The following is a 102,246-nucleotide window of genomic DNA, read 5'->3' as shown; positions in this document are numbered from 1 at the left end:
CCGTGCTGTTTTCCTCCATCAGATAGCTGATGCAGGGGTTGGCGTTGATGACGATTTCGTAAGCCAGCCCCATATTGCCGCGGCGATAGCGGCGCTCTGTGGCCAGAAACTCCTTGCCATAGCTCCAGTGTCGGTAGTTGACGGGCATCCCCACGCTGGCATAGGCATCCATCATCTGCTCGGCTGTGATGATCTCCAGCTGGTTGGGATACGTGTCCAGCCCATAGCGCTCAGCCGCTGCCGCAATGGCTGCGTGGTATTGCTCAATCAGCTCAAACGTCCAGTCGCTGGGGTCAGGCAGCGGGCTGGCCGGGCGCTTCGCGGCCATCAACGGAGCCTGCGGCACATCGCGTGGCCGCTCGCCCTGAGTGGCCTGATTCCAGGCTTTTCTGCTGGCGCTGGGGTCCAGCGCCGGGTAGAGAGTGAGGTTCATACCGATACCCCATCCTTCTTGAAAAGATCACGAAACACTGGGTAGATCTCGCTGGCTTCAGAAACCTTGCGCATGGCGAAATGCGGAAACAGCGGCAGCAGGCGGCTGTATTCTTCCCACAAACTTTGCTCATCCCGCACCACTTGCAGGTACGCAAAGTAGCGCACCTGCGGCAAAATTTTGTCGGCCAGAATGGTGCGGCAGTTGCCGCCGTCATCGCTAAAGTTGTCACCATCGCTGGCCTGCGCCACGTAGATGTTCCAGTCATTGACCGGGTAGCGAGCCTTGATGATCTGGTCGAGCAACACCAGCGCGCTGCTGACCACGGTGCCGCCGCTTTCGGTGGAGTGAAAGAACTCTTCTTCACTCACCTCCGCCGCCTTGGTGTGGTGACGGATAAAGACGATTTCAATCTTCTCGTAATGCCGCGTGAGAAACAGGTACAGCAGAATGAAAAAGCGTTTTGACAGCTCTTTGCGCTCCTGATCCATGGAGCCAGACACATCCATCACGCAGAACATCACGGCCTGACTGTTAGGCACCGGCACCTTGGTCCGGTTGCGAAAGCGCAGATCAAGCTGCTCCAGAAACGGCACTTTCCCCACCCGCTCACGCAAAGCATCAATGCGCTGCTGCAACTCGGCCACGGCCTCGCTGGTGCCATCGTCCTGCTCAAGCAGGGCTTCCAGTTCGTCCTCCAGCGCCTTCATTTCACGGTGCGGGGCCTTGGTCAAAGCAATGCGCCGCCCCAGCGCACCGCGCATGGTGCGCACCAAGGCCAGATTGCTGGGCGTACCGTCATGGCTGTAGCCAGCGCGGCGCGACTTGTATTGAAGGGTGTTGCCGATGTGGTTACGCAACAGGCGCGGCAGGGCCAGGTCTTCAAAAAAGAGCTCCATGAACTCTTCCTTGGTCAAGGTGAAGGTGAAATCGTCCTGCCCCTCACCGCTATCGCTGGCCTGCGAGCCAGAGCCGCCCTCGCCGCTAGGCGGCCGCGCAATGCGGTCGCCGCGCACATGCTCACGGTTGCCAGGCAGCACCACATCACGAACACCGCCCTGACCGTGGTGAAAAACAGGCTCCTTGATATCCTTTTTAGGGATGGTGATGTTTTCCGCCTGATCGATATGGCGGATGTCACGCGAGGACACGGCTTTACGCACCGCCTCCGCGATCTGTTCCTTGAAACGCCGCACAAAACGCTCGCGGTTGCCCACTGATTTGTTCTTGCCTGCGAGCCTGCGGTCGATGATATGCAGTGCCATCTGTGCTCCCATCTTCAGGGGCTGAACTCAACCCTTTTGCCGATGGCCGTGGTGCAACAAGTGTCCACGGCCGCCGGCACCTTTGTCAGCTGCTCTTGCGCACGCGCAGGTACCACTCGCACAGCAGGCGCACCTGCTTGGGCGTGTAGCCCTTGGCTTCCATGCGGGTGACAAAGTCTTCGTGCTTGCGCGCATCTTCAGCGCTGGCCTTGGCATTGAAGCTGATGACGGGCAGCAGCTCCTCGGTGTTGGAGAACATTTTTTTCTCGATCACCACGCGCAGCTTTTCGTAGCTGGTCCAGCTCGGGTTCTTGCCCTGATTGTTGGCACGCGCCCGCAGCACGAAGTTGACGATCTCGTTGCGGAAGTCCTTGGGGTTGGCAATGCCAGCGGGCTTTTCCACCTTCTCCAGTTCCGCATTGAGCGCACTGCGATCAAACACCTCACCGGTGTCCGTGTCACGGTATTCGCTGTCCTGAATCCAGTAATCAGCGTAAGTGACGTAGCGATCAAAAATATTCTGGCCGTACTCGCTGTAGCTCTCCAGATACGCGGTCTGGATTTCTTTGCCAATAAATTCGGCATAGCGCTGAGACAGAAACTCCTTGATGAAGCCTATGTATTTGGTCTCCAGCTCGGCAGAGAACTGCTCGCGCTCAATCTGCCGCTCCAGCACATACATCAGGTGCACGGGGTTGGCCGCGACTTCGGTGCTGTCGTAGTTGAAGACCTTGGCCAGAATCTTGAAGGCAAAGCGCGTGGAGATGCCTTCCATGCCCTCATCCACCCCGGCGTAATCGCGGTATTCCTGATAACTCTTGGCTCGCGGGTCGGTGTCCTTCAAGCTGTCGCCGTCATAAACCTGCATCTTGCTGAAAATGCTGGAGTTCTCAGGTTCCTTCAGTCGCGTGAGCACGGAGAACTGCGCCATCATCTTGAGCGTGCCGGGCGCGCAGATCGCATTGGCCAGCGACGACTCACGAATCAGCTTTTCGTAGATCCTGACCTCTTCGCTCACGCGCAGGCAATAAGGCACCTTGACGATGTAGATACGGTCAAGAAACGCCTCGTTGTTCTTGTTGTTGCGAAAGGCCTTCCATTCGCTTTCATTGCTGTGCGCCAGAACCACGCCATCAAACGGAATTGCGCCAAAGCCTTCGGTTCCTTTGTAATTGCCTTCCTGCGTGGCCGTCAGCAAGGGGTGCAGCACCTTGATGGGTGCCTTGAACATTTCCACAAACTCCAGCAAGCCTTGGTTAGCCAGGCACAGGCCGCCTGAGTAGCTGTAGGCGTCGGTATCGTCCTGCGAGAAATTTTCGAGCTTGCGAATATCGACCTTGCCCACAAGGCTTGAGATATCCTGATTGTTCTCATCGCCTGGCTCGGTTTTGGCAATGCCGATCTGCTTGAGGATGCTGGGGTAGCGCTTGACGACGCGGAACTGGCGAATATCGCCGCCAAACTCTTCGAGTCGCTTGACTGCCCAGGGTGAGAGCACATGCTGCAGGCTGCGCCGGGGTATGCCGAATTCTTCTTCCAGCACCGGCCCGTCTTCCACCATGTCGAACAGGCCCAGTGGAGACTCGTTCACAGGCGATCCCTTGAGCGCGAAAAACGGTCCTTTTTGCATCAGGTATTTGAGGCGCTCGGCAATCGAGCTTTTACCGCCGCCGACCGGGCCCAGCAGATAGAGAATTTGCTTGCGCTCTTCCAGACCTTGCGCGGCGTGGCGGAAGAAGCTGACCACCTGCTCGATGGCGTCTTCCATACCGTAGAACTCTGAGAAAGCGGGGTAGCGGCGGATGACCTTGTTGGCAAACAGGCGGGACAGCAATGGGTCGTTGCGGGTGTCTACCATCTCGGGCTCGCCGATGACCATCAACATGCGTTGCGCAGCGCTTGCATAAGCCATCGGATCACGCTGGCAAAGAGCCAGATACTCATCCAGAGACATTTCTTCTTCACGCATGCGGACATAGCGTGCTGCGGAATTGCTGATGACATCCATATGACCTCCCGTGGCGACACCAGGGCTCGAATTAGTGCCGCTAAGTTGCAAGGCATTCGTTACCGTGTGATCTCGTTGTAGCACCTCGCTACGGTTTTGAACAGGCCAAGAATCCTACAAATACGCAGTCCCCACGACAGCAAATACCGCAAAGCGGATAGCGCAAAAATCGCTCAAGAAATGCGTCTGTATTGCGTACAAAAACGTCTGTTGGCTGCCGCCTTTTTGCACCCTATCTGCGCGTCAGAATTCACAAATTTGATGCGTCAAAAGACATATAAAAGCAAGCTTCTCAAGTCGCTTTTAACGCCCAGAAAAAACGCTGCCAAGGCAGCGTTTTGAATCATTGCAGCTACTGAAAAATGAGCTTTCAGCGCAAGTGATGAGGGTTTTTCACTATAAAAATTTATGCAAAGCCTTGGTTAGCAAGCGCTTGCAGCATCTCTTTTCATAGCGCGCTCATTCAGTTTCATTCAATTTGAAGTAATAGCAGCGACGTCAGGCTCAGGCGTTTTTCTGGCCGGGCGAGTCATCGCGCTACCCATGGCAGCAGCCATGATGCAGCCGATGGCAGACCACTGCGTGAGCGTCAAATTTTCGCTAAGCAGCAGCATGCCCATGAAGGCGGCAATGGCAGGCTCAGTCGCAAGTGCAATGCCAAAAGTCGCTGGAGGCAAGCGGCGCAAGGCCAGCATCTCCAGCGTATATGGCAAGGCGCTTGAGATGGCAGCCACCATCAACCCAAAAAGCAAGATGGATGGCGTGAGCAACTTGGCACCAGCTTCTGCCACACCAAACGGCACCACCACCAATGCTGCGCACAGCAGGCCCAGCGACACGGCCTGCCCACTGGGAATGCTGCCCAGACGACGGCCCAGCACAATGTAAAGCGCCCAGCACACCGCTGCCCCCAAAGCGCAGGCGATACCCACGGCAGACAGATTCAGCCCAGCGGTATTGCCTCCAAGAGGAAGAATCAATGCCAAGCCCACAATCGCCAGCGCCAGCCAGACAAAATCAACCGCCCGGCGCGAGTAGTAAATGGCGACGGCCAGCGGGCCGGAGAACTCTATGGCCACCGCTATGCCAAACGGAATATCGCGCAGCGCCATGTAGAACAGAAGATTCATGCAGCCCAGCGCCACGCCAAAAGCCAGCAAAGACTTGGCTTGCTGGCGGTTCAGCGGCCAACGCCAAGGTCGCCAGATGCACACCAGTATCAGCGCCGCAAAACCTACGCGCAGCGCCGATGTGCCCTGCGCGCCAATGACAGGAAACAGCTGCTTTGCCAGCGACGTACCCAAGCCTAGCGCGGTGACCGAGCCCAACACGGCCAACACGGGCCACCAATGATTCCAGCTGTTTTTTGACATAGGTGCGTACGATATTGCATAACCCTCGCGAAATTCGCTCGTTTTGCCACTGCAATTTGCAAGTTTCACTCTCATCTCGACCAACGCCATGCCCGCTGCCGACCTCGACTCTTTTGACCGCGCCATTCTGACCCTGCTGCAGCAAGACAATCTGATGCCCCAGCGCATGATTGCCGAGCACATCAGCCTGTCGGCGCCCGCCGTGCAGCGACGCATCAAGCGCCTGCAGGAGACGGGTGTGATTGCCGCCAACGTTGCCGTTCTGGAACCCGTCAAGACGGGCCGCACGCTGACGGCCATCATCACCGTGCAACTGGTCAACGACAGACCCGATCTGTCTCGCGACTTCAGGGCGCGTATTGCCCGCGAAGCGGCTGTGCAGCAATGCTTTTATGTGACGGGCGAGACCGACTACATCCTCGTCGTTACCGCAACCGATATGGATGACTATCAAGCCATCTGCAAGCGGCTGTTTGAGGGCGACGAAAACATTCGTCGCTTCAGCACCTCGATTGCGCTGGAGCGCATCAAAACGGGATTACAGCTGCCGATATGAGTAGCAACGGCTGATTGAGCAGGTTTGATGCAAAACAGTGCTAAGCAACAGCAGCCGCCTAAGCACTGGCACTCAATGAAACAAAATGCAACAATCATCATCAACAGACTCGCTACCTGCGAGCTGCCCCCTGAGAGCCCATGCCCAAGGAGACACGATGAACACCCCTACCGCGACATCGCCTGAAATGGCGACTCTGGTTGCAGACCGCACGCTGGACAAATACGCCAAGGATTACTTTCCTCGGCGCGAGCAGGTGACGATTTCGTTTCGCGGGGATATTGCTGAAAAGCACAGCTACGACAAGATTCGCCCCCTGTCTGAAGCCCAGCGCCACGACAAGAACATTGTGGTGATTGAGGGACTGAGCCAGAAAAAAGGTACGACTGCGCTGTACCGCATCGAGTGCAACAGCTGGAACCTGATCGAAGCTGTGGGTCTGTGGGAACAGCCGGCCTGAAAATTGAGCTGCAGGGCCTTTAAGCGGCGCTGTCAGACTTCCATCGCCATAGCGCTGCCGGCCACCCACCACGCCAGGCTCAGCATCATCAAAGCCGTCAGCCCATCCATGATGCGCCAGGCCTTGGGGCGCTCAAACAAATGCTTCATGCGGCGGCCCGCAAAGGCCAGCAGCACAAACCAGCTCAAGCTGGCGCAGGCCGCGCCCAGCACGTAGGACCATCGGTCCACGCCTTCCTGGCGTGCGCCGATGGAGCCGGCGAGCAGCACCGTATCAAGGTAGACATGCGGGTTGAGCAAGGTCAACGCAACCAGCACGGCCAGCACATTCCTCAGGCTGCGCGACTCGGCCTTGCCTGACGGGCTTTGCAAATTCACATCCGGCGCGGCATACATGCGCCACAGCGCAAACAAGCCATACAGCAGCAAAAACGCAGCCCCGCCCAGTGTGAGGTAACGCGATAGCTCAGGGTAGCTTTGCAGCATTTGAGACATGCCCGCTACCCCCAGCACAACCAGCAGAACATCGCTGGTCACACACCATGCCACGCAGGCGCGCACATGCTCGCCCTGCACTGCCTGGCGCAGCACATAGAGATTCTGAACCCCGATGGAGATGATGAGCGAGGCCAGCACGGTGAACCCGGCCAGCCATGAAGAGGAGAAATTGGCAGCAAGCATGGCGCGAATTATCTGTAGCACTACTGATTAAGTAAAATTACATTTCTTCAGCCATATTAAGAATATCTAATGCTTGATTACGCCGGATTGGAAGCCTTGTCAGCCGTGGTGCGCGAAGGCAGCTTTGAGCGGGCTGCGCACAAGCTGCACATCTCGCCATCGGCTGTTTCTCAGCGCATCAAACTGCTGGAAGAGCGCGTGGGCCAAGCTCTTGTACTGCGCGGCCAGCCCTGCACGGGCACCGAAGCGGGACGACGCCTATGCCTGCATGTGGAGCAGGTGGCTTTGCTTGAAAACGAGTTGCGCCGCAAAAACCCGGCACTGATTCCGGAGGGGCAGGCATCTCTGCCCTCCATCAAGCTGGCGGTGAATGCCGATTCGCTCTCCACCTGGTTCATGGCTGCCATGGCTGCCTTCACGCAGAACGGCAATGAACTGCTGGACATCAGCATTGATGATCAGGACCACACGGCCAAGCGCCTCAAGGAAGGCGAAGTCATGGCCGCCGTGACGGCGACGGCCGCACCCATCACTGGCTGCAACACCTGGCCGCTGGGCAGCATGCGCTATATCGCGGTAGCCAGCCCCGGTTTTGTGCGTGAGCACCTGCAAGGCAGCATCACCCCGCAAGAGATCGCCCGCTCACCCATCATGTGCTACGACCGCAAAGACAGCCTGCAAGACCAGTGGCTGCAGAGTGTGGGCGTTGATGGGCGGCGCAACAGTGCGCGCCACTTTCTGCCATCCAACCAAGGCTATACGCGCGCCTGCCAGCTGGGCATGGGCTGGGGCATACACCCCGCTGCACTCATTGAGGCACAGCTGGCCGATGGCAGTCTGGTCGAGCTGCTGCCCGGCAACGACCTCTACATTCCCATGTACTGGTGCCATACCCGCAGCGCCCAGAACAGTCTGCAGCGGCTGACGGACTGCGTGATTCAGGCGGCTGCGACTTACCTGGAGCCTGTGAAGAACTCTCTAAAACAATAGCAGACTGCGCTTTCCTGATAATCGCTACAGGCCCTTTGTGCACAAATCAGGACTTCAGATCGCCAGTCACCTTCCGGGCCGCAGCCTTGGCCTGACTGAGCATGTGAAAGTCCAGAATACGGGTGGCCATGATGGTCTCCCACAAAAAACAGCACAGCGCCAGCACAAAGGCCAGCACGCCCAGCAAGAAGCTGAGCACGGCGTAGCTTTGGCCGCTGAAGCCATAAGCCTGACCCACAAACAGCAACACAATGGTCAACCCAATGCACATGCCGCACAGGGTCAGCAGCGCGATAGACACATTGGCCAGACGGCCGCGCTCGCGCAGGTAGTGCAGCTCGGTCAGGCTGCGGGCAATCAGCTCATGATCGGTGGCGGTGCGCAAGCTCTCTTCCAGCTTGCGCGCGCGGTCAATGATGCGGGCCAGCCGCCCTGCAACAGAGCCGATCATGCCGGCCACGGCGGTCAAAAAGAATACCGGTGCCACAGCAAGCTGAATGCTGTGGGTAACGGTCTGGGCGTCGATGGACCAGATGCTCATGGCGTCCTCAAAATCAGGGCATGAATAAAAGCTTGATGACGCTATTTTCCACGCTAAAAGTCAGCATTGCTTTGACTTTCGCCGCAATAAATTACACGATCCGCCTATCACTTCCAAGCGCCTGAAGCGCCTTCTTTGACCTGGCACAGATCGCTGGTGCCGCCACTTTGACCCAGCACAAAGCCGCCAGCACGCATAGCCGCCATAGTCCCTACAACGTTTAACGCATCCATTCAGGAGGGCCGCATGAAGCTGATGATCGACCTGTTTTCCACCGACTATGGACTGATGAGCCTTGCCGTGATTGTGCTGATCCTCGTCATGGCGGTTTTCTTCATCCGGCTCTTTATGGGCAAGATGAAAACCATTGCTGCCGAAGCCCTTGAATAATCAAATTTCATAGCTTACAACGCAATATTTGCCTGATATTACGGGCGAAAAGGCATAAAAAAGGCCAGATCATTGATCTGGCCTTTTTGCTTAAAGCTCTCGCTACTCAATAGTGCGGGGGCAACTCATCGCGCAGGTTGTGCGAGGGGCCTGCGCCGCCTTCTGGTGCCTGACGCTTGAGCTCGCGCACCTCGTTGATCAGCGCATCAATCTGCTGCTGCTGACGATAAATCGTCATATTGAGCTGCTCCAGCAAATCTTCGGAGTAGCTGGCCTTGATCTCCAGCTCCATGATTCGCTCTTGCATCGCTGCTTGCATGGCTTCGTTGACGTCGCTCATGCCTTCAGTGCCTTGGCAAGGCGGGCAACGCCTTCAAGAATTTTGTCTTCGTCTGCAGTGGCAAACGAGAGGCGGAAAGTGGCGTTATCGGCGTTCTGCGCAAAGAAGGGAGCGCCCGGCACAAAGGCCACGCCTTCGGCAATGGCCTTCTTGGCCAGCACGCCGGCATCGGCCAGCTGGCCGCGCGCACCTGTCAGTCGCACCCACATGAACAACCCACCTTCGGGCTGGACAAACGAGACGGCATCACCCAGTTGCTCGCGCAGCGCATCGCCCATGGCCTTGGCACGCTTGGCATAGACCTCGCGCACATGGGCCAGAGTCTTGGGCATGACACCACTCTTGAGGTATTGAGCCGCCGTGGCCTGCGCAAAGGTGCTGGTGTGGGCGTCGCTGAACTGCTTGCACATGACGGCGCGGGCCAGCAGTTCTGGATGGGCAATCAGCCAGCCAATGCGCAGACCGGGGCTGAGCACCTTGGAAAGCGAGCCGCAATGGGCCAGCCATTCACGGCTGCCGGGCACTTCGCGGCTCAGCGCCATCAGGCTGGCGGGAGGCGCTTTGTCAAAGTACAGATCGCCATAGGGGTCGTCTTCCACCAACAGGGTCTGGTACTTGACGGCCAGCTCCAGCACCTTTTTGCGGCGCTCAAGGCTGAGCATGGCACCGCTGGGGTTGCCAAAGGTAGGGATCAAATAGACCAGCTTGGGCTTGTGCTCGGCAATCAGCGCTTCCAGCTCGTCGGTCTTGACGCCATGCTCGTCCACAGGGGCAGAGATCACTTCTGCGCCATAGAGGCGAAAACACTGAATCGTGGCCAGAAAGGTCGGGCCTTCAACGATGACCTTGTCACCCTCATCCAGCATGGTCTTGCCCAGCAAGTCCAGCGCCTGCTGGCTGCCGGTGGTGACGATGAGCTGCTCAGGGGCCACATCTGCCACACCCTTGCTGGTCATGAATGCGGACAACTGCTCGCGCAGCGGCTGGTAGCCCTCAGTCGCACCGTATTGCAACGCAGCGCCCGCCTCTTCCTGCAGCGCCTTGGCCGAAGCGGCGCTGATGCCCGCCACATCAAACATGGCGCTATCCGGAAAACCACCCGCAAAACTGATGATGCCGGGCTTGCCCAGCAGCTTGAACAGTTCACGGATCGCAGAGGTTTCTACGTTATCGAGTCGTTTGGCAAATTGCATACGGTTTTTTGGTTAAAGCGCTGAAGAAATAACGTCGCTGCTTGAGCGGAAAGCAGCCATTGTGGCGCGGCAAACGCGTCAGAGGGGAGAAGTGGCTTTTTGTAGGAGGTATTCCTAGTGCTTAGTAATCAACCTCCTACCAATATTTAATTGTTGATAGCAATTGTTAATTATGTGCAACTTCGCGTCTCAAACTTTGAATTGGACAGCGCTCAACCCCGCAATGAACATACGTCCACGGATCCACAGACTGCAGAGTCAGCGGATTTTTAAAAAGTTTGTTTTGGGATGGAGGATTTATGCGCACTACCACTTTCACCAGCAAGACCCTGTATGCCTCGATCACAGGCAAGGCACCGGCCGCGTTGCGCAGTCTGTGCGCGGTAACACTGCTCGCCAGCCTCGCGGCCTGCGGCTCAAGCGGCTCGTTGCGCAGTGACCTTGGCCCTAATGGCTCCGGCGGCGGCGACATTGTTGCAGGCGGCGGCACCAATGGTGGCGCGGGTGGAGGAACCGGTGGAGCCGGTGTTGGCGGCGGCTCCGGCGGTGGTGAAGTCATCGCGGGAGGTGGAGGTGATGGTAGTGGCGGCAATGGAAACACAGGTAATCCGCCAGTAGCAAACACGCCTCTCACCCCAGTTCGCGGCACCGTGGCAGATGCGACCGAAACACTATCAGGCGTAACTGGCGTGATCGGTGATGCCAACGCTGTTGTCACCTCTGTTCTTGGCTCTGCAACCACTGGAACACCTCTGAGCGGCATTGCTCAGCCTGCCAGTGGCATCCTCGGCAACGTCAACAACGCAGTCAACAGCGTGAACGGCGGCGTCAGCGCAGGTCTTGGCCAGATCGGCAACACTGCCAATCCCATCGGAACCACTTTGCGGGGCGTAGCACCGGCGGTCGGTTTTCTGGGTGCAGCGGTCAGCTCCACCGGCAAAACCGTCAGTGCACTCGATAAGCCTCAACTCGGGTTGGTCGGTGATGTCGCAGGTCTGGCAGGCGGCGCCGTACAGGTTCTGGGTGTCACCGTCTCCGGCGTCGAGGGACCGGTGGCCCACCTGACCAACAGCCAGCTGGTCTCGGGCCTGACCTCTCAAGTCAGCCAGGTCGCTACACCGGTGCTGAGCACTCTTCTTGGAACCACGCAGAATCTGGTTCAGACCACCGGTCTCGCCCAGCCTGTGAGCAGCTTGCTCGGCACCGTGGGCGGTGTTGTCAACCATGCAGGGGCTAGCGTCGCAGGTTCAGGCGTTCCCGTGGTGATGCCTCTGGGCGGCGTTGTTTCCGGTGTCGGCCAGACCGTGGCAGGCCTGGGTGGCGTCGTGGCAGGCACTCCAAATGGCGCCGCAGGAAACGGCGGTCTGCTGGGCGGTGTGCTCGGTAATGTCACGGGCTCCGCCGGCGGATCGGGCAACCTTGTCGGCGGCGTCCTGGGCACCGTCACTGGCGGGGTTGGCGGAGTCACAGGAGGTGTGAGTGGTGGCGCGAATGGCGGCGCTGGAGGCTCGATCGCTGGCGCTGGCAACCTGGTTGGCGGTGTGCTGGGCACAGTCACCAGCGTCGTTGGCGGTGCCACTGGAGGAATCACTGGTAATGCCAACGGTAGCGCTGGTGGTTCCGTCGCTGGTGCCGGCAACTTGGTCAGCGGCGTAGTGGGTGGAGCCACGGGTCTGGTCGGTGGTGTCCTTGGCGGCGTCACGAATGCGGCTGGCGGTGCAAGCGCAGGTGCAGCAGGCGGAGCCGCTGCGACGGGATCTGGTGGCCTGCTGGGCGGTCTGCTCGGTGGCAATCTGGCCATTGGCTTGGGCGGTGGCGCTGTCGCCAGCAGCAAGTAAAAAACCGATGGTGGCGCCAGAGCTTCACCACTTCGCCGCCTGAATCAAGCCCGCCTTTCGGCGGGCTTTTTAACGACAACCCCATACCCATTTTTAGGTATGTAGGGAACAATAAACACCATCAAAACGGCCAGCACGCCCCTTGAGATGAGGCACGAAGCCGCGGGCAGTACAGAAGTACGACAAGGCCAAGCAGCAACGCATCAAAGGCAGTGCTGACGGATCCAGAAAAAGAACAGGAGGGACTTTTGCACTCAAGAACAGTGAAGCATCGCCATCTCGGCCGCTTAATTCCGGCCTTCGCCCTTGTCGCATGGGCGCCTCTGACCTCGGCACAGCTGAGCGGCAACCCGCTCAACAGCCTGCCCCAGACCCCAGAATCCGCAAAGCATCTGCAGGCGGCACCCAAGCCGGTACAAGTACAGCTTGAAAAGCCTCAGCCCAGCCCGCAGGACATCACCAGCGTTCAGGTCGCAGTACGCGGAGTGAATGTTCAGGGCAGCACCGCCATCCCGTTTGAAGAGGTCAGCGCGCTGTTCACGCCCTTCATCAACGGCACACATACGGTGGGCGAACTGAACACGGCCACCCAGAAGGTCAGCGAGCTGTACCAGCGCCACGGCTATGCGCTGTCCTTCGCCTACCTGCCACCGCAAGACTTCGCCAACGGCGCAGTGCAGGTGATGGTGGTGGAAGGCTTTGTGCAAAGCCTGAATCTGGAAGGCAACTTTGGCCGCTCCGAAGAGTTGATCCGTGAACTCGCTCAGCCCCTGCTCAATGAGCGGCCACTGACGACCAAGACCTTTCAGCACCAGACCCAGCTGATGGCGCGCCTGCCCGGGGTGCAGATTACGGCCTCGGCAAGCCTGCCCTCCACCACAGATGGGGCCGTGCCTCTGGTCATCAAGTCCAAGCACAAACCCATAGCCGTCACCATCGGCGGCGAGGCGCGCAAGCCTACCCCACGCCTTATCGCATCGGTCACCCTCAATGATCCTTTGTGGGCGGGCAGCCAGCTTCAGGCTTCGGCCATGCTGCAAAACCCCGACAAAGAGCGGTTTGGCTCCATTGGCTTTACCCAGCAATTAACGCCCGAAGGTACCCAGGCACGCGTCAGCTATTCCGACTACCGCAGCTTCAACCCGCCGGCCACACGAATTCCGGGCATTGATGATCTGACACAGCAACGCAAGCTCGACTTCAATATCAGCCACCCCTGGATATTGAGCAACACCACACAGCTGAGCACCACCGCAGGTCTGTATGCCATCAACTACAGCCGCGAGCTGGCGGACAGCCAGGCATCGCTGCTGCGGGAGGAAAAGGTTCGCACGCTCTATGCGCAAATGGCCTGGGCATCTTTTGGCAAGAACACGGCACGTTCAGCCTCCGTGCTGCTGGCCCACGGGCTTGATAGTCTGGGGGCCTACAAAAACACAGACCTGCTCACAGGTGGGCAGCTTTACAACTACGCCAACCCCGCCAAACTGGACTTCACCCGTGTGAGCGCCGACTATGCCCAGCGTCACCGCTTCGCGAACAAGATGGGCGCAGCCTTTGCCGTGGGCGGTCAGTACAGCAGAGACATTCTGCCCACGCCTGAAAAAATCTCCTTTGGCTCCACCCGCTTTGGGCGCGGCTATCAGGCCGGTGAGTTCTCGGGCGACTCGGGCCTGGGTGCCAGCGCCGAGCTGAACTACCAGTTCCCTATCAACCAGCCCTGGATCAAATCGGCCGAGCCATACCTGCTTTATGAATGGGCACGCACGCACCAGCAAATCAGTGGCGTCAGCGGCAACACGCTGCGTTCGGCCAGCCTGGGGCTGCGGATATCCGACAACCGTTACTACGCACTGGATGTGGCCATGAGCAAGCCGCAGGGCGACAGCTCCATTAACAACCCCAGCCGCAAGCTGCGCTACAGCCTGGTGCTGAGCTACAACCTCGACCCGTAAGCCGCTCTACAAGAGGCATTCGAGCCAAGCCGCTGCACGCCGCAGCGGCTTTTCTTTTTCAAGCTCTGCCCACGGCAAGCCACAATAGCGCCATGAAAAAAAGCGATATCGAGCCGTTTTTTGCCGTGCTCAAGGCCGCCAACCCCACGCCGCAAACCGAGCTGGAATACACCACTGTGTTTGAACTACTGACTGCCGTGCTGCTCTCCGCACAGGCCACCGATGTGGGCGTGAACAAAGCCACGCGCAAGCTCTTTCCCGTCGCCAACACGCCCCAGGCCATTCTGGATCTGGGACTGGAAGGGCTTGAGAGCTATATCAAGACTATCGGCCTGTACCGCAGCAAGGCCAAGCACTTGATGGAAACCTGCCGCATGCTGGTCGAGTTGCATGACAGCAAGGTACCCGACAACCGCGAAGCGCTGGAAGCCCTGCCCGGCGTGGGCCGCAAGACCGCCAATGTGGTGCTCAACGTCGCTTTTGGCCAACCCACCATGGCGGTGGACACACATATCTTTCGCGTAAGCAACCGCACAGGGCTGGCACCCGGCAAGAACCCGCTGGAAGTGGAAAAGCAGTTGCTCAAGCGCGTGCCCGACGACTACGCCGTGGACTCGCACCACTGGCTGATTTTGCTGGGCCGCTACGTCTGCCAGGCCCGCAAGCCGCGCTGCTGGGAATGTGTGGCATCGCCCTACTGCGACTTCTCACCCAAGACACCAGCACCAACAGCAGGAAAAAAGAGCTAAAAGCGCGTTAAGTGCATACCAATAAAGCGCTGACAGCTATCTTTTTAAAAGTCTTATCAGCTCTTAGTACTGACGCCAGCCGACTCAAAGCTGGCCATTTCATTGAGCATGGTGCAAGCCGACATCAGCAGCGGCCAGGCCAGCGCAGCGCCTGAGCCTTCACCCAGCCGCAGCTGCCAGTCCAGCATGGGCTGGGCCTGCAAATGGGCCAGCATACGGGTGTGGCCCGGCTCGCCCGAGCGATGGGCATACACACAGCGCTGCAGCACATGGGGCTGCAAGCGACTGGCCACCAGCACGGCTGCGGTGGTGATAAAGCCATCCACCACAATCACGCGACGCTCAGCGGCGGCCTGCAGCACGGCGCCAGTCATGGTCGCAATTTCCAGCCCACCCATGGCCGCCAGCACAGCCAAAGGTTCCTGTACATCGGCATGAAAGTCCAGTACCTGCTTGAGCACGGCAATCTTGTGCAGCAACCCCTCACTGGAGAGGCCCGTGCCCACGCCCGTCACCGCCTCAATCGATTCGCCACACAAGCGCGCTAACAAAAGCGATGCGCTGGAGGTATTGGCAATGCCCATTTCACCCAGCAGCAGTGCATTGCCGGGCAATTTTTTGACCAGCTCAGAGCCATTGCGCAAAGCCATGGCGCATTGCAGCTCTGTCATGGCCGGGCCTTGGCTGCAGTCAGCCGTGCCATAGGCCACTTTGCGCCGCCACAGGCGCGGCTCATCGGCCTTGGGCAGTTTGTGCTCAGGGTCTTGCTCGCGCACTTCAAAGTCGCGGGCCACGCCGCAGTCCACCACATTGAGCGCCACCCCGTTCTGGCGCGAAAGCACGCTCACGGCTGCACCGCCTGACAGAAAGTTCTCCACCATCTGCCAGGTCACATCAGCGGGATAGGCCGATACGCCCTGCGCCGCCAGGCCATGATCGGCGGCAAACACCACCATCTGCGGGGCAAACAGCTGCGGCGACTCATTGCCCACAATGCTGGCAATGCGCAGCGCCTGCTGCTCCAGCATGCCCAGCGACCCTTGCGGCTTGGTCTTGACGTCGAGCTTGTGCTGAACACGGCCGGCCAGCGCTGTATCGTGAATATCGGCAACCTGCGGGCAGGTCCAGAGGGTAGACAGGGTGGAATCAGAGAATTGAGCGGAACTCATGCATGGCAGTCATCCCCGGTGCATCAAACCCCTGTGCCATCCGCCACCGGGATGCAGACAGCACGTTATGCGAGTCCGCAAGTATCGCGCTTTCGCTGTTCCTGCAAGAGCAAGCGCAGACATTCCACAGCATTTCCATGAAAAAAGGCCCCTAAGGGCCTTGGCTGCGTATGCGCTCACTGGTAGTCATTGACTGGCTATCAGCGAATCACTTCCTCGACCGTCACTTCACGCAAGATGCCGCCTTCCTTGACGGAGCCACTGACCGCACCCGCTCTCACGCGCTCTACGCAAGCGATACGATCCACATCGGTCTTGAACACCTGGCAGCGCGCCACAGCATTGCGCTCATACTGATTGGCACCCTGAGCATCACCGGACTGGCCTTTTTGCATCTCTGCATTGGCGGCAGCAGCTTCACGCGAAGAATTGTCACCATGCTTGTGATGATGCTTGTGGTGGCCTTTATGGTGATCATGCTTTTTCATAGCAGGCTTCGGCGCCTGCATTGCTGCTGCAGCAGAATCTGTAGCCGGTTTGGCTTGCTCCATCTGAGCGCTGGCCAGACCCGCCAGCGACAAGGCGGCGGCGCCCAAGGCCACTTGAAGGGTACGAACCTTGAAAAAAGTCATATGCAACTCCATTCATGAACAGTGAATAGCGTTGCCAGCTTGCGCGCACTCAGGGTTGCGGATAATCGGTTTACCGCACATAGGTTTGCAGGATAAATCCTACAAACCCATTCAACCTTCACCTATTCGCTAATTCGCTATAGCGATCCAGCCTCAAACCATTGGCCTACGCCCTTCGCCAGCCGCTCAAAAACTTGCTCCAGACTGGGTGCATCGTGGCCAAACAAGGCGTGAATCACCTCGGCGTTTTCAAACAGCCCATGCAGATAGGTGCCAACCACAGCCGGGTTGCCGCCTTGCCACAACATGCCGGGCAATAGTTCTTGCGCGGGCTGCTCAGCGCCAGCCTGCATATCCGCACGCAGCTCGGTCTGACCGTGGTGGATTTCATAGCCCCGTGCCTGCACGCTGCTCAGCCCATTCCACGGCGCTTGCAGCTCGGGCAAGGTCAGTGTGGTGGGTTGCACAGTCTTTTCTTGCGCAAACAGCGTTGCCAACGGCAGCAAGCCCAGACCTGCGGCATTGCCATCCACGCCGTGCAGATCAATCAGCGCCTCGCCCAGCATTTGCAGGCCGCCGCAAATGCCCAGCACGCGCCTGCCTTCGCTGGCATGGGCAACGATTGCGGCATCCAGCCCTTGCGAGCGCATCCACGACAAGTCAGCCGCGGTGGCCTTGCTACCGGGCAGGATGACCCAGTCGGCATCAGCAATCTGCGCGGGTGAGCGCGCCCAGACCACGCGCACGCCGGGCACCTGCATCAGCGGCTGAAACTCGTCCAGATTGCTGATGCGCGGGTAGGCAATGATGGCGATGGTGGTGTGAATGGCCTGCCCTGCTCCCGTGCTGCCACGGTCGTCGAACACGCCATCTTCTTCCGGCAAGCCGTGGGCGAACTGCATGGGAATGCAGGCCACGGTGGGGATGCCGGTTTTCTCTTCGAGCATCTGCGGCGCAGGCGCCAGCAGCGATGCATCGCCACGAAATTTGTTGAGCACAAAGCCTTTGATCAGCTTTTGCTCGTCTTCAGGCAGCAGCGCCCAAGTGCCATAGAGGTGGGCAAAAGCACCGCCCCGGTCAATGTCAGACACCAGCAGGCAGTGCGCGTTGCAATGCTTGGCCACGCGCATGTTCACCACATCGCTGGCGTGCAGATTAATCTCGGCGGGCGAACCTGCGCCTTCGATCACCACCACATCGTTTTCAGCACACAACTCGTCCAGCGCCTGCGCAATCTGCGGCCACACTTTCAGGCTGCGGCCACGCCATGGCATGGCGCTCAGCTCGTCGTTGACCTGACCGAACAACACGACCTGACTGCGCGTATCCGCCTCGGGCTTGAGCAGCAAGGGGTTCATGCGCACATCGGGCACCGCGCCTGCGGCCAGGGCCTGCAGGTACTGGGCTGTGCCGATCTCACCCCATTGGCCGTCGGGCGTGGAGACGACACGGGCGTTATTGCTCATGTTCTGCGCCTTGAACGGCGCAACCTTCAGGCCCTGGCTGCGGTAGTAGGCGCACAGCGCCGTGGCCACCCAGCTTTTGCCGGCGCCACTGCTGGTGCCCAGCACCATGATGCAACGTGCTGTCATGTCTTTAATTTTCAGATTGATTGGATGGGCAGCACCATGCGCTGCATGATGCGGGCCAGCGCCTCGCCGGGCTGCATGCACAGCCCCATGTGCGAGGGTGATGTCTGGATGATGCTGCTGCGCTTGGCCGTCAGCCAGTGGTAGCGCGCACGCATGGGCAACTGGGCGATGGGGCCGCCATGGGCAGCGCCTTCGCAGATAGCCACAATCGCACCCAGATGGCGGTGCACGGTTTCCATGTCTACATTCGGGTCCAGCGCCAGCAGACGCGCCTCATCCAGGGCAATGGCGGCCTGCAGATGACCGGTGCGCTGGCAGGAGATGATGACGCCCGCATTCACAAATTCTTCACGCTCCACGCGCGGCATTACCCGCACGACTGCGTAGTCATACACCTCATGCGCGGGCATCGATCACTCCTTGCAACCAGCGGCCGCGCTCAGCAAGGCGGGCCACAAAATAATTCACATAGGCGGCGCGGTGGGCCTGGACATCGCTCAAGGCATCGCCGTCTTTGTCTGCGGCGGCCTGCTCCAGAAAGCAGTCAGGCACCTCCGCCAGAATGGCGGTCAGCACCTCGGGCGTCAGCCGCGCAGCCAGTTCAGCATCCACCTCAGCGAGATGGCTGGCCAGCGGCAGCAGCACATGCTCAGAACTGGGGGCAAAAGGCTTGGCCGAGTCAGCAACGACTCCATTCCACGCATGGTGAAACGTCAGGCTTGCGCCATGGTCAATGAGCCAAGGCTGCTTTTTGCACATCAGCATATTGGTGTTGCGCGCCGTGCGGTCCACATTGCTGACCAGCGTGTCAAACCACACCAGACGCGAGGCAAAGTCGCTGTCCACCACATCGACAGCCGGGTCAAAGTTGATGGCTCCAGGCAGATAGTCCAAGCCCACGTTCAACCCGTCGCTGGCGCGAATCAGGTCTTGAATTTCAGGATCGGATTCTGTGCGAGACAGATCGCCGTTCAGCTGCATCAGCACGATTTCTGGCACGGGCAGGCCCAGCGCACGCGCCATGCCGCCAGAGATGATTTCGGCCATCAGCGCACGCACGCCCTGCCCGGCCCCGCGGAACTTGAGCACATAGGTGCCCAGGTCGTCGGCCTCGACAATCGCGGGCATGGAGCCGCCTTCACGCAGCGGCGTGACGTAGCGCTCTACCAGCACGGAGCGCAGCTTGAGGGTTTCAGTGTCCATGCGAAATGGTAGCGCCTCAGGCATGCGGGGTCTGCATTGCAAGGTCATTGGATGCGTCCTTCAATGAGCCCTGAATACTCAGCCACGCCCGCTCCAGCGCTGCCTGCGACACGGGTGGCAACACGCCCAGCCGTGCATGGCCGGGCAGGCCAAAGCTGGCACAGTCCCGCAACTTGACACCCTGGGCACGCATTGCAGCCAGTGGCGCAGCAATATCGTCCAGCGGTAAGCGCACCACAAAGTAATTGGCCTGATGGCCTGCCACCACCTGCCAGCCCAGCTTGGCACACAGCGCCAGTTGCTGCGCCTTCCAGCGGCGCAATGTCACCAGGCTTTGGGCCAGCCATTGCTGCACCTCATCGCTGACCCATGCCTGCAGCATGGCCACACCATGCGAGCCCACCACCCACGATGCAGCCAGGTCACGCAAGGCTTTGAGTTCAGCGGCAGCCGCATGCACAGGCGCAATCGCATAGGCGGCTCGTATGCCCGTCATGCCCAGTGCTTTATTCGGCGTCCACAGTTGCCAGACGGCATCAAGCGATCGCGTCGGTGCCTCACCCTCCAGCCACAGCGGACGATAGGCGCAGTCCAGCCCACGCCACTCCTGCTGCGGCGGTGCCTTGCTCCACGCTGGCCAGATATCCTCTTGCACGCCCAGCGGACTGGATGGCTCACAGGCCCAGCTCAGTGCAGGCAGCGCGCTCACTTCAGCGCGGCGACACAACGCCAGCCGCCAGACACGTGCAGCCTGCAGGTAGTCGCCATAGTGGTGCGGCGGGAAAAATACGCTCTTGGCACCGCTGCGAACAGCATGCAGGGTGATGCGGTGAATCAGCTCGCTGCTGCTGCCACCAATGATGATGCGCTCTACTGCCACACCATGAAAGGCGGCCAGTTGTGCCTGCAACTGCAGGTAATGGGGATCAGGGTACTGCGCCACATGGGCAGCCTGCAGCGCCTTGACCGCCATCGGGCAGGGCCCGCAGGCATTGCGATTGGTCGAAAAATCATGCGCAGGCACGCCCAGCGCATCGGTGCCGCCATGCATGGCCGCCACATTCATATCAAACATTCCCAACCAACTTCCACATCCAGAGCGCCATAAAAATCATAGCTATCAGCACAAGCAGCACCTGCGCTGCAATCACTTTAGACGCTAATTTTACGGATTTCTGCAAGTCCTCAGACTCCGGCCCCCGCCCCTGCGGGTTGAGCTGATACACGCCGGGCTTGGAAAGATGCACACCCAGCGCCAATGCCATGGCACCCATGGGCCAGCCGCCGTTAGGCGATGGTGTCACGCGCGCATCGCGCCGCAAGCCGCTCCACGACACGCCGCCGGCCACCAGCGCCAGCCACAGTGCGGTGATGCGCGCTGGAATCCAGTTGAGCACATCGTCTGCCCGCGCCGCCCATTTTCCGGCCCATTGCCAGTGGCGGCGCTTGTCCCCCTGGCCGCGCCAGCCGGGGTAGCCCCACATGGCGTCTGCGGTGTTGGCCAGACGATAGACGGCCGCACCGGGCAAGCCTGCCACAGCAAACCAGAACAGCGGGGCGATCACCGAATCACTCAAATTCTCGGCCAGCGTCTCAATCGCGCTTTCGCGCACGGTGGCGGCATCAAGCTGCGTCGTATCTCGGCTTACTAGCCAAGACAAGCGCTCGCGCCCGGCAGGCAGCGATTGCTGCAAGGCCGCTTCTACGGCCAGCACCTCGTCTTTGAGCATGCGCCAGGACAGCAGGGGCTTGAGCAGCACGCCCATCACCAGCCCCCACACCCACCAAGGCGCAAAACCCAGCAGGAACTGGGTCAGCCAATAAACTATAAAAAACAGAGCAGCCAGCGCGCACCACGCAAGCGCTGCAAGGGAAAAACGCCCAAAGTCATTGTTCACCTCGTGGCGTGGTGCAATGGCCTGCCCGGCCCAGCCCAGCAGCTTGCCCATCAGAACTACGGGGTGCAGCCAGACCGGCGGCTCGCCCCAAAGCCTGTCCATCAGCAAGGCGACCAGCACCGCCAGCAAAGCGGCCTGCACATTAGTTGCCCAATGCCATGCGGCCTGATCGCTGGAAGTGAAGGTTTGATACAACCACACCACGGGACTGAGGGAAAGACCGATCAGCTCAGCCCAGGTAATTGCCGTCATGTGCCCGTTTTACCCTTGGCCGCAGTCACCGCAGTCGCCCCAGCGTTATTGGGAACGACGCGCGTGGCATCCCATACATCGTCCATCAGCATGTCTTCGAGTGGCGCGCGGCAGGCCCATTTTTCTTGCTGCAGCATGGGCGCGGCGTAATACGCATCGACAGGGCCCAGGCACAGCACGCCCAGCGGGTGGGCGCCATCGGGCATTTGCAGCAGCTTTGCCAGTTGCAACGGGTCAAAAATCGACACCCAGCCCATGCCCAGCCCTTCGGCACGCGCAGCCAGCCACAGGTTTTGGATGGCGCAGGCGGTGCTGGCAATGTCCATCTCGGGCAGCGTGCGGCGACCAAAGATATGCGCCTCGCGCCCCGGCGGCATGGCGACGACCAGCACCTCGGCCGCATCCAGCACGCCCTGCACCTTAAGCTTCATGAAGTCTTCTTCACGCTCGCCCATGGCGTGGGCGGTGCGCACGCGCTCTTCTTCGACCAGCGCGTGGATTTGCTTGCGCAGATCCGCACTTTTGACACGAATAAAGCGCCAGGGCTGCATGAAGCCCACGCTGGGTGCGTGGTGCGCCGCACGCAGCAAGCGCAGCAAAACGTCATCCGCTACCTGCCCGCCCGCGAAGTGGCGCATGTCGCGGCGCTCATAAATGGCGCGATAGACGGCAGCACGCTCAGCCTCGGTAAAAGGCGTGGCAGGGATGGTGGGTAATGGGTGTGCTTCAGACATGGCGCAATTGTGTCCCTTTGGCACAGGCGCGGATACCTCGTATCTGCCTGCACACAGCTAAAAACTGCAAAACGGGCGCGATCCAGGTCAGGGCAGCCAGGCAAGGGCCACCCCGCCGCGAGGGCTGCGCCACAGGGCCTGATTAGTCTTCAATCCCTCGCTGGGCGGGTATTCCCGCCTGAAACGCGTGTTTGATCATCGTCATCTCGGTGACGGTGTCGGCCATGTCGATGATCTCCTGCGGGCAGCGACGACCTGTCAGGCAGACATGCACATCCTTGGGGCGCGCCTTGAGCGTGTCCAGCACGTCTTGCAGCGGCAGCCAGCCGTAGATCAGCGGATAGGTGATTTCGTCCAGCACGACCAGAAACAACTCGCCGGACAAAATATCAGCCTTGGCTTTTTCCCAGCCATCACGCGCCAGCTGGGCGGAATGATCGAGGTCCTTGCTCTTCCAGCTAAAGCCGTCGCCCAGCCCCACAATCGGCATGCCCACCTGCTCGGCCAGGCGGTGCTCGCCAAAACGGGCAGTGGGCACCTTCATGAACTGATAGACCTTGACGGCCTTGCCCCGGCCCGTGGCACGAAATGCCAGACCAAAAGCTGCTGTGCTTTTGCCCTTGCCGTTGCCGGTGTTGACGATGATCAGGCCGCGGCGCTCGCCCTCGGGTTTTTCATAGGGCTTTTCGGTAGGGGGCGCTTCAATATGCATAGCTGCTCTCGCTTATCTATCAAGGGCTAAAGGGTAAAAAGACTCAAAAATTTTCAGCGCAGGCGCGGCAGGGCCAGCCACAGGCCATCCAGCTCTCGCACCTGTATGCGGTGCTCGAACACCGCCTCCAGCGCGGCATGGCTGGCCGGGTCGCTGCATGTGCCCTGATGGGTGATGCGCCCAGCCTGCATGACGATGATTTCATCCGCCAGCAAGGCAAACGACAGCTCGTGCAGCACGCTGACCACGGTCATACCCTGCTGCACCAGGCTGCGCGCGGTCAGCATCCAGTCGGTCTGGTGCGGCGGGTCGAGATTGGCCAGCGGCTCATCCATCAACAAGGTCTGGGCCTGCACGGCCAGTGCGCGGGCCAGCAGCACGCGCTGGCGCTCGCCGCCCGAGAGTTGACCGATGCTGCGCTGACGCCAGTCCCACGCATGGGTGCGCTTCAGCGCCTGCTCTACTGCCTGCTGGTCAGCGCTAGACGCCGGTGCCAGCCAGCCCTGATGCGGCAAGCGGCCCAGCATGACCACGTCATACACGGCCATATCGGCCGACACCGGCTGGTTTTGCCCCAGCCATGCCAGCGCCTTGGCACGCTCGCGGCCATTCCAGTCAGCCAGCTTGCGGCCTTGCAAAAATACATCACCGCTTTGCTGCTGGTTGCTGGCACGCATGCCCGCCATGGCACGCAGCAAGGTGGATTTGCCCGCGCCATTGGGGCCGACGATGGCCGTCCAGCGGCCCTTGGGGATTTGCACACTGAGCTGGCGCAGCACTTCGCGCTCGCCCAATTGCACATTCAAGGCTTGCACCGTCAATGCGTTCGTAGCCAGCACGGCTTGAGTGGCGTGATCGCTCATGCGCCCTCTCCTGTCGAAAGCGTGCCGCGCTTGTGCATCAGCCACAGCAAATAGCTGCCGCCCAGCACGGCGGTGAGCACGCCCACAGGCAGCTCCTGCGGCGCAATCAGCCAGCGTGCCAGCAAATCAGCGGCCAGCAGCAGCACAGCGCCCATCAGGCTGCTAAGCACCAGCAACCAGCGGTGCAGCGCCCGCACCATGGATCGCACCAGGTGCGGAGCCGCCAGCCCCACAAAAGCAATCAGCCCGGTCTGCGCTACGGCGGTGCCGGTGGCCAGCGCCAGCAGCACAATCAGCAGCAGGCGCAGCGGGCCCAGCGGCAGGCCAAGGCTGTGGGCGGTCGATTCACCCAGCGCCAACCCATCCAGCACGCGGCTCAGGCACCAGGACAGACCCAGCGTGGGCAGCAGCACCCATAGCATCAGCGCGCAAGCATTCCAGCCCGCAAAAGCCGTAGTACCTAGCATGAAGGACTGCATGGCCTGCAAGATATCGGTATTTCTCAGCACCACCAGCGATGCAACTGCGCCCAGCACCACCCCTACCACCACGCCAGCCAGCAGCAGGCGCATGGTGTTTTGCACGCCCTTGGCCAGCACCAGCGTCAGCACCACGGCAAACACGGCACCAGCAAAGGCCGCGCCCGTCACGCCCCAGCGTGCCAGTCCGGCCAACGCAAAGGGCGACACACCCAGCGCCGCCATGGCCAGCGCCACGCCCAGCGTTGCGCCCGATGCACTGCCCAGCAAATACGGGTCAGCCAGCGGATTGCGAAACACGCCTTGCGCAATGGCGCCTGCCAGCCCCAGCAGGCCACCGGCCAGCAAGGCCGCAGCAGTGCGCGGCAGGCGAATGTCCATCACGATTTGCCAGGCCAGCGGATCATGGCGGGCGTTCAGCACGCTCTCAAAACCCGTGCTGCCAATGCCTGCGCCCAGCAGCGCCAGCAAGCTGCCAGCCAGCGCCAGCCACAGCAAAAGCCAGGGCGCGGCCAGCCCGGTCTGCGGTGAATGATTGCGCTTGATTAAGCTCATTGCCCCTTGCCCTGCGCACCGGTGGCCGAACCCGCCAGTCGCTGCAGGCAGCGAGCGATGATCAGCGCGCCTTCTGCCATGCGCGGGCCGGGGCGCACCAGCACGTCAGATTGCTCAGGCGTAAAAGCACATATCGCCCCCTGCTTGACGGCACGCATCTGCGACCAGCCCGGGTATTCGGGCACGCCAGTTTTCCAGGCACGCTCGCCCGCCATCAGAATGTCGGGATCAAGCTTGACCACGTATTCGGGGTTGATGCGCGGAAATGGCCCCAGCTTTGCTTCAATCACATTGCGCAGATGCAGCTGCGTCAAAGTCTCGCCAATAAAAGAGTTTTCACCGGCCGCAAACGGGCCGCGACTGGCTTCAAAGTACACACGCTGGCCGCGTATTTTCTCGGGCACGCTGGCAGCAGCTTTGGCCATATCGGATTCAATGCCGGACCAGACACGGTCCGCGCCTTGCGCAGGTGGCAGATTCAGCAGCACACCCAGTTTTTGCAGCACCACACGCGCTTCGGCATGGGTACGCGGCTCAAGCGCAACGACTTTAAGGCCCAGCGCTTCCATGCGCCCTATGGAACGCGAAGCCATCGACGCCAGCACCAGATCAGGCTTGAGCGCCACGATGCTTTCGATATTCGGGTCCAGCCCCCCGCCCACGACGGGCAGAGTCTTGGTGTGCGCCGGCCAGTTGGAGTAACGGTCCACCCCCACCAGTCGCTCGCAGCCACCCAGCGCGCACAGGCTTTCGGTGAGCGAAGGCAGCAGGCTAACAATGCGCTGCGGCGATTTGGCCAGCTGCACCTTGCTGCCACGCGCATCGGTGATCTGCACGGATTGCGCGGCCACCGGCAACGCCACGCCCAGCAACCAACTCGCCAGTGCGCCGCTAGCCATGAATTTCGCCATCGCCTTCATGCTTGCGGCCCTTTCAGCGCCAGCGGCAGGCCCGCACACATCAGCGTGGCACTTTCGCAATGCGCTGCCACTTGCTGGTTGAGCACGCCCAGCGCATCGACAAAAGCACGCACCTCGCGGCCCATGGGAATGACGCCCAACCCAATTTCGTTGCCCACCAAAATGATGGGGCCAGCCGCGTCATCCAATGCTTTCAAAAACATAGCTAGCTGCGCCTGCCAGTCTTGCGCAGGAGGCGTTTTTTCTTCAGATTTTTCAGTCTCTACCGGCATGAGCCAGTTGGTCAGCCACAGCGTCAGGCAGTCAATCACCAGCAGGCGCTCAGGGTGGCTGTGCTGTGCAATCACCTGCGCCAGTTCACGCGGCTCCTCCAGCGTCTGCATGCCGGGCACGCGCTCGGCACGGTCACGCTGGTGGCGGGCAATGCGCTCAGTCATCTCGGCATCCCATGCCTGACCGGTGGCCACCAGCACCGCCTGATGCTGCGCCCCGCTTTGCAGCCACTGGCGTGCCAGCAGCTCCGCACGGCGGGACTTACCGCTTTTTTGACCGCCCAGAATGAACTGCGTACGCGGCATGACGATGGAGGGAGTGCTTGCAACGCTCATGATGAAAAACCAAAAAAATCAGGCCTGAATTGTTGCGCCAAAAAGCCCGGCCACGACGGCAGGGTTGGAAGGAAACCAGGCATGAAAGTAGCTAGCCCGCACGCTGCCATGCGCATACAGCGCCTCACCCCGGTCGGGCTGCACCGCTGCGCCTGGGCGGCTGCTGCGCGTGTGCACCTGCATCGTGGTTTCAAGCCTTGTGTAGTGAAACGTGTGGCCGCGCAGCAAACCCGTATCCAGCACCAGTTGCTGCATGCCCAGCCCGCCCAGCCGGTTCTGCATGATGACCTGCCCGGGCAGCAGCCCCCACATGGCTTGAATGTGGCCATCCAGACCCGTCACGCCTTCGCACAGTGCCAGCATGCCGCCGCACTCCGCCCAGACGGGCTTGCCTTGAGCCACATGCTCACCAATGCCCGCGCGCAGCACCTGATTGGCGTGCAGGGCCTGCGCATGCAACTCTGGGTAGCCACCGGGCAACCACAGCGCATCACAGGGCGGCAGCGCATCGCCCGCCAGCGGCGAGAAAAAGCACAGCTCGGCCCCCATGGAGCGCAGACAGTCCAGGTTGGCGGGGTAGATAAACGAGAAAGCCGCATCGCGCGCAATGGCGATGCGACGACCGGCCAGCCAAGGCTGAGCCTTGGGCTGATCGATTGGAGAATCCGTTGAAATGTCTGGCGGCGCAAAGTCCACGCACCAGTCTTGCCAACTGGGCGCATCTTCTGCGGCAGTCCACAAGCGCTGGCCGAGCGGCGTCTGTGCCAGCGCATCCGCAGCGGCATCAAGTCGCTGCATGGCATCGCTCAGTTCATGGGCAGCAATCAGGCCCAGGTGCCTTTCAGGCAGCAGTGCGGCCGTGCGCGCCTTGGGTGCGTTATCACCCAGTTGCACGCCGGGCATGGCACCCAGCCACAGCGCCGGGTCACGCAAGCCTTGCTTGAGCAAGTCGGCATGGTGAGCCGTGGCCACGCGGTTGGCCAGCATGCCCGCCCAGCGCAGGCCGCTTTGGTAATGCTGCAAACCATAGGCCAGCGCCCCAAACGTGCCTGCCATGGCCGATGCATCAACCACGGCCAGCACGGGCAGGCCCAGCAACTGCGCCAGATCACCCGCGCTGAAGTTACCGTCAAACAGGCCCATCACGCCTTCAATCAGAATGAGGTCGGCCTCACCTGCCGCCTCATGCAGGCGCTGACGCACATCGGCCTCGCCAGTCATCCACAAATCCACCGAATGCACGGGTGCACCACTGGCCAGCTCATGCCAATATGGGTCCAGAAAATCAGGCCCGCACTTGAACACGCGCACCTTGCGGCCCTGGCGCGCATGCAGCCGTGCCAGCGCCGCCGTCACAGTCGTCTTGCCCTGACCGGAGGCCGGGGCGCTGATCAGGATAGCGGGGCAGCGAGTGGTTTTTTCCGGCATTGCGATGAATGTCATGGCTGGCATGCTTAGTTAGTTAGCTTCCCACTTCACACCGATATAGCCGCTACGGCCTTCGGTGGCGTAATCGCGAGCCAGTTCATAGCGCTTGTCAGCCAGATTGTTGATACGAGCCACGAGGCTCCAGTCGCGATTCAACTGCTTTTGCGCGCTCAGGTTCCAGAGCGTGTAGCCGCCCAGCACGTTTTTGTTGGCAGCATCATCAAAGCGTTTGCCTGCAGTCTGCATCTCGGCACCCAGCTTCCAGCCAGCAATCTTGGTGTCCGCAGACAGGCTGGCATAGCGCTTGGAGCGGCGAGCCAGTTGCAAATCTTTGTCCATATCACGCGGATTCTGAAAATCCAACGAGCCTTGCAAATTCACCACTCCCACGCGGGTTGTTGCAGCAAAGGTAATGCCTTCATATCGCGCATTGGCCACGTTGGCATAGCAAGCGCCCATATTGCCCGGGCAAGCACTCGCCTTGCCCACATAGTTGATGAGATTGGAGAGATTGTTGCGATAAACCATGGCCGAAAAGCTGTCGCTGCCCTTGCCCCACTTCAGGCCCAGCTCTACGTTTTTGCCCTCTTCGGGCACCAGCGATGCAACGCCATACTGACTGAAGCGCTGATACAGCGTGGGGGCTCGGAAGGACGTACCCGCCGATGCCGTAGCACGCCAGTTAGGTATGAACTCGTAACCATAGGCAGCGCTGCCTGTGGTGTGGCCACCAAATTCGCTATCGCGGTCATGGCGGGCATTGAGTTGCAGCGTGTGCTTGCCCAGATTCAGGCCGTAACCCAACGCCAGCGCATTCTGCGAGCGTTCGCGGCTGCCGATATCCAGACCGCTGTTGACCAGCTTGTCTTCACGGCGCTCCAATGCTGCGGTCACTGTCTGCGCGCCCAGCTTCCATTCGTTCTGAAACAGATAGCTGTGCAAACGAGTATCGGTTTCATAAGGGCTGGGCTTTGTCTGATAGAAGTCACGCGACTGCGTGTACTGCAGACGTGTGCTGTAAATATCACTCCACTTGGCCTGCCAGTTCAGGCCCACGGCGCTCATCTTGTAGATGCTGTGGTCGTCGGCCATTGGAGAGATTGGAGAGACGAATGCGTCATAGCCCGCATTCATATAGCTGGTCAAAGCTGTGGCTTCAACACGCTGATTGGCTGTGATCTGATAACCAACCCGGCCATTAAAGGCATTGCTGCGATAGCCGTCTGCATCAGGATTGGAGCCCGCAGAAGTTTTGGAATTGAAGCCATTGCTGCTAGCGTGCGAGACACCCAGGTTGTAGTCCCAGCCAGCCACACCACCGCTGACACCGGCTTGTGCCTTTACCGTGCCACGGCTGCCCCAGCCAAGGCCCACGTAAGGCTTGGCCTTGCCCTCGCCCTTCTTGGTGAAGATCTGAACTACACCGCCAATTGCGTCCGAGCCATAGACCGCAGCAGCAGGGCCACGTAGCACCTCAATGCGATCAATGGATTCCAGAGGAATATCTTGCCAGGAAGCACCACCGCTAGCAGATTGGGTGTCAATGCGCACGCCATCGATATAGACAGCGGTAAAGCGCGTATCAGCGCCGCGCAGATAAACGCTGGTTGTCGCACCAGCACCGCCGTTGCGCACCATCTGAATACCAGGCAATCGAGAAAGCACATCGGCCACACCGGCAGCACCAGCGGCTTCAATGGTTTCGCGGTCCACGATGGACATATCAGCCACCAGGTCCGACAAAGGTTGTTCGATGCGGTTAGCCGTGACCACCATCTCCTTCATGCTCACGGTATCAGCCAGCGCAACCTGCTGGGCCTGTGCAGCAGATGCCATGACCAGCAGCGAAGCCAGCAAAGTGGGACGAAGAACAAATGTGGCGCGTACGCGCGATGCCGCCTGTGCAGTGCACAGGGTCGAATATTGCGAACTCATGGAAAGCAGACAAGAAAGACGCTCACGCCAGCCTACCCGCCGACAATGAGCAATACATGCCTGCACACAATGCAGACACACCGTCGTTGGCCGGTATCCGGGCTAGGCGAATCGTCCTTTAGCCAGCCTTCCCAGCGCGCAAGCGCCAGTGGCTTTGATGGAAAAGGTGGAATGCAAAGGCATTCCATTCGCCGACCGTTGCGGGGGCAGCGCAGGCCCGGTGTGCCAGTATTTCTGACCAGCACCTCCCTGCTTCCCGTTGAACTGAGGCCACAGAAAAGCCGCCTCGAGCACCAACAGCTGCGTATTGTAATGAGCGCTGCACTGCGCAAATCCCTCATTTGAACGAGTTGTGTGACGATTGTTTACGTTAAAAATGTCTTTGAGGCACACAGATCCTGCGAAGCGCGCTACTATTTTTGAGAGAAATTTGCAGGTTCCTGACTAGTGCGCTCAAGCAGATGCCTGCCATGGAGCAAACGACTCAATTTGCCCGCACATTAATGCCCATCTAAAGACTGCAAGACCTACAATGGCAGTGTCTATGACCACCCAGCCTTCTCTTGATCTCATTGCCGAGCGTGTAGAGCGTCTGCTGGTGCGCCACGAGGAACTGCAGCGCACCAACACTCTGCTCACCGATCAGGTCTCCGCTCTTACGCAAGAGCGCGATTTGCTGCGTCTGCGCCTGCAGGCAGCACGCGCACGCGTCGATGCCCTGATCGAACGCCTGCCCGCCAACCAGGGAGAGTGACCTTCAGTCACCCCCATCACCAGACCCGCCACTGACGCCCATGAAGCAGATCGATGTGCAAATCATGCAGCAAAGCTACGTGCTGACCTGCCCCGATGGTCAAGAAGAACGCGTACAAGAGGCCGCTCGTCGAGTCGACGATGCCATGACCCGCATTCGCGACAGCGGCAAGGTTCGCTCCCGCGATCGCGTGGCGGTCTTAGCCGCTCTGAACATGGCTTTTGACGTACTGGACCGCGATGCCCAACAGGCTCACATGGTCAATGTGCATGCTGAAATGCAGTCTCTGGCGCAAGAGCAAGCCCCCCCACCTGAAGTCAGCGAAGCCGCTCAGGCCGAGCTGGAGCGCCAGCAGACGCTTGCAGAGCAACTGGTGCTGAGGCTTGATCAGGCGCTTGAGAGCGACACCAGACTACTTTGAGCTTTTCAGTCGTCTTGCAAACTCTGAAACAAAGCTGTCATGACTTATGCATGGCACCTAATTCCCGTTAAAATAGAACTGTCTGCAAATCTGCCGGTTTTTATATTTCCTTGAACCAATGCTCAACGAGCACGGGCTTGGTACATCACCTATTGAGCGTGATCGTCTCGCGTCAGATGAACCCAACGATAGGTTGCCCTTGCCCACCTGAACCCCCGGTTCAGGATGACGAACCGGTGGCGTTTGCAGACACCTGATACTTCAAGCAGCTGTTGATCAAAACAGTTGCAAGCTCCACAAGACAGGCCCGCACCATGCGGGCCTTTTCTTTTTTAGCGCCTCAATGATTGCCCAGCCAGGCCACGCTATTGAGAAAGAGTCGAACCAGCTCGGTCTGCCTGCGCACGCCCGTTTTGGAAAAAATAGAGCGCAGATGGGCACGCGCCGTGTTGGGCTTGATGCCAAGCGCTTCTGCAGCCTCTTCCAGCGACATGCCATTACTCAGATGCGTGGCGACGGCGGTTTCTGCGGGGGTCAGATGAAAGAGCTGCTGCGTCAGTTTGGCGGGTGGCTCAGCCTTGCCAGTTGTATCGCGCAAAAAGACCGCCACGCTGGGGCGCTGCTTTCCTTCAGTCCACTCATCCGGTGAAACGCTTTGCACCACCACACCCCAGTTCAGCTGACCCGACTGACGGGTGATAGACATGCCTTCGGTCATGGAAACTCTCGACAACTTCGGGGAAAGCAAAGCATCCCGAATCAAACGCTGGAGCTTGCGATTGTCATTGGCATACACGGCCTCTAGCGAACCGTTATTGACGCGAATGCCATCACCCACATTCAGAATGGAAGTTGCTGCAGGATTGGCTTCAATCATTCGCCCAGTCTGCTCAAGGATGACAACCCCCATCATCAACTGAGCCGTGGCACGTCCATAAAGCGAGATGACTTGGCGATCTCTATGCAAGTTCAACTGCATATTCAGCACGCGTTTGAAGTGCGGCACCAGCATGCGCACCAAGTCCAGCTCACCAGCCTCAAAAACCCCGGCCTTCTTTGATCGCGTAATGCGCAGACCATAGGCGCAGCCATTGTCCGTCACCACATCAAGCGCCAGAATGTGCTCAATATCAATGTCTTTGCACCAGTCGGTGTAGTAACGGCTAGCCTTCCACTCAGACTCCGTCATGACATCCTGCAAGGTGAGCACTTTGTCTTTGTCCACCCCCAGAAATGGGCTCCAGTGTGCGTACGGGTCGTGCGAAATCACATCCACGCGCCCACCTGAAGCTGAGATCACCCAGCCCACATTGTCACCATGAGGATCGCGAACGATAAGCGAGGCATAGTTGCCATTCGCGCTGGAGCGCAACAGCTCAAGAAAGGCTTTCCAGCTCTCTGGCGCTGACGCCGCCTCGTACAGTGCTGCAATCAGATTGCTGATTAATTCAGTCTCAATGCCAAAGGCTGCATCTCTCAAAGGAGCTGCAGCCACTTCAGAGCCACCCGGCACCGAAAATTCTGTGAGCGCCCCTTGGCCAGAAGAAATGCAGTTATAGAAGTCGAATGTGACGTAATCGCTCTTGGGCATTTGATATCTCAAAAAATTCGGCCCATCAAGCACCGCGCAACTGCTCAACTCTGCGCACGGTATTTATTGATTCATAGTGACTCAACACCGTGCGCCAAGAAGTCGGCCCATGGAAATAAAGGAATTGTGCTGAAGCTACGCAAGGCATGCATCGTCAAATCAGACGATAGATAAGTTATCAAAAATGCGAGCTGATTTGACTACTGCAAGCCTGGTGTCTGAAGAGCGCAACCATCGTTATTCGGCAGGAAAGAAACGGCGTCAGCACTTTCTTCAGCTCCCCCCTGGGTCAGTCGCAGCCTGAACTGCTCAGCAGGTACGGCTGGCGAGCACAGATAACCTTGAAAGTAGTCGCCCTGCAATTGCGCAATCGCTTCGCACTGCGCCTGTGTTTCCACCCCCTCGGCCACCAGCTCAACACCCAGCGCCCGGCCCATACTGATGATGGCGCCGACGATGGCCTTGTCCCCCGCATCGTGCGGCAGGCCGCGCACAAAGCTCTGGTCAATCTTGATCTTGGAAATGGGCAGTTTCTTCAGATAAGCCAGGCTGGAATAACCTGTACCGAAATCGTCGATAACCAGCCCTACACCCAGTTGCGCAATCTGGTGCACGCGCAATGCCATCTCCTGCGCATCTTGCAGCAAGATGCTTTCGGTCAGTTCCAGCTCCAGCCACTGCGCTGGCAAAGCGCTGCTCTCAAGCACGTGGGTCAAGCGATCAACAAAATCTGGCTGCCTGAACTCCAGCGCTGAGACATTGACAGAAACTCTGACGGGCGAGCCCATAGCCAGCCAGTGCGCAGCCTCGCGCACCGATTGCTCTAACACCCAGGCATCCAATGCCACCACATAGCCGGACTCTTCGGCCAGAGGAATAAAGGCCCCCGGAGAAATCACGCCCAGCTCTGGATCTGTCCAGCGCAGCAATGCTTCGGCAGCCACAATGCGCCCCGAGCGAATATGTACCTGAGGCTGAAAATGCACCGCCATATGCCCCTTGTCCAGGGCTTGACGCATGGCATGCTCCAGCCTCATGCGCGACAACAAGCCAGCACTCATCTGCGGCTGATAAAAGCTGAAGTTGCCGCGACCACGTTCTTTGACGCGATACATGGCAATGTCAGCCTGGCGAATCAGCTCATCCAGCGTCAATCCATCTGCAGGGAACTGCGCCGCGCCGATACTGCACTGCACCGTAAAGCCAAGGCCGTCAAGCATGAAGGGCTGGCGCATTTCTTCCAGAATGCGCCCTGCCACTGCCGATGCACCCTCGCCCGTACAGTCGTGCAAATAAAGCACAAACTCATCGCCGCCCTGGCGGCACAGCACGTCGGCGGGGCGTAGCAATCCACTAAGTTTCTGGGCGACTTGCTTAAGAACCCGGTCGCCAAAATCGTGACCAAGCGAGTCATTGATGATCTTGAAGCGATCCAGATCCAGAAACAGAATACTGAAAGGCTGCTGGGTAAAACGCGCTGCCGTAATGGCTGTCTGCACATGGCGACTCAAACTCAGGCGGTTAGGCAAGCCCGTCAGCGCATCGTTATAGGCCAGTTGCTCAATCTGCTCTTGAGCACTGCGCTGCATGGTCATGTCGCGCATAAAGCCAATGCTTTGCACCAGACGGCCATAGCCATCACGCAGCGCCACCCACGACAGCCAGACCGCACAGCGCTGACCATCGCTTTGCTTGAGCCACAGATTACCTTCCCAGAAACTACCCACATCCCAGCGCGCTGCCGCCAGCTCAAGCAGGTCAGAAACCGGGCCACTATCGGCCTCAAACAAGGTCCAGGCAGCAAGACCTAGAACCGGTTTGTTATGCAGCAAATCCACCCCAGCGGGGTTGACCTGAACAATAGCGCCATGAGAGTCGGCAATAAAAATGCCGTCCATACTGGACTCAAACACCCGAGCTGCCAGCCGCAATTCTGTGGCGGAGCATGACTCCACAGTAATATCTCGATAGGAGTAAATGCGACCTATGGCAACGCCGCGGCTGAGCTGGGGTACAGAGCGGCGCTCAAGTACCCGCCCGCCGTAAAGCATGAGCACCTCAGAAGTCTCAGGCGCTGACAAGTCTGTGGTCTCTTGCAGCAAGGTGAACTGACTCTCGCTGCTGACCGTCTGGGCTTGCATATGCTCGAAGATGGCAGTGTCATCTCTTTGCACAAGCAGTGACTCAGGCAGTTGCCACAAATCCGCAAAGCGATGATTGAAAGCGCGAATTCCGCCCCGCAAATCACATACCAGCATGCCGTCGGCCGCAGACTCCAGCGTCGCTCGCAGCTCTGCCAGCAGCATGTCGAGCTTGCTCTCGTGCTGCAGCTGCTCGCTTCGATCCAGCATCGTGAGCATCAGCCAACGCGATGTTTCATCAACGCTACGCACGCCCATTTCTACAGCGATCAAAGAGCCATCGGCACGGCAAATTTCGGAGAGAAATTTCGCACCACCCACCCAGTTCGTCGAATCTTGCCAGAACGCTTTCTGCACCAGCGAAGCACACAGCACATCGACATACTGATCCTGTGCCTGCTGCGGCGTATAGCCAGTGAGCGAAACGCTGGCCGCGTTGGCATGCACAACCTTGAGTGTTTGTGCATCCAGCAACCAAACAGCCTCCTGCAGACCATCCAGAATGGATGTAAGCAGAGGTCCGAAATGCATGCTCTGCGGCGAAATCACGAAGAATCTTTCTCGGCAGCTTTGACTGCTGAACTATCGAAAAAGTAGCACAAGCGCCTTTGCGGCTGCAGGACTTCCAAGGTTTTACGGGGGACTTGATTACGTGTCAGGCCACGACGAATGCCCAGCCCGATATGCACGAGCAGATCAACATGCTGCATTTTTTGGGGGGCAAGTGCGTCATATGTCAACACCTGAGGTTTGAGCGACTGACTGGTGTTCACCGAGACCACCACGCCCAAACGTCCATCGCTAAGTTCTACCAATGAGCCCGGCGGGTACACGCCCAGCGTCTGCACGAAAGCCTTGAGTACATCAGGCGCATAGCGCTGGCGGTACTGGCCATAAAGCGCTGCTATGGCTTCATGCGGCGTCATTTCATTGCCCAGCTCAGGCAGATTGCACAGGCGTTCAAAATTATTGGTAAGCGCCAGTATCTGTCCTGCTATGTCCATATCGGCTTCAAGCAAACCCAAGGGAAAGCCAGAGCCATCTGCCCATTCATGGTGCTGCGCAATCGCGGTGGTGACTGAAGGCGTATAGCCCATGCTCAGAGCCAAGGCGACCGACTCACCCACATGCCGCGCGTATGTCGTGTCTCGCAGGGGCACAGCAGCCGAGCCCTGATTGAGCGCGCAGGCTGTGGCAGAAATTTTCAATGCTGGCTTGCCAATATCGTGCAGCAGCGCTGCAGTCCCCAAGTCCTGCAAGACCTCATTGCGCAAACCCAGAGTCTTGCCCAGCAGCAGACTGAGCACGGCGACATTGACGCCATGAATGCCAAAGGTGGCTCCGCCCGCATCGGCCAGCAAATGCAGGCTGATATCGCGCTCCTGCGCCAGCTTGACGACTTGCTGCACCACCAGCGCATCCGTAAGAGCTCTCGCAGACTCGGGGCTTGCGGGCAGTTGCGCCTGTACATCATCAAAAACAGAGACCGCGCCCAAAAACTGAGACTGTACGGCCAAAACTCTGTCGCGCCAGACCTCTGTATCGCTGCGATGCGACTCTGCAGATGGCGGGGAGTTTGTGAGAGCGCTATCACTTTGTGCAGACTCAGCTTCCTGCACATCGCTTCTTGAGAGATCGACCTGGACGGCCTTGAGCTTGAGTCCAGCAAGTGCCTTCAATTGCTCTGCAGTGGTAATTTTGAAGCTATTAACGGGAAAGGGATGGCGCAACCAACCGGTTTCCAATTGAACATACATGCCTATACGCAGTTGTCCTACATCAATAGCTACGAAACGATTCACTTTAAATGCTGAACACAAGATGACACATTATTCCGCAGTTCTGTGACTGCAGAAACATCACTAGGGTCTGTTGGGATGCAAATACTTCCTAACAGACCCGCTTGCGTTACTTATCGGCACCAAAGGCTGGGTTTGTAGACTAAATCCATCCACAAAGCCCAACTAGCTACGCCAATCAGCATCAAGCCCGCAATTCTGGTGCCCCACTGGGCTCGCAACGCATTGACATGTGACTGCCCAAGTCGCCACAGCCATGGGCCTGCCAATAACCACACAGTCCCGCCAATGGCAAACGCTGCCATGGATAAAGCCCCTTGCCAGGCACCGCCGCTCAAAGCTGCGACCAGCACCGCCGAATACAGCAAACCGCAAGGCATTAGCGCCCAGGCAAAGCCTGCAACAAGACTTCCGCCGGGTGCAGTCACCAGCGGCTGGACTCTGGCCCACACAGAACGGCCCGCACGCTCCAGCCATACGGGCTGGCGCGCCTGCACCAGCATAGCAAGGCCCCAGGCCATGACGGCCACATGCATCAGCGCCCACAACTGCTGAAGCGCTGTCGCCTGATTCGTCAGCCAGGCCAGGCTTTCCATGGCAACAGCGGCAATGGAGCCCAGCAAGGCGTAGCCCGCAATGCGGCCCAGATGGAACATGCTGGTGCGCAGCCATTGCCACTTTTGCAAGCCGCGCACCGAAATGACTTGCTCGGCATTTGCGGCACCAGAAGGGCGCGCACCCGTCACCACGCTGCAAGGTGCAGCACACATAACAAGACAATGGGGCCCACCTACGAGCCCCATGATCAAAGCAGTCCAGACCAGCGAAAACAACATGCGCTAGATGATGCGTGAAAACCGTGCACGGGTTCTGTCAGCTTGCAAATAGCGGTCAAACAGCATGGCTACTCCACGCACAAAAAACCAGCCCAGTCCCGTGACCTTGAAGCCTTCGTCAGACAACTCAATCAGCCCATTGGCCTGCATCTCCTTGAGCTCGGCCAGTTCGCTTCCAAAGTACTCGCGGAAGTTGATCAGCCAGGCCTGCTCCATGGGCTCAAACAGCACCGAGCCCTGGCACATGATGGACATGATGACGGCGCGGCGCACCAGATCGTCACGCGACAGCGCCAGCCCACGCTGCACAGGCAGCACACCGGCATCAATCGAGTCGTAATACTCTTCCAGCGTCTTGACGTTCTGGCTGTAAGTCGCGCCCACCTTGCCGATAGCCGACACACCCAGCGCAATCAGATCGCAGTCTGGCTGCGTGCTATAGCCCTGAAAGTTGCGATGCAAGCGGCCCTGACGTTTTGCAATAGCCAGTGAATCGGTGGGCAGCGCAAAGTGATCCATGCCCACATACACATAGCCACCGCTCATAAAAGCATCAATCGCTCCCGAGAGCATGTTGAGCTTGTCCTGCCCCATGGGCAGATCAGCCGATTCGATGCGGCGCTGCGGCTTGAAGCGCTCTGGCAGGTGGGCATAGGCATACAGCGCAATGCGATCAGGCCGCAGCTCATTGACCTGAGCCAGCGTGCGCGCAAATGACTCCGGCGTCTGTTTAGGCAGGCCGTAGATCAGATCCACATTGATGGAGACAAAGCCCAGTCGGCGTGCTTCGGCTACCAAGGCAAAAACCTGCTCGGCGGGCTGCTCTCGGTGCACGGCTTTTTGTACGGCGGGGTCAAAGTCCTGCACGCCAAAGCTCAGGCGGTTAAAGCCCATGTCCTTGAGCACTTTCAGGCGCTCATTGCTGACGGTTCGCGGGTCGACCTCAATTGAGTACTCGCCTGCCGCATCGAGCTTGAAATGCTCACGCATCAGCGCCATCAATTGCTGCAACTCGGCGTCGCTGAAGAACGTGGGCGTGCCGCCGCCTAGGTGCAGCTGGCTCACAACCTGACCCTTGCCGCAATGCGCGGTGTGCATTGCCAGTTCACGCGCTAGGTAGTCCAAGTATTCGACAGCCTTTTCATGGTGCTTGGTGACTATCTTGTTGCAGGCGCAGTAGTAGCAAAGCGACTCACAAAATGGCACATGCACATAGACAGACAGGGGCAAGGCGCGTACACCTGTGTGCGCTTTGCGTTGCTCCAGCGCCAGGATGTAGTCATCTGCACCGAAAGCCTCAACAAAACGGTCGGCTGTTGGGAACGATGTGTAGCGAGGCCCAGGAATATCAAAGCGGCTCAGCAACTCGGGCGTGACAGCGGTCATAACTACTCGTCAGTGTGCGATCACACCTCTCAAAAGTATTTATTAACAAAGGCATCAAGCCCTGAAAACATCACCATAAAGAGGCAGGAGCGCATATTTTTGAATGAATATGAGCAATGTGCCTCAAGCCATTCACCCTGTCCTTGATGAATATCAAGAGACAGCAAGGCAAGTGCTGCGACAATTTGATCCATCTCATTACCAAACACGAGGTCAATGACCGGCACGACTCTCTTATTGAAGTCTGTCAGTGCCGTTGCTAAAAGCCCATGAATCTTCAGACCATCAAAGCATCCTGCTCCAACTGCAATCTGCGTGAACTGTGCATGCCCATGGGCCTGGACGATGAACAAATGGAGCGCATTGACGAAATTGTGGCCACGCGCCGCAAGATCAAGCGCGGCGGGCTGCTGTTTCGCAACGGTGAAGACTTCACCTCGCTGTACGCGATTCGCACAGGCTTTTTCAAGACCAGCGTCGCCACCGAAGACGGTCGCGATCAGGTCACGGGCTTTCAGATGGCGGGCGAAATCATTGGTCTGGATGGCATCGTCAACGACCACCACACCTGCGATGCTGTGGCGCTGGAAGATGCTGAAGTCTGCGTCATGCCGTTTGACAAGCTTGAGCAACTCTCGCGTGAAGTCACAGCCCTGCAAAACCACGTGCACAAGGTCATGAGCCGTGAAATTGTGCGCGAGCATGGCGTGATGCTGCTGCTGGGCAGCATGCGCGCTGAAGAGCGTCTGGCCGCTTTTGTGCTGAACCTAGTGCAGCGCCTGGCTGCTCGTGGTTTTTCCAAGTCAGAGCTGGTGCTGCGTATGACGCGCGAAGAAATTGGCAGCTACCTGGGCCTCAAGCTTGAGACCGTGAGCCGCACCTTCTCCAAATTTGCCGAAGAAGGCATTGTGGAAGTCAAGCAGCGCCACCTGCGCATTCTGGATACCGAGGCGCTCAAGCGCATCGTCAACAGCCAGCAATGCAGAGCTGACTGAGTATTAACTCCAGAAGCAAGGCCCGCATCAGCGGGCTTTTTGTTTTTGCAGCGAGCCTTACTCAGGCAGCGGGGAAGAGACAATACCGCCGTTCAAGTCACTGGCTGAGCGCCCCAGCGCGACCGTCATCAGGGCACCGATGATTGAAACCACCCAGAAGGCAAAAAAGGCCACGGTATAGATGGCGCTGCGCGACCACTCCAGTGGTGAGCCCAGCCAGTGCACATCCAGCGGGTCCACAAAGGCAAATACCACCAGCTCCATGATTGCTGCTGCCAAAAAGGCAGGCCAGACAATCCATATCCAGCGTCGAGCTTCCATCGCGAATCTCCTTGGATCGTGGGTTTGATCGTATTTTGCACAAGTGTTGTGACTTCAAACACCACATCGCGGGCATGCACCAAGGCGGAAAACCCTGAATCACTATGATTTCAAGAGCAGCTAGCGCCTTCTGTTAATTGATATCAAGATCTTTCATATCTATAAGCCAAGTAGATCAAGCGCTAAACGCTCATATTTTCAATGAGCCAACAACAAAGGCCGCAAAGCGGCCTTGGAATGGAAGTCTTGCGACGACTTCAGCGGTCTGTCGGGTGATCCTTGGCAGGCGTTGCCGCATGGTTGCGACCGGTGATGGCCGGGGCCAGACTTTTCTCATTCTCTGACAGGCGCTGGTTGATCTCCAGGCCATGGCGGTAGTAGTCAGGGTCGATCACGGGATCAGGCTTGCTCATTGCAATATAGGCCGTCACTACACCCGCAATCACCACCACCAAGGGACCGGAAATCACGAGCCAGACATGGGCAAATTTCCACCAAGGCTTGCCATCCTCGGGGTGAATAATCTTGACCGTTTTCGGGGCCTTGGCTTGTGCTGCCGACATGATGAAACCTCTTATTCAGTAATTCTGCAGTGCACGCCAGATCATGGCTGGCACGCACTGCAAATTGTTGCCGATTGGCGATGTCCGTGCGTGATCTCAGAGATGCATTTCTGAGATCACGCATGCTTTAGCGTGGCACCAGGAAGACGGTCTTTTCAGAGACCTTTCCAGATCCGGCCTTCACCGCATCCAGATTGAAGTAAACCGGGTGCGAGCCAGGCTCTGCCGAGCCGTACGGAATCTGCAGACGCACCGCAATACCGCGTGTTTCGGCCGGGCCGACAACAACTTCCTGCTCAGACGCCACTTCCAGATGATCCAGCCCGGTTGCGCTGATGCGGTAGCGCTGCTCGGACTCGGTAGCGTTCATGATCTGCAGGCGGTAGACGTTCTCCAGCTTGCCGCCCGCCACAATGCGCGACAGCGCAGCGCGGTCACGAATCACGTCCACCTTCAGCGGCTCTCGCATGACCAGACTGGCAATCATGGCCGTGCTGAGCGCTACCAGCACCGCGGTGTAAATCAGCACACGCGGACGGAAGATGCGGCGAATCACCTGGGCATGTTTCCATGCACGGGTAATAGCGTTTTGCGTGGTCAGGCGAATCAGCCCGCGCGGGTACTCCATCTTGTCCATGACGGAGTTACAAGCATCAATGCACAATCCGCAGCCAATGCACTCGTACTGCAAGCCTTTGCGAATGTCGATGCCCACAGGGCAGACCTGCACGCACATATTGCAGTCAATGCAGTCGCCCAGACCCAGAGCCTTGGCATCATCTTTCTTGGTGCGCGGGGCTCGCGGCTCGCCGCGTTCACCGTCGTAGCTGACAACCATGGTGTCGTTGTCAAACATGGCGCTCTGAAAACGTGCATAGGGGCACATGTATTTGCAGACCTGCTCGCGCATATAGCCGGCGTTGCCATAGGTGGCAAACGCGTAAAACAGCACCCAGAACATCTGCCAGTTGCCTTGCAGTGCCAGCAGTTGCACTGCCAGTTCGCGGATAGGCACAAAGTAGCCGACAAAGGTAAAACCGGTCCACAGCGCCACGGCAATCCAGAGGAATTGCTTGAGCGACTTCTTCCAGATTTTTTCAAACGTCCAACCGTTCTTGTCCAGGCGCATGCGCGCGCTGCGCTCGCCTTCGACCTTGCTCTCAATCCAGACAAAGATCTCGGTATAGACCGTCTGCGGGCAGGAGAAGCCGCACCACAGCCGTCCTGCGACTGCCGTAAACAAAAACAGAGCCAGTGCCGAGATGATCAGCAGGCCTGTCAAATAGATAAAGTCCTGCGGATACAGAACCAGTCCAAAGATGTAAAAACGCCGCGCTTCCAGGTCGAACAGCAGCATCTGCCGCTCGCCCCACTGCAGCCAGGGCATCCCATAGAAAAACAGCTGGGTCAGAAACACCATCGCCCAGCGCCAGCGGGCAAATACGCCGGAGATAGAGCGCGAGTACACCTTCTTCTCCGACACAAACATCGGCACCTTATCGGTGCCACCTTCAGGCTCTGCGGGTGTAATGGGAATGATCTTGCGACGCTTCCCTTTATCGGATTGCATGGAGCTTCCTTAATACTTCTGAAACTTCTGAAAACTCAAACGGAAAAAAGCGGCGCTCGAAGCGCCGCTTTCAATGCTAATTATTTTTGTACGGCGCCGTCTTTGTGAGACAGACCCCAGACATAAGAAGCCAGCACAGCAATTTGTGCCTCCGTCAACTTTTCCTTCTGGGCAGGCATTTCATTGTGCTTGCCGTTGTTGACGATGTTGACGATGGCAGCTTCACCCCAGCCATGCAGCCAGATGTCGTCGCTCAGGTTAGGCGCGCCCAGTGCGGGGTTGCCCTTCCCGTCCATGCCGTGGCAAGCCGCGCAGGCCACAAACTTGGATTTGCCCAGCGAAGCCTTGACAGCATCGTGAGGGCTGCCCGACAGGCTCAGCACGTAGTTGGCAACATTGCGCACATCATCAGCCGTACCCACGGCAGCAGCCATGGGAGGCATCATGCCGATACGGCCGTTGCTGATGGTCTCCTTGATTTTTTCAGGAGAGCCGCCGTGCAACCAGTCGCCATCTGCCAGATTGGGGAAGCTCTTGCTGCCGCGGGCATCAGAGCCGTGGCATTGCGCGCAGTTGTTCATGAACAGACGCTCACCGATGGCCATGGCCTGAGGATCCTTGGCCATTTCTTCGGTGGGCATGCTGACGAACTTGGCGTACATGGGCTCCAGATCGGCCTTGGCCTTGGCCATTTCACGCTCATAGGCGCCGTTCTGGCTCCAGTCCAGCTTGCCATTGAAGGCACCCAGACCGGGGTAGGCAGCCAGGTAGCCCAGGCCAAAGATCACGGTGATCACAAACAGACCCATCCACCACTTGGGCATGGGGTTGTTGAGTTCGCGCAGGTCTTCGTCCCAGACGTGGCCCGTGGTGTTGTCTCCAGCGGAGTCAACCTTCTTGCGCGCCACCATTATCAGCAGCAGCAAGCAGCCAAAGATGCCGATCAGCGTAATCGCCGCGACATACACCGACCAGAAATTGTTTACGAAATCGCTCATGGAATGTTCTCGTTATGGTGGACCGGCTCAGTCTTCTTGCAGGAAGGGGACTTGAGCTGCTTCGTCAAAACGGGCCTGGTTACGGTGGGCATACGCCCACCACCAGATGCCGATGAAGCAAGCCATCGATGCCAGCGTGGCAAGGATGCGCATGGTGGTGATATCCATTTCCAGCCCTTCCTCTCTTACTTGACGGCGCGGCCCAGGACCTGCAGATAGGAGATCACAGCCTCCATCTCGGTCTTGTCCTTGACTTCAGCCTGCGCGCCTGCGATTTCCGCGTCGGTGTAAGGCACACCCACCTTGCGCAGAGCGCTCATGCGCTGAGCGACCACGGTGTCGTCAACCTTGCTGGTCTCAAGCCAGGGGTAAGCTGGCATGTTCGACTCAGGCACCACGTCACGGGGGTTGTTCAGGTGAATGCGATGCCATTCGTCGCTGTACTTGCCGCCCACACGGTGCAGGTCAGGACCGGTACGCTTGGAGCCCCACTGGAAGGGGTGGTCGTACACGAACTCACCCGCCACCGAGTAGTGGCCGTAACGCATGGTCTCGGCGCGGAAGGGGCGAATCATCTGCGAGTGGCAGTTGTAGCAACCTTCGCGCAGATAGACGTCGCGGCCCATCAGCTGCATGGGGGTGTAGGGCTTGAGGCCCGCCACGGCTTCCGTGGTGGACTTCTGGAAGAACAGAGGAACAATTTCCACCAGACCACCAATGGCCAGCACGAACAGAGTCAGCGCGATCAGCAAGAAGTTGCTGGTCTCGATCTTCTCGTGGGAAAAGCTCTTGGGAGCTGCGTTATTTTGATCAGACATTGCTATTGCTCCTCAATGCTCAGGCGTGGGCCACCAAGGCAGGCACAGCCACCTTTACGGGACGGCCAGCCGCTGCGGTCTTGAAGGTGTTCCATGCCATCACCAGCATGCCGCCCAGATACAGCAGACCACCTGTGACGCGAATCACGTAGAAGGGATAGGTCGCCTTCACGCTTTCCACGAAGGTGTAAGTCAGCGTGCCATCGGGGTTGACTGCGCGCCACATCAGGCCTTGCATCACACCGGCAATCCACATTGCGGCGATGTACAGCACGATGCCGATGGTGGCCATCCAGAAGTGCAGCTCAATCGCGGGCACGGAGTGCATTTTTTCGCGACCGAACAGACGGGGAATCAGGTAGTAGAGCGAACCCATGGTGATCAGACCCACCCAGCCCAGAGCGCCGGAGTGAACGTGACCCACGGTCCAGTCGGTGTAATGCGACAGTGCGTTGACCGTCTTGATGGCCATCATCGGGCCTTCGAAGGTGGACATGCCGTAGAACGACAGGGACACGATCAGGAAGCGCAGGATGGGGTCGTCGCGCAGCTTGTGCCAGGCACCCGACAGCGTCATCACGCCGTTGATCATGCCGCCCCAGCTGGGAGCCAGCAGGATCAGCGAGAACACCATGCCCACGGACTGTGTCCAGTCAGGCAGCGCGGTGTAGTGCAGGTGGTGAGGACCCGCCCACATGTAAGTGAAGATCAGCGCCCAGAAGTGCACGATCGACAGGCGATACGAGTACACGGGACGACCGGCCTGCTTGGGGATGAAGTAATACATCATGCCCAGGAAGCCAGCGGTCAGGAAGAAGCCCACGGCGTTGTGACCGTACCACCACTGAACCATCGCATCCTGCACACCGGCGTAAGCCGAGTAGCTCTTCATCCAGCCAGCAGGCACGGAGATGTTGTTGACGATGTGCAGCAGGGCCACGGCCAGAATGAAGGCGCCGAAGAACCAGTTAGCCACATAGATGTGCTTGACCTTGCGGATACCGATGGTGCCGAAGAACACGATGGCGTAGGACACCCAGGTCACTGCGATCAGCAGGTCCAGAGGCCATTCCAGCTCAGCGTATTCCTTGCCCTGTGTGTAGCCCATGGGCAGGCTGATAGCCGCACCCACGATGACCAGTTGCCAGGCCCAGAACGTGACGCTGGCCAGCTTGGGCATGAACAGCTTGGTCTGGCAGGTACGCTGCACCACGTAGTAGCTGGTCGCAAACAGCGCCGAGCCACCGAAGGCAAAGATGACGGCATTGGTATGCAGCGGACGCAGGCGCCCGTAGCTCAGCCAGGAAATGCCGAAGTTGAGTTCTGGCCAGGCCAGCTGGGACGCGATAAACACGCCCACAGCCATACCAACCACCCCCCACACCACGGCCATGATAGAGAACTGCCTTACGACGTTGTCGTCGTAATAGACAGCATTGTTATTTGTTGCTTCCATCGGGCACCTCTTAGATTTCTTGCAAAGTGTTCATTGGTTTGTCATCTGGCTCGTTGAGCCACATCAATCGTCGCGAAGAATGCGCTCGCCTTCTTGTTCCACACTCTCGAACTGACCCCGGTAAACCGCCCACCACAGGGCGGCCACGATGGCCAGCACCAGCACGACCGAAAGCGGTATCAATACATAGAGAATGTCCATCAGCGGCCTCCTTGGGTCAGTGGCATGACGGTGCCCGGCGCAAGATGCGCGGGGTCAGACGCGTTGCTATTTGCAACCTGCAGCGGCAACGCACGTGCAAGACGGGCTGCGTTAGCGACGACCAGCAAAGAGCTCAGCGCCATGCCAAGCCCTGCCAGCCAGGCAGGCATCCAGCCCATCAGGGCCAGAGGAATAGAGATCGCGTTATAGGCTGCTGCCCAGCCCAGGTTCTGGCGCACCACGGACAAGGTCCGTCGGGCCAGCAACAGGCTTTGCAGCACTAACTCCAGGCTGTCTCCCAGTACCACGAAGTCTGATCGTGATTGTGCCAGCGGCACTGCTCTACCAAAAGCAAAAGAGACATGCGCTCCAGCTAAAACTGGGCCGTCGTTCAGACCATCGCCCACCATCGCAACCTTGTGGCCTGCGGCCTGTTCCGCCTGCATGGCGGCCAGCTTGTCCTGCGGCTTGCAGTCCCCTCTGGCCTGCTCGATACCGAGCTTGGCGGCCACTGCCTTTACGGCTGCAGATCGATCGCCAGACAGCAAGTGCACACTGACACCCTGCTGCTTGAGGTCTGCAATCACCTGCGCCGCTTCGGGGCGTACATCTTCACTGAGGTGGAACTGGGCCAGCGCAACCCAGCGCCCTTGCAATTCTTCGGCCAGCATCACGCTCTGGCCTGGCTCTTGAGGTGCCAGCTCAGCCACCTGCACATGCGCAGCAGAGCCCAGGCGCAGATGACGGCGGCGCCCTGCACTACCCGGCACTTCATCACGGGCATGAACCCAAGCATCCAGACCGCTGCCGGCCACTTCCTGCACCGAATCCAGCAGCCAGTCGCTGGCAGGCAACTCAGCCACCACCGCAGCCTGCGCCAGCGCTTTCGATGCCGGGTGCATGGACTGGCGGGCCAGCAAGGCAGCCAGCGTCAGCGCATCATCTGTACTCTGGCCTGCGGCTGGCGTAAGAGCCCGCAGCACCAGGCCATCGCGGGTCAGCGTGCCTGTCTTGTCGAACACCAGCGTGTCCACCGCAGCCAGCGCTTCAAGGCCTTGCAGATTACGCACCAACACGCCGCTGCGCGCCAAGGTGCCAGCGGCTGTCAGCATGGCTACGGGTGTGGCCAGAGAGAGCGCGCAAGGGCAAGTCACGATGAGCACGGCCACCGCCACCATCAGCGCCTTGCCAGGGTCGGTAGGCCACCACCAGATGGCAGCAGCCAGCGCAGCTAGCAGCACCACAACGAGGAAGGGGCGCGCCACCTTGTCGGCGAGCTGGGCCAGCGTGGGTTTTTGCAGCGAGGCGCTTTCCATCAAATTGACGATTTGCGCAAAGCGGGTGCCCTCTCCCACGCTATCCACGCACACATCCACCACGCTATCCAAGTTATAGCTACCAGCGGTTACTGCATCGCCTTCAGCGCGCAAAACGGGGGTGGATTCACCGGTCAGCAGCGCTTCATCCGCATGGGTGGTGCCGCGCACGATATGCCCGTCCGCCGGGAAGGCTTCACCGGTCAGCACACGCACCACATCGCCCACGCGCAGGCGGCGTGTGGCCACGCGCTCAAACTCCTCCGAATCGGCCTGCTGGCGCAGCACCGAATCGGGCAGGCGGTTCATCACCGCTTCCAATGCGCCAGCCGTGCGGTCGCGCAGGCGCAGCTCCAGCCAGCGGCCGGTGAGAAGGAAGAAGACGAACATGGTCAGCGAGTCAAAAAAGACTTCCTGACCAAAAGGCCCCGTCGGGTCAAACGTGCCCAGCGTGCTGATGATGAAGGTGATCAGCATGCCGATGGCCACGGGCAAATCCATGCTCACGCGGCGTTGGGTAATGTCTTTGAGTGCGCTTTTGAAAAACGGGCCACAGCAAAACAGCACCACGGGCAAAGAAATCACCCACGATGCCCAGCGCAGCAGCGTTTCCATCTCCAGCGACAAATCACCAGGGATGGCCGTGTACGCAGGCCATGCATACATCATCACCTGCATCATGCACAAGCCGGCCACCAGCCAGCGCCACAGCGCGCGGCGTGTTTCGGCCTGGCGTAGCTCGCGCGCGAAGGCATCGCGCGCAGGCAAGGCACGGTAACCGGCGCGCGCAACGGCCTCCATCCACTGGGATGGAAGCACATGGGCGGGACGCCACTCGACACGGGCTCGGCGCGTTGCAGCACTGACTTCGGCGGCCTGAACTCCGGGAACGGCGCGAAGCGCCTCCTCGATGGTCAGCGCGCACGCAGCACAGTGCATGCCCTCCAAAACTACAAAAGAGTCCCACACCGGGGACTCGGTCGCATTTTCGGAGATTGGAGCCTTGGAGCTTTGGCCAGCGGGGCGGCCAAATGAGCTCCATTCTTGCGGGTCGTCCAGCAGATGCGTAAGCGTCTGTGGCGAGTTCAGAAAACCAGTGTCAGCAACAGCTTGCTCCGCCGTGGTGGGCTGGATATTCGGGTGTTGGGACATGTTTCAAGCGTAACGAAGTCAGATGATAACGACCTTGACATTAATCAACCGTTAACTGCCCAATCTACTTATGCTTGTATTCAACAAGGCTATCAACTAACAAGGAGAACACTATGTACAACCGAATCTTGATCGCGACCGATGGCACTGAACTCTCGGACAAGGCCGTGCATGCAGGCTTGGATCTGGCCGCTTTGTGCGGCGCCAGCGTAGTTGCGCTGAAGGTGGTCTCGCACTACCCACGCAGCTACCTGGAAGGCAGCGACCTGCTGGACATCAAGGAAGCCAAGCGTATCGAAGACCAGTGGACGGAGCAAGCTCAGACGCTGCTGGACGGCGTCAAAGCCTTTGGCCACGAGCGAAAAGTCACGGTTACCACCCAAATCGCTCACTCCGATCTAGTGGCTGAATCGATTGTGGAAGCTGCCAAAAAGCACGACTGCGATCTGATCGTCATGGCATCGCACGGCCGCAAGGGTCTGCAGCGCCTGCTGCTGGGCAGCGAAACTCAGCACGTGCTGACGCATTCGCATGTGCCCGTTCTGGTGCTGCGTTAAGTACCCAGAATTGATGAGATAGCGCTCATAAAACAAAAGCAGCTTGCGTGCAAGCTGCTTTATTTTTTGAGCGATTTCTCACTGAGTTTGAGCAAATACAGGCGCCAGTAGCTCACTTTTCAGGAGTCAAGTCAAAAGACAAGCACCTGCAAAGAATTCAATCCTGAGGCGTAAAGCCAACACTTGACGAGCCACCGGGGCACTGAATCGCCCTCCCCGGCCTGCACTCATGCCCACATCGATCAGGAAAATTCCTTCTGATACTGATCGCGCAGCAGCTTTTTTTGCACCTTGCCCATGGTGTTACGCGGCAGGCTATCCACCACATAGCAGCGCTTGGGCACCTTGAAGTTGGCCAGCCGGGCCTTGAGAGCTTCCAGAATCTTCTGCCCATCCACCTGCGCGCCCTTGCGCGGCACGATGACGGCTACACCCACCTCGCCAAAGTCCGGGTGCGGCACACCCACCAGCGCGCTTTCATCCACCCCGGCCAGGTCATTGATGAAGGCTTCCACCTCAGCCGGGTAAACGTTGTAGCCGCCAGAGATGATTAAGTCCTTGCTGCGCCCAACGATGGTGAAGTAGCCCCGCGCGTCCTGCATGCCCACGTCGCCGGTCTTGAACCAGCCATCTCGCGTGAACTCTTCGGCCGTTTTCTCTGGCATACGCCAGTAGCCTGCAAAGACGTTCGGCCCCTGCACCTCAATATTGCCAATCTCGCCCGCCGCCAGCGGCTTGCCGTCATCCCCATGAACCCGCACGCCCACGCCGGGAAGTGGAAATCCCACGGTGCCGCCACGGCGCTCGGCCTCATTGCCATAGCGCACATCGGGCTTGCAGGGGTTGGAGGTCAGCATGGTCGTCTCGCTCATGCCATAGCGCTCAAGAATGGTGTGACCAGTTCGCGTCTTCCAGCCACGGAAGGTCTCGATCAGCATGGGGGCCGAGCCCGAGATAAACAGCCGCATATGGGCAGCCATGTCGCGGTCCAGCCTTGCATCGGTCAGCATGCGCACATACAGCGTGGGCACGCCCATGAAAACGGTCGCATCCTTGAAGCGGGCCATCACCGCCTCAGGCTCGAACTTGGCAAACCAGATCATGGGACTGCCATTGAGCAGCGCCCCGTGAATGGCCACAAACAGCCCGTGCACGTGGAAGATGGGCAAGGCATGAATCAGCACATCATCGGCCTGCCAGTCCCAGTAGACCTTGAGCATCGCCGCATTGCTGAGCAAATTGCCGTGGCTGAGCATGGCGCCCTTGCTGCGCCCCGTGGTACCACTGGTGTAGAGAATGGCAGCCAGATCATCCGCCTTGCGAGCCACCACCTGATGCTCATCACTGTGGTGCGCAGCGCGGTCCAGCAGCGTGCCTGTACGGTCTGTGCCCAGCGTATAGACATGGCCCACGCCGCTAGTGAACGCAATCTTGGACACCCAGCCAAAGCAGCCGGGCGCGCACACCACCACTGCTGGCTCGGCATTGGTGATGAAGTACTCCATCTCGGCACTTTGGTAGGCTGTGTTCAGCGGCAAAAACACATGACCGCTGCGTAGCGTGGCCAGGTAAAGCATCATGGCTTCAACCGACTTTTCCACCTGCACCGCAATGCGGCTGCCTTCTGGCAGATTGAGCGACGCCAGTAGATTGGCCATGCGCGCACTGCCATGCTCCAGATCGGCCCAGCTGTAATACAGACTCTGGCCGTCAGGCTCAATGGCCTCTACCGCCGTTTTTTGAAGATCCACAGGAAACGCAGCGCGCAGCGCGCTGTAAAGATTGGCTTGATGCATGTCGGTCAACGTGATTCAGTCAGACTCAAAAACAGTAAAAGCAAAAACAGTACAGGTCCATCATAGGACCTGGATTGAGGCACGCCGTCCCGAAATGAGAAGGGGACGCCGGGAGTTAAGAATCTATCTTCACCCCCGCCGCCTTGACCACATGTGCCCAGCGCTGCACCTCGCTTTGCACCATGCTGGCAAATTGCGTCTGGCTCAGTTGCCCATAGTCAGCGCCATTCTTGGCCCAGGCCGACTTGATATCGTCGGCCGCACCAATCTTGCGCACCTCTTCCAGCATCTGCTGCTGCACCACCGCTGGCGTGCCCTTGGGCGCCCACAGGCCATACCAAGTAGTCACGGTGAAATCAGGCAAACCGCACTCGGCCGCACAAGGCACATCAGGGAAGGCTGGGTTGCGCTGCGCACCCGCCACCATCAGCGCCTTGATACGCCCGCCCTTGATGTGCTGGGCCGATGAGCCCAGGCCGTCAAACAGCATGTCCACATTACCGGCTATCAAATCTTGTAGCGCCGGCCCTGCGCCCTTGTAGGGGATGTGGGTGATCTGGGTCTTGGTCTGCAGCTTGAACAGCTCGCCCGCCAGATGGTGGGATGAGCCCGGCCCAGCGGACGCATAGTTGTACTTGCCGGGATTGGCGCGCAAATCATTCACCAGCGCCTGCAAGGTGGTGTGCTGCACCTTCTTGGGGTTGACCACCACCACCTGCGGCACGCTGGCTAGCAGCGCCAGCGGAATGAAATCGCGCTCCAGGTCGTATTCCAGCTTGGGGTAGACCGAGGGCGCAATCACATGGTGGGTGCCGCCCATAAAAAAGTTGTAGCCATCCGGCGCAGCTTTTGCCGCAATGCTGGCACCCAGCGTGCCACCCGCACCACCCCGGTTATCAATCACCAGCGTCTTGCCAGAGGTCTTGGCAAACTGGGCCGAAAACGGACGGGCAAAGGTGTCAGTTCCGCCGCCAGCCGGAAACGGCACGATCAGGTTCACCGGTCTGGCGGGCCAATCAGCGGCGTGAGCAAGACCTGCCCAGCCCGCAGCACTGGCTGCAGCCAGCGCCCCGGCCGATTGAAGCAGCGTGCGGCGCTGCAAACCCAAGTTCTTTGTCGAAAAGTCCTGCATCCTCTGTCTCCTTGGCATGCCCGGTCGGCAGCAAAGTTGCAGCCGGGCTTGTGGTTAGGTTAGGCGACGCAGGACAGCAAAGGCAGGCACAACAAAACGCTATGCACTCATCCCTTGCACAGCGATTCAATCTCCGAGGAAACGGGAATCTTGCCCTGCGCCAGCAGGCTGCGGTGCTTATCCAGGCGCTTCAGGTCATAGAGATAGTTGACCATCAGCCCCATGGATTGCTTGAGGCCTTTGGTCGACAGATCTGCCGCCCAGTTCATACGCTCCACGCGTGCACCGTTGCCTAAGTGAAAGCGTGCCACGGCATCGAGCGGGCGACCCTTGGCAGTTTCCCGCCCCAGATAGCGCGCTGCGCAAAACATGGCGGCCCCGCGCACCACCGACTTTTCGGGCAACGATCCCGGATCATCCAGCGCGCCCAGCAATTGCGCAGCGCTCACTCCGCCAGCGACCTTTTCCAGCGCTGCCTTCTGCTTGTCGTCCAGCTCAGCCAGCACGGCATCGCCATTCTTGGCTAACCAGCTGCGCAGACCCGGAATGGGCGACAGCGTGGCGAACTGCTTGAGCTTTGGGAATTCCTGCGTCAGCGTCTCCACCACATGCTTGATGAGCGAATCACCAAAGCTCACACCCTTGAGACCCGTCTGCGTGTTGCTGATGGAATAGAAGATGGCGGTGTTGGCCTTGGAGAGATCGGCGGCAGCCGCCGATTCATCCAGCAGCGGTGCCATGCTGCCCGCCATCTTGTCCAGCAGCGCCACTTCCACAAAGATCAGCGGCACATTGGGCATGCGCGGGTGGAAAAAGCCGTAGCAGCGACGGTCGCTGTCGAGCCGGTTCTTCAGATCGGCCCAGCTCCGAATATCGTGCACCGCCTCGTACTGGATCAGCTTTTCCAGCAGCGATGCTGGCGAGTCCCAGTTGATGCTTTTCAGCTCCAGCAGCGCCACATCGAACCAGCTGGAGAACAGATGCTCCAGCTCTGCATCCAGCGCCACATAACGCTGCTCGGCCTTGGGCAAGGCCAGCAGATCGGCACGCATATTGACGAGGAAACGCATGCCCCCTTGCGGCTGTGCAAAGCGCTGCAGCAGCCGCGTGCGCGATGAGATCAGTGCGCGGCGCAAGGCCATTTCGGCTTCGCTGCGATCGACATCGCTGGCGGCCTTGTCATAGCGGTCGCGGGCAGCCTGCAAGGCCTTGGCGTCGGGGCCGAATTTTTCAATGGCCAGCAGCCAGAAGTCCTTGCGCGCTGGCAGTTCGGCCTTGGCATACCAGTCCATCAGCACCTGGGCGTAACGGCCGCCTTCTACATCGCTGAGCGAGGCATCTGCCACCTGCTGCATGTCTTGCAGCAAACGGCGCAGCTCACGTGGCGACAGAGATTCCTGCCCGCGCCGCAAGGTGGCTTCCAACCTCAGCGCCAGTGGGCGGTGCAGGGCATCGCCCTTATCGCCTTCGGCACCTCGCGCCCACAGTTTGGTTTGCTCAATCCAGTCTGCTGCCCAACCCATATTGATCTCCTAATCCTTGCGTCTTGTTGCTCTCATTGACGAAGCAAGTACCGCTGATGCAGTAACGCTTTTCAGCATTATGAGCAGAGTTTTTGAAGGAATCAGCGCCGAAATAAAAAACGCAGACCGAAGTCTGCGTTGGGTGAGAAATGCGCAAGAACCTGTTCAGGCAGCGGTTCGCTGCACATCGTATGCAGGGCGCTTGCCGCACACAGCCCACATGAAAATACCGGCCGCAATCATGGGGATGCACAGCCACTGGCCCATGCTCATGCCCAGCGACAAAATGCCCAGAAAATCATCAGGCTGGCGGAAGTACTCGGCAATAAAGCGGAAGGCGCCATAGCCCACGAGGAAGACAGCGGCCACCTGACCGGGCTTGTGCTCCTTGCGCGCATACAGCCAGAGAATGATGAACAGCAGCAGGCCTTCCATCAAGAACTGATAAATCTGCGAAGGATGGCGCGGCAGCGTGGAGCCGCTTTGCGGGAACACCATGGCCCAGGGCAAGTCTGCGCTGGCAAAACGGCCCCAGAGTTCACCATTGATAAAGTTACCAATTCGGCCTGCAGCCAGCCCGGTAGGTACGCAGGGTGCTACAAAATCTGCAACTTCAAGCCAATTGCGCTTGCGCGAGCGGGCAAACCAGATCATGGCGACGATCACGCCCAGAAGCCCGCCGTGAAAGGCCATGCCGCCTTGCCAGACCGCAAAAATTTCCAAGGGGTGCGAGAGGTAGTAGCCGGGCTTGTAGAACAGGCAGTAGCCAATACGCCCCCCGAGCACCACGCCCACCACGCCGAGAAAGAGGATGTCCTCTACATCTCTGCGCGACCAAGCCCTGTCACCGGTCATGTATTTGAACGGCGGGTGAAGCAGGCGTCTTGTTCCGAGAAACAGGAACAGGCCAAACGCCATCAGATAAGTCAGGCCATACCAGTGCACGGCCAGTGGACCAACTTGCAAGGCAACGGGATCTATTTGCGGATACATCAGCATGACAGGCATTGTGCCGCAGGCCAGTGACTTTTCGGCGAAACCGCTCAAGCCGATAGCGCGGCAGAAGCCATTTGAAGCAATATCAGCCCTTAGCCCTTATTAATGAAGCGCAAGCAGCTATCTTTTTTGCAAGTTCAAACACTCTCAGGGGCTGATCATTCAACGCGCCGCTGCCGGTTGCAAGCCCTGCTCTCGAACCGTCTGACGCACGGTTCGGCTCGTCTCATCGATCAGACTGCTGAGTCGCTGCGGCGCACCACCCAAGACCTGCACGCCCATGGTTTGCAGCCGCTCCTGCACCGCAGCATCCTGCAAGGCAGCGTTTGCGGCGCTATTGAGCTTGTTCACCACGACAGGCGGAGTGCCCGCTGGCGCGACGATGCCAAACCAGGTAATCGCCAGATCATTGAGCGCGGGGTGGCCCAGCTCCTTGAAAGTGGGCACCTGCGGCAAGGCCGGCAAGCGCTCTTGGGCGGCCACCGCAAATGGAGTCATTCGGCCCGCAGCCACATGCGGGGCTGATGAGGGGTATTGATCGCTGAGCACATGGGTCTCGCCCGAGAGCGCACTGCTGACCACCGGGCCTTGGCCCTTGTAAGGAATGTGATGCAGCTTGATCTTGAGGTCGGCATTGATGCGCTCGGCTATCAGATGGCCTATGGAGCCCACACCAGCCGAGCCAATATTGAGCTGCCCTGGCTTGCTGCGTGCCAGCGCAATGAGCTGCCCATAGTTGTGCACGCCCAGATTGGGATGCACAGAAAACACCGAGGGGATGGACGCCAGCGCCACCACGGGGACAAAGGCTTTGGCCTGGTCAAGCCTTGCAGACTGCGGCAGCATGACCGGGTTCACAACCAGCGTGCTGATGGTGCCAAGGCCAATGGTGTAACCATCCGGCGCGGCATTGGCCACGGCTTCTGAGCCGATCAGGCCGCTGGCACCCGAGCGGTTGTCAACCACCACGGGTTGACCGAGACTGGCGTGCATGGCATCTGCAATGACGCGCGCCACGAGATCGGTGGAGCCGCCGGCCGTGAAAGGCACCACCAGCCTGACGGGCCGCTGCGGGTAGCGCGAATCAGCGGCCTGCACCGCACCAGCACTCATCAGCGCCAGCAAGCCCCAACCGCAGACTTTGCACCCCAGACCAGCGGTCTTCATGATGAAGGAACGACGGGATGGAGCGGGCATGGAGATCACTTTCTGGCGAGACAATAAAAACAGCCGCGCGATTTGCATCGAGCGGCTGTGTGATTGTCCGTCAGCACGGATGCCCGTGCAGCGGTCGATGACGAAACACTCGTAACCGAGCGTCGTTTAGTCGAGCAAAGTCAGGTCACGCACGGCACCAGTATCGGCACTTGTCACCAGCATGGCATAGGCCTTGAGCGCTGCGGAGATCTTGCGAGGACGGGCCTCCACAGGCTTCCAGCCCTTGGCGTCCTGCACTTCGCGGCGCTTTGCCAGCTCTTCGTCGCTGACCAGCATGTTGATGGTGCGATTGGGGATATCGATACGGATGATGTCGCCGTTCTGCACCAGACCAATCGCGCCGCCAGCGGCTGCTTCGGGCGAGCAGTGGCCGATGGACAGACCGGAAGTTCCGCCTGAGAAGCGGCCATCGGTCAGCAACGCGCAGGCTTTGCCCAGACCCTTGGATTTGATGTAGCTGGTGGGGTAGAGCATTTCCTGCATGCCGGGGCCGCCCTTGGGGCCTTCATAACGCACGATGACCACATCACCGGCCTTGACCTTGTCGGCCAGAATATTCGCCACGGCTTCGTCCTGCGACTCGACCACGTGGGCCGGGCCTTCGAACACCAGAATGGATTCGTCCACGCCGGCGGACTTCACCACACAACCGTCCAGCGCAATGTTGCCGCGCAGCACGGCCAAGCCGCCTTCTTTGCTGAAGGCGTGCTCATAGCTGCGAATACAGCCTTCGGCGCGGTCCAGGTCCAGGCTGGGCCAGCGGGTGTTCTGGCTGAAGGCCACTTGCGTGGGAATGCCAGCGGGGCCTGCCATATAGAAATGGCGCACGGCTTCGTCTTGCGAGACGGTGATGTCCCACTGGGCCAGCGCATCGGCCATGGTCTTGGCGTGCACGGTGGGCACATCGGTGTGCAGCTTGCCGGCCCGAGCCAGCTCACCCAGGATGGCCATGATGCCGCCTGCGCGGTGCACGTCTTCGATGTGGTACTTGGGCGTATTGGGCGCGACCTTGCACAGCTGGGGCACAACGCGCGAGAGGCGGTCGATGTCGGCCATGGTGAAGTCGATTTCGGCTTCCTTGGCAATGGCCAGCAGATGCAGGATGGTGTTGGTGGAGCCGCCCATGGCGATATCCAGCGTGATGCAGTTCTCAAACGCTTTGAAACCCACGGAGCGTGGCAGCACGCTGTAGTCGTCCTGTTCATAGTGCTGGCGAGCCAGTTCCACGATGCGACGGCCGGCGCGCAGGAACAGCTCTTCGCGGTCAGCGTGTGTGGCCACCACGGTGCCGTTACCAGGCAGGGACAGACCCAGCGCCTCGGTCAGGCAGTTCATGGAGTTGGCAGTGAACATACCCGAGCAGGAACCGCAAGTGGGGCAGGCCGAACGCTCGACCTGCGCGACCTCTTCATCCGAGTAGCGGTCATCTGCCGCAATCACCATGGCATCGACCAAGTCGAGCTTCTTGAACTCGATGACCTTGGTGTCGGGGTTGGCCAGCTTGGTCTTACCCGCTTCCATGGGGCCGCCGGAGACAAAGATCACCGGAATGTTCAGGCGCATGGCGGCCATCAGCATGCCGGGGGTGATCTTGTCGCAGTTAGAGATGCACACCAGCGCATCAGCGCAGTGGGCGTTCACCATGTACTCGACCGAGTCAGCGATCAGATCACGACTGGGCAGCGAATACAGCATGCCGTCGTGACCCATGGCGATGCCATCGTCCACGGCGATGGTGTTGAATTCCTTGGCCACGCCGCCGGCCTTTTCAATCTCGCGGGCCACCAGTTGACCCAGGTCCTTCAGGTGCACGTGACCAGGCACGAACTGGGTGAAGGAGTTGGCAATGGCGATGATGGGCTTTTCAAAGTCGCCATCTTTCATACCAGTGGCACGCCACAGGGCGCGCGCACCGGCCATGTTGCGGCCGCCAGTGGAGGTTTTGGAACGGTATGCGGGCATGGGGATTCGCTATAAGACGTTATCGAGGAATGAACCTCAGATTATGGCCCAGCACCGCTGCAAGACCTAAGGCTGCCCATGACGGGCTATTGGGCAAAACACCCGCAAGACATCGTCAATCACGATGCCTAAGCATTCACTCAGCGACGGCGCTGACCGGGTGTCATCGCCTGCTTCTGGCGCTCAAGGCGATCTTTCTTGCGCTGATCCATTTTTTCCATGGCTTTGCGCTTGGTGTAGCCAGAAGCATCTGCCCACGCCCACCAGGCAACGGCCGCCCCGTAAACGCCCAAGATGATCCACCAGCTCCAGGCCGCCACAGGGCCGATTTCAGCTACTTTCAGCAAAGACAAAACAATTGCCAGACCTAACAAATACATACGTCCTCCCTCTCTCAAATTGTCAAAATTGCGTGCATACCAAAGAGTACACAACGCAAGCTCTACAATGCGCTAAAACTTGAACTTTAAATCCCCCGGAAACTCATGATGAAGCAAACACTGATCGCTATCGCTCTGTCCGCAGCTGCTATCGCTCCTGCAATGGCTGACCAGGCTTTGGCCCAGTCCAAGAACTGCATGGCCTGCCACGCCGTCGACAAGAAGCTGGTTGGCCCCGCATTCAAGGATGTTGCAGCCAAGTATGCGGGTCAAAAGGATGCCGCTGACAAGCTGGCAGCCAAGATCATCAAGGGCGGCTCCGGCGTGTGGGGCCCTATCCCCATGCCTGCTAACGCTCAGGTCAACGATGCCGAAGCCAAGAAGCTGGCCGCATGGGTGCTGGCACAGAAGTAATCTGCTGCCACTCAAGGGCGTGAAAAGCGCCCCATCAAAAAAACCGCATCGGCTTGCCATGCGGTTTTTTGTTTTACCAAGGAGTAAATTGAACGCTTCTTGAGCGCACCTTATTTCAAGCTGCCAGACAGGAACTTGGCCAGCCGCTCACTTTCCGGGTTGCGCAGCACTTCACGCGGATCACCCTGCTCCTCCACCAATCCTTGGTGCAAAAAAATCACGTGATTGGAGACTTCACGGGCAAAGGCAATTTCGTGGGTCACGACCACCATGGTTCGCCCCTCCTCGGCCAGCAGTCGCATGACGCGAAGCACTTCACCGACCAGCTCCGGGTCCAGCGCGCTGGTGGGCTCATCAAACAGCATCACCTCAGGCTCTACCGCCAGTGCCCGGGCAATGGCAACGCGCTGCTGCTGGCCGCCGCTCATATGGTTGGGCCAAGTATCTTCGCGCCCCTCCAGCCCCACCAGTTTGAGATATTTGCGCGCCCGCTCAACGGCCTCATCTTTGCCAAGGCCCAGAATATGCACGGGCGCCTCAATGATGTTCTGCAGCACCGTCTTGTGCGCCCACAGATTGAAATGCTGAAACACCATGGCAAGCTTGGTGCGCATTTGCTGCAGCTGTCTGGGGTCTACCGGCTCCAGCTCTCCACTGCGCCCTGCTTTGAGCTTCAGCTCTTCGCCCGCCACCAGAATTCGCCCTTTCTGGGGCTTTTCCAGCAAGTTGATACAGCGCAGCAACGTGGATTTACCAGACCCTGAACTACCGATCAGGCTGACCACATCACCCGCTTTGGCGGTCAGCGTGACGCCTTTGAGCACATGGTTGCTGCCATAGCTCTTGTGAATGCCTTCTGCTTGCAGTTTGTATGCGGTGGATGTCATAAATTTGAAACCGGTACTCAGTTATTGCGCGCGCGGTGCCAGATAGGCCAGAAAGCGTTTTTCCAGCAGACGAAAGGTACCAATCAGCGCAAACGTCACGCAGAGATAAATCACTGCAGCGGCAAGGTAGGCCTCAAATGGCAGATAAAAATCGGAGTAGATACGGCTGGCCACGGCCGTCACATCGGTGAGGGTTGGCACCACACTCGCAAGACTGGTGGAGTGAAGCATCTGCACCACCTCGTTGCTATAGGGGGGCAGCGTGCGCCGCAAGGCACTGGGCAGCACGATGCGGTGCATGATCTGAAAGCGGCTCATTCCCATGGCCCGCGCCGCCTCTACTTCGCCGGGAGATGTCTCGCGAATGGCGCCAGCCAGCATCTCGGCGGTATAGCCTGCATTGTTGAGCGCAAACGCCAGCAAGGCGCAAAAGAACGGTTGCTTGAAATAGGTCCAGGGCCAGACCTCATCCCAGCGCGCCTGAATCCACTCCAGCTGCCCCAGCCCGTAATAAATCAGATAGACCTGAATGAGCAGCGGCGTGCCGCGAACAAAATAGGTAAAAGAGGCGGCCAACTTAGCCAGCAGCCAGCTGCGACTGGTGAGTGCCAAAGCCGTGAGTATGGCCAGCACAAAACCAATCAGGAGACAGGACAGCAGCAGCCACAGCGTGGTAATCAGCCCCTGTCCGTACATGGCCAGATGCTCTGGCTGAAAGATGATCTCCCAGCTCATAACTGCACCTTTTCAGTGCCCAGGCTGTAGCGTGCATTCAGGCGCTTGAGCACCCACAAGGACATGCTGGTGAACACCAGATACAAGGCAGCCGCAAACAGTAAAAAAACAAAGGGTTGACGTGTCGCTGCACTGGCCTGCTTGGCAAGATAGGTCATATCGTGCAAGCCGATCAGACTGACCAAAGCCGTTGCCTTGATGAGCACCAGCCAGTTGTTGGTATAGCCCGGCAAGGCATAACGCACCATCTGCGGTAGCGTAATGCGCAGAAATGTCTGCAGCGGGCTCATGCCAAACGCCCACGCCGCTTCCATCTGGCCAGGCGGAATGGCGAGAATGGCGGCGCGAAATGTCTCGGTCATATACGCGCCATAAATAAAGCCCAGTGTGGCAACGCCGGCGACAAAGGGGTTCAGATCCAGCACAAAGTCGGAGCCCATGGCCTCGAACAGGCTGTTGATGCCAATCGCAGCGCCATAAAAAACCAGCAGCATAAGCACCAGCTCAGGAATGCCGCGAATCACCGTCGTATAAAGCGTAGCCACCCAGACCAGAGGTCTCTTACTCGAGAGCTTGGCTGTCGCTCCCAGCAAACCCAGCACCGTAGAGACGCACAAGGAGGCGATAGATACCGCTACCGTCAACAAGGCTCCGTGCAGGATGGATAAATAGTAGTCACTCATTCGCGCAAAAGCTTGATGAAACAAAGCCCGCAGCCGTTAAAGCGCACTGCGGGCAGCCAGGCTTCAGGGCTTAGTTCCCGTACGGATCGAAGTCAAAGTACTTCTTGGCAATCTGGTTGTAAGTGCCATTGCTGCGAATCGTCTTAATGGCCTTGTTAATCTGATCTTTCAGGTCTTTTTGCCCCTTGCGCATGCCAATGCCAATTCCATCGCCGTAGTATTTGGTCTCGTACTGATCGGGCCCCACATAGCCGTAGTCCTTGCCTTCAGGCTTGCGCAGGAAGCCGCCATGCACTTCGACCTTATCGGCCACCGTGCCATCCAGACGGCCCGCCTTGATATCTAGATAGACCTGATCTTGTGCCTCATACGGAACGACCGTCACACCTGCGGGTTTGAGTTCTCCCATGGCCCATTTCTCTTGCGTGCTGCCCTTCAGCACGCCAATGCGCTTGCCCTTGAGCGAGGCTGGGTTGGCATATGCCGTACCTTTTTTCACGACAATCGCGCTTGGGGTCTTGTAATAGCGATCCGAGAAGTCAATCACGCGCTTGCGCTCTTCCGTGATGGACAAGGAGCTGACGACCACATCGTATTTACGCGCCTGCAGACCGGGAATCATGCTGTCCCAGACCTGCTCCACAAACACGCAATTGCGCTTCATTTCTGCGCAGATAGCATTGGCAATGTCTACATCAAACCCCGTGGGCTTACCGTCGGCCGTCTTATAGGTAAAGGGTTCGTAGGTTGGATCAATGGCCACCTTCAAATCTGCGGCTTGGGCCGTCAACGCCAGTGTGCTGCCAACAGCAATCAGGGCCATGTTCAACATTTTTGGGGTCATACCGCTCCTAGAGTTAATGCAACCCTGCTGAATCGCAGGATACGTGCCACTTTGTGACGATGATTCTAGAAACCTGCCCCGCAGAACAAGGCCGATTACCCTTGGTCTGCCTGTCATGCGACACACCAGACAATATGACCCACTGTTGCAGCAGGCAATAAAAAAGGCCCCGAAGGGCCTTTTTTTATTGCACTGAGCAAATCAATCACGCGAAGCACGCTTGCGGTCATGCTCCTTCAGGTGACGCTTGCGCACGCGCAGGCTCACAGGAGTAATTTCCAGCAATTCGTCGTCTTCGATGAATTCCACACCGTATTCCAGCGACAGCTCGATAGGAGGCGTGATCTTGATCGCGTCTTCCTTACCGCTCACGCGGAAGTTGGTCAGCTGCTTGGTACGTGTAGCGTTCACCACCAGGTCGTTGTCACGGCTGTGGATACCCACAATCATGCCTTCGTACACGGGGTCGTTAGGCTTCACGAACATACGGCCACGGTCATCCAGCTTGCCCAGGGCGTAGGTGAAGATTTCACCGTCGTCCATGGAGATCAGCACGCCGTTCTTGCGGCCACCGATGTCACCCTTATGGGGTTCGTAGCTGTCAAAGATGTTGGCGATCAGACCGGAACCACGTGTCAGGTTCAGGAATTCGTTGGTGAAACCGATCAGGCCACGGGCAGGAATACGGTATTCCAGACGGACGCGACCGCGACCATCGGGTTCCATGTTGACCAGCTCGCCCTTGCGCTCACCCAGGGCTTGCATCACGCCACCTTGGTGGGATTCTTCGATGTCGGCAGTCACCAGCTCGATAGGCTCGTGCTTCACACCGTCGATCATCTGCATCACCACGCGGGGCTTGGACACAGCCAGCTCGTAGCCTTCGCGGCGCATTTCTTCCAGCAGAATCGTCAGGTGCAGTTCACCACGACCAGCCACTTCAAAGATACCGTCTTCGTCGGTTTCCTTGACGCGCAGAGCCACGTTGGAGCGCAGTTCCTTTTGCAGGCGGTCCCAGATTTGACGGCTGGTCACGAACTTGCCTTCACGACCTGCCAGAGGCGAGGTGTTCACGCAGAAGTTCATGGTCAGTGTGGGCTCGTCAATCTTCAGCATCGGCAGAGGCTGGGGATTGGCCATGTCAGTCACTGTTTCGCCGATACCGATGTTTTCGATACCGCTGACCAGCACGATTTCCGAAGGACCGGCTTCGGTGGCTTGCACGCGATCGATACCCTGGAAGGTGTGAACCTGGTTGATCTTGCCTGTGTAAGGCTTGCCATCAGGGCCGGCCATCACGGCGACTTGCTGACCGGGCTTCAACGTACCTTGAGTGATACGGCCCACGGCGATACGACCCACGAACGTGGAGTAGTCCAGTGCGGAGACTTGCATCTGCAAAGGTGCAGTTGCGTCGCCTTCCACGGCAGGCACGTGTTCCAGAATGGTGTTGAACAAGGCCGACATGTCGGGACCCCATTGCGCACCAGGCTCGCCCTCTTCCTTGGAAGACCAGCCGTTGATACCCGAGGCGTACACCACGGGGAAGTCCAGCTGCTCGTCAGTAGCGCCCAGCTTGTCGAACAGGTCGAAAGCAGCGTTGATGACCTTATCGGGGTTGGCACCAGGCTTGTCCACCTTGTTCACAACCACGATAGGACGCAGGCCCAGGGCCAGCGCCTTCTTGGTCACGAAACGCGTCTGAGGCATGGGGCCTTCTTGCGCATCGATCAGCAGCACCACGCCGTCAACCATGGACAGGGCACGTTCCACTTCACCACCGAAGTCCGCGTGACCGGGTGTGTCGAGAATGTTGATGTGCGTACCTTCCCAGGTCACGGCACAGTTCTTGGCCAGAATGGTAATGCCGCGCTCGCGTTCGATGGCGTGGTTATCCATCACCGTATCGACGACTTTTTCGTGCTCGGCAAAAGTACCGGAGGAGCGCAGCAGCTGGTCAACCATGGTGGTCTTGCCATGGTCAACGTGCGCGATGATCGCAATGTTGCGGATTTGTTTGCTCATAAAGTTTCCAAACTGCCGCTTACTTGTGGACGCGGCTTTCCTTCCAAAATTTGTTGAATTTCTAGCGGACTGAGCAGACGCTCGGGAATCAACTCCCCGCTCATCACACGGCCAACCCCCAAAAGGGCATGCGGGCGCTCACCATACACCGCGACAGCCGGGGCATCAGCCCATGACCCTCGACGGCGCAAGCCTGATAAATAGCGTCCGGCATCCTCTTCACCCAAGGTGATGACGGCATGACGATGCAGCAAGGCATCCACAGGCTCAACCTGCGCAACGCGCTCTTCATCATTCATGGCCTCAAGCGCCTCCAGCGTCACGCAGCGCGAGACATCAAGACCACCCGTTTCCACTCGGCGCAGAAAACGCAAATGGGCGCCACAGCCAAAGGCCTCGCCCACGTCTTCACCCAATGTACGGATATAAGTGCCCTTGCTGCAGGTCACTCTCATCTTGATAGCTGGATACCCTTGCTCGTCCTGCGTTAGAGACAAATTCAATGCATGAATTGTGACATCGCGTGCTGGACGTTCCACTTCAATGCCCGCGCGGGCATATTCATAGAGAGCCTTACCGTCTTTTTTCAAAGCACTGTGCATGGGCGGCACTTGCTTGATCTCGCCTGTGAATTGAGCCTGCACCTCGGCCAGTCTCTCTGGCGTGATAGAGGCCAGATCCACCGCACGCTCCAGCACCACATCACCTTCGGCATCCGCCGTGGTTGTGGTCTGCCCCAGACGGGCGATGGCTTCATAGGTCTTTTCAGCTTCCAGTTGAAGCTGACTGAATTTGGTTGCAGCACCAAAGCACAGTGGCAGGACGCCACTGGCCAGCGGATCAAGCGTGCCTGTATGCCCGGCCTTTTCGGCGCGCAGCAGCCACTTGACCTTCTGCAAGATATCGTTGCTGGACCATCCCAGCGGTTTGTCGAGCAGCAACACCCCATGCACGGGGCGCCGCTGCACCCGTGTGCGAGGGGCGTTCATTGCTTACTCTTCTTCAGGACCGCGCGAAGCCACCGCCTTGGCGATCAAGGCGTTCATGTCGGATGCGCGCTCGGTTGTGCGGTCATAGACGAAATGCAGCGTAGGCACGGTATGAATGTGCAGACGCTTGAATAGGCCGTTACGCAGAAAGCCTGCGGCCTGATTGAGTGCAGTCAACGTCACTTCCGGATCGCCTACCAGCACGCTGAAGAACACCTTCGCATGGGCATAGTCTGGAGTCACCTCCACGCCTTGCAGCGTGACCATACCAATGCGCGGATCCTTCAACTCGCGGGCGATCAGCTCCGACAGATCACGCTGGATCTGGTCGGAGACTTTGAAGCTGCGGTTTGGCGCAGCAGTTTTCTTACGAGTTGCCATTAGAAATTACAGCGCTCACAGAGTGCGGGCGATTTCCTTGATCTCGAAGACTTCCAGCATGTCGCCTTCTTTGATGTCGTTGTAGTTGCGCAGCTTGATACCGCACTCGAAGCCTTCCTTGACTTCCTTGACATCGTCCTTCAAGCGGCGCAGCGATTCGATCTCACCCGTGTAGATAACCACGTTGTCGCGCAGCAGACGGAAGTGTGCGTTGCGAGTGACGTTACCTTGAGTGATGTACGAACCAGCAATCGTACCGATCTTCGTGGCCACGAACACGGTACGGATTTCAGCCATACCAATGATCTCTTCACGCTTCTCGGGAGCCAGCATGCCGGACATCGCAGCCTTCACTTCATCTACGGCGTCGTAAATGATGTTGTAGTAGCGAAGATCCACGCCATTGCCTTCGGCTGTCTTACGAGCCTGGGCGTCTGCACGCACGTTGAAGCCGATGATGATGGCCTTGGAAGCCAGCGCCAGATTGACGTCGGATTCGGAGATACCACCCACGCCGGAGTACACCAGCTGGACCTTGATTTCGTCGGTCGAAAGCTTAAGCAGCGATGCTGCCAGCGCTTCCTGCGAACCTTGCATGTCGGCCTTGATGATGATGGGCAGAGTCTGCACATCGCCAGCGGACATTTCGGCGAACATGTTTTCCAGCTTGGCGGCTTGTTGCTTGGCCAGCTTGGTATGACGGAACTTGCCAGCGCGGTAAGTAGCGATTTCACGGGCACGACGTTCGTCGCTCAGCACCATGAAGTCGTCACCAGCCATAGGCACTTCGTTCAGACCCTGGATTTCCACAGGAATGGAAGGACCCGCCATCTTGGTTTGCTTGCCGTCTTCGTCCAACATGGCACGAACGCGGCCGTAGGTCTGGCCAGCCAGAACCACATCGCCCACCTTCAGCGTACCGGACTGCACCAGCACCGTAGCCACGGTACCGCGACCCTTGTCCAGCTGAGCTTCGATCACGATACCCTTGGCAGCTGCATCCACAGGCGCCTTGAGTTCCAGCACTTCGGCCTGCAGCAGCACTTGCTCCAGCAGCTCGTCAATGCCTTGACCCGTCTTGGAAGACACTGCCACGAAGGGCGAATCACCGCCGTACTCTTCAGGCAACACCTCTTCAACCACCAGTTCTTGCTTGACGCGATCTGGGTTGGCATCGGGCTTGTCAGCCTTGGTGATAGCCACAACGATAGGAACACCAGCAGCCTTGGCGTGCTTGATAGCTTCCTTGGTCTGAGGCATCACGCCGTCGTCGGCAGCAGCCACCAGAATCACGATATCGGTCGACTTGGCACCGCGAGCACGCATGGCCGTGAAGGCCTCGTGACCGGGGGTATCCAGGAAGGTAACGATGCCGCGAGGCGTCTTCACATGGTAAGCACCAATGTGCTGAGTAATACCACCGGCTTCGCCCGACGCAACCTTGGTGCGACGGATGTAATCCAGCAGCGAAGTCTTACCGTGGTCAACGTGACCCATCACGGTCACCACAGGTGCACGCGACAGCAGCTCGGCTTCAGCACTGGAGACTTCTTCGTCCGTAAAGGCTTCGAGGTCGTCGAGTGCCGCCACCTTGGCGGTGTGGCCCATTTCTTCCACCACGATCATGGCGGTGTCCTGGTCCAGCGGCTGGTTGATGGTGACCATCTGGCCCATCTTCATCAGAACCTTGATCAGCTCAGATGCCTTGATGGCCATCTTGTGTGCCAGTTCGGCCACGGTGATGGTCTCGGGCACCGAGATTTCAAGCTGACGGAACTCAGGAGCCTGTTGCTGCTGGTGCTGTTCGTTGCGATCACTACCGCGACGACCACCACGAGGACCACCGCGCCAGTTGGAACGGCCCACGCCACCCGAGCTGTCGCCACGGGTTTTGATTTCCTTCTTCTTGCCTGCGTCGTTAGACCAGCTCGAAGACAGCTTTGCAGATTTGACTTCCTTGCCTGGACGGGCAGCGCTGTTAGCGCCAGCACCGGCAGTACCTGCGGGCTTAGCGCCATCCTTGGCAGCAGGCTTCTTGGCATCCACAGCAGCAGGAGCAACCTTCTTAGGCTCTTCCGGCTTCTTGGCGACCAGCACCTTCTTAGGCGCAGCCATCATGGCGCGAATAGCTTCAGCTTCGGCCAGAGCCTTGCGACGGCGCTCGTCCAGATCCTTGGCACGAGAGGCTTCTTCGTCAGCCTTGGCCTTGGATTCAGCTTCTGCCTTGACTCGGGCTTCGACCTGCGCAGCTGCACGAGCAGCAGCACCGGCAACATGCCCGCGCTTTTCTTCTTCTTTTGCCGCCTTGGCTTCAGCTACCTTAGCAGCTTCGGCTGCTGCATAAGCAACAGCACGTTCCTCGGCTTCACGCTCACGGCGCTCGCGCTCTTCGCGCTCTAGACGTTCCTTGGCCAATTCTTCTTCCTGGTGACTCAACTGCTCAACCTCGCGGCGAGCGTCTTCTTCACGGCGCACCAACTCTTGAGTTGCAGCACGCACCTGCACGGCCTTGGCCATGCTTTCCGCATTGGCCTGAACCTCTGCGGGTGTATCTTCACGCTTCACAAAAGTGCGCTTCTTACGCACTTCTACTTGAATCGTACGAGCGCGGCCCGAGGAGTCCGCCTGCTTGATTTCGCTGGTGGACTTCTTCGTTAGCGTAATTTTTTTGGCTCCGCTGCCATGGCTAACCTGGAGGTGGCTCAGCAAACGCTGCTTGTCACCTTCGGTCAACACATCAGCCGCATTCGCCTTATCAACCCCGGCTGCCTTGAGCTGCTGCAGCAAGGAATCAGGGGTCGTGTTGCGTTCTTCCGCAAATTCTGCAACCGTATTACTCGACATAAATGCTCTGAACCTCCCTGACCTTACTCTTGCCCATCGGTAAACCAGTGCTCACGCGCCTTCATGATCAAAGCCTTGGCTTCTTCAGCGGTCTGACCGGTAATTTCGGTCAGCTCGTCGATTGCCAGATCGGCCAGTTCATCACGGGTGTGCACATCAGCTTGCGCCAGCTTGTCCAGCAGTTCGGACGTAATACCGTCCAGGGACAGCAGATCCTCAGATGCCTTGCTCACATTTTCTTCGCGAGCGATTTCTTGACTCAGCAGTGCATCTTTAGCGCGGCTACGCAGCTCGTTTACCGTCTCTTCGTCGAAGGATTCAATTTCGAGCATTTCCTGCAGCGGCACATAGGCCACTTCTTCCAGAGTCTCGAAACCTTCTTCGATCAGGATGTTGGCGATTTCCTCGTCGACATCCAGCTTCTCCATGAACAGCTTGCGTGAGCCAGCTGACTCGTCAGCCTGCTTTTGAGCAGACTCGACAGCGTCCATGATGTTGATTTTCCAGCCAGTCAGCTCGGAGGCCAGACGTACGTTCTGACCGCCACGACCGATGGCGATGGCGAGATTTTCTTCATCCACCACCACGTCCATGGCATGCTTTTCCTCATCCACCACGATGGAAGAGACATTAGCAGGAGCCAGGGCGCCGATCACGAACTGGGCGGGGTCTTCAGACCACAGCACGATATCCACGCGCTCGCCAGCCAGTTCATTGGTCACGGCATTCACACGGGTACCACGAACACCTACGCAGGTGCCGATAGGATCCACGCGCTTGTCATGACTCAGTACGGCAATTTTCGCACGACTGCCAGGATCACGAGCGCAGCTCTTGATTTCCAGCAAACCTTGCTCGATTTCGGGGACTTCATTGCGGAACAGTTCCACCATGAATTCAGGGGCCGAACGCGACAGGATGATAGGAGCACCGCGCAGGGTAGCATCCACTTCCATGATCATGGCTCGCACGCGGTCACCGTTGCGCAGATTTTCCTTGGGGATCATCTCACCGCGCTTGAGGCGGCCTTCCACGCGACCGGATTCGACAATGATGTCGCCCTTATCCATGCGCTTGACAGTGCCTGTGAAAATCTTGTCGCCACGAGCCAAGAACTCGTTGAGCAGCATTTCGCGCTCGGCGTCACGGATTTTCTGCAGAATGACCTGCTTGGCAGCCATGGCGCCAATACGGCCAATCGGCACAGACTCAATCTGCTCTTCGATGAACTCACCGACTTCAATACCGGGAACGCGGTCTTCCGCGTCCATCAGCATTTCTTCGGCTTCAGGGTTTTGCAGACCGGCATCGTCAGCCACCACCACCCAGCGGCGGAAGGTGTCGTAGTCGCCGCTTTCGCGATCGATGGACACGCGGATGTCTACTTCACCTTGGTACAGCTTCTTGGTGGCTTGTGCCAGTGCGGATTCCACTGCACCAAAAACCAGATCGCGCTCAACGTTCTTCTCGCGCGAAATGGCTTCAACCAACATCAACAGTTCGCGATTCATGCGACGACTCTCCTATTTCAATCACACAAAGAGGAAATTGCTTACCGCCTCTTTGCCCCAAAAAATTCAACGCCCCAGCCGTCTGATTAGGACTTGGCGGCGCGCCCTTTGAAATTCACAATCGGTGCCAGACGCACGTCACGCAGCTCATCCAGTGTGAAGCCCATCACGTTCATCGGTGCAGGCTCACGCTTTTTGCTAACGCGCACGCCCGGCTTGGGAGGAGGCTCATCACTCCAGACGAGCTGCCATCCACCCTCTTCAGTACGCTCCAGCGTGCCACGAAATTTCTTGCGGTTTGCATTGATCTTTTCACCGCCAGCCGCCCCAATGGGAGCCTTGAGCGTCAAGTCCACTTCAGAGCCTTCAAAACGAATGAAGTCCTGCTCATGGCGCAATAAACGATCAATCCCTGGAGACGAGACCTCCAGGCGGGCGTAATCCGCGCCATCGACTTCCAGTGCAAACTGGAGCTGACGCGTGACCTTTTCGCAGTCTTCCACTGTCACGAACTGATCGGGCAGCTCAGGCGCACCTTCCTCCGGCGCCTGCCAAGGCAAATCAATCGTGATGCGCAGCAAGCCACCTGCTGTGCGTTCAATTTCGACCAAGTCATAACCTAGACCTGTCACGGTTTGTTCAACGATTTGCTGTAGTGCCACGTGTATTCAGTTCAATCCCGAAAAAATTCGTCAAATCATGGACTTAGCTCTGTTTTAAACAGACCCCGCCATGAATTGCCCAAAAAAAACGGGCGGTATGTACCCGCCCGTTTGGTCGTGAAGCCGTAATTGTAGCCTCAAACCATTGTTTTCGCACAAACTAGCTCGCATAAAACAGCTGTCAGCGCAAGACTTCCTGCAAGTCATCAGCGCGTAACAAGCGCTGCAGCAAATCCTGCGCCTCCTGCACATCGGCAGGCTTGGCTGCGGCATCCTGGGGCAGCGACTGCAACATGCGAGCCAGAACACCCGTCTGCGGCAGCACAGGCCCCAGAAACTTGGCCTGACTTCCCTGCCCCACCAGAATCGACGGAAAAGTCTCTATATCCAGATCCCCAGTCACATCTTCGCGGTCTTCTACATCGAGCCAGACAAAGCGCATTTCCGGAAACTGGGCGGCCAGCGCCTCAAAGGACTGTTGGTATTGCTTGCAGGTACCACACCAGGCAGCACAGAGGCAAACAACCAGCCATTCGTCGGCTTTTGTAATTTTTTGTGTCATTTCAACAAACTCTGGGCCAGCATTGGCTCACCCCTTTAATCAGTCGACGCAATGGTAACGGCTTATCAATCACTTGATCGCTGCATCAGGCATCACTGCGACCTTGAAAACAGGCTCACTCTTGAATCCATTGCGCTCAACCCCTATGATTTTTATAACTGATAAATGGCGCATCGCCCAAGTCGTGGCTTTGCGCCCATTCGATCTTTCTTTAGAGGATTGGTGACTCCATGGATTACAAGGACTATTACAAGATACTTGGCGTGGATAAAAAAGCCTCCGCCGACGAAATCAAAAAGGCCTACCGAAAGCTGGCGCGCAAATATCACCCCGACATCAGCAAAGAAAAAGATGCAGCTGCACGCATGGCCGAAGTGAACGAAGCCAATACCGTGCTCTCGGACCCCGAGAAGCGCGCCGCCTATGACGCCATGGGTGACGAGATGCAGTTTGCTCAAAACGCACGAGCCCAGGGCAGCGGCGGTTTTCGCCCACCACCCAACTGGGATCAGCAGGACTTTCATTTCAGCAGCCAGTCCGATTCAGCCAGCGACGCCGATTTCAGCGACTTTTTCTCGCAAATGTTCGGCCAGGCTGCACGCACCCGGCGCCATCAAAGCCAGCAAGGCTCCCGCAGCACGCCCGATCTGCGCGGACAGGATCAGCACGCCAGCATCGAACTGGATTTACAGGACAGCTACAGCGGCGCCGTTCGCTCCTTGCACCTGAGGACTACCGTGCTAGACGAACACGGAATGCCCACCACCAAGGACAAGGAGCTTCAGGTCAGCATCCCCAAGGGGGTCCGTGAAGGTCAGATGATTCGGCTGGCCCGCCAAGGCAACCCCGGTCTGGGCAAGGGTGAGCCCGGAGACTTGCTGCTGGAAGTGCATTTTCGCAACGACCCGCGCTGGTGGTCAGAAGGCAAGGATGTCTATCAGCGCGTTCCACTGGCACCTTGGGAGGCCGAGCTGGGCGGCCCCATCCCCTTCAAGACCTTAGCCGGAGAGCTGGAGGTCACCGTACCGGCCGGATATCGGTCCGGACGCAAGCTGCGCATTAAAGGCAAGGGGCTGCCAGCCGCCACGCCCGGCGACCTGTATCTGGTGCTGGAGGTGGTGTTCCCGCCCGCCGTAACGCCTGCGCAAAAGCAGGCTTATGCGGACTTCGCCAAAGCCTTCCCGCAGTTTGACGCGCGCAGTCTGAATTGAAAGGTTTCTCATGAATACCTCACTTACGCCTTTCTCTGAGCCTGCAGAGCTGCTGGATCAGACCATGCTGAGCCTGCATGAACTCGCCCGCCACTGCAGCACCAGCCCGCAATGGGTGATTGAGCATGTGCAGACCGGCATCATCGGCTACGACAACGACGGCAGCCCAGCCGCAATCAGTCATGAGCAGTGGCGCTTCAGCAGCCAGTCTCTGGTGCGGGCGCGCCGCATTGCACAGCTGGAGCACAGCTTTGATGCAGACCCGCAGCTCGCTGCGTTGACCGCTGACCTGATCGAAGAAGTGCAGTTGCTGCGCCGCAAGCTGCTCAATCTGCAGCGCTGAACTGCAGCGCCCAAAAACAAAAAGCCCTCGCACGTAAGTGACGAGGGCTTTTTTGCAGGGCCACGCAAGCGCAGCCTGCTGCAGCAATTAACCGTGGCGCTTGCCAGCTTGCTTCTTGCTACGGGTGTGCGAACCACGCTCCAGGCTCACGCGCTGGCCACGGCCTTGTGTAGGCAGTGTCACGCCGTTAGGCGCTTGGGGACGGGGAGTGGCCTTGCGGTCTGCTTCGGTAACGATCTTATTGCCCATGTCGAATTCTCAATTGGTCGGTTGAAAAACGCTAATTAGGCCACAGCCAGAGAATTCGCGCCAAATAAATACAAATTTTCGAGTACGGATTCAATGTTTTTCAACTCTGACTCCGTATTTGAAGCGGGAAATTCTTCTAAATTTCAAGCATTTAGCGCAAAAACCGTTACCAATAAAGCGCTACCTGCTATCAATTTTAGATAGCCGTTACTGGCTGAACTTCGCCCGCAGCCTCTACCAATTTACGGGTATAGGCCTCTTGCGGCGCTAGCAACACTTGCTGTACCGCGCCCTGCTCCACAATCTGGCCGTCCTTCATCACTAGCACCTCATGGGCCATGGCGCGAATCACATCCACATCATGGGTGATGAGCAGATAGGCCAGCCCGCGCTCTTTTTGCAACCGCTGCAGCAGCGCCAGCACCTGCTGCTGAATGGTCACATCGAGCGCGCTGGTGGGCTCATCGAGCACCAGTACCTCGGGCTCCATGATGAGCGCCCGCGAAATGGCCAACCGCTGTCGCTGCCCGCCCGAGAACTCATGCGGATAGCGCTGCAGCAAGCCGGGGAACTGCGCATCGGTCATTCCCACCTCGGCCAGCATCTGCACCACACGTTCACGACGCTGGTCGGCGCTTAACTCCGGGGCGTGGATTTGCAGGCCTTCGCCCACAATTTCCTCCACCGTCATGCGTGGCGACAGCGAGGAAAACGGGTCTTGAAATACCACCTGAATTTTGCGGCGCAGAGCCAGATTGGCGGCGCTGTTGCGAATGGCCGGTTGCTGCCATTGCTGACCCGCCACCTGCAAATCCCCCCCATAGGGGAGCAGCCCCAGCACGGCCTGCGCCAGCGTGGATTTTCCTGAGCCCGACTCGCCAATCACCCCCAGCGTTCGAGCGGGTTTGAGTGCTATATCTGCCCCCTTGACCGCGACAAACGCCCCTTTTTTGAACCAGCCGCGAATACCCGGCAGCGGCGTGGCGTAACTCACCTGCATCGCCTTGGCCTGCACCACAGCCAGCGTACCAACCGGCTCTGCCCCATCATTCACATCGCGCACAGGCTTGCTGGCCAGCAGCTTGCGGGTATAGGCATGCTGCGGGTTTTGCATGACTGCGGCCACAGCGCCCTGCTCAACCAACACGCCTTTTTCCATCACCGCCACACGATCAGCAAAGCGGCGCACCAGATTGAGGTCGTGGGTAATCATCAGCACAGCCATGCCGGTCTGACGCTGAAGATCGGCCAGCAAATCCAGAATCTGGCCGCGCAGCGTCACATCCAGCGCCGTGGTGGGCTCATCGGCCAGCAGCAGCCTGGGGCGACTGCCCAGCGCCATGGCAATCATGGCGCGCTGGCGTTGCCCGCCACTGAGCTGGTGCGGAAAGCTCTGCGCACGGCGCTCTGGCTCGGGTATGCCGGTGGTCGCCAGCAGCTCTATCGCCAGCTTTTGCGCCTGCGCCTTGCTCAGCGCCTGTTTGAGCTGCAGCACCTCGGCCACTTGATCGCCTACCGTCATCAGCGGGTTCAGCGCCGTCATGGGCTCCTGAAAGATCATGGCGATATCACCGCCGCGCACGGCCTGCATATCACGCTCGGAAAGACGTAGCAGATCACGCCCATCCAGAAAGGCCTGGCCGCTTAATTGACCATCACCTACCAACCGCAACAAAGACAATGCCGTGACGGACTTGCCCGAGCCCGATTCCCCCACCAGCGCCAGCTTTTCACCGGCGGCCATGTCAAAACTCACGCCCTGCACCACGGACTTGCCCGCAAAAGACACGCTCAGGTCACGCACCGAAAGTAGAGTGCCTGCCTTATTTACCTCAAATTCTTCTCGGCTCATGGCTTGCCTCCCGCACTTTTGACCGCAGCGCTGCGCGCCTGCTTGCGCGGGTCCAGCGCATCGCGCAGGGCATCGCCCATAAAGGTCAGCAGCAGCAAGCTGATAACCAGCACGGCAAAGGTGGACAGAGAAATCCACCACGCATCAATATTGTTTTTCCCCTGACTCAACAGCTCGCCCAGACTGGGCGTGCCGGGAGGGACGCCCAGCCCCAAAAAGTCCAGCGACGTCAGCGCCAGAATGGCCCCGCTCATGCGAAAGGGCAGAAAGGTGATCACCGGCGTCATGCTGTTGGGCAGAATGTGACGAAAGATGATGGAGCGATTGCTGGCCCCCAGTGCCTGGGCAGATTTGACATAGTCAAGCTGGCGATTGCGGAAGAATTCGGCCCGCACATAGTCTGCCAGCCCCATCCAGCCAAACAGGCTGAGCAAGACCAGCAGCAACGACACGCTGGGCGCAAACAGCGCGCTGAAGATGATGAGCAGGTATAGCTCAGGCATGGAGCCCCAGATTTCTGTAAAGCGCTGAAAGGCCAGATCGGTCTTGCCGCCAAAAAAACCCTGCACGGCCCCGGCCAGCACACCCAGCAGCACGCCCACCACCGTCAGCGCCAGCCCGAACAGCACGCTGACGCGAAAGCCGTAGATGAGCTGCGCCAGCAGATCGCGCCCCCGGTCGTCCGTACCCAGCCAGTTATCGGCCGATGGGGCCGATGGATTGGGCTGCTTGGCAAAATAGTTGATGGTGGCTTTGCCGTAGCGGTTGATGGGAAAAATGGCCCAGTTGCCGCCCTCGCTCAGCTTTTGCTGAATAAAGGGATCGAGATAGTCCGTGGGCGTATGAAAGTCGCCGCCAAAGGTGGTCTCGGGGTAGTCATTGAGCAGTGGCAGATAAGTTTGCCCCTCATAGCGCACGATGAGGGGCTTGTCGTTGGAGAGCACTTCTGCAAACAGGCTGAGCACGACCAGCACCGCAAAAATCACCAGACTGACAAAGCCCAGCCGGTTGGATTTGAAGCGCCGCCAGGCTCTGCGCCCCGGCGATTCTGACTGGACAGCAGGCGCTGGCGGCACGCTTTTCACTCCTGCATTCATAGCTGGCTGCGCTTTAAGAATCTGGGCTTGAGGCTGTTTTTGCATGAAATCAGTCAAACTTGACCCGGGGATCAACCCAGACATAGCAAAGATCGCTGATGAGCTTGGTCACCAGCCCAATCAGCGTGAACAGGTAGAGCGTGCCCAGCACCACGGGAAAATCGCGGCGAATCACGCTTTCGTAGCTGAGCAGGCCCAGACCGTCGAGCGAGAACAGCGTCTCGATCAGCAGCGCCCCGGCGAAGAATGCACCAATAAAGGCGGACGGAAAGCCGGTGACGATGGGAATCAGCGCATTGCGAAACACATGCTTGTAGAGCACCTGCCGCTCCGAGAGGCCCTTGGCCCTTGCCGTCAGCACGTATTGCTTGCGGATTTCTTCCAGAAAAGAGTTCTTGGTCAGCATGGCCGTGACCGCAAAACTACCCGCCACCATGGCTGTTACGGGCAACGCGATATGCCAGAGGTAATCCACCAACTTGCCTAGAGTGCTGAGCTCATCAAAGTTCGATGAGGTCAGCCCCCGCAGCGGGAACCATTGCAGCTGACCGCCAAAAACCACCAGCAGGGCCACACCCAGCACAAAGCCGGGGATGGCATAGCCCACGAGGATCAGCACCGTGGTGGCCAGATCAAAGCGCGAACCGGCGCGCACGGCCTTGGCAATGCCCAGCGGCACGGCGACCAGATAGCTGATGAAAAACGTCCACAAACCCAGACTGATGGAGACCGGCAGTTTTTCTTTGACCAAGGCCCACACGCTTTTGTTCTGGAAAAAACTGGTCCCCAGATCAAAGCGCGCAAACTGGCCCAGCATCTGCACAAAGCGCTCTACGGGCGGTTTGTCAAAGCCATACAGGGCCTTGATTTCTTCAAGCCGCTTGGGGTCCACCCCCTGCCCGCCGCGATAGCTCATGGCTGCGCCTTCAACCCCGCGACCCGCGCCGGCCTTGGCTTCTGCCAGATATTGCTCTACGGGGCCACCGGGCACAAACTGAATGACGATGAAGGTCAGCAGCAGCACACCCAGCAGCGTGGGGATCATCAGCAAGATGCGTTTGAGAATATAGGCAAACATGGCGTCGTCAGATCATGGCTTGGTGGGGGCGGAAGGCGCTGTCTGCGGTGGCTGCTTGGCCCAGGCGGCATAGACCACCCACAGCTCACCCGGCGAATAAGGCGGAATCTTCCCCGGCAGGGCCAGCCTCCAGTCGTCATACACCATGCGGTGCTTGCCCGAGAAGTACTGCGGAATCAGGTAGTGGCCGTGCACGATGATGCGCTCCAGCGCGTGGCAGGCGGGCAGCATCTGCTGCTCGGACTTGGCCGACGCCATCTGGGCGATGATGGCGTCCACCGCCTTGCTTTTCAGGCCCACATAGTTCGAGGCACCTTCAATATCGGCGGCGGCGCTGCCGAACAGCTCCGCATATTCCTGCCCCGGGTTGTGCGTGCCGGGCACATTAAGCGTCACGATGTCGAAATCGTATTTGTCCATGCGCTGCTGGTAGAGGGCGTAGTCCACATTTCGCACCTTGAGCGTGATACCCAGCTTTTCCAGATTGCGCATCCAGCTGCTCACAATCTTGACGCTGCTTTCGCCGCTATCCAGATACTCGATCTCCATGGGCTCGCCAGCGGCGTTGCGCAGCGCCCCATCTTTGACGCTCCATCCTGCATCGGCCAGCAGCTTCTGCGCGCGGCGCAGGTTTCCACGCAAGCCGTCGCCGGTATCGGTGCGCGGCGGCTGGGCCATGGGCCCCAATGTGTCAGGCGGCAAACTGGCCTTGTAAGGCAGTAGCAGCGCCAGCTCTTGCTCAGTGGGTTCACCCGTGGTCTCACAGGCCGTGTTACCAAACAGGCCATGCACGCGCTGGTAGGCGCCGTAGAACATCTGGCGGTTCATCCACTCATAGTCGTAGGCCAGACCCAGCGCCTCGCGCACGCGCACATCTTTGAGCTGATCGCGCCGCGTATTCAAGAAAAAACTCTGAAAGCCCGAGGGCAGCTTGTTCTCGAACTCACCCTTGACCAGCTCGCCCGAGTTAAAGCGCTTGCCCGTCAACCGCCGCGCCCAGTCGCCAGCGCTGTTGATGCGCATCAAGTCAAACTCGCCCGCCTTCAGCGCCTCAAGCCGAGCCGTTCCGTCTTTGTAGATCTTGATGGTGATACGGTCAAAGTTGGCCTGCCCCACGCGCACCGGTAGTGCAGCGCCCCAGTAAGCGGGGTCACGTACATAGGTAATGTCTTTGCCAAATTTAACCGGGCCAATCTTGTAGGGGCCACTGCCAATGGGTATATCCGTCACCACCTGATCAAAAGGCTTGGGCTTGCCACTCGCATCCAGCCCCCAGTCGCGACTGAACACAGGCAGGGCTGCGCCCACGGTCAGCGGTAGGTCACGGTTGGGCTTTTTGAAGCGAAAGCGCACCGTGTGCTCATTCAGCACATCGCAGCCATCCACCTCGACAAACAAGGTCTTGTAGCCGGGCGAGGCGTATTTGCTCAGCAGCGTTTCGTAGCTGTGCTTTACATCCTGCGCCAGCACTGGCTTGCCGTTGTGAAAGCGCGCCTGCTTGCGCAGCCTGAAAGTTGCGGACAGGCCATCGGCAGCCACATCCACATCTTCAGCCAGCAGGCCGTAACCCGTGGCGGTTTCATCCAGGCTCGGTGCAAGCAGGGTCTCCAGCAGCATGTCCCCCACGTAAGCAGGCGGCGAGCCTTTGATGGTGAAGGGGTTGTACTTATCAAAGGTGGAGTAACGCAGATTACTCACCATGCGCAACTCGCCGCCCTTGGGGGCTGCGGGGTTCACATAATCAAAGTGCTTGAAGTCCGCCGCATACCGCGGCGCGCCCCATAGTGCATAGGCATGTGCGGCCAGAGCTGGAGTGGCAACATGGCTGCAGGCAATCAGGGCTGAACAAATCATCCAATGGCGCATGCGACAATTCTGCCCTACCCCGACTGATTCGCACCCAGTTCGAGCGGATACGTTTTCAAAGATGGCGCGTCTGCCACAGATGCAGCCATCCTCTCTTTCAATTTTCTCTGGAGATCAACAATGGGTTTTCTCGCCGGTAAAAAGCTGCTGATCACGGGCGTTCTGTCCAACCGTTCCATTGCCTACGGCATCGCCAAGGCCTGCCACGCACAAGGCGCAGAGCTGGCATTCAGCTATGTAGGCGAACGCTTCAAGGACCGTATCACCGAGTTCGCAGCCGACTTTGACTCCAAGCTGGTCTTTGACTGCGACGTGGGCAGCGACGAGCAAATCGACAAGATGTTTGCCGACCTGGGCGCTGTCTGGGGCAAGTTCGACGGTTTTGTGCACTCCATCGGTTTTGCCCCCCGCGAAGCCATTGCAGGCAACTTCCTCGATGGTCTGTCGCGCGAATCCTTCAAGATCGCCCACGACATCAGCGCCTACAGCTTCCCCGCAATGGCCAAGGCCGCCATGCCCTTCCTGAACGACAAGTCCTCGCTGCTGACCCTGTCGTACCTGGGCGCCCTGCGCTCCATCCCCAACTACAACACCATGGGTCTGGCCAAGGCATCGCTGGAAGCCTCCGTGCGCTACCTGGCTGAAGCTGTGGGCCGCACCGAAGACGGCCGCGCCATCCGCGCCAACGGCATCTCCGCCGGCCCGATCAAGACCTTAGCCGCCTCGGGCATCAAGGACTTTGGCAAGCTGCTGGGCCGCGTGGCCGATGCATCGCCCCTGCGCCGCAACGTGACCATTGAAGACGTGGGTAATGTCGCCGCCTTCCTGCTGTCCGACCTGGCATCCGGCGTGACCGCTGAAATCACCTATGTGGACGGCGGCTTCAGCCAGACGGCTGGCCTGTCCTCCGATCAGGTCTAAGCCCTCAAAGCAGACGCTTCAAAGCCCCGCAGGTTGCAAAGCCTGCGGGGCTTTGTGCTTAGCGTCTGTGCTTTTCGCTTAGGTTTTACGCCGCGCAGAAGAGATCTTCGCCCTCGCCCTACAAGCAGTGCCGGCCACAGCCGCTATGGTTTCAAGGTGTTTCAACCACCACCTCAAGAGGATTGCCATGCCCTATCGCTTTCTGCTTCTCGCTCTCTCCACCGCTGCACTGGCTGCCTGCAGCACCCCCGCGCCCCAGCCCGCACAGGCCATTGCCAAGCTTCAAGCCACCTCGGGCAGCAAAGTCAGCGGTGATGTGAAGTTCACCCAGAAAGACGGCCAGCAGGTCATGATCAGTGCGGTGATTTACGGCCTCAAGCCCAATTCAGAGCACGGTTTTCACATCCACGACAAGGGCGACTGCGGCGACAACGGCAATGCCGCAGCGGGTCACTTCAACCCCATGGGCAACCCGCATGGCAAATATGACACCACCCAGCATCACATGGGGGACCTGCCCAGCCTGAAGGCCGACTCCAACGGCGTCGCCACCGTCAATGTGCAGTCACGTGACCTCACCTTGCTAGCAGGCCCCGGCAATGTCATTGACCGCGCTGTCATCGTCCACGCCCAGCCTGATGACTACGCTACTCAGCCCACAGGCAACGCCGGTGCACGCATTGCATGCGCCGTGATTACCCGCGACTGAGGCGGTTAATTCACTGAGAAGCCGCTGCCGCTGTGCTGCGGCTTTTTTTATACCTAATCGGCCTCAACCGCTTTCACAGAAAGCAGCAATAGCTATCTTTTTGATATCAAAGCGGACACATCATCGACAACCGGCACCCACCGCCTAGGCATGGGTCGCCTGCCCACCAGGAGATCGCCATGCCTGTTTTGCCACCTGCTCTGCTGCCCAAGCCTCTGAAATGGCTTCTTCGTTGTCTTCTCTGTGCCTGTGTCTTTCTGAATTTTCCGGTACTCGCTCAACCGGCAGCACAACCACCACCGCTGATGCTGGCCCATATCTGGCGCAGCAGCCTGCCATTGCAGGACTACTGGGTCAGCGAAAAGCTGGACGGCGTGCGCGGCTACTGGAATGGCCACCAGCTCATCAGCCGCGGCGGGCAGGTGATTACAGCGCCCAGCTGGTTTACCCAAGGCTGGCCTGCCACGCCTATGGATGGCGAGCTCTGGGCCGGGCGCGGCCATTTCTCCCATGCCCAGTCCACCACGGCGCAGATCCAGCCCAGTGATGCGGCATGGCGGCGCATGCAGTTCATGGTGTTTGACCTGCCAGCCGCCCCCGGCAGCTTTGACGAACGCCTGCCGAAGCTCAAACAGACCGTAGACAAAATCAAGCAGCCTTGGGTGCAAATCGTGGCACAGCAAAAACTGAGCAGCGATGCGCAATTGCAGGCCTTGCTAAATCAAGTCGTCAAAGATGGCGGCGAAGGTCTGATGCTGCACAAAGGCAGCGCGCCCTACCGCAGTGGTCGCAGCGATGACCTGCTCAAGCTCAAACCGTTTGACGATGCCGAAGCCAAAGTCATTGGCTACAAGCCCGGGCGCGGCCAGTGGCAAGGAATGACGGGAGCGCTCATCGTGCAAAACCCACAGGGTCTGCAGTTTGCGCTGGGCTCAGGCCTGAATGCCGAACAGCGCAAAAATCCGCCGCCACTGGGCAGCTGGGTCACCTACCGCTATCAGGGATTGCATGAAAAAAGCGGCCTGCCGCGCTTTGCACGCTTTATGCGGGTACGCAATGAACCCGGCTTTCAGCCTGAGGCGATCACGCAATCAATTCAAAATTAATAGCAGCTTGTGCTTATTGATAAAGCGATACAGCCACTTTTCAATTAAATATTCAAACCAACTGCGCCCCCAGCTCTCGCGCCGCCTGCAGCACGTTTTTGACGTAATGCTCGTCATAACGGTGCGCAGGCATGGTCAGCGTCAAGGCGGCGGCAAGTTCCCCGCTCTGGCGGAACACAGGGGCAGAGATACCGGCAATCTCGCTGTGCCTGTCGCCCACCAAGGCCTCGTAGCCATCGGCCCGCACCCGCGCATAGTGGTTGCGATTTTTCTTCTGCCAGTCGCCCAGCTCCGGATCAAAAGCCACCAGCACCCGCCCGCCTGCGCCCTTGTCCAGCGGCAGCAAATCACCCGCCCGCGCATGGTCGCGCACGGGGTGCGGTGAATCCACGCGGTACAGGCAAAGCCGCTCGCGCCCTTGGCGCACATGGTAGGCGGCGCTCTCGCCCGTGGCCTGCACCAGCGCTTTAAGCACCGGCATGACCACGCTGTCCAGCGAGAAATTCTGCGCATACACCCTGTGCAAGCGCGCCACGGCTGGCCCCACCGCATAGCGACCATCGTCCAGCCTGCTAATCCAGCCACCGTGCTCCAGGGATGCCAGCAGGCGCAGCACCGTGCTTTTGTACAAGCGCGTGCGTTCGGCCAACTGGGTCAGGCTCAAGCCGTCATCTGCATCACCAAAAGCCGCCAGCAGGCTCAAGGCTCGATCGACTGCGGCCACGCCACCGGGTGCCGCGTTTTCATCGGCAAGGGATTCAGTTTGAGATTTACGCGGCATGAAAACTCCAACCCTGCAGCTTGACAGGACATCAGGACGCAGGGCAATATTTCAAAAGAGAGAACTTAGTTCTATTAGATAGAACTCATTACAACACTGCCTTTGCTGTAAAGCAAGCATTGAATTCAGGTCAGGCACCCCATGTCATCTCCATCTCGTTTCGACGTCTTGATCAGCGAAGTCGGCCCCCGCGACGGTCTGCAATCGATCTCCACCACCATGAGCACCGCTCATAAATGCGCATGGATTGACGACCTGGTTGCCTCAGGTTTGCAGGAAATCGAGGTCGGCTCCTTTGTCTCGCCCAAGCTCTTGCCGCAGATGGCCGATGCTGCGCAGATCGTTGCCCATGCCATTCAGCACAGCGGCGTCACCGTCATGGCACTGGTACCCAATATCAAAGGCGCAGAAGCAGCCATGCGTGCTGGAGCGCACAAGATCACCTTGCCTGTGTCGGCCAGCCCCACGCATTCCATGGCCAATGTGCGCAAGACACCGCAGCAGATGGTGGAAGAAGTGCGCGCCATTGCCCAGTTGCGCGACGACCTTGCGCCGCAGGTGCATATCGAAGCCGGCATCTCCACCGCTTTTGGCTGCACGCTGCAAGGCTTGGTGCCCGAAGACGATGTGATTGCGCTGGCCGTGGCCTGCGTACAGGCAGGAGCAGATGAATCAGGCCTGTCTGATACCACTGGCATGGCTAACCCGGCCCAGGTCAAGCGCCTTTTCACGCGGCTGCGCAGCGAACTGGGTGATCACGCCGGTGCCGCGCATATGCACAACACGCGTGGGCTGGGCCTGGCCAATTGTCTGGCCGCCTATGAAGCCGGTGTGCTCACCTTCGACTCTTCCCAGGCCGGGCTGGGCGGCTGCCCCTACGCACCCGGGGCCTCGGGCAATGTGGTGACCGAAGACCTGGTCTTTATGTTCGAAGCCATGGGCATACGTACCGGCATTGATATTGAGCGACTGCTTGCTGCGCGAAATGCGCTGGCCGCTGGCCTGCCAGGCGAGGCGCTTTACGGCATGCTGCCACCTGCGGGCCTGCCCAAAGGCTTTGTGCCTCATCCGTATTCCACGCACTGATCCCAAACAACAAACGAGATTCACATGCACTCCTCCAGCAATTCCCCAAGCCCCGCCAGCGCCCTGCCCTACGCCGGTATTCGCGTGGTCGAATTCACCCACATGGTCATGGGCCCTAGCTGCGGCCTGATGCTGGCCGACCTAGGGGCCGAAGTCATCAAGGTCGAGCCCGTGGGCCATGGCCGCATGGGTGACGCCACGCGCAAGCTGCTGGGCTCGGGCTCCGGTTTCTTCCCGCTGTTCAACCGCAACAAGAAAAGCCTGACCCTGGATTTGCAGACCCCCGAAGGCAAAGAAGCCGCCCTCAAACTGATTGCCACCGCCGATGTGGTGACCGAGAACTTCAAGCCCGGCACCATGCAAAAGCTGGGGCTGGACTATGAAAGCCTCAAAGCACAGTTTCCCCGCCTGATCTACGTCAGCCACAAAGGGTTTCTGCCCGGCCCTTACGAGCACCGCACGGCGCTTGACGAGGTCGTGCAGATGATGGGCGGCCTGGCCTATATGACGGGCCGTCCTGGCGACCCGCTGCGCGCAGGCACCAGCGTCAACGACATCATGGGCGGCATGTTTGGTGCCATGGGAGCCATGGCCGCTCTTGCACAGCGCGAAAAAACAGGCCAAGGGCAAGAAGTTCAAAGCGCATTGTTTGAGAACAATGTCTTCCTGATTGCCCAGCACATGATGCAGTACGCCGTCACCGGCAAACCCGCTGCGCCCATGCCCGCACGCATCTCGGCCTGGGCCATTTACGACGTGTTCGAAGTCAAGGACGGTGAGCAGATTTTTCTGGCCGTGGTCAGCGACGGTGCCTGGCGCGAGTTCTGCAATGCCTTTGACCTGGACGAACTGCACGGCGACCCTCGCCTGGGCAGCAACAACGACCGCGTACAGGCCCGCAGCTGGCTGATGCCGCTGCTGCGCGAAAAAATGGCGGCTTACAGCGCCGCACAGATCGCCCAGGTATTTGAGGAAAAAGGCCTGCCCTTTGCCCCCATTGTTCGGCCCCACGATTTGCTGGACGACCCACACCTGAACGCCACCGGCGCCCTCGCCCCCATACAGCTGCCCGATGGCCGCGAGAGCAAAACCGTGCTGCTGCCGCTGACCCTGGACGGCAAGCACCTGGAGGTGCGCCTGTCACCACCCAAGCTGGGGGAGCACAGCCTGGAAATTTTGACTGCGCTAGGCTATAGCCAGAGCGAGGCAGAGGCTCTGGCGCAAGGGCAACATCAATAAAATTAATAGCTTATAGCGCCTTTGCTGCTGGAACTTTTCAAGATTTTTATTGAGAAACTCATTACAGACAGGCGCTAAGCGCTATCTTTTTTAGTAAGCAGCTCCCGCAAGGACTGCCAGAACAGCACTGCCAAAGCTGCACCTGTGGTGTTGGCCAGCGCATCCAGCCACTCCGCTCCGCGCGTAGTGGTGAAGCTGGCCTGCAGCAGCTCAATCACGCCGCCATAGCTGGCGCAAATCAGCACCACAGCCAACGCCGCCGTGGCAGACCAGCGCAATTGCAGAGCATGAGCACGCGCCACACCCGTGCTCCACAACAGGCTGGCTAGCACGGCATGCAGGCCCGCGTGCACCAGTTTGTCCGTGTACTCAAAGCCGCGCAAAAACGGGAACAAACGCAAAATCAGCCCGCCGCTTGTTCCGGTTTCGTTCAAACAGCCCCACAAAACAAACAAGGCCCAGCAAAGGCTGAGCCAGGCCAAAATTTTCCAAAGGCGCACTGCGCCTGCCAATTGAGGGAGTGAATGCATGGGCAAAAATATAAAAAAGCCCGAAGTGCGGACACCCGGGCTTTTCATGGACAGCAGGTTTTACAACCCGCCCGTTGGCTAGAGCTTAAACCGCTTTCTTGGCGGTCTTCACGGACTTGACTGGCGTTGCAGCCGCCTTTACAGCAGCCTTTGCAGGCGCTTTTGTAGGCGCTTTTGCAACGGTTTTAGCCACAGCCTTAACCGCAGGCTTGGCCGCGACCTTCTCAACCGTCTTCACAGCCGCCTTTTTAGCCGGAGCCTTGGCAGCCGGCTTTGCAGCGACTTTCTTGGCGGCAGGCTTTTTCGCCGCCACAGCCTTCTTCACTGGCTCGGGGTTGACGCTGGACTCTGCCACGCAGTCGGCGTAGTAACGCACTTCGCCGTCTTCACCTTCCAGCTCGACCAGACCGTGGATATCGGTCTCAAAGCCCGGCGCCATCTTGGCGAATTCGCGGGCGAACAGCAGATAGTCCACGATCTTCTTGTTGAAGACTTCACCAGGAATCAGCAAAGGAATACCCGGTGGGTAAGGCGTGACCAGACCCACGGTGGTGCGTCCCACCAGGTTGTCGATTTCCACACGCTCGGTCTTGCGCTGGGCAATGTGAGCGTAGGCGTCCGAGGGCTTCATCGTGGGCTTGAGGTCCGACAGATACATCTCGGTCGTCAGGCGCGCAATGTCGTACTTGGCGTACAGCTCGTGCACGTGCTGGCACAAGTCCTTCAGACCCATGCGCTCGTAACGGCGGTGCTGCTGAACAAACTCGGGCAGGATGCGCGCCAGCGGCTGGTTGCGGTCGTAGTCGTCCTTGAACTGCTGCAGCGCCGTCAGCATGGTGTTCCAGCGGCCCTTGGTGATGCCGATGGTGAACATGATGAAGAACGAGTACAGGCCCGTCTTCTCAACCACCACGCCGTGCTCGGCCAGGTACTTGGTGACGATGGAGGCGGGAATGCCGGTGTCGTCAAAGTCGCCATCCAGATCCAGACCGGGCGTGACGATGGTGGACTTGATGGGGTCCAGCATGTTGAAGCCATCGGCCAGATCGCCAAAGCCATGCCAGTTGTCAAACTCTTTACCGCTCTTCTTGGCCTTGGTCTTGGTCGATGCGTGCTTGCCGCGAATGATCCAGTCCTGGGCCAGGCCCACGCCTTCTTCGGCCAGAGCCTCGGGGCCCCAGACCTCAAACCACCAGTCGTCGTCGCCAAACTCGTCTTCCACCTTGCGCATCGCGCGGCGGAAGTTCAGCGCTTCCAGAATCGACTCTTCCACCAGCGCAGTGCCGCCGGGCGGCTCCATCATGGCGGCAGCCACGTCGCAGCTGGCAATGATGCTGTACTGCGGGCTGGTCGAGGTGTGCATCAGGTACGCCTCGTTGAACAGCGGGTGATCCAGCTTTTCGGTCTGCGAATCCTGCACCAGCACATGCGATGCCTGGCTGATACCGGCCAGCAGCTTGTGGATGGACTGGGTGGCATAGACCACCGAATGCACGGGGCGCTTACGCTTCTTACCCATGGCGTGGTAGCTGCCATAGAAGGGGTGGAAGGCAGCGTGGGGCAACCATGCCTCATCAAAGTGCAGGTTGGCGACATAGCCGTCCAGCATGCCCTTGATGGTTTCCGTGTTGTAGAGCACGCCGTCGTAAGTGGACTGCGTCAGCGTCAGCACGCGGGGTTTGACGGTCTTGGCATCCACGCCCTTGAGCAGCGGGTTGGCCGCGATCTTGGCCTGAATGGACTCGATCGAGAACTCGCTTTGCGGGATGGGGCCAATGATGCCGAAATGGTTGCGTGTGGGCTTCAGAAACACCGGAATCGCACCCGTCATGATGATGGAGTGCAGGATGGACTTGTGGCAGTTGCGGTCCACCACCACCACGTCGCCCGGGGCCACGGTGTGGTGCCAAACGATCTTGTTGGAAGTCGATGTGCCGTTGGTCACAAAGTAGCAGTGATCGGCATTGAAGATGCGCGCGGCATTGCGCTCGGACTCGCCGATGGCGCCGTTGTGGTCCAGCAGCTGGCCCAGCTCTTCAACGGCATTGCAGACGTCAGCACGCAGCATGTTTTCACCATAGAACTGGTGGTACATCTGGCCCACAGGGCTCTTCAAAAATGCCACGCCGCCCGAGTGACCGGGGCAGTGCCAGCTGTAGGAGCCGTCTTCGGCGTAGTCCAGCAGCGCCTTGAAGAACGGGGGTTGCACGCCTTCCAGGTAGCCCTTGGCTTCGCGGATGATGTGCTTGGCCACAAATTCGGGGGTGTCCTCGAACATGTGAATGAAGCCGTGCAGCTCACGCAGAATGTCGTTGGGCAGGTGACGGCTGGTCTTGGTCTCACCGTAGATGTAGATGGGCACATCTTCATTCTTGCGACGCACTTCACCAATGAAGCTGCGCAGGCTGTGAATGATGGGATCTTTGTCGCCGCCGAGCTGGAATTCCTCGTCGTCAATCGACAAAATAAAGGCACTGGCGCGGCTTTGCTGCTGAGCGAACTGCGAGAGATCGCCGTAGCTGGTCACACCCAGAACTTCAAAGCCCTCTTCTTCAATAGCTTGAGCAAGGGCGCGAATGCCCAGTCCCGAGGTGTTCTCGGAACGGTAGTCTTCGTCGATGATGACAATGGGAAAGCGAAACTTCATGGACAGCCTCCGTACCAATCAGGCCTAAAAAACGAAACAGCCGCGAAGTGTAAGGAATATCCTTATTGCGGCTTTGAAACAGGCTGTTTTTAACCCAGAATGTGGTGCACTAAATACAAGCCACAAACAGGAGCTCAGGTATGGATCATTCCACCGCGTGGTGGTTGCTTGCAGGTTTACTGGTCATTGCAGAGCTTTTGACCGGTACTTTCTACCTCCTCATGCTGGCCCTGGGCGCCATTGTCGGCGCACTATGCGCCCACTTTGGTCAGGGCACCAGCACCCAGATTGTGGCGGCAGCCCTGCTGGGGGCAGGTGCAGTCTTCGCCTGCTATCTGCTGCGCAAGCGCAGTCCGCGCAGACAGCCTGCCTCCAGCAATCGCGACGTCAACATGGATGTGGGCGAAACCGTGGTCGTAGAGCAGTGGAATTCCGACGGCACAGCACAGGTTCGCTACCGCGGCGCCACCTGGACCGTGATCTGCCGCACGGGCGCCCTGACCATGCCCGGCCCGCACCGCGTGGCCGAAGTGGTAGGTAACCGCCTTCTTGTTGACAAAGTCTGAGCATTTCTAAGCCCCGGCATGGCTATGCTGAGGGCTGAAAAATTTCACCCGCTTCTTCACATCAACGCCCCACAAGGGCTGGAGACAATATGGATTACGCAGTTCCTCTCGCCATCGCCATCATTGCCATCATCTTTATCGTGCGTTCGATCAAGGTCGTACCCCAGCAACATGCATGGGTCAAAGAGCGTCTGGGCAAGTACGCAGGCACCCTCACCCCCGGCCTGAATTTTCTGATCCCCTTTGTCGACCGTGTCGCCTACAAGCACAGCCTGAAAGAAATTCCGCTGGATGTGCCCAGCCAAGTCTGTATTACGCGCGACAACACGCAGCTGACAGTGGATGGCATTCTGTACTTTCAGGTCACAGACCCCATGCGCGCCAGCTACGGCTCGTCCAACTACATCATGGCCGTGACTCAGCTGGCACAGACCTCGCTGCGCAGCGTGATCGGTAAGCTGGAACTGGACAAAACCTTTGAAGAGCGCGACATGATCAACGCTCAGGTCGTCAACGCTATTGACGAAGCTGCGCTGAACTGGGGCGTCAAGGTACTGCGTTATGAAATCAAGGACCTGACACCGCCTGCTGAAATTCTGCGCGCCATGCAAGCCCAGATCACCGCCGAGCGTGAAAAGCGCGCGCTGATCGCCGCCTCCGAAGGCCGCCGCCAGGAACAAATCAATATCGCCACCGGCGAGCGCGAAGCCTTCATCGCTCGCTCTGAGGGTGAAAAACAGGCCGCCATCAACAAAGCCCAAGGTGAAGCCTCTGCGATCACCACCGTGGCCGAAGCGACCGGTCAGGCTCTGGAGCGTGTTGCGACTGCCATTCGCCAACCCGGCGGCGAGCAGGCTGTTCAGCTCAAGGTCGCAGAAAGCGCTGTGGAAGCCTATAGCAAGGTGGCCGCTGACTCCAACACCACGCTGGTCATCCCTGCCAACATGACCGAAGTTTCAGGCCTGATCACTTCCGCCATGAAGATGATGCAAGTGGGTAAGAGCGTCTGATCTCGCTCGCTTGATGAAGCGTGCAGAAAATAACTTGCTGCACTTTCATTTTGATGTCGAAATTTCTGGTTAGAATAGCGGCTTCAAACACGGAGCGGTGGATGAGTGGTTTAAGTCGCACGCCTGGAAAGCGTGTGTGGGTTAATAGCCCACCGCGGGTTCGAATCCCGCCTGCTCCGCCAAAATTGAAAACCAAGCTTAAACCGGCTTGGTTTTTTACTTCAGCCATGAAGTAATTCCGGTATCGCTGTGGAGCGGTGGATGAGTGGTTTAAGTCGCACGCCTGGAAAGCGTGTGTGGGTTAATAGCCCACCGCGGGTTCGAATCCCGCCTGCTCCGCCAAAAACAAAAAGGCCTTGAAGAAATTCAAGGCCTTTTTTGTTTTTCCACCCATACCCCGCATTAGCGAGGCATCAGAATTACAGGCCCATGCCCAGAATCGAGTTATCGGCATGCAGCTCGCTGCCACTCATGACACTGGATTCATCGCTGGCCAAAAACAGCACAAGCTGCGCAATGCGCTCAGGCATATAGGCGCGGCCACCACGATTGCGCTTGGCGTCGTGCAGCACCATCTCCTTTGACACACCCTTGGGCAGAGAAGCCTGCATCATTGGCGTATAAATTCCGTCAGGGTGAATGGAGTTCACACGAATTGCATAGCCTTGCTTGCGGCAGTTCAGCGCAGCAGCGCGCGTCAAAGCCGAAACTGCGGCCTTGCTGGCGCTGTAGCCTGCATATTGCTCAACCGGCAACCAGCTCGACACTGACGCCATATTGATGATGGAGCCGCCAGCTTCCTTCATCGCAGCAATCCCTTGCTGGCAACCGAGGAAGACCGACTCGGTATTGATCTTGAGCAAGCGGCTAAAGTCCTCGACTCGCCCAGTTTCCATATCACCAGGCAGCAAGATACCTGCGTTGTTGACCAGCACATTGAGCGTACCCATGCGCTGCTGCACGGCAGACATGACGCTCTTCCAGTCCCCTTCATTGCTCACGTCGTGGCGCACAAACATGGAGCACTCACCCAGCTCAGCTGCCAGTTGCTGGCCCACGGCTTCATTGATGTCGCTGAATGCCACTTTGGCACCTTCACCCAGCAGCAGCTTCACGACTTCCAGACCCACACCACTGGCACCACCGGTGACCAATGCAACCTTACCCTGCAAACGATTTGCCATTGCCTGTCTCCTCTTGCTTTTTCTCAGCCCTCAACGAGCCATTTTTCAGACCATAAAAAAGGAGGCGCAAGCGCCTCCTACCTTGAGAGACAAAAAGCTCGTAGCCACATCGCGGCATGCCAAAAGCTTTTTGCCATCTTCATGCTTGATCAGTTGCCCGCGTTACGAGCCGCCTGAGGTGTGAACATGGAGGCATCGAGGTTGCCCTTGTTCAAAATCGGACCCAGCGGGCGCTCCTGGAACAGGTTGTAGGCCACATAGGCACCCGAGTTCAGGTCGTGATAGAAGCTGGTGCCGGCATGCCAGACATTTGCATCAAACGCGTAGTAATAGTTCACCAGACCGGACTGCCAGAGCTGCCCACGCGCATCGTAGAAATCGCTCATGACAGCTTGGCCCGTATCCTCATCAAGGAACAAAACGCGCTTGCCGTACATATGGCGATAGCCGGATTTCAGAGTGGCTTCCAGCACCCAGACACGGCGCAGTTCATAGCGCATGAAATCAGGGTTGGCATGGCCAGGCTTGAGCAAGTCAGCGTACTTCACGGTATTCGCGTGAACCTTGTACGCATTGGCAGGAACGTAGATCTCCTTCCTGCCCAGCGACTTCCAGTTGTAGCGCTCGGGTGAGCCGTTGAACAAGCGGTCAGAGTCAATCGTCAGCTTGCCACCAGTGCCAGACAGAGGCTGGTCAAAACCGTACTCTGGCAACTGGCGCACGCGGCGGGTTCCGGGGTCGTAGCTCCAACCCAGTCGCTTGTCCTTACCAAAATCCAGAGGCTCGGCAATCACGCTCACACCGCCTTTTTCGCGCTCAGGCAGCTTGGTGATATTGATGGTCTGCGACATCGCCCCCACCAGCGGCTGACCCGCTACATCTGCCGCCTGAACAGGGCTGAGCGCCTTGTTATCAGCACGCCCGTAAACAATGCTTTTATCGGCAAAAACAATGCCGTTATCGCGCAAAGTTTCTTCGGTATAGGCACGCGAAGGCAGCAGATTATTGAATGCCAGCTCTAGGCCATTCTTAGGAATAGGGAACGGCAGCGCGCCCTTGACGGCACCAGTCACACCCAAGCCATCGGCGTTGACCACGGCATCCTGAGCATTCTTCTTGGCAGAAGCGCAGGTCGCATCTGTAAAGCGGAAGTCCCGGTGACCGGTGTACACAGGGATGCGGAACGTCTGAGGGTACTTGGCAAACATCGCCTTCTGACCTTCAGTCAGGCGCTCTGCATACTGGCTCAAGTTTTCAGCCGTAATGGTGAACAACGGCTTTTCATTCGCATACGGATCTACCGGGTGCTGCCCGGCATGAGGCGTGTACTTCACGCCCACTGGCACGCCCAGCCATTTACCAGTGAACTCCGGTACGCCACTGGCCGTCCCTGCTTTTTCGCCGCCCGTGCAATTGAGCGACTTACCCAGCTTTGCAACCTCATCCGCCGTTGCTTTGGCCCACACTGAACCTGTAGCCAACACTCCCACTGTCAAGGCCGCCAACAAACGGGGCGCCATACCAACCTTCATGCCTAGTCTCCTTGAATGCATTACTTGCATTTGTTGTTGCTCAAACTCTCATCGCGCACTCTCACCTGCGTACTTCGGAAGTACCGAAATCATTGTTCGATTGAGAGCATTCACAAGCATCGTCAATTGGGACTAGCGCATCCAGACCTCTTGCCGCCCATCACAGCGGAAACAAAGCGGGCACAAAAAAACGGGCCATTTGGCCCGCCTCTTGAAACGTCAATTCAGCGTTCAGCGCTTTATGCCAAACACACCCAGCATCTGCTCCGTCTGCTTTTGCATCTGCTCCTGCATTTGAGTGAGCACCGTCTGCGACTGCTCCATGTAGTTACCCATCATGGATTGCATGGCTGGCGGCTGCATGCTCATGAACTGCTTCCACGCCTCAGGCGCCGCACCCTGCGACTGACCCGACAGCTGGGTCTGGAAGTCCGTGAACATCTGCACGTTCTTTTCAATGTACGTACCCATAAAGCCCTGCATGGCATGGCCGTAGAAGCGGATGATGTTGGCCAGCATGGCTTCGGAAAACATGGGAGCACCGCCCGCTTCTTCTTCCAGAATGATCTGCAGCAAGATAGAACGCGTCAGTTCTTCATTGGTCTTGGCATCGCGGATCACCACATCTTCGCTGTCCATCACCAGTTGCTTGACCTCAGCCAGCGTGATGTAGGAAGAGGTTTTCGTGTCATACAGACGACGATTGGGATACTTCTTGATGAGCCGCTGCTTTGCCGCATGGGCTTCGCCCTCTGTGTTTTCTTGCATCGCAAGTCCTTTTTAATTGGGGATCGGCCCCGTTATCCATTGAGCTATTGCAGTGCAACAGATTTTAGGCAGTGCATGAGTCAGCAACGGCAAGCAGTAACCCTGACGGGCTGCGCTGTATCAACAGCAACAAAGATGTACCGCTTTCACCCGCGCCAACCCATCTTTGCCATTTATTCACAAAAAACAGGCTCCGGTCTTGCAAAGAAACCCTTGCAGAAGGTTTACAGTGCCTGCGTTGTTTGACGAAAGGTTAACGAATGAGTTTCACTAAAACACGTCACGCTCTTTGCCTGAGCGCCTTGCTGGCTACTGCTGGCTTCATGACTGGCGCACAGGCACAGACCGACGCACCCGCAGCCGACAACGCCAAGGCTGCAGCCCCCGCCGCAGCACCTGCCGTCCCTGCCAACGTCGATGCACAAGCCGCTGATGCGGCGCTGCGCAAGCGTCTGCAAGCCGTGGTGACAGCCATTGAAGGCAAATCCAAGCTGGCCTCCAGCAACTTCAATGAAGAGTTCCTGAAGCAGTCGCCCATCGACAATGTGCAAAAAGCACTGGACTCGATTCGCACCGGTGTCGGCAGCTGCCAGGCAGTAGCCCGCATGGAGAGCCCCACCCCTCTGGCCACCAGCGTTTTGCTGAACTGCACCAAGGGCTTTGTTCCCATGGAGCTGGCTGTAGAGCCTAAGGCCCCCTACCGTATTTCCGGTATTTTACTGCGCCCAGCCTTCTGGAAATAAGCGCTAATAGCTATCAAAAAAGGAGCCAATGGCTCCTTTTTTCTTATGCGCAATGGCTTAAATCACTACTGGCTCAGGCTCTAGCCGAATGCCAAAGCGCTCATAAACACTGGTCTGAATGGCTCCTGCCAGCGTCATCACCTCACCGCCGCTCACACTGCCCTCGGCGCTATGGCGGTCACCGCGGTTGACCAGCACCAGCGCCTGCTTGTCATAGACTCCCGCCCGCCCCATGGTCTTGCCCTTCCAGCCGCAGGCATCAATCAGCCAGCCAGCGGCTAGCTTGATCGAGCCGTCATCCATGGGGTAGTGCACGATTTTTGGCTCACGCGCGATGATGTCTGCGCACTGCTCGACCGTCACAGTGGGGTTTTTGAAGAAGCTGCCCGCATTGCCAATGACCTCGGGGTCAGGCAGCTTGGCGCTGCGAATTTCGCAAACCCATTCAAAAATCTGCTGGGCCGTGGGTTGCTCAATGCCTTTTTCAGCCTGCTTGCGCTGCAAGTCCAGATAACCCAGATCAGGCTTCCACACTTTGGGCAAGGCCAGTCGCACATGCGTAATCACCGCCCGCCCCTTGAGACCCAGACCGCGCGGCACGGCAGCAGAGCCCGTTACAGGCCAGTACTTGGGCTGCGCAGGTGCATGCTTGAACACCGAATCGCGGTAGCCAAAGGCACACTGGGCAGCATTCAAGCTGAACTGCTCACCAGTCACCAGGTCAACCGCGTCCAGCGAATCAAAGCGATCCTGCAGCTCCAATCCATAGGCGCCAATATTCTGCACAGGTGATGCACCTACCGTGCCGGGGATCAGCGCCATATTCTCCAGCCCGCTATAGCCCTGGGCCAGCGTCCAGGCCACCATATCGTGCCAGCGCTCGCCCGCGCCGATCTCGACAACCCAGTGCTTGTCGGTCTCATGCAGCAGCCGCATGCCCATGATTTCCATCTTGAGCACGACTGGCGCCACATCACCCGTCAATACGACGTTGCTACCTCCACCAAGGACAAACACCGGCTGCCGCCCCCAGAGGGGATGGGCCAGAAACTGGCGAATATCATCCTGGCTACGAATACGCACCAAGGTTTCGGCGCGCGCGGCAATGCCAAAGGTGTTGCAATGCTGCAGGGGAACATTTTTCTCGACTAACATCCATCCAATTGTCGCACTGCGCCCACCTCGTTGCTGGAAAGCCGAACATCACAGGCTGGCGCTCTGTGGCTGTTTACTGCTCTGATACTGATAGGAATAAAACCATGCCTTCTTTTGATACTGTTTGCGAAGCCGACTTCGTCGAAGTAAAGAACGCTGTCGACAACGCCACCAAGGAAATTGGCACCCGCTTTGACTTCAAGGGCACATCGGCCGCCGTCGAACTCAAGGACAAGGAAATCACCATGTATGGCGATGCCGAGTTCCAGCTCCAGCAAGTCGAAGACCTGCTGCGCAACAAGCTGACCAAGCGCAATGTGGACGTGCGCTTCCTGGACATTCAGAAGGCCCAGAAAATCGGCGGTGACAAGGTCAAGCAGGTCATCAAGGTCAAAAACGGTATCGAGTCCGATCTGGCCAAGCAGCTGCAGAAGCTGATGAAGGAAAGCAAGCTCAAGGTGCAAGCCGCCATTCAGGAAGACAAGGTCCGCATCACCGGCGCCAAGCGCGACGACCTGCAGGCTGCCATGGCCGTGATTCGCAAGGACCTGGCTGACCACCCTCTGTCGTTCAACAACTTCCGCGACTAAACAATGAAACACCCCCTGCGCAGCTTTGCTGCTTCCCTCTCTCCCGCTTCGCGGGAAGGGATCGACACCTGCGCTGCGGGGCAGCCCTTGCAGGGTGCCTCTCACCTGCGGCGCGCGGGGCTTATGCTGGCAGCCACGCTGGCAGCCAGCAGTGCCTGGGGGCAATCCGTCGCATTGACCGGCGTACTGGGCAGCAAGGCCCTGCTGGTTGTCGATGGCAGCGCGCCCAAGGCCATTGCGGTCAATGAAAGCCACAAAGGCGTTCGCCTGCTGCAGCTCAATGGTGACGCCGCCGTGGTCGACGTCAAAGGCCAGCGCCAGAACCTGCGACTGGGCGATGCGCCTGTCAGCGTGGGCAGCCGGGGTGGCCGCGACGGTGGCTCCCGCTCGGGCAAGCTGGTGTTGATTGCCGACTCACGGGGTCACTTCATCGACCGGGGAATGATCAACGGTAAAACCATGCAATACATGGTGGACACCGGCGCCAGCACGATTGCCATTGGCCGAGCCGATGCAGAGCGCCTCGAGCTGCCCTACCTCAAAGGCACACCCATGCTGATGCGCACAGCCAACGGCACCGCGCAAGGCTGGCGAATCAAACTCGACAGCGTCAAACTGGGCGATATAGAGCTCCACGACGTCGATGCCATCGTCGCCCCTCAATCCATGCCCTATGTGTTGCTTGGCAACAATCTGCTGGCCCAGTTTCAGATGACCCGCAAGGGCAGCGAAATGGTGCTGGAAAAAAACTAAGATCCGCCCAAGCCCCTCTCCATGCACGCACGCTACGACGAACCTTATGAGGACCTGCTGGGTCTGTGGTCAGACTTGGAAGCCGCCCTCTCCGTTCTGCTGACCGATCCGCTGCGCATTCCGGGTTTCGCCATCAAGCTGCATCAGATTGATCTGTGGCTGCAGGACCTCATCACACAAGACACCGACGCAGCGCTCTACCTGATGTTTCAGCGCGCCAGCTCAACCACCGTGGGTTACAGCTCCTCGCACGCTGTGGTCTGCGCAGGCCTGTGCCACATTCTGGCCAAGGCGCTGAACCTGCCTCAGTCAGAGCGCGATACGCTGATTCATGCCTCGCTGACCATGAACATCAGCATGACGGTGCTGCAAAACCAGTTGGCCGAGCAACGCGCCCCGCTGAGCAGCCCGCAAGCCGAAGCCGTCAAACAGCACCCCCAAGAAGGCCGTCAGGTTCTTGAGCGCCTGATGGTGCGCGACACCCTCTGGCTGGAGACCGTTCAGAACCACCATGTCGTGCTGCCGCCCGCCCCGCTGGCGCAATTGCAGCCGCTGGCGCGTCTGGTTCGCATTCTGGGCACGGTTGATCGCTATGCCGCGCTAATCAGCCCGCGTAAAACCCGTAGCGGCCGCTCGGCCGTCGAATCGCTACAAATCCTGCAACAAGGCCAGCAATATGCCGATGAGGTCAAGCAAGCGCTGATCGATGTCGTCGGCCTTTATCCGCCAGGCACTTATGTGCAGCTCGATAACGGCGAAGTGGCCGTGGTTCTGCGCCGTGGAAAAACCGCAGAGGAGCCCCAGATTGCCAGCGTGATTGACCGCGATGGCTCAAGCCTGTACCCGCCCATCTGGCACCTTGAAGGGCGCAGACCCACCATTCAGTCCGCTTTGGCGCGCTCGTCGCTGACGCTGGATCTGGACCTGCGCTCCATGGCGCAGCTCGGCGGTCACAGCTCGCGCGGCAATGCAGCGCTCAATCGCGTCATCAAGCTGCCCGGCAGCCAGCGCAGGTAACTCAGCTAGCACCCTCAAAAGCGTTTTTACCCTTGCGCTGCCAGCAGCCCTGCGTGATGACCGCGCGTAAACGCTTCTTCCAGCACCGAATAACCGGCCCAGTCCGAATGCGCAAAGCTCAGCCGCGCTGTACCGGGCGTGGGCAGGCCCTGCACTCGCTCTCCATTCAATAGCTGCTTGCGCTCATTCATATTGGCTTTGAGTGCAATTTCACTCAAAATTTTCTGATCACCAGGGCGCGGAATCGCCATGGCATGACCATAGCGGGTGATCTCCATACGCGTAGCGCGTTGCAGCAGATCGGCATGCGGCTCGCTCAGGGTGTTCACAATCCGGTCGCGCCAGAAGGCGAAGGGCTGCTCCATCAACTGCTTGCGCCCATCCGCCCAGTCGCCCAGCGCCTGGTAATAGCTCAGCACAGTGGGCTGGCGGCTGACGCGATCCAGCCGCTGATTGCCCGCATCCACATAGCCCAGGCCACCCTGATTGCCGTCCTGGTACAGCACATTGTCCCAGGCGGGCTCCGCACCGGGGTAGTCGGCCAGCGGGCTGTCGATATGAATATTGGCCACCAGCCAGGGCGTCCAGTTCAGCCGACCCGCCACCGTTCGCAAAAAATCAGGGGGGTTACGCAGCACTCGGGCCGCGATAAACGTGGGCAACGCCACCACGCAATGCCTCGTTAGCCAGCGCTCATGTTGCTGGCGTCTATGGTGATAGGTGTCGATCTGCACGCCGCTGGCATCTTCAGTAATCGCCAGCACGCTGCAATCTGTCTGCTGCTGCGTGCCTTTTAGCCCCGCCACCAGTTGCTGGACCAGCCAGCCATTGCCCTGCGGCCAAGTCAGCACCTGCTCGCCCAGCTCCTCGGCTTCATGCTCAGAATCTTGGCGCGGCGCATGAAAGCCGTGACGGCTGGCAAAGTAATGAATACCCGCCCAGGCCGATACCTGGGCCAGCCCCGCCCCAAAATCATCACGGCAGCAGTAGCCCAGATACCAGAGCAGGCGCTCGTCATCCAGACCCTGCTCGGCCAGCCATTGCTCAAAAAGCTGTGCATCCAGCTTGGTATGCGCCGCTGGCAACTGCCCTGCGCGCTGCCAGATGCGAATGGATGGCATGGCAAAAGCGGCGAGGCTCATCGCCTCGCTCACCCGTTTTTCAAACAGCGCATATTGGTCCAGCGTGCGCTGGCTTACACCGTGCACGGGTAGCAAGCCCTCATGCCATGCACCTTGCCAGAACAAGCGTTCCTGTGGGCTGTGACATAGATAGCGCTCGTCATAGCGCCAGCGGCCAGAGACGCGCTGGCGCACGCCCAGTTGCTCCAGCCAGTCCTGCACCTCATGGGCATCATCACCGGGCACCGGCAGATAGTGGGCGCCCAGCGGACAGGCAATGCCTTTGATCTGCCCTCCCTGACTATTGCCGCCCATGGCAGCCTGTGTATCCAGCAAGGCTGCGCCCTGCACGCCTGCCAGCTCCAGCGCCCGTGCTGCCGCCAGCCCGGCCATGCCACCGCCCGCAATCACCACCGGGGCGCGGCGCACCACGGCAGGCGCAGGCAAGTCGAGCCCCTGCGCCAAGCGCTGCCAGAAGGGGCGCAGGCTGTGGCCACGCTCAAGCGCCGTGCCGGCAAAGCCGCCAGGCAGATCATCGAGCTTGGGTGGCGCAGGCTTGCAGCCTGACAGGCCCAGCGCCGCAGCACCCGCCCACTGCAAAGACTGGCGGCGATTGATGGCAAACCCCGCCATCAATGCTCTACCTTGCCCCACTCGCGCTCATAGGTGTTGACCAGCACCTGATTGGACAAGCGGTTCACCTCGGCAGGCACGCGATCCATATCGAGCGGAAAGTCAAACATCAGGCGCATGGTGGGCATGGTCAGGTAGCGCATGCCTTCGGGCAGGCCGGGCGGCTCGCGCCAGGGACGGTGACTGGCCAGCACAAAGCCCCATTCGCCAAAACTAGGCACATGGGCGTGATAGGGCTTGGCCGTCAGCCCCACGGATTCAATGGTCTGCACCACCGTCCAGAAGCTGTGCCGCGCAATCAGCGGCGATGTGGTCTGCACCACGGCATAGCCGCTGGCCGCAAGGCGCTTGTCCAGCAGCGAATAAAAGCTGTTGGTAAACAGCTTGCCAATCGCAAAATTGGTGGGGTCGGGGAAGTCCACCACGATCACATCAAAGCTGTCCTTGCTCTCCTGCAGCCAGTGAAAGGCATCGGTGTTGACGATGCTGACCCGTGGATCATTGAGCGCATTGCCGTTAAGCGCCGTCATCATGGCATTGGTGCGAAACAGATCGGTCATGGCCGGGTCCAGCTCCACCAGCGTTACGGCTTCTACGCTGGGGTACTTGAGCACCTCGCGCACGGCCATACCGTCGCCGCCGCCCAGCACCGCTATCTTCTTAGGAGCACCATGCGCCGCCATGGCCGGGTGTACCAGCGCTTCGTGATAGCGATACTCATCACTCTGGGCAAACTGCAGATTGCCATTCAGGTACAGGCGCGCGCCCTGGCGGCCCTGCGTCACCACAATGCGCTGATAGGGCGAGCTGCTGCTCAGCACAATGCGGTCCTGATAAAAATGATCATCGGCCAGCTTGGTCAGTTGATCCGCCCCGGCAATGCCTCCACCCAGCGTCAGCAGCACCAGCGCACAGGCCCAGATATGGGCACGCAGATTGCGCAGCTCGTGCTTGAACAGCACCAGCGCCCACACCGCAATTGCCGCATTCATAAAGCCAAACAGCAAGCCCGTGCGCACCAGCCCCAGCTTGGGCACCAGCACAATCGGAAAGGCCAGCGACACTGCCAGCGCACCCAGATAGTCAAAGGTCAGCACCTTGGACACCAGATCTTTGAGCGAGGCATTGCGCTTCAAAATGCGCATGACCAGCGGAATCTCCAGCCCCACCAGCGTGCCCACCACCAGCACCATGCCGTAGAGCAGAAAGCGAAAAGCACCCGGCGCATAGGCATTGGCCAGAAACAGCACCGCAGGCAGCGCTCCGCCCACCAGCGCCACCATCAGCTCCACCCGCAGAAAGTGCGCAGGCAACTGATCTTCAAAATAACGCGACAGCCATGAGCCAATGCCCATGGCAAACAGATAGGTGCCGATGATGGTGGAGAACTGCAGCACCGAATCGCCCAGCAGATAGGACGCCAGTGCGCCCGCCGCCAGCTCATAGAGCAGACCACAGGCCGCAATCACAAACACACTGGCCAGCAGCGCCACATCAATAGGCCGCGGCCCCAGCTCCTGCGGAGTGCCGCTCTGCTCAGCCTGCGTCGAAGTCATCAAACGTACTTTCTATTTAGATCAGTTCACCCGATTGAACCCTGAAGGTCAAACCCGGCGCGCTGAAAACAAGGGACAGCAAGCAAGCACCGCCGCGCAGCAAAGCTGTCGTCCCCTTCCGCGAAGCAGAGAGGGGGAAGGCGCAAAGCGCCTCAGGGGGGAGCCGTCAGTGAATCGCTGCAGCCACAATGATGCTGATCCCCAAGCACATGGCGGCCACCACCATGGCCAGCGCCTTGTTGTGCTTTTCCACAATCTCGGCCCACATATCCACGGGCGTGAGTTTGTCGATGACGAGGAAACACAGCCAGAACACCACCACGCCCACCAGAGCGTAGAGGATGGAGCCGAAGAAGTTCTGGGCGCTGAACCAGTCAAAATTCATGATGTCTCTCCTGAAATAAGGGTTTGAGGCTGGCACGCTTATTTATGGCTGCCGCCCGAGGTGTAACCGCCGTAGGAGCCGCTGCTGGAGCGGCTATAGCTGCAATTGGGATCCGTGCGCGGGTCGCAGTTGGGGCTGGACATGCAGGCCCGCAAAAAAGGCAAGGTGAACAACAGGATGAACAGCCAGAACAAGATCGTGCCCCAGCTGAAGCCGCTGCCCGAGACGGGACTGACCTGAGAGCGATCCTTGAGCTTGCCTATGCCAAACGCCTGCGCGATGGTCTCTGCCGACACGCGCTGACCATGGGTCCAGGTCGTTTCCTGATTCGCTGTTTCCAGCGCCAGCGTGTTTTGCTTGCCGCCGTGGGCATAGTCCACATTGCTGGACTTGGCACCCTTGAACACCGGCCAGTAAAACTCGCCCTCGGCGTATTCGGTCACAGACAGATAAGCGTAGTCGCGCTGGTATTTACGCTGCAGATACGTGGCGGTGGCGCCGTTCTTGCTGAGCTTGGGCGCGCCGTTGATGACGCGGGCCGTGCTCCAGCCATCTTCTGAATCGACGATGAACGAAAAACCTGCCTTCTGGTTGTAGAGCAGGTACTCGTCCCACATAAAGCTATCGTCTTCATCTTCACCCATGCCCCGGCCGCTGCGGCGTTGAAAGCCTACGACCTGCCACTTCAGGCCATCCAGCGTGCCCTGGCTGCCCAGCGGTATCAGTGGGCGTATTTTTTTGCGCTGCTCGGCAAAGCTCAGCTCGCCGCCCATGCCCTGCGACATGTCAATCAAGCTGCCGCAGCTGGGGCAGCTCATGGCCTTGGTGGTGTCAAAACGCACAGGCACCACCGCACCGCACTTGGGGCAGTTGAAGTGGCGGCCTTCTTCCTTTTTGTTGGCGCTGCTGCGCAGGCCCTGCATCTGCAAACTATCCAGTGCAATCGCCGCACCCAGACTGAATGCAGGGGCCTTGCCACTGAAGTCGATGGAGAGAATCTGGTCTTTTTCGTTGCGCAGCTCCACCAGCTTGAAGCTTCTCCCCAGCTCTGGCAATTGGGCCAATTCGCCCTGCGCGGCCAGCAACTGGGCATCTTGAATGCTGGTGACGGTAAAGGCATCAGCCCCCGCCTTCACCTCCCGCCCCATGCGCCATTCGCGCGTTTCGAAGGCCGTCACCGTCCAGCCAGGTGGCTGCCAGGGCACAGAGAAGACAAAGCTTCCGTTGTCTTCGCTCAGCCAGGCCAGGTCCCCGTTGCTGAGCCTGGCCACCCATTCAGACCAGTTACCCGCATTGCTTTTGTATTGCGTACGTCCCACCAGCGTGAACGGCTCGGGCTTGCCGTTGCGCTTGACCATGCCCGAGGCACCCAGTTTCAGCGGGCTGTAATCCTCAAACACCTCGGCCATGGAGCCAATGCGCTTGAGCGTCTCGCCATCGCGCACCACGGTGCTGCGGCAAAACTCGCAGACGGCAAAACTCGATTGCGCACTGGTGAAATGAACCGGTGCGCCACAACCAGGACAGGGCGCGCTGTAATCACGCTGCGATGGGCTGGATGCCATATGGGAGTGCTTTGCTTGGTGCTATTGAATAGGGAGCTGCTTGCGCCCTGTCTACCTTGGGTTTCTTGATAAAACCCTTGATTCTTCAAGAACCCGCGCCTTAGCGGCGCTTGGCCTTGCCTGACTTTTTACCAGCCGTTTCGGCAGGCTTGGATTCCTCGGCCTTTTTCTTGCCCAGCCGGGATTCTTTGCCAGCGATCAGGCGCTGAATGTTTTCACGGTGGCGCCAGACCAGCAAAATCGCCATCACCACAATCGCAGTCGTGATGGGGGGCTCAGCGTTCCAGACAATGCCGCTGCACAGCACGTAGTACACCGGCGCAAAAATCGATGCGATCAGCGCTGCCAGCGACGAGTAGCGGAAAAACACCGCCACGATCACCCAGGTCAGCACCGTCGCCAGACCCAGCCAGCCGCTGATGCCCAGCAGCACGCCCAGTGCAGTCGCCACGCCCTTGCCGCCCTTGAAGCCAAAGAACACGGGGTAGAGGTGACCCAGAAACGCGGCCAGACCGACCAGCGCCACGGTGTTATCACCCAGACCGAACTGCTCGCCAAATAGCTTGACCAGCAGCACGGGCACAAAGCCCTTGAGCGCATCCAGCAGCAGCGTCATGACCGCTGCCGGTTTGCTGCCAGAGCGCAGCACATTGGTCGCTCCGGGGTTGCCGCTGCCGTAGGTGCGCGGATCATGCAGGCCCATGACGCGGCTGACGATGACGGCAAAGGACAGGGAGCCGATCAGATAAGCCGCAACAACGGCAATCACAGGATAGAGGGCGT

General features: G+C 58.7%; 98 protein-coding genes, 2 tRNA genes and 1 riboswitch (1 of these 101 cut by a window edge). Of the genes, 27 read left to right on the top strand and 73 right to left on the bottom strand.

Annotation, left to right across the window (positions count from 1 at the left end):
- From RSF91_RS01825 to RSF91_RS01810, 4 genes are all read right to left on the bottom strand, one after another.
- On the bottom strand, positions 1–433 hold a 433-nt coding region (locus RSF91_RS01825; protein ID WP_332566800.1), incomplete at its 3' end, for a SpoVR family protein.
- Positions 430–1,698 (bottom strand): YeaH/YhbH family protein, encoded by a 1,269-nt coding sequence (locus RSF91_RS01820; RefSeq protein ID WP_332566799.1) that lies wholly within the window; start codon positions 1,696–1,698, stop codon positions 430–432. The genes RSF91_RS01820 and RSF91_RS01825, both read right to left, overlap by 4 nt.
- 85 nt (positions 1,699–1,783) lie before the next feature.
- Positions 1,784–3,706, bottom strand: coding sequence for a PrkA family serine protein kinase (locus tag RSF91_RS01815; protein ID WP_099736614.1), 1,923 nt, complete (start codon positions 3,704–3,706; stop codon positions 1,784–1,786).
- A 473-nt stretch (positions 3,707–4,179) separates the two neighbouring features.
- Positions 4,180–5,079 (bottom strand): EamA family transporter, encoded by a 900-nt coding sequence (locus RSF91_RS01810; protein WP_332566798.1) that lies wholly within the window; start codon positions 5,077–5,079, stop codon positions 4,180–4,182.
- Positions 5,080–5,167: 88 nt separating this feature from the next.
- Between RSF91_RS01810 and RSF91_RS01805 the strand changes: the two genes are divergently transcribed.
- Together RSF91_RS01805 and RSF91_RS01800 are read left to right on the top strand one after the other, a co-directional pair.
- Positions 5,168–5,635, top strand: coding sequence for an Lrp/AsnC family transcriptional regulator (locus RSF91_RS01805; RefSeq protein WP_332566797.1), 468 nt, complete (start codon positions 5,168–5,170; stop codon positions 5,633–5,635).
- Positions 5,636–5,792: 157 nt separating this feature from the next.
- Positions 5,793–6,095 carry a hypothetical protein gene (locus RSF91_RS01800; protein WP_332566796.1) on the top strand — a complete coding sequence of 101 codons (303 nt, stop codon included), beginning with the start codon at positions 5,793–5,795 and terminating at the stop codon, positions 6,093–6,095.
- A gap of 32 nt (positions 6,096–6,127) precedes the next feature.
- On the opposite strand, the gene RSF91_RS01795 is transcribed toward RSF91_RS01800, so the two are convergent.
- On the bottom strand, positions 6,128–6,775 hold the full coding sequence (locus tag RSF91_RS01795; RefSeq protein ID WP_332566795.1) for a LysE/ArgO family amino acid transporter: 648 nt from the start codon (positions 6,773–6,775) through the stop codon (positions 6,128–6,130).
- Positions 6,776–6,844: 69 nt separating this feature from the next.
- On the opposite strand from RSF91_RS01795, the gene RSF91_RS01790 reads away from it, so the two are divergent.
- The gene (locus RSF91_RS01790; RefSeq protein WP_332566794.1) at positions 6,845–7,765 is read left to right on the top strand and encodes an HTH-type transcriptional regulator ArgP; all 921 of its coding nucleotides are present in this window, start codon (positions 6,845–6,847) and stop codon (positions 7,763–7,765) included.
- A 46-nt stretch (positions 7,766–7,811) separates the two neighbouring features.
- Here the strand turns inward: RSF91_RS01790 and RSF91_RS01785 are convergent, their stop codons facing one another.
- A complete protein-coding gene (locus RSF91_RS01785) occupies positions 7,812–8,306 on the bottom strand; it encodes a DUF2721 domain-containing protein (protein ID WP_332566793.1) in 495 nt (164 codons plus the stop codon).
- Positions 8,307–8,552: 246 nt separating this feature from the next.
- Between RSF91_RS01785 and RSF91_RS01780 the strand changes: the two genes are divergently transcribed.
- Complete coding sequence (locus RSF91_RS01780) at positions 8,553–8,696, top strand: DUF3149 domain-containing protein (RefSeq protein ID WP_199173703.1); 144 nt, start codon at positions 8,553–8,555, stop codon at positions 8,694–8,696.
- A gap of 106 nt (positions 8,697–8,802) precedes the next feature.
- On the opposite strand, the gene RSF91_RS01775 is transcribed toward RSF91_RS01780, so the two are convergent.
- Both RSF91_RS01775 and RSF91_RS01770 read right to left on the bottom strand, forming a co-directional pair.
- Entirely contained in the window at positions 8,803–9,036 is a 234-nt protein-coding gene (locus RSF91_RS01775) for a SlyX family protein (RefSeq protein WP_099736610.1), read from the bottom strand.
- The gene (locus RSF91_RS01770) at positions 9,033–10,229 is read right to left on the bottom strand and encodes an aminotransferase-like domain-containing protein (RefSeq protein WP_332566792.1); all 1,197 of its coding nucleotides are present in this window, start codon (positions 10,227–10,229) and stop codon (positions 9,033–9,035) included. Before RSF91_RS01770 ends, RSF91_RS01775 begins: the two co-directional genes overlap by 4 nt.
- 299 nt (positions 10,230–10,528) lie before the next feature.
- Between RSF91_RS01770 and RSF91_RS01765 the strand changes: the two genes are divergently transcribed.
- The 3 genes from RSF91_RS01765 to nth all read left to right on the top strand — a co-directional run bounded on the left by RSF91_RS01765 (position 10,529) and on the right by nth (position 14,771).
- Positions 10,529–12,067: a collagen-like triple helix repeat-containing protein gene (locus tag RSF91_RS01765; RefSeq protein WP_332566791.1), complete on the top strand. Its 1,539-nt coding sequence runs from the start codon at positions 10,529–10,531 to the stop codon at positions 12,065–12,067.
- A 263-nt stretch (positions 12,068–12,330) separates the two neighbouring features.
- Complete coding sequence (locus RSF91_RS01760; RefSeq protein WP_332566790.1) at positions 12,331–14,022, top strand: ShlB/FhaC/HecB family hemolysin secretion/activation protein; 1,692 nt, start codon at positions 12,331–12,333, stop codon at positions 14,020–14,022.
- Positions 14,023–14,114: 92 nt separating this feature from the next.
- Positions 14,115–14,771, top strand: a complete 657-nt coding sequence (nth, locus tag RSF91_RS01755) for an endonuclease III (RefSeq protein ID WP_198461000.1) — start codon at positions 14,115–14,117, stop codon at positions 14,769–14,771.
- Positions 14,772–14,827: 56 nt separating this feature from the next.
- Here nth and cobT read toward each other — a convergent pair whose 3' ends face one another.
- From cobT to RSF91_RS01680, 15 genes are all read right to left on the bottom strand, one after another.
- Positions 14,828–15,940: a nicotinate-nucleotide--dimethylbenzimidazole phosphoribosyltransferase gene (gene cobT / locus RSF91_RS01750; RefSeq protein ID WP_332566789.1), complete on the bottom strand. Its 1,113-nt coding sequence runs from the start codon at positions 15,938–15,940 to the stop codon at positions 14,828–14,830.
- Between the two features lie 200 nt (positions 15,941–16,140).
- Complete coding sequence (locus tag RSF91_RS01745) at positions 16,141–16,572, bottom strand: hypothetical protein (RefSeq protein ID WP_332566788.1); 432 nt, start codon at positions 16,570–16,572, stop codon at positions 16,141–16,143.
- Between the two features lie 137 nt (positions 16,573–16,709).
- On the bottom strand, positions 16,710–18,164 hold the full coding sequence (locus tag RSF91_RS01740; protein ID WP_332566787.1) for a cobyric acid synthase: 1,455 nt from the start codon (positions 18,162–18,164) through the stop codon (positions 16,710–16,712).
- Between the two features lie 11 nt (positions 18,165–18,175).
- Entirely contained in the window at positions 18,176–18,574 is a 399-nt protein-coding gene (locus RSF91_RS01735; protein ID WP_332566786.1) for a DUF3037 domain-containing protein, read from the bottom strand.
- The gene (locus RSF91_RS01730; protein WP_442878776.1) at positions 18,561–19,367 is read right to left on the bottom strand and encodes a HipA family kinase; all 807 of its coding nucleotides are present in this window, start codon (positions 19,365–19,367) and stop codon (positions 18,561–18,563) included. Before RSF91_RS01730 ends, RSF91_RS01735 begins: the two co-directional genes overlap by 14 nt.
- A 16-nt stretch (positions 19,368–19,383) precedes the next feature.
- On the bottom strand, positions 19,384–20,442 hold the full coding sequence (locus RSF91_RS01725) for an aminotransferase class I/II-fold pyridoxal phosphate-dependent enzyme (RefSeq protein ID WP_332566785.1): 1,059 nt from the start codon (positions 20,440–20,442) through the stop codon (positions 19,384–19,386).
- Positions 20,435–21,517 carry an adenosylcobinamide-phosphate synthase CbiB gene (cbiB, locus tag RSF91_RS01720; protein WP_332566784.1) on the bottom strand — a complete coding sequence of 361 codons (1,083 nt, stop codon included), beginning with the start codon at positions 21,515–21,517 and terminating at the stop codon, positions 20,435–20,437. Before cbiB ends, RSF91_RS01725 begins: the two co-directional genes overlap by 8 nt.
- The gene (gene bluB, locus RSF91_RS01715; RefSeq protein WP_332566783.1) at positions 21,514–22,251 is read right to left on the bottom strand and encodes a 5,6-dimethylbenzimidazole synthase; all 738 of its coding nucleotides are present in this window, start codon (positions 22,249–22,251) and stop codon (positions 21,514–21,516) included. Before bluB ends, cbiB begins: the two co-directional genes overlap by 4 nt.
- A gap of 142 nt (positions 22,252–22,393) precedes the next feature.
- Positions 22,394–22,963 carry a cob(I)yrinic acid a,c-diamide adenosyltransferase gene (gene cobO / locus RSF91_RS01710; RefSeq protein WP_332566782.1) on the bottom strand — a complete coding sequence of 190 codons (570 nt, stop codon included), beginning with the start codon at positions 22,961–22,963 and terminating at the stop codon, positions 22,394–22,396.
- 53 nt (positions 22,964–23,016) lie between these two features.
- The gene (locus RSF91_RS01705; RefSeq protein ID WP_332566781.1) at positions 23,017–23,826 is read right to left on the bottom strand and encodes an ABC transporter ATP-binding protein; all 810 of its coding nucleotides are present in this window, start codon (positions 23,824–23,826) and stop codon (positions 23,017–23,019) included.
- Positions 23,823–24,860, bottom strand: a complete 1,038-nt coding sequence (locus RSF91_RS01700) for a FecCD family ABC transporter permease (protein ID WP_332566780.1) — start codon at positions 24,858–24,860, stop codon at positions 23,823–23,825. Before RSF91_RS01700 ends, RSF91_RS01705 begins: the two co-directional genes overlap by 4 nt.
- Entirely contained in the window at positions 24,857–25,780 is a 924-nt protein-coding gene (locus RSF91_RS01695) for an ABC transporter substrate-binding protein (RefSeq protein ID WP_332566779.1), read from the bottom strand. The genes RSF91_RS01700 and RSF91_RS01695 overlap by 4 nt, the downstream gene beginning before the upstream one ends.
- The gene (gene cobU / locus RSF91_RS01690) at positions 25,777–26,358 is read right to left on the bottom strand and encodes a bifunctional adenosylcobinamide kinase/adenosylcobinamide-phosphate guanylyltransferase (RefSeq protein ID WP_332566815.1); all 582 of its coding nucleotides are present in this window, start codon (positions 26,356–26,358) and stop codon (positions 25,777–25,779) included. Before cobU ends, RSF91_RS01695 begins: the two co-directional genes overlap by 4 nt.
- Positions 26,359–26,406: 48 nt before the next feature.
- Positions 26,407–27,831, bottom strand: a complete 1,425-nt coding sequence (locus tag RSF91_RS01685; protein ID WP_332566778.1) for a cobyrinate a,c-diamide synthase — start codon at positions 27,829–27,831, stop codon at positions 26,407–26,409.
- A 15-nt stretch (positions 27,832–27,846) separates the two neighbouring features.
- Positions 27,847–29,751, bottom strand: a complete 1,905-nt coding sequence (locus tag RSF91_RS01680; RefSeq protein WP_332566777.1) for a TonB-dependent receptor domain-containing protein — start codon at positions 29,749–29,751, stop codon at positions 27,847–27,849.
- Between the two features lie 71 nt (positions 29,752–29,822).
- Positions 29,823–30,064: riboswitch (cobalamin riboswitch) on the bottom strand.
- 231 nt (positions 30,065–30,295) lie between these two features.
- Here RSF91_RS01680 and RSF91_RS01675 point away from each other — a divergent pair.
- Entirely contained in the window at positions 30,296–30,505 is a 210-nt protein-coding gene (locus RSF91_RS01675; RefSeq protein ID WP_099737907.1) for a DUF904 domain-containing protein, read from the top strand.
- A 40-nt stretch (positions 30,506–30,545) separates the two neighbouring features.
- The gene (locus RSF91_RS01670) at positions 30,546–30,926 is read left to right on the top strand and encodes a cell division protein ZapA (protein WP_332566776.1); all 381 of its coding nucleotides are present in this window, start codon (positions 30,546–30,548) and stop codon (positions 30,924–30,926) included.
- A 340-nt stretch (positions 30,927–31,266) separates the two neighbouring features.
- On the opposite strand, the gene RSF91_RS01665 is transcribed toward RSF91_RS01670, so the two are convergent.
- From RSF91_RS01665 to RSF91_RS01640, 6 genes are all read right to left on the bottom strand, one after another.
- Positions 31,267–32,517 carry a helix-turn-helix transcriptional regulator gene (locus RSF91_RS01665; protein ID WP_332566775.1) on the bottom strand — a complete coding sequence of 417 codons (1,251 nt, stop codon included), beginning with the start codon at positions 32,515–32,517 and terminating at the stop codon, positions 31,267–31,269.
- A gap of 200 nt (positions 32,518–32,717) precedes the next feature.
- Positions 32,718–35,189 (bottom strand): sensor domain-containing protein, encoded by a 2,472-nt coding sequence (locus RSF91_RS01660; protein ID WP_332566774.1) that lies wholly within the window; start codon positions 35,187–35,189, stop codon positions 32,718–32,720.
- Between the two features lie 14 nt (positions 35,190–35,203).
- A complete protein-coding gene (locus tag RSF91_RS01655) occupies positions 35,204–36,460 on the bottom strand; it encodes an HD-GYP domain-containing protein (RefSeq protein ID WP_332566773.1) in 1,257 nt (418 codons plus the stop codon).
- 110 nt (positions 36,461–36,570) lie between these two features.
- Positions 36,571–37,293 (bottom strand): sulfite exporter TauE/SafE family protein, encoded by a 723-nt coding sequence (locus RSF91_RS01650; RefSeq protein WP_332566772.1) that lies wholly within the window; start codon positions 37,291–37,293, stop codon positions 36,571–36,573.
- Between the two features lie 3 nt (positions 37,294–37,296).
- Positions 37,297–38,679: an oxygen-independent coproporphyrinogen III oxidase gene (gene hemN, locus RSF91_RS01645; protein ID WP_332566771.1), complete on the bottom strand. Its 1,383-nt coding sequence runs from the start codon at positions 38,677–38,679 to the stop codon at positions 37,297–37,299.
- Between the two features lie 29 nt (positions 38,680–38,708).
- Positions 38,709–38,906 carry a hypothetical protein gene (locus RSF91_RS01640; protein ID WP_332566770.1) on the bottom strand — a complete coding sequence of 66 codons (198 nt, stop codon included), beginning with the start codon at positions 38,904–38,906 and terminating at the stop codon, positions 38,709–38,711.
- A gap of 42 nt (positions 38,907–38,948) precedes the next feature.
- Between RSF91_RS01640 and fnr the strand changes: the two genes are divergently transcribed.
- The gene (gene fnr / locus RSF91_RS01635) at positions 38,949–39,674 is read left to right on the top strand and encodes a fumarate/nitrate reduction transcriptional regulator Fnr (RefSeq protein ID WP_099736588.1); all 726 of its coding nucleotides are present in this window, start codon (positions 38,949–38,951) and stop codon (positions 39,672–39,674) included.
- 57 nt (positions 39,675–39,731) lie between these two features.
- Here fnr and RSF91_RS01630 read toward each other — a convergent pair whose 3' ends face one another.
- From RSF91_RS01630 to RSF91_RS01590, 9 genes are all read right to left on the bottom strand, one after another.
- On the bottom strand, positions 39,732–39,995 hold the full coding sequence (locus RSF91_RS01630) for a hypothetical protein (protein ID WP_332566769.1): 264 nt from the start codon (positions 39,993–39,995) through the stop codon (positions 39,732–39,734).
- Positions 39,996–40,252: 257 nt separating this feature from the next.
- On the bottom strand, positions 40,253–40,558 hold the full coding sequence (locus RSF91_RS01625; RefSeq protein ID WP_332566768.1) for a FixH family protein: 306 nt from the start codon (positions 40,556–40,558) through the stop codon (positions 40,253–40,255).
- A 127-nt stretch (positions 40,559–40,685) separates the two neighbouring features.
- A complete protein-coding gene (gene ccoG / locus RSF91_RS01620; protein ID WP_332566767.1) occupies positions 40,686–42,128 on the bottom strand; it encodes a cytochrome c oxidase accessory protein CcoG in 1,443 nt (480 codons plus the stop codon).
- Positions 42,129–42,208: 80 nt separating this feature from the next.
- Positions 42,209–43,126, bottom strand: coding sequence for a cytochrome-c oxidase, cbb3-type subunit III (ccoP, locus tag RSF91_RS01615; RefSeq protein ID WP_332566766.1), 918 nt, complete (start codon positions 43,124–43,126; stop codon positions 42,209–42,211).
- A 27-nt stretch (positions 43,127–43,153) separates the two neighbouring features.
- Positions 43,154–43,294 carry a cbb3-type cytochrome oxidase subunit 3 gene (locus RSF91_RS01610; protein ID WP_332566765.1) on the bottom strand — a complete coding sequence of 47 codons (141 nt, stop codon included), beginning with the start codon at positions 43,292–43,294 and terminating at the stop codon, positions 43,154–43,156.
- Positions 43,295–43,311: 17 nt separating this feature from the next.
- Positions 43,312–43,944 carry a cytochrome-c oxidase, cbb3-type subunit II gene (ccoO, locus tag RSF91_RS01605; protein ID WP_099736582.1) on the bottom strand — a complete coding sequence of 211 codons (633 nt, stop codon included), beginning with the start codon at positions 43,942–43,944 and terminating at the stop codon, positions 43,312–43,314.
- 19 nt (positions 43,945–43,963) lie between these two features.
- Positions 43,964–45,400: a cytochrome-c oxidase, cbb3-type subunit I gene (gene ccoN, locus RSF91_RS01600; protein ID WP_332566764.1), complete on the bottom strand. Its 1,437-nt coding sequence runs from the start codon at positions 45,398–45,400 to the stop codon at positions 43,964–43,966.
- A 63-nt stretch (positions 45,401–45,463) separates the two neighbouring features.
- Entirely contained in the window at positions 45,464–45,601 is a 138-nt protein-coding gene (gene ccoS, locus RSF91_RS01595; protein ID WP_099736580.1) for a cbb3-type cytochrome oxidase assembly protein CcoS, read from the bottom strand.
- Positions 45,601–48,069 carry a heavy metal translocating P-type ATPase gene (locus RSF91_RS01590; protein ID WP_332566763.1) on the bottom strand — a complete coding sequence of 823 codons (2,469 nt, stop codon included), beginning with the start codon at positions 48,067–48,069 and terminating at the stop codon, positions 45,601–45,603. The genes ccoS and RSF91_RS01590 overlap by 1 nt, the downstream gene beginning before the upstream one ends.
- Before the next feature lie 113 nt (positions 48,070–48,182).
- On the opposite strand from RSF91_RS01590, the gene RSF91_RS01585 reads away from it, so the two are divergent.
- Complete coding sequence (locus RSF91_RS01585) at positions 48,183–48,626, top strand: universal stress protein (RefSeq protein ID WP_332566762.1); 444 nt, start codon at positions 48,183–48,185, stop codon at positions 48,624–48,626.
- 242 nt (positions 48,627–48,868) lie between these two features.
- Here the strand turns inward: RSF91_RS01585 and RSF91_RS01580 are convergent, their stop codons facing one another.
- The 7 genes from RSF91_RS01580 to RSF91_RS01550 form a co-directional block, all read right to left on the bottom strand.
- Positions 48,869–50,422, bottom strand: a complete 1,554-nt coding sequence (locus RSF91_RS01580; RefSeq protein WP_332566761.1) for a malonate--CoA ligase — start codon at positions 50,420–50,422, stop codon at positions 48,869–48,871.
- Positions 50,423–50,537: 115 nt separating this feature from the next.
- Positions 50,538–51,554: a Bug family tripartite tricarboxylate transporter substrate binding protein gene (locus RSF91_RS01575; protein WP_332566760.1), complete on the bottom strand. Its 1,017-nt coding sequence runs from the start codon at positions 51,552–51,554 to the stop codon at positions 50,538–50,540.
- A 107-nt stretch (positions 51,555–51,661) separates the two neighbouring features.
- Positions 51,662–53,077: a malonyl-CoA decarboxylase gene (locus RSF91_RS01570; protein WP_332566759.1), complete on the bottom strand. Its 1,416-nt coding sequence runs from the start codon at positions 53,075–53,077 to the stop codon at positions 51,662–51,664.
- 165 nt (positions 53,078–53,242) lie between these two features.
- Positions 53,243–54,076 carry a prolipoprotein diacylglyceryl transferase gene (lgt, locus tag RSF91_RS01565; RefSeq protein ID WP_332566814.1) on the bottom strand — a complete coding sequence of 278 codons (834 nt, stop codon included), beginning with the start codon at positions 54,074–54,076 and terminating at the stop codon, positions 53,243–53,245.
- Between the two features lie 159 nt (positions 54,077–54,235).
- Positions 54,236–55,270, bottom strand: coding sequence for a Bug family tripartite tricarboxylate transporter substrate binding protein (locus tag RSF91_RS01560; protein ID WP_332566758.1), 1,035 nt, complete (start codon positions 55,268–55,270; stop codon positions 54,236–54,238).
- Positions 55,271–55,396: 126 nt separating this feature from the next.
- Complete coding sequence (ilvD, locus tag RSF91_RS01555) at positions 55,397–57,253, bottom strand: dihydroxy-acid dehydratase (RefSeq protein WP_332566757.1); 1,857 nt, start codon at positions 57,251–57,253, stop codon at positions 55,397–55,399.
- Between the two features lie 140 nt (positions 57,254–57,393).
- A complete protein-coding gene (locus RSF91_RS01550; protein ID WP_332566756.1) occupies positions 57,394–57,633 on the bottom strand; it encodes a TIGR04438 family Trp-rich protein in 240 nt (79 codons plus the stop codon).
- A gap of 108 nt (positions 57,634–57,741) precedes the next feature.
- Here RSF91_RS01550 and RSF91_RS01545 point away from each other — a divergent pair, with 108 nt between their 5' ends.
- Positions 57,742–58,047 carry a c-type cytochrome gene (locus tag RSF91_RS01545; protein WP_099737904.1) on the top strand — a complete coding sequence of 102 codons (306 nt, stop codon included), beginning with the start codon at positions 57,742–57,744 and terminating at the stop codon, positions 58,045–58,047.
- A gap of 110 nt (positions 58,048–58,157) precedes the next feature.
- Here the strand turns inward: RSF91_RS01545 and RSF91_RS01540 are convergent, their stop codons facing one another.
- From RSF91_RS01540 to RSF91_RS01490, 11 genes are all read right to left on the bottom strand, one after another.
- Entirely contained in the window at positions 58,158–58,934 is a 777-nt protein-coding gene (locus RSF91_RS01540; protein WP_332566755.1) for an ABC transporter ATP-binding protein, read from the bottom strand.
- Between the two features lie 21 nt (positions 58,935–58,955).
- Entirely contained in the window at positions 58,956–59,669 is a 714-nt protein-coding gene (locus RSF91_RS01535; RefSeq protein WP_332566754.1) for an ABC transporter permease, read from the bottom strand.
- Positions 59,666–60,352, bottom strand: a complete 687-nt coding sequence (locus RSF91_RS01530; RefSeq protein ID WP_332566753.1) for an ABC transporter permease — start codon at positions 60,350–60,352, stop codon at positions 59,666–59,668. The genes RSF91_RS01535 and RSF91_RS01530 overlap by 4 nt, the downstream gene beginning before the upstream one ends.
- Before the next feature lie 70 nt (positions 60,353–60,422).
- The gene (locus tag RSF91_RS01525; RefSeq protein WP_332566752.1) at positions 60,423–61,196 is read right to left on the bottom strand and encodes an ABC transporter substrate-binding protein; all 774 of its coding nucleotides are present in this window, start codon (positions 61,194–61,196) and stop codon (positions 60,423–60,425) included.
- A 201-nt stretch (positions 61,197–61,397) separates the two neighbouring features.
- Complete coding sequence (gene typA / locus RSF91_RS01520; protein ID WP_332566751.1) at positions 61,398–63,221, bottom strand: translational GTPase TypA; 1,824 nt, start codon at positions 63,219–63,221, stop codon at positions 61,398–61,400.
- Entirely contained in the window at positions 63,218–64,210 is a 993-nt protein-coding gene (truB, locus tag RSF91_RS01515; protein ID WP_099736566.1) for a tRNA pseudouridine(55) synthase TruB, read from the bottom strand. The genes typA and truB overlap by 4 nt, the downstream gene beginning before the upstream one ends.
- A gap of 3 nt (positions 64,211–64,213) precedes the next feature.
- Complete coding sequence (gene rbfA, locus RSF91_RS01510; protein ID WP_099736565.1) at positions 64,214–64,591, bottom strand: 30S ribosome-binding factor RbfA; 378 nt, start codon at positions 64,589–64,591, stop codon at positions 64,214–64,216.
- A gap of 15 nt (positions 64,592–64,606) precedes the next feature.
- Positions 64,607–67,435 (bottom strand): translation initiation factor IF-2, encoded by a 2,829-nt coding sequence (infB, locus tag RSF91_RS01505; protein WP_332566750.1) that lies wholly within the window; start codon positions 67,433–67,435, stop codon positions 64,607–64,609.
- A 23-nt stretch (positions 67,436–67,458) separates the two neighbouring features.
- Positions 67,459–68,946: a transcription termination factor NusA gene (nusA, locus tag RSF91_RS01500; RefSeq protein ID WP_198461549.1), complete on the bottom strand. Its 1,488-nt coding sequence runs from the start codon at positions 68,944–68,946 to the stop codon at positions 67,459–67,461.
- A gap of 86 nt (positions 68,947–69,032) precedes the next feature.
- Entirely contained in the window at positions 69,033–69,608 is a 576-nt protein-coding gene (gene rimP / locus RSF91_RS01495; RefSeq protein ID WP_332566749.1) for a ribosome maturation factor RimP, read from the bottom strand.
- Between the two features lie 181 nt (positions 69,609–69,789).
- Positions 69,790–70,170, bottom strand: a complete 381-nt coding sequence (locus tag RSF91_RS01490; protein WP_332566748.1) for a thioredoxin family protein — start codon at positions 70,168–70,170, stop codon at positions 69,790–69,792.
- A 230-nt stretch (positions 70,171–70,400) separates the two neighbouring features.
- On the opposite strand from RSF91_RS01490, the gene RSF91_RS01485 reads away from it, so the two are divergent.
- Together RSF91_RS01485 and RSF91_RS01480 are read left to right on the top strand one after the other, a co-directional pair.
- Complete coding sequence (locus RSF91_RS01485) at positions 70,401–71,381, top strand: J domain-containing protein (protein WP_332566747.1); 981 nt, start codon at positions 70,401–70,403, stop codon at positions 71,379–71,381.
- A 10-nt stretch (positions 71,382–71,391) separates the two neighbouring features.
- Positions 71,392–71,724, top strand: a complete 333-nt coding sequence (locus RSF91_RS01480; protein WP_332566746.1) for a chaperone modulator CbpM — start codon at positions 71,392–71,394, stop codon at positions 71,722–71,724.
- 87 nt (positions 71,725–71,811) lie between these two features.
- On the opposite strand, the gene RSF91_RS01475 is transcribed toward RSF91_RS01480, so the two are convergent.
- From RSF91_RS01475 to RSF91_RS01455, 5 genes are all read right to left on the bottom strand, one after another.
- A complete protein-coding gene (locus RSF91_RS01475; protein WP_199173700.1) occupies positions 71,812–71,973 on the bottom strand; it encodes a hypothetical protein in 162 nt (53 codons plus the stop codon).
- Between the two features lie 196 nt (positions 71,974–72,169).
- A complete protein-coding gene (locus tag RSF91_RS01470; RefSeq protein ID WP_332566745.1) occupies positions 72,170–73,825 on the bottom strand; it encodes an ABC transporter ATP-binding protein in 1,656 nt (551 codons plus the stop codon).
- Positions 73,822–74,922 (bottom strand): ABC transporter permease, encoded by a 1,101-nt coding sequence (locus tag RSF91_RS01465; protein WP_332566813.1) that lies wholly within the window; start codon positions 74,920–74,922, stop codon positions 73,822–73,824. Before RSF91_RS01465 ends, RSF91_RS01470 begins: the two co-directional genes overlap by 4 nt.
- A gap of 49 nt (positions 74,923–74,971) precedes the next feature.
- Positions 74,972–76,000: a microcin C ABC transporter permease YejB gene (locus RSF91_RS01460; RefSeq protein ID WP_332566744.1), complete on the bottom strand. Its 1,029-nt coding sequence runs from the start codon at positions 75,998–76,000 to the stop codon at positions 74,972–74,974.
- A 12-nt stretch (positions 76,001–76,012) separates the two neighbouring features.
- Positions 76,013–77,866, bottom strand: a complete 1,854-nt coding sequence (locus tag RSF91_RS01455; RefSeq protein ID WP_332566743.1) for an extracellular solute-binding protein — start codon at positions 77,864–77,866, stop codon at positions 76,013–76,015.
- A gap of 120 nt (positions 77,867–77,986) precedes the next feature.
- On the opposite strand from RSF91_RS01455, the gene fabI reads away from it, so the two are divergent.
- From fabI to RSF91_RS01440, 3 genes are all read left to right on the top strand, one after another.
- Positions 77,987–78,787 (top strand): enoyl-ACP reductase FabI, encoded by an 801-nt coding sequence (gene fabI, locus RSF91_RS01450; protein WP_198461541.1) that lies wholly within the window; start codon positions 77,987–77,989, stop codon positions 78,785–78,787.
- A 187-nt stretch (positions 78,788–78,974) separates the two neighbouring features.
- Positions 78,975–79,496 carry a superoxide dismutase family protein gene (locus tag RSF91_RS01445; protein ID WP_332566742.1) on the top strand — a complete coding sequence of 174 codons (522 nt, stop codon included), beginning with the start codon at positions 78,975–78,977 and terminating at the stop codon, positions 79,494–79,496.
- Positions 79,497–79,675: 179 nt separating this feature from the next.
- Positions 79,676–80,602, top strand: coding sequence for a DNA ligase (locus RSF91_RS01440; protein ID WP_332566741.1), 927 nt, complete (start codon positions 79,676–79,678; stop codon positions 80,600–80,602).
- 52 nt (positions 80,603–80,654) lie between these two features.
- Here RSF91_RS01440 and RSF91_RS01435 read toward each other — a convergent pair whose 3' ends face one another.
- Positions 80,655–81,383, bottom strand: a complete 729-nt coding sequence (locus RSF91_RS01435) for an IclR family transcriptional regulator (protein WP_332566740.1) — start codon at positions 81,381–81,383, stop codon at positions 80,655–80,657.
- A 141-nt stretch (positions 81,384–81,524) separates the two neighbouring features.
- Between RSF91_RS01435 and RSF91_RS01430 the strand changes: the two genes are divergently transcribed.
- Both RSF91_RS01430 and RSF91_RS01425 read left to right on the top strand, forming a co-directional pair.
- Positions 81,525–82,469, top strand: a complete 945-nt coding sequence (locus RSF91_RS01430; RefSeq protein ID WP_332566739.1) for a hydroxymethylglutaryl-CoA lyase — start codon at positions 81,525–81,527, stop codon at positions 82,467–82,469.
- A 24-nt stretch (positions 82,470–82,493) separates the two neighbouring features.
- Positions 82,494–83,708 carry a CaiB/BaiF CoA transferase family protein gene (locus RSF91_RS01425; protein WP_332566738.1) on the top strand — a complete coding sequence of 405 codons (1,215 nt, stop codon included), beginning with the start codon at positions 82,494–82,496 and terminating at the stop codon, positions 83,706–83,708.
- Positions 83,709–83,782: 74 nt separating this feature from the next.
- Here RSF91_RS01425 and RSF91_RS01420 read toward each other — a convergent pair whose 3' ends face one another.
- On the bottom strand, positions 83,783–84,142 hold the full coding sequence (locus tag RSF91_RS01420) for a VanZ family protein (RefSeq protein WP_332566737.1): 360 nt from the start codon (positions 84,140–84,142) through the stop codon (positions 83,783–83,785).
- Positions 84,143–84,323: 181 nt separating this feature from the next.
- Positions 84,324–86,885, bottom strand: coding sequence for an arginine/lysine/ornithine decarboxylase (locus RSF91_RS01415; RefSeq protein WP_332566736.1), 2,562 nt, complete (start codon positions 86,883–86,885; stop codon positions 84,324–84,326).
- A 140-nt stretch (positions 86,886–87,025) separates the two neighbouring features.
- Between RSF91_RS01415 and RSF91_RS01410 the strand changes: the two genes are divergently transcribed.
- The 4 genes from RSF91_RS01410 to RSF91_RS01395 all read left to right on the top strand — a co-directional run bounded on the left by RSF91_RS01410 (position 87,026) and on the right by RSF91_RS01395 (position 88,803).
- Complete coding sequence (locus tag RSF91_RS01410) at positions 87,026–87,451, top strand: NfeD family protein (protein WP_332566735.1); 426 nt, start codon at positions 87,026–87,028, stop codon at positions 87,449–87,451.
- A gap of 89 nt (positions 87,452–87,540) precedes the next feature.
- The gene (locus RSF91_RS01405; protein ID WP_332566734.1) at positions 87,541–88,461 is read left to right on the top strand and encodes an SPFH domain-containing protein; all 921 of its coding nucleotides are present in this window, start codon (positions 87,541–87,543) and stop codon (positions 88,459–88,461) included.
- A gap of 91 nt (positions 88,462–88,552) precedes the next feature.
- Positions 88,553–88,643, top strand: a tRNA-Ser gene (locus tag RSF91_RS01400).
- A 69-nt stretch (positions 88,644–88,712) separates the two neighbouring features.
- Positions 88,713–88,803: transfer RNA gene (locus RSF91_RS01395), tRNA-Ser, on the top strand.
- 77 nt (positions 88,804–88,880) lie between these two features.
- Here the strand turns inward: RSF91_RS01395 and RSF91_RS01390 are convergent.
- The 3 genes from RSF91_RS01390 to phaR all read right to left on the bottom strand — a co-directional run bounded on the left by RSF91_RS01390 (position 88,881) and on the right by phaR (position 91,945).
- Positions 88,881–89,645 (bottom strand): SDR family oxidoreductase, encoded by a 765-nt coding sequence (locus tag RSF91_RS01390; RefSeq protein ID WP_332566733.1) that lies wholly within the window; start codon positions 89,643–89,645, stop codon positions 88,881–88,883.
- Between the two features lie 149 nt (positions 89,646–89,794).
- The gene (locus RSF91_RS01385) at positions 89,795–91,177 is read right to left on the bottom strand and encodes a DUF1329 domain-containing protein (RefSeq protein ID WP_332566732.1); all 1,383 of its coding nucleotides are present in this window, start codon (positions 91,175–91,177) and stop codon (positions 89,795–89,797) included.
- Positions 91,178–91,408: 231 nt separating this feature from the next.
- The gene (phaR, locus tag RSF91_RS01380) at positions 91,409–91,945 is read right to left on the bottom strand and encodes a polyhydroxyalkanoate synthesis repressor PhaR (RefSeq protein WP_332566731.1); all 537 of its coding nucleotides are present in this window, start codon (positions 91,943–91,945) and stop codon (positions 91,409–91,411) included.
- 260 nt (positions 91,946–92,205) lie between these two features.
- On the opposite strand from phaR, the gene RSF91_RS01375 reads away from it, so the two are divergent.
- Complete coding sequence (locus RSF91_RS01375) at positions 92,206–92,688, top strand: hypothetical protein (protein ID WP_332566730.1); 483 nt, start codon at positions 92,206–92,208, stop codon at positions 92,686–92,688.
- Positions 92,689–92,745: 57 nt separating this feature from the next.
- Here RSF91_RS01375 and murB read toward each other — a convergent pair whose 3' ends face one another.
- The gene (gene murB / locus RSF91_RS01370; protein ID WP_332566729.1) at positions 92,746–93,843 is read right to left on the bottom strand and encodes a UDP-N-acetylmuramate dehydrogenase; all 1,098 of its coding nucleotides are present in this window, start codon (positions 93,841–93,843) and stop codon (positions 92,746–92,748) included.
- Between the two features lie 104 nt (positions 93,844–93,947).
- On the opposite strand from murB, the gene RSF91_RS01365 reads away from it, so the two are divergent.
- The 3 genes from RSF91_RS01365 (at position 93,948) to RSF91_RS01355 (ending at position 96,203) form a co-directional block, all read left to right on the top strand.
- A complete protein-coding gene (locus RSF91_RS01365) occupies positions 93,948–94,433 on the top strand; it encodes a YajQ family cyclic di-GMP-binding protein (RefSeq protein WP_099736538.1) in 486 nt (161 codons plus the stop codon).
- A gap of 123 nt (positions 94,434–94,556) precedes the next feature.
- A complete protein-coding gene (locus RSF91_RS01360) occupies positions 94,557–95,186 on the top strand; it encodes a retropepsin-like aspartic protease family protein (RefSeq protein ID WP_332566812.1) in 630 nt (209 codons plus the stop codon).
- 21 nt (positions 95,187–95,207) lie between these two features.
- Positions 95,208–96,203, top strand: coding sequence for an HD-GYP domain-containing protein (locus RSF91_RS01355; protein WP_332566728.1), 996 nt, complete (start codon positions 95,208–95,210; stop codon positions 96,201–96,203).
- Positions 96,204–96,229: 26 nt separating this feature from the next.
- Here RSF91_RS01355 and RSF91_RS01350 read toward each other — a convergent pair whose 3' ends face one another.
- The 5 genes from RSF91_RS01350 to plsY form a co-directional block, all read right to left on the bottom strand.
- The gene (locus RSF91_RS01350; protein ID WP_332566727.1) at positions 96,230–97,957 is read right to left on the bottom strand and encodes an FAD-dependent oxidoreductase; all 1,728 of its coding nucleotides are present in this window, start codon (positions 97,955–97,957) and stop codon (positions 96,230–96,232) included.
- On the bottom strand, positions 97,957–99,513 hold the full coding sequence (locus tag RSF91_RS01345; protein WP_332566726.1) for a polyamine aminopropyltransferase: 1,557 nt from the start codon (positions 99,511–99,513) through the stop codon (positions 97,957–97,959). The genes RSF91_RS01350 and RSF91_RS01345 overlap by 1 nt, the downstream gene beginning before the upstream one ends.
- Positions 99,514–99,679: 166 nt before the next feature.
- Complete coding sequence (locus RSF91_RS01340) at positions 99,680–99,898, bottom strand: DUF350 domain-containing protein (protein WP_332566725.1); 219 nt, start codon at positions 99,896–99,898, stop codon at positions 99,680–99,682.
- A gap of 38 nt (positions 99,899–99,936) precedes the next feature.
- On the bottom strand, positions 99,937–101,463 hold the full coding sequence (locus RSF91_RS01335) for a DUF4178 domain-containing protein (protein WP_332566724.1): 1,527 nt from the start codon (positions 101,461–101,463) through the stop codon (positions 99,937–99,939).
- A gap of 100 nt (positions 101,464–101,563) precedes the next feature.
- On the bottom strand, positions 101,564–102,246 hold the 3' portion of the coding sequence (gene plsY / locus RSF91_RS01330) for a glycerol-3-phosphate 1-O-acyltransferase PlsY (protein WP_099736532.1). Its footprint extends 4 nt past the window's final position; only the last 683 of its 687 coding nucleotides appear in the window; the start codon falls outside the window, past its right edge; its stop codon occupies positions 101,564–101,566.

The organism is Comamonas sp. (assembly GCF_036643215.1).
Classification (GTDB): Bacteria; Pseudomonadota; Gammaproteobacteria; order Burkholderiales; family Burkholderiaceae_C; genus Comamonas.
The sequence above is the reverse complement of the archived record's forward strand: the minus strand, read 5'-3'. Positions and strand labels throughout refer to the sequence as shown.

Bases quoted from the DNA above. Each gene is read 5' to 3' on its own strand.
- RSF91_RS01820 (WP_332566799.1), bottom strand. From the start codon at position 1,698: ATGGCACTGCATATCATCGACCGCAGGCTCGCAGGCAAGAACAAATCA.
- RSF91_RS01815 (WP_099736614.1), bottom strand. From the start codon at position 3,706: ATGGATGTCATCAGCAATTCCGCAGCACGCTATGTCCGCATGCGTGAA.
- RSF91_RS01810 (WP_332566798.1), bottom strand. From the start codon at position 5,079: ATGTCAAAAAACAGCTGGAATCATTGGTGGCCCGTGTTGGCCGTGTTG.
- RSF91_RS01805 (WP_332566797.1), top strand. From the start codon at position 5,168: ATGCCCGCTGCCGACCTCGACTCTTTTGACCGCGCCATTCTGACCCTG.
- RSF91_RS01800 (WP_332566796.1), top strand. From the start codon at position 5,793: ATGAACACCCCTACCGCGACATCGCCTGAAATGGCGACTCTGGTTGCA.
- RSF91_RS01795 (WP_332566795.1), bottom strand. From the start codon at position 6,775: ATGCTTGCTGCCAATTTCTCCTCTTCATGGCTGGCCGGGTTCACCGTG.
- RSF91_RS01790 (WP_332566794.1), top strand. From the start codon at position 6,845: ATGCTTGATTACGCCGGATTGGAAGCCTTGTCAGCCGTGGTGCGCGAA.
- RSF91_RS01785 (WP_332566793.1), bottom strand. From the start codon at position 8,306: ATGAGCATCTGGTCCATCGACGCCCAGACCGTTACCCACAGCATTCAG.
- RSF91_RS01780 (WP_199173703.1), top strand. From the start codon at position 8,553: ATGAAGCTGATGATCGACCTGTTTTCCACCGACTATGGACTGATGAGC.
- RSF91_RS01775 (WP_099736610.1), bottom strand. From the start codon at position 9,036: ATGAGCGACGTCAACGAAGCCATGCAAGCAGCGATGCAAGAGCGAATC.
- RSF91_RS01770 (WP_332566792.1), bottom strand. From the start codon at position 10,229: ATGCAATTTGCCAAACGACTCGATAACGTAGAAACCTCTGCGATCCGT.
- RSF91_RS01765 (WP_332566791.1), top strand. From the start codon at position 10,529: ATGCGCACTACCACTTTCACCAGCAAGACCCTGTATGCCTCGATCACA.
- nth (WP_198461000.1), top strand. From the start codon at position 14,115: ATGAAAAAAAGCGATATCGAGCCGTTTTTTGCCGTGCTCAAGGCCGCC.
- cobT (WP_332566789.1), bottom strand. From the start codon at position 15,940: ATGAGTTCCGCTCAATTCTCTGATTCCACCCTGTCTACCCTCTGGACC.
- RSF91_RS01745 (WP_332566788.1), bottom strand. From the start codon at position 16,572: ATGACTTTTTTCAAGGTTCGTACCCTTCAAGTGGCCTTGGGCGCCGCC.
- RSF91_RS01740 (WP_332566787.1), bottom strand. From the start codon at position 18,164: ATGACAGCACGTTGCATCATGGTGCTGGGCACCAGCAGTGGCGCCGGC.
- RSF91_RS01735 (WP_332566786.1), bottom strand. From the start codon at position 18,574: ATGCCCGCGCATGAGGTGTATGACTACGCAGTCGTGCGGGTAATGCCG.
- RSF91_RS01730 (WP_442878776.1), bottom strand. From the start codon at position 19,367: ATGGACACTGAAACCCTCAAGCTGCGCTCCGTGCTGGTAGAGCGCTAC.
- RSF91_RS01725 (WP_332566785.1), bottom strand. From the start codon at position 20,442: ATGTTTGATATGAATGTGGCGGCCATGCATGGCGGCACCGATGCGCTG.
- cbiB (WP_332566784.1), bottom strand. From the start codon at position 21,517: ATGACGGCAATTACCTGGGCTGAGCTGATCGGTCTTTCCCTCAGTCCC.
- bluB (WP_332566783.1), bottom strand. From the start codon at position 22,251: ATGTCTGAAGCACACCCATTACCCACCATCCCTGCCACGCCTTTTACC.
- cobO (WP_332566782.1), bottom strand. From the start codon at position 22,963: ATGCATATTGAAGCGCCCCCTACCGAAAAGCCCTATGAAAAACCCGAG.
- RSF91_RS01705 (WP_332566781.1), bottom strand. From the start codon at position 23,826: ATGAGCGATCACGCCACTCAAGCCGTGCTGGCTACGAACGCATTGACG.
- RSF91_RS01700 (WP_332566780.1), bottom strand. From the start codon at position 24,860: ATGAGCTTAATCAAGCGCAATCATTCACCGCAGACCGGGCTGGCCGCG.
- RSF91_RS01695 (WP_332566779.1), bottom strand. From the start codon at position 25,780: ATGAAGGCGATGGCGAAATTCATGGCTAGCGGCGCACTGGCGAGTTGG.
- cobU (WP_332566815.1), bottom strand. From the start codon at position 26,358: ATGCCGCGTACGCAGTTCATTCTGGGCGGTCAAAAAAGCGGTAAGTCC.
- RSF91_RS01685 (WP_332566778.1), bottom strand. From the start codon at position 27,831: ATGACATTCATCGCAATGCCGGAAAAAACCACTCGCTGCCCCGCTATC.
- RSF91_RS01680 (WP_332566777.1), bottom strand. From the start codon at position 29,751: ATGAGTTCGCAATATTCGACCCTGTGCACTGCACAGGCGGCATCGCGC.
- RSF91_RS01675 (WP_099737907.1), top strand. From the start codon at position 30,296: ATGACCACCCAGCCTTCTCTTGATCTCATTGCCGAGCGTGTAGAGCGT.
- RSF91_RS01670 (WP_332566776.1), top strand. From the start codon at position 30,546: ATGAAGCAGATCGATGTGCAAATCATGCAGCAAAGCTACGTGCTGACC.
- RSF91_RS01665 (WP_332566775.1), bottom strand. From the start codon at position 32,517: ATGCCCAAGAGCGATTACGTCACATTCGACTTCTATAACTGCATTTCT.
- RSF91_RS01660 (WP_332566774.1), bottom strand. From the start codon at position 35,189: ATGCATTTCGGACCTCTGCTTACATCCATTCTGGATGGTCTGCAGGAG.
- RSF91_RS01650 (WP_332566772.1), bottom strand. From the start codon at position 37,293: ATGTTGTTTTCGCTGGTCTGGACTGCTTTGATCATGGGGCTCGTAGGT.
- hemN (WP_332566771.1), bottom strand. From the start codon at position 38,679: ATGACCGCTGTCACGCCCGAGTTGCTGAGCCGCTTTGATATTCCTGGG.
- fnr (WP_099736588.1), top strand. From the start codon at position 38,949: ATGAATCTTCAGACCATCAAAGCATCCTGCTCCAACTGCAATCTGCGT.
- RSF91_RS01630 (WP_332566769.1), bottom strand. From the start codon at position 39,995: ATGGAAGCTCGACGCTGGATATGGATTGTCTGGCCTGCCTTTTTGGCA.
- RSF91_RS01625 (WP_332566768.1), bottom strand. From the start codon at position 40,558: ATGTCGGCAGCACAAGCCAAGGCCCCGAAAACGGTCAAGATTATTCAC.
- ccoG (WP_332566767.1), bottom strand. From the start codon at position 42,128: ATGCAATCCGATAAAGGGAAGCGTCGCAAGATCATTCCCATTACACCC.
- ccoP (WP_332566766.1), bottom strand. From the start codon at position 43,126: ATGAGCGATTTCGTAAACAATTTCTGGTCGGTGTATGTCGCGGCGATT.
- RSF91_RS01610 (WP_332566765.1), bottom strand. From the start codon at position 43,294: ATGGATATCACCACCATGCGCATCCTTGCCACGCTGGCATCGATGGCT.
- ccoO (WP_099736582.1), bottom strand. From the start codon at position 43,944: ATGTCTGATCAAAATAACGCAGCTCCCAAGAGCTTTTCCCACGAGAAG.
- ccoN (WP_332566764.1), bottom strand. From the start codon at position 45,400: ATGGAAGCAACAAATAACAATGCTGTCTATTACGACGACAACGTCGTA.
- ccoS (WP_099736580.1), bottom strand. From the start codon at position 45,601: ATGGACATTCTCTATGTATTGATACCGCTTTCGGTCGTGCTGGTGCTG.
- RSF91_RS01590 (WP_332566763.1), bottom strand. From the start codon at position 48,069: ATGTCCCAACACCCGAATATCCAGCCCACCACGGCGGAGCAAGCTGTT.
- RSF91_RS01585 (WP_332566762.1), top strand. From the start codon at position 48,183: ATGTACAACCGAATCTTGATCGCGACCGATGGCACTGAACTCTCGGAC.
- RSF91_RS01580 (WP_332566761.1), bottom strand. From the start codon at position 50,422: ATGCATCAAGCCAATCTTTACAGCGCGCTGCGCGCTGCGTTTCCTGTG.
- RSF91_RS01575 (WP_332566760.1), bottom strand. From the start codon at position 51,554: ATGCAGGACTTTTCGACAAAGAACTTGGGTTTGCAGCGCCGCACGCTG.
- RSF91_RS01570 (WP_332566759.1), bottom strand. From the start codon at position 53,077: ATGGGTTGGGCAGCAGACTGGATTGAGCAAACCAAACTGTGGGCGCGA.
- lgt (WP_332566814.1), bottom strand. From the start codon at position 54,076: ATGCTGATGTATCCGCAAATAGATCCCGTTGCCTTGCAAGTTGGTCCA.
- RSF91_RS01560 (WP_332566758.1), bottom strand. From the start codon at position 55,270: ATGCCCGCTCCATCCCGTCGTTCCTTCATCATGAAGACCGCTGGTCTG.
- ilvD (WP_332566757.1), bottom strand. From the start codon at position 57,253: ATGCCCGCATACCGTTCCAAAACCTCCACTGGCGGCCGCAACATGGCC.
- RSF91_RS01550 (WP_332566756.1), bottom strand. From the start codon at position 57,633: ATGTATTTGTTAGGTCTGGCAATTGTTTTGTCTTTGCTGAAAGTAGCT.
- RSF91_RS01545 (WP_099737904.1), top strand. From the start codon at position 57,742: ATGAAGCAAACACTGATCGCTATCGCTCTGTCCGCAGCTGCTATCGCT.
- RSF91_RS01540 (WP_332566755.1), bottom strand. From the start codon at position 58,934: ATGACATCCACCGCATACAAACTGCAAGCAGAAGGCATTCACAAGAGC.
- RSF91_RS01535 (WP_332566754.1), bottom strand. From the start codon at position 59,669: ATGAGCTGGGAGATCATCTTTCAGCCAGAGCATCTGGCCATGTACGGA.
- RSF91_RS01530 (WP_332566753.1), bottom strand. From the start codon at position 60,352: ATGAGTGACTACTATTTATCCATCCTGCACGGAGCCTTGTTGACGGTA.
- RSF91_RS01525 (WP_332566752.1), bottom strand. From the start codon at position 61,196: ATGACCCCAAAAATGTTGAACATGGCCCTGATTGCTGTTGGCAGCACA.
- typA (WP_332566751.1), bottom strand. From the start codon at position 63,221: ATGAGCAAACAAATCCGCAACATTGCGATCATCGCGCACGTTGACCAT.
- truB (WP_099736566.1), bottom strand. From the start codon at position 64,210: ATGAACGCCCCTCGCACACGGGTGCAGCGGCGCCCCGTGCATGGGGTG.
- rbfA (WP_099736565.1), bottom strand. From the start codon at position 64,591: ATGGCAACTCGTAAGAAAACTGCTGCGCCAAACCGCAGCTTCAAAGTC.
- infB (WP_332566750.1), bottom strand. From the start codon at position 67,435: ATGTCGAGTAATACGGTTGCAGAATTTGCGGAAGAACGCAACACGACC.
- nusA (WP_198461549.1), bottom strand. From the start codon at position 68,946: ATGAATCGCGAACTGTTGATGTTGGTTGAAGCCATTTCGCGCGAGAAG.
- RSF91_RS01490 (WP_332566748.1), bottom strand. From the start codon at position 70,170: ATGACACAAAAAATTACAAAAGCCGACGAATGGCTGGTTGTTTGCCTC.
- RSF91_RS01485 (WP_332566747.1), top strand. From the start codon at position 70,401: ATGGATTACAAGGACTATTACAAGATACTTGGCGTGGATAAAAAAGCC.
- RSF91_RS01480 (WP_332566746.1), top strand. From the start codon at position 71,392: ATGAATACCTCACTTACGCCTTTCTCTGAGCCTGCAGAGCTGCTGGAT.
- RSF91_RS01475 (WP_199173700.1), bottom strand. From the start codon at position 71,973: ATGGGCAATAAGATCGTTACCGAAGCAGACCGCAAGGCCACTCCCCGT.
- RSF91_RS01470 (WP_332566745.1), bottom strand. From the start codon at position 73,825: ATGAGCCGAGAAGAATTTGAGGTAAATAAGGCAGGCACTCTACTTTCG.
- RSF91_RS01465 (WP_332566813.1), bottom strand. From the start codon at position 74,922: ATGAATGCAGGAGTGAAAAGCGTGCCGCCAGCGCCTGCTGTCCAGTCA.
- RSF91_RS01460 (WP_332566744.1), bottom strand. From the start codon at position 76,000: ATGTTTGCCTATATTCTCAAACGCATCTTGCTGATGATCCCCACGCTG.
- RSF91_RS01455 (WP_332566743.1), bottom strand. From the start codon at position 77,866: ATGCGCCATTGGATGATTTGTTCAGCCCTGATTGCCTGCAGCCATGTT.
- fabI (WP_198461541.1), top strand. From the start codon at position 77,987: ATGGGTTTTCTCGCCGGTAAAAAGCTGCTGATCACGGGCGTTCTGTCC.
- RSF91_RS01445 (WP_332566742.1), top strand. From the start codon at position 78,975: ATGCCCTATCGCTTTCTGCTTCTCGCTCTCTCCACCGCTGCACTGGCT.
- RSF91_RS01440 (WP_332566741.1), top strand. From the start codon at position 79,676: ATGCCTGTTTTGCCACCTGCTCTGCTGCCCAAGCCTCTGAAATGGCTT.
- RSF91_RS01435 (WP_332566740.1), bottom strand. From the start codon at position 81,383: ATGCCGCGTAAATCTCAAACTGAATCCCTTGCCGATGAAAACGCGGCA.
- RSF91_RS01430 (WP_332566739.1), top strand. From the start codon at position 81,525: ATGTCATCTCCATCTCGTTTCGACGTCTTGATCAGCGAAGTCGGCCCC.
- RSF91_RS01425 (WP_332566738.1), top strand. From the start codon at position 82,494: ATGCACTCCTCCAGCAATTCCCCAAGCCCCGCCAGCGCCCTGCCCTAC.
- RSF91_RS01415 (WP_332566736.1), bottom strand. From the start codon at position 86,885: ATGAAGTTTCGCTTTCCCATTGTCATCATCGACGAAGACTACCGTTCC.
- RSF91_RS01410 (WP_332566735.1), top strand. From the start codon at position 87,026: ATGGATCATTCCACCGCGTGGTGGTTGCTTGCAGGTTTACTGGTCATT.
- RSF91_RS01405 (WP_332566734.1), top strand. From the start codon at position 87,541: ATGGATTACGCAGTTCCTCTCGCCATCGCCATCATTGCCATCATCTTT.
- RSF91_RS01390 (WP_332566733.1), bottom strand. From the start codon at position 89,645: ATGGCAAATCGTTTGCAGGGTAAGGTTGCATTGGTCACCGGTGGTGCC.
- RSF91_RS01385 (WP_332566732.1), bottom strand. From the start codon at position 91,177: ATGAAGGTTGGTATGGCGCCCCGTTTGTTGGCGGCCTTGACAGTGGGA.
- phaR (WP_332566731.1), bottom strand. From the start codon at position 91,945: ATGCAAGAAAACACAGAGGGCGAAGCCCATGCGGCAAAGCAGCGGCTC.
- RSF91_RS01375 (WP_332566730.1), top strand. From the start codon at position 92,206: ATGAGTTTCACTAAAACACGTCACGCTCTTTGCCTGAGCGCCTTGCTG.
- murB (WP_332566729.1), bottom strand. From the start codon at position 93,843: ATGTTAGTCGAGAAAAATGTTCCCCTGCAGCATTGCAACACCTTTGGC.
- RSF91_RS01365 (WP_099736538.1), top strand. From the start codon at position 93,948: ATGCCTTCTTTTGATACTGTTTGCGAAGCCGACTTCGTCGAAGTAAAG.
- RSF91_RS01360 (WP_332566812.1), top strand. From the start codon at position 94,557: ATGCTGGCAGCCACGCTGGCAGCCAGCAGTGCCTGGGGGCAATCCGTC.
- RSF91_RS01355 (WP_332566728.1), top strand. From the start codon at position 95,208: ATGCACGCACGCTACGACGAACCTTATGAGGACCTGCTGGGTCTGTGG.
- RSF91_RS01350 (WP_332566727.1), bottom strand. From the start codon at position 97,957: ATGGCGGGGTTTGCCATCAATCGCCGCCAGTCTTTGCAGTGGGCGGGT.
- RSF91_RS01345 (WP_332566726.1), bottom strand. From the start codon at position 99,513: ATGACTTCGACGCAGGCTGAGCAGAGCGGCACTCCGCAGGAGCTGGGG.
- RSF91_RS01340 (WP_332566725.1), bottom strand. From the start codon at position 99,898: ATGAATTTTGACTGGTTCAGCGCCCAGAACTTCTTCGGCTCCATCCTC.
- RSF91_RS01335 (WP_332566724.1), bottom strand. From the start codon at position 101,463: ATGGCATCCAGCCCATCGCAGCGTGATTACAGCGCGCCCTGTCCTGGT.